Source organism: Oceaniradius stylonematis (genome assembly GCF_003149475.2).
Classification (GTDB): Bacteria; Pseudomonadota; Alphaproteobacteria; order Rhizobiales; family Rhizobiaceae; genus Roseitalea; species Roseitalea stylonematis.
The window spans coordinates 1-110,913 of record NZ_QFWV02000007.1; the positions used below are offsets into that span (position 1 = coordinate 1).

At 65.6% G+C, this 110,913-nt stretch carries 111 protein-coding genes and 3 pseudogenes (1 of these 114 only partly in view); 53 read left to right on the forward strand and 61 right to left on the reverse strand.

Annotation, left to right across the window (positions count from 1 at the left end; all coding sequences use genetic code 11):
* Positions 1-190: 190 nt before the first annotated feature.
* On the reverse strand, positions 191-2,263 hold the full coding sequence (locus DEM25_RS10950; protein ID WP_109765820.1) for a lytic transglycosylase domain-containing protein: 2,073 nt from the start codon (positions 2,261-2,263) through the stop codon (positions 191-193).
* Between the two features lie 232 nt (positions 2,264-2,495).
* Here DEM25_RS10950 and dapA point away from each other — a divergent pair, with 232 nt between their 5' ends.
* From dapA to DEM25_RS10965, 3 genes are read left to right on the forward strand one after another with little or no spacing between them, the layout of a single operon-like run.
* A complete protein-coding gene (gene dapA / locus DEM25_RS10955) occupies positions 2,496-3,407 on the forward strand; it encodes a 4-hydroxy-tetrahydrodipicolinate synthase (protein WP_245412876.1) in 912 nt (303 codons plus the stop codon).
* Between the two features lie 26 nt (positions 3,408-3,433).
* Complete coding sequence (gene smpB, locus DEM25_RS10960) at positions 3,434-3,913, forward strand: SsrA-binding protein SmpB (RefSeq protein WP_109765822.1); 480 nt, start codon at positions 3,434-3,436, stop codon at positions 3,911-3,913.
* 3 nt (positions 3,914-3,916) lie between these two features.
* Positions 3,917-4,483, forward strand: a complete 567-nt coding sequence (locus DEM25_RS10965) for a peroxiredoxin (protein WP_109765823.1) — start codon at positions 3,917-3,919, stop codon at positions 4,481-4,483.
* On the opposite strand, the gene DEM25_RS10970 is transcribed toward DEM25_RS10965, so the two are convergent.
* On the reverse strand, positions 4,471-5,148 hold the full coding sequence (locus DEM25_RS10970) for a uracil-DNA glycosylase (protein ID WP_245412877.1): 678 nt from the start codon (positions 5,146-5,148) through the stop codon (positions 4,471-4,473). The genes DEM25_RS10965 and DEM25_RS10970 overlap by 13 nt on opposite strands.
* Positions 5,145-5,735: a LabA-like NYN domain-containing protein gene (locus DEM25_RS10975; protein ID WP_109765824.1), complete on the reverse strand. Its 591-nt coding sequence runs from the start codon at positions 5,733-5,735 to the stop codon at positions 5,145-5,147. Before DEM25_RS10975 ends, DEM25_RS10970 begins: the two co-directional genes overlap by 4 nt.
* Positions 5,736-5,981: 246 nt before the next feature.
* On the opposite strand from DEM25_RS10975, the gene rpoZ reads away from it, so the two are divergent.
* The 9 genes and pseudogenes from rpoZ (at position 5,982) to recO (ending at position 13,717) form a co-directional block, all read left to right on the forward strand.
* Entirely contained in the window at positions 5,982-6,365 is a 384-nt protein-coding gene (gene rpoZ, locus DEM25_RS10980) for a DNA-directed RNA polymerase subunit omega (RefSeq protein ID WP_109765825.1), read from the forward strand.
* 99 nt (positions 6,366-6,464) lie between these two features.
* The gene (locus DEM25_RS10985; RefSeq protein WP_109765826.1) at positions 6,465-8,738 is read left to right on the forward strand and encodes a RelA/SpoT family protein; all 2,274 of its coding nucleotides are present in this window, start codon (positions 6,465-6,467) and stop codon (positions 8,736-8,738) included.
* Positions 8,739-8,775: 37 nt separating this feature from the next.
* Positions 8,776-9,354 carry an orotate phosphoribosyltransferase gene (pyrE, locus tag DEM25_RS10990; RefSeq protein WP_109765827.1) on the forward strand — a complete coding sequence of 193 codons (579 nt, stop codon included), beginning with the start codon at positions 8,776-8,778 and terminating at the stop codon, positions 9,352-9,354.
* Between the two features lie 146 nt (positions 9,355-9,500).
* Complete coding sequence (locus DEM25_RS10995) at positions 9,501-10,124, forward strand: DUF2062 domain-containing protein (RefSeq protein WP_109765828.1); 624 nt, start codon at positions 9,501-9,503, stop codon at positions 10,122-10,124.
* Complete coding sequence (acpS, locus tag DEM25_RS11000; RefSeq protein ID WP_109765829.1) at positions 10,121-10,537, forward strand: holo-ACP synthase; 417 nt, start codon at positions 10,121-10,123, stop codon at positions 10,535-10,537. The genes DEM25_RS10995 and acpS overlap by 4 nt, the downstream gene beginning before the upstream one ends.
* 83 nt (positions 10,538-10,620) lie before the next feature.
* Positions 10,621-11,373 carry a signal peptidase I gene (gene lepB / locus DEM25_RS11005; RefSeq protein WP_109765830.1) on the forward strand — a complete coding sequence of 251 codons (753 nt, stop codon included), beginning with the start codon at positions 10,621-10,623 and terminating at the stop codon, positions 11,371-11,373.
* Between the two features lie 8 nt (positions 11,374-11,381).
* Positions 11,382-12,110 (forward strand): ribonuclease III, encoded by a 729-nt coding sequence (rnc, locus tag DEM25_RS11010; RefSeq protein WP_109766128.1) that lies wholly within the window; start codon positions 11,382-11,384, stop codon positions 12,108-12,110.
* Entirely contained in the window at positions 12,107-13,033 is a 927-nt protein-coding gene (gene era / locus DEM25_RS11015) for a GTPase Era (protein WP_109765831.1), read from the forward strand. The genes rnc and era overlap by 4 nt, the downstream gene beginning before the upstream one ends.
* Positions 13,034-13,050: 17 nt before the next feature.
* A pseudogene (recO, locus tag DEM25_RS11020) lies at positions 13,051-13,717 on the forward strand (DNA repair protein RecO).
* Here recO and DEM25_RS11025 read toward each other — a convergent pair.
* Positions 13,718-14,953: an MFS transporter gene (locus DEM25_RS11025; RefSeq protein WP_109765833.1), complete on the reverse strand. Its 1,236-nt coding sequence runs from the start codon at positions 14,951-14,953 to the stop codon at positions 13,718-13,720.
* Positions 14,954-15,088: 135 nt separating this feature from the next.
* Here DEM25_RS11025 and DEM25_RS11030 point away from each other — a divergent pair, with 135 nt between their 5' ends.
* Complete coding sequence (locus DEM25_RS11030; RefSeq protein ID WP_109765834.1) at positions 15,089-15,700, forward strand: LysE family translocator; 612 nt, start codon at positions 15,089-15,091, stop codon at positions 15,698-15,700.
* Between the two features lie 100 nt (positions 15,701-15,800).
* Positions 15,801-16,631: a DMT family transporter gene (locus tag DEM25_RS11035; protein WP_196780360.1), complete on the forward strand. Its 831-nt coding sequence runs from the start codon at positions 15,801-15,803 to the stop codon at positions 16,629-16,631.
* A gap of 18 nt (positions 16,632-16,649) precedes the next feature.
* Here the strand turns inward: DEM25_RS11035 and arsH are convergent, their stop codons facing one another.
* From arsH to DEM25_RS11050, 3 genes and pseudogenes are all read right to left on the reverse strand, one after another.
* A complete protein-coding gene (gene arsH, locus DEM25_RS11040) occupies positions 16,650-17,354 on the reverse strand; it encodes an arsenical resistance protein ArsH (RefSeq protein ID WP_109766130.1) in 705 nt (234 codons plus the stop codon).
* A gap of 54 nt (positions 17,355-17,408) precedes the next feature.
* A pseudogene (locus tag DEM25_RS11045) lies at positions 17,409-17,902 on the reverse strand (arsenate reductase ArsC).
* Positions 17,903-17,911: 9 nt separating this feature from the next.
* Positions 17,912-18,244, reverse strand: coding sequence for an ArsR/SmtB family transcription factor (locus tag DEM25_RS11050; protein WP_109765835.1), 333 nt, complete (start codon positions 18,242-18,244; stop codon positions 17,912-17,914).
* A 135-nt stretch (positions 18,245-18,379) separates the two neighbouring features.
* Between DEM25_RS11050 and nadA the strand changes: the two genes are divergently transcribed.
* From nadA to DEM25_RS11065, 3 genes are all read left to right on the forward strand, one after another.
* Entirely contained in the window at positions 18,380-19,453 is a 1,074-nt protein-coding gene (nadA, locus tag DEM25_RS11055; RefSeq protein ID WP_109765836.1) for a quinolinate synthase NadA, read from the forward strand.
* Positions 19,454-19,509: 56 nt separating this feature from the next.
* On the forward strand, positions 19,510-20,172 hold the full coding sequence (locus DEM25_RS11060) for a hypothetical protein (protein ID WP_120222725.1): 663 nt from the start codon (positions 19,510-19,512) through the stop codon (positions 20,170-20,172).
* Between the two features lie 237 nt (positions 20,173-20,409).
* A complete protein-coding gene (locus DEM25_RS11065) occupies positions 20,410-21,960 on the forward strand; it encodes an L-aspartate oxidase (protein WP_109765838.1) in 1,551 nt (516 codons plus the stop codon).
* Positions 21,961-22,079: 119 nt separating this feature from the next.
* Here DEM25_RS11065 and DEM25_RS11070 read toward each other — a convergent pair whose 3' ends face one another.
* Positions 22,080-23,468 (reverse strand): metallophosphoesterase, encoded by a 1,389-nt coding sequence (locus DEM25_RS11070; RefSeq protein ID WP_158585248.1) that lies wholly within the window; start codon positions 23,466-23,468, stop codon positions 22,080-22,082.
* 109 nt (positions 23,469-23,577) lie between these two features.
* On the opposite strand from DEM25_RS11070, the gene nadC reads away from it, so the two are divergent.
* Entirely contained in the window at positions 23,578-24,465 is an 888-nt protein-coding gene (gene nadC / locus DEM25_RS11075) for a carboxylating nicotinate-nucleotide diphosphorylase (RefSeq protein ID WP_439650679.1), read from the forward strand.
* A gap of 79 nt (positions 24,466-24,544) precedes the next feature.
* On the forward strand, positions 24,545-25,720 hold the full coding sequence (locus tag DEM25_RS11080; RefSeq protein WP_109765840.1) for an alkane 1-monooxygenase: 1,176 nt from the start codon (positions 24,545-24,547) through the stop codon (positions 25,718-25,720).
* Here DEM25_RS11080 and DEM25_RS11085 read toward each other — a convergent pair.
* The 3 genes from DEM25_RS11085 to ygfZ are packed head-to-tail and all read right to left on the reverse strand — an operon-like array spanning position 25,702 to position 27,730.
* Complete coding sequence (locus DEM25_RS11085) at positions 25,702-26,235, reverse strand: tyrosine phosphatase family protein (protein ID WP_109765841.1); 534 nt, start codon at positions 26,233-26,235, stop codon at positions 25,702-25,704. The genes DEM25_RS11080 and DEM25_RS11085 overlap by 19 nt on opposite strands.
* Before the next feature lie 3 nt (positions 26,236-26,238).
* Positions 26,239-26,865, reverse strand: coding sequence for a YfbR-like 5'-deoxynucleotidase (locus DEM25_RS11090; protein WP_109765842.1), 627 nt, complete (start codon positions 26,863-26,865; stop codon positions 26,239-26,241).
* Positions 26,858-27,730, reverse strand: coding sequence for a CAF17-like 4Fe-4S cluster assembly/insertion protein YgfZ (ygfZ, locus tag DEM25_RS11095; RefSeq protein WP_109765843.1), 873 nt, complete (start codon positions 27,728-27,730; stop codon positions 26,858-26,860). The genes DEM25_RS11090 and ygfZ overlap by 8 nt, the downstream gene beginning before the upstream one ends.
* Positions 27,731-27,807: 77 nt before the next feature.
* Between ygfZ and DEM25_RS11100 the strand changes: the two genes are divergently transcribed.
* Both DEM25_RS11100 and DEM25_RS11105 read left to right on the forward strand, forming a co-directional pair.
* Complete coding sequence (locus tag DEM25_RS11100) at positions 27,808-29,139, forward strand: dihydroorotase (protein WP_109765844.1); 1,332 nt, start codon at positions 27,808-27,810, stop codon at positions 29,137-29,139.
* A 113-nt stretch (positions 29,140-29,252) separates the two neighbouring features.
* Positions 29,253-29,597: a DUF4440 domain-containing protein gene (locus tag DEM25_RS11105; RefSeq protein ID WP_109765845.1), complete on the forward strand. Its 345-nt coding sequence runs from the start codon at positions 29,253-29,255 to the stop codon at positions 29,595-29,597.
* On the opposite strand, the gene DEM25_RS11110 is transcribed toward DEM25_RS11105, so the two are convergent.
* The 5 genes from DEM25_RS11110 to DEM25_RS11130 all read right to left on the reverse strand — a co-directional run bounded on the left by DEM25_RS11110 (position 29,598) and on the right by DEM25_RS11130 (position 32,732).
* On the reverse strand, positions 29,598-30,329 hold the full coding sequence (locus DEM25_RS11110) for a hypothetical protein (protein WP_109765846.1): 732 nt from the start codon (positions 30,327-30,329) through the stop codon (positions 29,598-29,600).
* A 32-nt stretch (positions 30,330-30,361) separates the two neighbouring features.
* Positions 30,362-30,625: a hypothetical protein gene (locus tag DEM25_RS11115; protein ID WP_109765847.1), complete on the reverse strand. Its 264-nt coding sequence runs from the start codon at positions 30,623-30,625 to the stop codon at positions 30,362-30,364.
* Positions 30,626-30,736: 111 nt separating this feature from the next.
* The gene (locus tag DEM25_RS11120) at positions 30,737-31,129 is read right to left on the reverse strand and encodes a TIGR02301 family protein (RefSeq protein WP_109765848.1); all 393 of its coding nucleotides are present in this window, start codon (positions 31,127-31,129) and stop codon (positions 30,737-30,739) included.
* 79 nt (positions 31,130-31,208) lie between these two features.
* Complete coding sequence (locus tag DEM25_RS11125) at positions 31,209-32,207, reverse strand: DUF3179 domain-containing protein (RefSeq protein WP_109766132.1); 999 nt, start codon at positions 32,205-32,207, stop codon at positions 31,209-31,211.
* A 96-nt stretch (positions 32,208-32,303) separates the two neighbouring features.
* Complete coding sequence (locus DEM25_RS11130) at positions 32,304-32,732, reverse strand: NUDIX hydrolase (RefSeq protein WP_109765849.1); 429 nt, start codon at positions 32,730-32,732, stop codon at positions 32,304-32,306.
* Between the two features lie 93 nt (positions 32,733-32,825).
* Here DEM25_RS11130 and DEM25_RS11135 point away from each other — a divergent pair, with 93 nt between their 5' ends.
* The 7 genes from DEM25_RS11135 to rarD all read left to right on the forward strand — a co-directional run bounded on the left by DEM25_RS11135 (position 32,826) and on the right by rarD (position 39,808).
* Entirely contained in the window at positions 32,826-33,389 is a 564-nt protein-coding gene (locus tag DEM25_RS11135) for a DUF2799 domain-containing protein (protein ID WP_245412878.1), read from the forward strand.
* 31 nt (positions 33,390-33,420) lie between these two features.
* Positions 33,421-34,200 carry an SOS response-associated peptidase gene (locus DEM25_RS11140; protein WP_109765851.1) on the forward strand — a complete coding sequence of 260 codons (780 nt, stop codon included), beginning with the start codon at positions 33,421-33,423 and terminating at the stop codon, positions 34,198-34,200.
* 21 nt (positions 34,201-34,221) lie between these two features.
* Positions 34,222-34,839, forward strand: a complete 618-nt coding sequence (locus DEM25_RS11145; RefSeq protein ID WP_109765852.1) for a LysE/ArgO family amino acid transporter — start codon at positions 34,222-34,224, stop codon at positions 34,837-34,839.
* 392 nt (positions 34,840-35,231) lie between these two features.
* Positions 35,232-36,629, forward strand: a complete 1,398-nt coding sequence (gene cysS, locus DEM25_RS11150) for a cysteine--tRNA ligase (protein ID WP_109765853.1) — start codon at positions 35,232-35,234, stop codon at positions 36,627-36,629.
* Positions 36,626-37,123 (forward strand): GFA family protein, encoded by a 498-nt coding sequence (locus tag DEM25_RS11155; protein ID WP_109765854.1) that lies wholly within the window; start codon positions 36,626-36,628, stop codon positions 37,121-37,123. The genes cysS and DEM25_RS11155 overlap by 4 nt, the downstream gene beginning before the upstream one ends.
* 124 nt (positions 37,124-37,247) lie before the next feature.
* Entirely contained in the window at positions 37,248-38,867 is a 1,620-nt protein-coding gene (gene cimA, locus DEM25_RS11160) for a citramalate synthase (RefSeq protein ID WP_109765855.1), read from the forward strand.
* A complete protein-coding gene (gene rarD / locus DEM25_RS11165; RefSeq protein ID WP_109765856.1) occupies positions 38,864-39,808 on the forward strand; it encodes an EamA family transporter RarD in 945 nt (314 codons plus the stop codon). Before cimA ends, rarD begins: the two co-directional genes overlap by 4 nt.
* Before the next feature lies 1 nt (position 39,809).
* On the opposite strand, the gene DEM25_RS11170 is transcribed toward rarD, so the two are convergent.
* Together DEM25_RS11170 and DEM25_RS11175 are read right to left on the reverse strand one after the other, a co-directional pair.
* Entirely contained in the window at positions 39,810-41,036 is a 1,227-nt protein-coding gene (locus DEM25_RS11170; protein WP_109765857.1) for a glycerophosphodiester phosphodiesterase family protein, read from the reverse strand.
* Between the two features lie 86 nt (positions 41,037-41,122).
* On the reverse strand, positions 41,123-41,722 hold the full coding sequence (locus DEM25_RS11175) for an LOG family protein (protein WP_109765858.1): 600 nt from the start codon (positions 41,720-41,722) through the stop codon (positions 41,123-41,125).
* A 145-nt stretch (positions 41,723-41,867) separates the two neighbouring features.
* Here DEM25_RS11175 and DEM25_RS17950 point away from each other — a divergent pair, with 145 nt between their 5' ends.
* From DEM25_RS17950 to pssA, 5 genes are all read left to right on the forward strand, one after another.
* Positions 41,868-43,532 (forward strand): LysM peptidoglycan-binding domain-containing protein, encoded by a 1,665-nt coding sequence (locus tag DEM25_RS17950; protein ID WP_245412879.1) that lies wholly within the window; start codon positions 41,868-41,870, stop codon positions 43,530-43,532.
* A gap of 80 nt (positions 43,533-43,612) precedes the next feature.
* Positions 43,613-43,972, forward strand: a complete 360-nt coding sequence (locus DEM25_RS11185) for an ArsR/SmtB family transcription factor (protein ID WP_109766134.1) — start codon at positions 43,613-43,615, stop codon at positions 43,970-43,972.
* Positions 43,965-45,857, forward strand: a complete 1,893-nt coding sequence (locus DEM25_RS11190) for an ABCB family ABC transporter ATP-binding protein/permease (RefSeq protein WP_109765859.1) — start codon at positions 43,965-43,967, stop codon at positions 45,855-45,857. Before DEM25_RS11185 ends, DEM25_RS11190 begins: the two co-directional genes overlap by 8 nt.
* A gap of 72 nt (positions 45,858-45,929) precedes the next feature.
* A complete protein-coding gene (locus DEM25_RS11195; RefSeq protein ID WP_281004544.1) occupies positions 45,930-46,643 on the forward strand; it encodes a phosphatidylserine decarboxylase in 714 nt (237 codons plus the stop codon).
* Between the two features lie 7 nt (positions 46,644-46,650).
* Entirely contained in the window at positions 46,651-47,499 is an 849-nt protein-coding gene (pssA, locus tag DEM25_RS11200) for a CDP-diacylglycerol--serine O-phosphatidyltransferase (RefSeq protein ID WP_109766135.1), read from the forward strand.
* Here the strand turns inward: pssA and DEM25_RS11205 are convergent.
* The 20 genes from DEM25_RS11205 to DEM25_RS11300 form a co-directional block, all read right to left on the reverse strand.
* Complete coding sequence (locus DEM25_RS11205; RefSeq protein ID WP_439650680.1) at positions 47,381-49,744, reverse strand: AMP-binding protein; 2,364 nt, start codon at positions 49,742-49,744, stop codon at positions 47,381-47,383. The genes pssA and DEM25_RS11205 overlap by 119 nt on opposite strands.
* Positions 49,745-49,813: 69 nt before the next feature.
* Complete coding sequence (locus tag DEM25_RS11210) at positions 49,814-50,566, reverse strand: SDR family NAD(P)-dependent oxidoreductase (protein WP_109765861.1); 753 nt, start codon at positions 50,564-50,566, stop codon at positions 49,814-49,816.
* A gap of 20 nt (positions 50,567-50,586) precedes the next feature.
* Entirely contained in the window at positions 50,587-52,062 is a 1,476-nt protein-coding gene (gene purF / locus DEM25_RS11215; protein ID WP_109765862.1) for an amidophosphoribosyltransferase, read from the reverse strand.
* The gene (locus DEM25_RS11220) at positions 52,059-52,583 is read right to left on the reverse strand and encodes a CvpA family protein (protein WP_109765863.1); all 525 of its coding nucleotides are present in this window, start codon (positions 52,581-52,583) and stop codon (positions 52,059-52,061) included. Before DEM25_RS11220 ends, purF begins: the two co-directional genes overlap by 4 nt.
* Before the next feature lie 90 nt (positions 52,584-52,673).
* Positions 52,674-54,083, reverse strand: a complete 1,410-nt coding sequence (gene radA / locus DEM25_RS11225; RefSeq protein ID WP_109765864.1) for a DNA repair protein RadA — start codon at positions 54,081-54,083, stop codon at positions 52,674-52,676.
* Positions 54,084-54,085: 2 nt separating this feature from the next.
* On the reverse strand, positions 54,086-55,225 hold the full coding sequence (alr, locus tag DEM25_RS11230) for an alanine racemase (protein WP_109765865.1): 1,140 nt from the start codon (positions 55,223-55,225) through the stop codon (positions 54,086-54,088).
* 44 nt (positions 55,226-55,269) lie between these two features.
* The gene (locus DEM25_RS11235) at positions 55,270-55,653 is read right to left on the reverse strand and encodes a nuclear transport factor 2 family protein (RefSeq protein ID WP_109765866.1); all 384 of its coding nucleotides are present in this window, start codon (positions 55,651-55,653) and stop codon (positions 55,270-55,272) included.
* A 123-nt stretch (positions 55,654-55,776) separates the two neighbouring features.
* Positions 55,777-57,288 (reverse strand): replicative DNA helicase, encoded by a 1,512-nt coding sequence (locus DEM25_RS11240; RefSeq protein ID WP_375567753.1) that lies wholly within the window; start codon positions 57,286-57,288, stop codon positions 55,777-55,779.
* A gap of 277 nt (positions 57,289-57,565) precedes the next feature.
* Entirely contained in the window at positions 57,566-58,201 is a 636-nt protein-coding gene (gene rplI, locus DEM25_RS11245; protein ID WP_109765868.1) for a 50S ribosomal protein L9, read from the reverse strand.
* Between the two features lie 28 nt (positions 58,202-58,229).
* Positions 58,230-59,207, reverse strand: coding sequence for a DUF2232 domain-containing protein (locus DEM25_RS11250; RefSeq protein ID WP_109765869.1), 978 nt, complete (start codon positions 59,205-59,207; stop codon positions 58,230-58,232).
* A 143-nt stretch (positions 59,208-59,350) separates the two neighbouring features.
* Positions 59,351-59,599, reverse strand: a complete 249-nt coding sequence (rpsR, locus tag DEM25_RS11255) for a 30S ribosomal protein S18 (RefSeq protein WP_109765870.1) — start codon at positions 59,597-59,599, stop codon at positions 59,351-59,353.
* Positions 59,599-60,015 (reverse strand): 30S ribosomal protein S6, encoded by a 417-nt coding sequence (rpsF, locus tag DEM25_RS11260; protein WP_109766137.1) that lies wholly within the window; start codon positions 60,013-60,015, stop codon positions 59,599-59,601. The genes rpsR and rpsF overlap by 1 nt, the downstream gene beginning before the upstream one ends.
* Before the next feature lie 256 nt (positions 60,016-60,271).
* The gene (locus DEM25_RS11265; protein WP_147393314.1) at positions 60,272-60,775 is read right to left on the reverse strand and encodes a ubiquitin family protein; all 504 of its coding nucleotides are present in this window, start codon (positions 60,773-60,775) and stop codon (positions 60,272-60,274) included.
* Positions 60,772-63,075: an efflux RND transporter permease subunit gene (locus DEM25_RS11270; protein ID WP_158585249.1), complete on the reverse strand. Its 2,304-nt coding sequence runs from the start codon at positions 63,073-63,075 to the stop codon at positions 60,772-60,774. Before DEM25_RS11270 ends, DEM25_RS11265 begins: the two co-directional genes overlap by 4 nt.
* Positions 63,000-63,698, reverse strand: a complete 699-nt coding sequence (locus DEM25_RS17800) for a hypothetical protein (RefSeq protein WP_158585250.1) — start codon at positions 63,696-63,698, stop codon at positions 63,000-63,002. The genes DEM25_RS11270 and DEM25_RS17800 overlap by 76 nt, the downstream gene beginning before the upstream one ends.
* An 80-nt stretch (positions 63,699-63,778) precedes the next feature.
* Complete coding sequence (locus DEM25_RS11280; RefSeq protein ID WP_196780362.1) at positions 63,779-64,726, reverse strand: calcium/sodium antiporter; 948 nt, start codon at positions 64,724-64,726, stop codon at positions 63,779-63,781.
* A gap of 165 nt (positions 64,727-64,891) precedes the next feature.
* On the reverse strand, positions 64,892-65,179 hold the full coding sequence (locus DEM25_RS11285; RefSeq protein ID WP_109765874.1) for a hypothetical protein: 288 nt from the start codon (positions 65,177-65,179) through the stop codon (positions 64,892-64,894).
* Between the two features lie 107 nt (positions 65,180-65,286).
* Positions 65,287-66,024, reverse strand: coding sequence for a type 1 glutamine amidotransferase domain-containing protein (locus tag DEM25_RS11290; protein WP_109765875.1), 738 nt, complete (start codon positions 66,022-66,024; stop codon positions 65,287-65,289).
* A 14-nt stretch (positions 66,025-66,038) separates the two neighbouring features.
* Complete coding sequence (locus tag DEM25_RS11295) at positions 66,039-66,593, reverse strand: antibiotic biosynthesis monooxygenase (protein ID WP_109765876.1); 555 nt, start codon at positions 66,591-66,593, stop codon at positions 66,039-66,041.
* Entirely contained in the window at positions 66,590-67,234 is a 645-nt protein-coding gene (locus tag DEM25_RS11300; protein ID WP_109765877.1) for an NADPH-dependent F420 reductase, read from the reverse strand. Before DEM25_RS11300 ends, DEM25_RS11295 begins: the two co-directional genes overlap by 4 nt.
* 75 nt (positions 67,235-67,309) lie before the next feature.
* On the opposite strand from DEM25_RS11300, the gene DEM25_RS11305 reads away from it, so the two are divergent.
* The 8 genes from DEM25_RS11305 (at position 67,310) to gmk (ending at position 74,720) form a co-directional block, all read left to right on the forward strand.
* Positions 67,310-68,233, forward strand: coding sequence for a LysR family transcriptional regulator (locus tag DEM25_RS11305; RefSeq protein ID WP_109765878.1), 924 nt, complete (start codon positions 67,310-67,312; stop codon positions 68,231-68,233).
* 78 nt (positions 68,234-68,311) lie between these two features.
* The gene (fabD, locus tag DEM25_RS11310) at positions 68,312-69,253 is read left to right on the forward strand and encodes an ACP S-malonyltransferase (protein ID WP_109765879.1); all 942 of its coding nucleotides are present in this window, start codon (positions 68,312-68,314) and stop codon (positions 69,251-69,253) included.
* 37 nt (positions 69,254-69,290) lie between these two features.
* Positions 69,291-70,028: a 3-oxoacyl-[acyl-carrier-protein] reductase gene (fabG, locus tag DEM25_RS11315; RefSeq protein WP_109765880.1), complete on the forward strand. Its 738-nt coding sequence runs from the start codon at positions 69,291-69,293 to the stop codon at positions 70,026-70,028.
* Positions 70,029-70,151: 123 nt separating this feature from the next.
* The gene (locus DEM25_RS11320; RefSeq protein ID WP_053998033.1) at positions 70,152-70,388 is read left to right on the forward strand and encodes an acyl carrier protein; all 237 of its coding nucleotides are present in this window, start codon (positions 70,152-70,154) and stop codon (positions 70,386-70,388) included.
* A gap of 44 nt (positions 70,389-70,432) precedes the next feature.
* Positions 70,433-71,695 (forward strand): beta-ketoacyl-ACP synthase II, encoded by a 1,263-nt coding sequence (gene fabF, locus DEM25_RS11325; protein ID WP_109766139.1) that lies wholly within the window; start codon positions 70,433-70,435, stop codon positions 71,693-71,695.
* 166 nt (positions 71,696-71,861) lie between these two features.
* Positions 71,862-73,076, forward strand: coding sequence for an endolytic transglycosylase MltG (gene mltG / locus DEM25_RS11330; protein ID WP_245412880.1), 1,215 nt, complete (start codon positions 71,862-71,864; stop codon positions 73,074-73,076).
* A 35-nt stretch (positions 73,077-73,111) separates the two neighbouring features.
* A complete protein-coding gene (locus DEM25_RS11335; RefSeq protein WP_109765881.1) occupies positions 73,112-73,999 on the forward strand; it encodes a YicC/YloC family endoribonuclease in 888 nt (295 codons plus the stop codon).
* A 40-nt stretch (positions 74,000-74,039) separates the two neighbouring features.
* Positions 74,040-74,720 carry a guanylate kinase gene (gmk, locus tag DEM25_RS11340; protein ID WP_109766141.1) on the forward strand — a complete coding sequence of 227 codons (681 nt, stop codon included), beginning with the start codon at positions 74,040-74,042 and terminating at the stop codon, positions 74,718-74,720.
* Here gmk and rsmA read toward each other — a convergent pair.
* The 6 genes from rsmA to lptF form a co-directional block, all read right to left on the reverse strand.
* Positions 74,715-75,554 (reverse strand): 16S rRNA (adenine(1518)-N(6)/adenine(1519)-N(6))-dimethyltransferase RsmA, encoded by an 840-nt coding sequence (gene rsmA, locus DEM25_RS11345; RefSeq protein ID WP_109765882.1) that lies wholly within the window; start codon positions 75,552-75,554, stop codon positions 74,715-74,717. The two genes, gmk and rsmA, sit on opposite strands and share 6 nt — an antisense overlap.
* Complete coding sequence (pdxA, locus tag DEM25_RS11350) at positions 75,551-76,579, reverse strand: 4-hydroxythreonine-4-phosphate dehydrogenase PdxA (RefSeq protein WP_109765883.1); 1,029 nt, start codon at positions 76,577-76,579, stop codon at positions 75,551-75,553. The genes rsmA and pdxA overlap by 4 nt, the downstream gene beginning before the upstream one ends.
* 21 nt (positions 76,580-76,600) lie before the next feature.
* Positions 76,601-77,557, reverse strand: coding sequence for a SurA N-terminal domain-containing protein (locus DEM25_RS11355; protein ID WP_245412881.1), 957 nt, complete (start codon positions 77,555-77,557; stop codon positions 76,601-76,603).
* Positions 77,558-77,672: 115 nt separating this feature from the next.
* Positions 77,673-80,060, reverse strand: a complete 2,388-nt coding sequence (locus DEM25_RS11360; protein ID WP_109765884.1) for an LPS-assembly protein LptD — start codon at positions 80,058-80,060, stop codon at positions 77,673-77,675.
* Positions 80,061-80,080: 20 nt separating this feature from the next.
* A complete protein-coding gene (locus DEM25_RS11365) occupies positions 80,081-81,172 on the reverse strand; it encodes an LptF/LptG family permease (RefSeq protein ID WP_375567755.1) in 1,092 nt (363 codons plus the stop codon).
* A 5-nt stretch (positions 81,173-81,177) separates the two neighbouring features.
* On the reverse strand, positions 81,178-82,374 hold the full coding sequence (gene lptF / locus DEM25_RS11370; RefSeq protein WP_109765886.1) for an LPS export ABC transporter permease LptF: 1,197 nt from the start codon (positions 82,372-82,374) through the stop codon (positions 81,178-81,180).
* Between the two features lie 236 nt (positions 82,375-82,610).
* On the opposite strand from lptF, the gene DEM25_RS11375 reads away from it, so the two are divergent.
* The 3 genes from DEM25_RS11375 to DEM25_RS11385 are packed head-to-tail and all read left to right on the forward strand — an operon-like array spanning position 82,611 to position 85,255.
* Positions 82,611-84,089, forward strand: a complete 1,479-nt coding sequence (locus tag DEM25_RS11375; RefSeq protein ID WP_109765888.1) for a leucyl aminopeptidase — start codon at positions 82,611-82,613, stop codon at positions 84,087-84,089.
* A gap of 22 nt (positions 84,090-84,111) precedes the next feature.
* Positions 84,112-84,564, forward strand: coding sequence for a DNA polymerase III subunit chi (locus DEM25_RS11380; protein ID WP_109765889.1), 453 nt, complete (start codon positions 84,112-84,114; stop codon positions 84,562-84,564).
* A 4-nt stretch (positions 84,565-84,568) separates the two neighbouring features.
* Complete coding sequence (locus tag DEM25_RS11385; RefSeq protein ID WP_109765890.1) at positions 84,569-85,255, forward strand: hypothetical protein; 687 nt, start codon at positions 84,569-84,571, stop codon at positions 85,253-85,255.
* On the opposite strand, the gene DEM25_RS11390 is transcribed toward DEM25_RS11385, so the two are convergent.
* Positions 85,252-87,123 (reverse strand): ABC-F family ATP-binding cassette domain-containing protein, encoded by a 1,872-nt coding sequence (locus DEM25_RS11390; RefSeq protein ID WP_109766143.1) that lies wholly within the window; start codon positions 87,121-87,123, stop codon positions 85,252-85,254. The genes DEM25_RS11385 and DEM25_RS11390 overlap by 4 nt on opposite strands.
* Positions 87,124-87,284: 161 nt before the next feature.
* On the opposite strand from DEM25_RS11390, the gene ndk reads away from it, so the two are divergent.
* Complete coding sequence (ndk, locus tag DEM25_RS11395; RefSeq protein ID WP_109766144.1) at positions 87,285-87,707, forward strand: nucleoside-diphosphate kinase; 423 nt, start codon at positions 87,285-87,287, stop codon at positions 87,705-87,707.
* Positions 87,708-87,760: 53 nt separating this feature from the next.
* On the opposite strand, the gene DEM25_RS11400 is transcribed toward ndk, so the two are convergent.
* Positions 87,761-88,195 carry an acyl-CoA thioesterase gene (locus DEM25_RS11400; protein WP_109765891.1) on the reverse strand — a complete coding sequence of 145 codons (435 nt, stop codon included), beginning with the start codon at positions 88,193-88,195 and terminating at the stop codon, positions 87,761-87,763.
* A gap of 139 nt (positions 88,196-88,334) precedes the next feature.
* Here DEM25_RS11400 and trhA point away from each other — a divergent pair, with 139 nt between their 5' ends.
* On the forward strand, positions 88,335-88,997 hold the full coding sequence (trhA, locus tag DEM25_RS11405; RefSeq protein WP_439650681.1) for a PAQR family membrane homeostasis protein TrhA: 663 nt from the start codon (positions 88,335-88,337) through the stop codon (positions 88,995-88,997).
* On the opposite strand, the gene DEM25_RS11410 is transcribed toward trhA, so the two are convergent.
* From DEM25_RS11410 to DEM25_RS11435, 6 genes are all read right to left on the reverse strand, one after another.
* Positions 88,994-89,470 (reverse strand): molybdenum cofactor biosynthesis protein MoaE, encoded by a 477-nt coding sequence (locus tag DEM25_RS11410; protein ID WP_109765893.1) that lies wholly within the window; start codon positions 89,468-89,470, stop codon positions 88,994-88,996. The genes trhA and DEM25_RS11410 overlap by 4 nt on opposite strands.
* A 7-nt stretch (positions 89,471-89,477) precedes the next feature.
* A complete protein-coding gene (gene moaD, locus DEM25_RS11415) occupies positions 89,478-89,741 on the reverse strand; it encodes a molybdopterin converting factor subunit 1 (protein WP_109765894.1) in 264 nt (87 codons plus the stop codon).
* Between the two features lies 1 nt (position 89,742).
* On the reverse strand, positions 89,743-90,339 hold the full coding sequence (gene pgsA, locus DEM25_RS11420; RefSeq protein ID WP_109765895.1) for a CDP-diacylglycerol--glycerol-3-phosphate 3-phosphatidyltransferase: 597 nt from the start codon (positions 90,337-90,339) through the stop codon (positions 89,743-89,745).
* 90 nt (positions 90,340-90,429) lie between these two features.
* Positions 90,430-92,523: an excinuclease ABC subunit UvrC gene (uvrC, locus tag DEM25_RS11425; protein ID WP_439650682.1), complete on the reverse strand. Its 2,094-nt coding sequence runs from the start codon at positions 92,521-92,523 to the stop codon at positions 90,430-90,432.
* Positions 92,504-93,283 (reverse strand): SDR family oxidoreductase, encoded by a 780-nt coding sequence (locus DEM25_RS11430; RefSeq protein ID WP_109765896.1) that lies wholly within the window; start codon positions 93,281-93,283, stop codon positions 92,504-92,506. Before DEM25_RS11430 ends, uvrC begins: the two co-directional genes overlap by 20 nt.
* Positions 93,284-93,303: 20 nt before the next feature.
* Complete coding sequence (locus DEM25_RS11435; protein ID WP_109766146.1) at positions 93,304-94,260, reverse strand: calcium/sodium antiporter; 957 nt, start codon at positions 94,258-94,260, stop codon at positions 93,304-93,306.
* Positions 94,261-94,521: 261 nt separating this feature from the next.
* Here DEM25_RS11435 and DEM25_RS11440 point away from each other — a divergent pair, with 261 nt between their 5' ends.
* The gene (locus DEM25_RS11440) at positions 94,522-95,169 is read left to right on the forward strand and encodes an outer membrane protein (protein ID WP_109766147.1); all 648 of its coding nucleotides are present in this window, start codon (positions 94,522-94,524) and stop codon (positions 95,167-95,169) included.
* 58 nt (positions 95,170-95,227) lie between these two features.
* Here DEM25_RS11440 and DEM25_RS11445 read toward each other — a convergent pair whose 3' ends face one another.
* The 6 genes from DEM25_RS11445 to purM all read right to left on the reverse strand — a co-directional run bounded on the left by DEM25_RS11445 (position 95,228) and on the right by purM (position 99,585).
* Positions 95,228-95,845, reverse strand: a complete 618-nt coding sequence (locus DEM25_RS11445; protein WP_109765898.1) for a glutathione S-transferase family protein — start codon at positions 95,843-95,845, stop codon at positions 95,228-95,230.
* An 11-nt stretch (positions 95,846-95,856) separates the two neighbouring features.
* A complete protein-coding gene (locus tag DEM25_RS11450) occupies positions 95,857-96,531 on the reverse strand; it encodes a ribonuclease T2 family protein (RefSeq protein WP_109765899.1) in 675 nt (224 codons plus the stop codon).
* Between the two features lie 6 nt (positions 96,532-96,537).
* Positions 96,538-96,972 (reverse strand): hypothetical protein, encoded by a 435-nt coding sequence (locus DEM25_RS11455; RefSeq protein ID WP_109766148.1) that lies wholly within the window; start codon positions 96,970-96,972, stop codon positions 96,538-96,540.
* Between the two features lie 98 nt (positions 96,973-97,070).
* Positions 97,071-97,919 carry a 23S rRNA (adenine(2030)-N(6))-methyltransferase RlmJ gene (locus DEM25_RS11460; RefSeq protein WP_109765900.1) on the reverse strand — a complete coding sequence of 283 codons (849 nt, stop codon included), beginning with the start codon at positions 97,917-97,919 and terminating at the stop codon, positions 97,071-97,073.
* Positions 97,916-98,506, reverse strand: coding sequence for a phosphoribosylglycinamide formyltransferase (purN, locus tag DEM25_RS11465; protein WP_281004543.1), 591 nt, complete (start codon positions 98,504-98,506; stop codon positions 97,916-97,918). Before purN ends, DEM25_RS11460 begins: the two co-directional genes overlap by 4 nt.
* On the reverse strand, positions 98,503-99,585 hold the full coding sequence (gene purM, locus DEM25_RS11470; RefSeq protein ID WP_109765901.1) for a phosphoribosylformylglycinamidine cyclo-ligase: 1,083 nt from the start codon (positions 99,583-99,585) through the stop codon (positions 98,503-98,505). The genes purN and purM overlap by 4 nt, the downstream gene beginning before the upstream one ends.
* Positions 99,586-99,751: 166 nt before the next feature.
* On the opposite strand from purM, the gene DEM25_RS11475 reads away from it, so the two are divergent.
* The 5 genes from DEM25_RS11475 (at position 99,752) to ppx (ending at position 106,057) form a co-directional block, all read left to right on the forward strand.
* Complete coding sequence (locus DEM25_RS11475; protein ID WP_245412882.1) at positions 99,752-100,330, forward strand: CDP-alcohol phosphatidyltransferase family protein; 579 nt, start codon at positions 99,752-99,754, stop codon at positions 100,328-100,330.
* Positions 100,327-101,430, forward strand: coding sequence for an AI-2E family transporter (locus DEM25_RS11480; RefSeq protein WP_109765902.1), 1,104 nt, complete (start codon positions 100,327-100,329; stop codon positions 101,428-101,430). The genes DEM25_RS11475 and DEM25_RS11480 overlap by 4 nt, the downstream gene beginning before the upstream one ends.
* 24 nt (positions 101,431-101,454) lie before the next feature.
* Entirely contained in the window at positions 101,455-102,153 is a 699-nt protein-coding gene (locus DEM25_RS11485) for an HdaA/DnaA family protein (RefSeq protein WP_109765903.1), read from the forward strand.
* A 170-nt stretch (positions 102,154-102,323) separates the two neighbouring features.
* Complete coding sequence (locus DEM25_RS11490) at positions 102,324-104,462, forward strand: RNA degradosome polyphosphate kinase (RefSeq protein WP_281004545.1); 2,139 nt, start codon at positions 102,324-102,326, stop codon at positions 104,460-104,462.
* 38 nt (positions 104,463-104,500) lie between these two features.
* Entirely contained in the window at positions 104,501-106,057 is a 1,557-nt protein-coding gene (gene ppx, locus DEM25_RS11495; RefSeq protein WP_109765904.1) for an exopolyphosphatase, read from the forward strand.
* On the opposite strand, the gene rnd is transcribed toward ppx, so the two are convergent.
* Positions 105,993-107,198: a ribonuclease D gene (rnd, locus tag DEM25_RS11500; RefSeq protein ID WP_109765905.1), complete on the reverse strand. Its 1,206-nt coding sequence runs from the start codon at positions 107,196-107,198 to the stop codon at positions 105,993-105,995. The genes ppx and rnd overlap by 65 nt on opposite strands.
* Positions 107,195-108,404 (reverse strand): annotated as a pseudogene (locus tag DEM25_RS11505) (MFS transporter). Before DEM25_RS11505 ends, rnd begins: the two are co-directional and overlap by 4 nt.
* Before the next feature lie 178 nt (positions 108,405-108,582).
* Here DEM25_RS11505 and aspS point away from each other — a divergent pair.
* Positions 108,583-110,382 (forward strand): aspartate--tRNA ligase, encoded by a 1,800-nt coding sequence (gene aspS / locus DEM25_RS11510; protein WP_109765906.1) that lies wholly within the window; start codon positions 108,583-108,585, stop codon positions 110,380-110,382.
* A gap of 63 nt (positions 110,383-110,445) precedes the next feature.
* Here aspS and DEM25_RS11515 read toward each other — a convergent pair whose 3' ends face one another.
* Positions 110,446-110,913: the end of an aq_1923 C-terminal domain gene (locus DEM25_RS11515; protein ID WP_109765907.1), read on the reverse strand. 714 nt of this gene lie beyond the right edge of the window; only the last 468 of its 1,182 coding nucleotides appear in the window; its start codon lies off the right edge, out of view — the gene reads right to left on this strand; its stop codon occupies positions 110,446-110,448.

The window sequence follows — 110,913 nt, forward strand, 5'->3', positions numbered from 1 at the left end:
CTTCGGCCCGACGGCGCGCACATGGATGGGCAATCCGTCGCGTGCGGAGAAGTAAAGGCTCTCGCCGGGGTCGAATGGAGGCGGAGTGAAAGGCACCGGAACGATCGTCTGGACAACGGAACTGCTCGCGCGTCTGTAGCCGGTTTTGTGCGGCCGCGAAACCCGTCGCCTGAACTCCGGGTGCCCTTGGTCAGCCCGCGGTCGCCGTCAGATCATGCGCGATCGTCAGCGGCAGGTCGAAGCGCGCCTTGTAGACCGTCATGTTGGCCATGACCTTCTGCACGTAGAGGCGCGTTTCCGGGAAGGGGATCTGTTCGATCCAGTCGATCGTTTCTTCCAGCGGCAGCCCGCGCGGATCGCCGAAGCGGCCGATCCATTCGCGCGCGCGGCCCGAGCCTGCATTGTAGGCGATGAAGGTCAGAACGTGCGAACCGCTGAACCGGTCGCGCTGCTCGTCCAGATATTGCGTGCCTAAAAGCGCGTTGAAGGCCGGATCGGCGGTCAGCCGCGCGGCGTTGTAGGCGAGGTCCATGCGCCCGGCCACGTCGCGCGCGGTCGAGGGCAGCAATTGCAGAAGGCCGCGCGCATTGGCGCGCGAAACCGCGTTCGTGTTGAACTCGCTCTCCTGGCGGGCGACCGCATAGACCAGCGCCCGGTCGGAAGCGGACAGAAAACCGTCGGAGGGAATGGCGTCGGCGGGATGGGTGGCCAGGCCCAGATCGTGCCCGTTCCACTGGCCGCGCTTGGCGATCCTCAGACCGATCGCGTGATGGCCCTGCTCGGCGGCATGGCGGGCGAGCGCCGCATAATGCGCCGGCGTGTCGAACCGCTCGGCCAGACCCGTATAGAGCGTTTGCAGGAAGCGCGTCTGGCCGGTTTCGGTCTGGCGCTCGATCGCAAGCAGCACCCGCGATGCGGAGAGGTCGCGCCGTGCCTCTTCGCTGGCCGGTATCGGACCGATGGCGAGCCTTTCATGACCGAGCGCCTGCGCGGCAAGCTGGCCGTAGAAGCTGGTCGGATAAAGCGCCGCGCGCTCGAAATGGGCGCGGGCCATATCCTCGTCGCCCGCCGCGCCGGCAGTCCGGCCGAGCCAGTAGGCGCCGCGCGCGCGCGATGCCGCGCCTTGCGCGATCCGTTCGATCCGCTCGAAATGCGGTCTGGCGCGCGCCGGATCGTTCAGCCCGCGCAGCGCATACCAGCCCGCATGGAAGGCGGCATCGACCTGCGTTGCCGGGCTGCCGCCGCGGTGCTCCGAGACGATTTCATAGGCCTGCTCGACGGCGCCGGCCTCGCGCAGAGAGCGCGACACGATGCGCCGCTCATTCCACCAGGCATCGGGATTGGTCAGCGCATCGGGGTCGGACGGAACCTCGGCCAAGAGCTCTCCGGCTTCCTCCATCCGGTTGGTGCGGCGCAGATGCTCGATGCGCATGTAAAGGCCGGCTTCCGTGTCCAGCAACGCGTCGGGCACATCCGCGATCAGCGCCTCGGCGCCCGGCGCCTCGCGGATCACCGCCGCCCAGGCCTCGTGCAGCCCGTCCATGCCGGCGGCGTCGGCGACGCGCGCGCCGGCGCGAATGCGTTCACGCACCATCATGGCGACATAGCGCGCGCGGTGATCGGCCTGCGTCAGCACACCGTCAAACAGGTCCACAACCTCGCGCTCGATCGACGAAGACAGCACCATGGTCCGCCAATAGGGGACGATCAGATCGCGCGCCTTCGTCTCGCCGCCGGTCCGCAGATGACCCTTGGCCAGCGCATAGGCGGCCTCGAACGTCTCGGGCGGCCTGGCATCGAATGCGGTGCGCAGCTTGATGTTGCCCAGCCACCCGCGTGCCAAGGCTCGCTCATGATTGCGCGCCAGAAGGTCCTGGCCGGGCCAATCAGCCAGCCGGCGCATGGTCTTGGCGATCGCACCGGCTCCGACGGCACGGTCACCCGATGCGGCCAGCGTCCAGTCGACCAGATCGCGATCGACGGAACCGGCCGGCATCGCATCGCGCAGCGATCTGGCATCGGCGACGCGGCCCTCGCTGATCGCGGTCAGCGCTTCGCCGAGCCGGGCGATCTGGGCCTGGTGTCCGGCATTGTCGGCGGCGGGAACGCTGGCGGTGACGATCGGATCGATGCCGCCCGACACCGATGCCTGTTCGGCCAATCGGGTCGGCTGGGTGCCGACCAGCGTCAGCGCGCCGAAACCGGCAAGCGTGACAATGCCCAGGCTCGCCAAACCGGCCATCAGTTTGTGGTTCAGTTCCATCGCGCTTTTGTTGCCGGAGGTCGTGGCAGCATTGCGACGAGGGTCTCCCCGTGCGGTAAACTGATGGTTAACGGGGCGTAAAAGTTGATCGCCTGTAACATGGCAAGGACTGCTTGCCCGTCGCTCGCCCGGGCCTTATGGTGCAGCCCGACCCGAAGCGGGCCCGCTGCGCGACACGCCGTCGCGCGGCTTTTGTTTGTGCCCGCGACCATGAATGTTTGGAGCTGTGGCCATGACCGACCGGCCCATGATCGAACGCAGCCGCCTGCGCGGCTCGATGACCGCGCTTGTGACGCCCTTCGACGCCACCGGCGCCCTCGACGAGGCGGCGTTTCGCGCGCTGGTCGACTGGCAGATAGAGGAGGGAACGAAGGGCTTGGTCCCGGTCGGCACGACCGGCGAATCGCCGACGCTGAGCCATGATGAGCACAAGCGCGTGGTCGAGATCTGCACCGAGCAGGCTGCCGGCCGGGCCGCCGTGATCGCAGGCGCGGGGTCCAACAACACGGTCGAGGCGGTCGATTTCGCCCAGCATGCCGAGCAGGCCGGGGCGGACGCGGTCCTCTGCGTGACCCCCTACTACAACAAGCCCAACCAGCGCGGCCTTTATCAGCACTTCGCCGCCATCGCACAGGCGGTCGATGTCCCGATCATCATCTACAACATCCCGCCGCGCTCGGTGATCGACATGACGCCGCAGACCATGGCGCAACTGGCCGCCGATTTCCCCAACATCTGGGGCGTCAAGGATGCCACGGCAAAGCTCGACCGGGTTTCGGAGCAGCGCATGGCGTGCGGCACCGACTTCATCCAGCTTTCCGGCGAGGATGCGACGGCGCTCGGCTTCAACGCCCAGGGCGGCGTCGGCTGCATCTCGGTCACCGCCAATGTGGCGCCGCGCCTGTGCGCCGAATTCCAGGAGGCAATGCTGGCGGGCGACTATGCCACGGCACTGGACTATCAGGACCGTTTGATGCCGCTTCACAAGGCGCTGTTCGTCGAGGCCGGCGTGTCCGGCGCCAAATACGCGCTGTCCAAGCTTGGCCGCATGCACAATGCGCTGCGTTCGCCCATGGTGCCGGTCGAGGCCGCCAGCGCGGCGTTGATCGACGACGCCATGCGCCATGCCGGCCTCTTGAACTGAGCCGGGCTTCCGCCCAACTCGCAATCATGGCCGTAACCAAGAAAGAAAACACCGCCCGCAAGCTCGTGGCGGAAAACCGCAAGGCGCGCTTCAACTACGAAATCCAGGACGTGGTCGAGGCGGGCCTGATGCTGCGCGGCACCGAGGTCAAGTCGCTGCGCAATGGCGAGGCGAACATTGCCGAAAGCTATGCCAGCTTCGAAGACGGCGAGATGTGGCTGATCAACAGCCACATTCCCGAATATCTGGAGGCGAACCGCTTCAACCACGATCCGCGCCGCCGGCGAAAGCTGCTGCTGAACAAGCGCGAGATCGCCAGGATGGTCAATGCCACCGACCGCGAGGGCATGACGATCGTGCCGCTCAGGCTCTATTTCAACGATCGCGGCCGCGCCAAGCTGGAACTGGCCGTCGCGCGCGGCAAGAAGCTGCACGACAAGCGCGAGACCGAAAAGAAGCGCGACTGGAACCGCGAAAAGGCAAGATTGCTGCGGGAGAAGGGGTAGGCGATGGTAAAAGATCCCAATGTGCTGCCCGATGGACTGCCGGTTCCCGAGGACGATGGCGCGGCGGGCCATCTGGCCGGAATGCGGCTGCCCGATATCCGCCTTGCCTCGACGGCCGGCGATAGCGTCGATCTTGCAGCGCTCAACGGCACGGCCGTGCTCTATCTCTATCCCATGACGGGACGGCCTGGCGTGGCTCTGCCGGACGGCTGGGACGGGATTGCGGGCGCGCGCGGCTGCACGCCGCAATCGTGCGCGTTCCGCGATCACTTTTCGGACCTTCAGGCGCTCGGCGTCGATCATCTGTTCGGCATCTCGGCCCAGAACACCGATTATCAGCGCGAGGCGAACGACCGGTTGCACCTGCCGTTCGACCTTTTGAGCGACGCGGCGGGCGCCTTGCGCGATGCGCTGGACCTGCCGGTCTTCGAGGTCGAAGGCATGGTGCTGCTCAAGCGCATGGCGATCATCGCAAGGGAAGGGGTGATCGAAAACGTCCTCTATCCCGTCTTCCCGCCCGACCGGAACGCTGCCGACGTGATCGACTGGCTGTCCGCTCAGCGGCCCTGAACCATGCCCGCAACGTCGGCGATCACCGCGTCGAACATCGCCTCGGTCAGCCGGCCCGTGTTCATGTTGTAGCGCGAGCAATGATAGCTCGAGACGATGGTCAGACCATTGAGTGCGGTTTGCGCGCCATGGCCGAACGGGTGCGCCGAAACCCTGCCGCCCAAGGCGCGGATGCAAGCGTCATGGGCGATCTTGCCGAGCGTCAGAACGGCTTGCAGCTTGGCGAAACGCGCAAGCGTCGGCTCCAGATAGGCGCGGCAAGCATTGATCTCGGCGGCCACCGGCCGGTTTTCCGGCGGCACGCAGCGCACGGCGTTGGTGATCGCGGTGCCGATCAGATCGACACCCTCGCCGGCGGAACCCGGCCTGTGCCCGCGCGCCAGACCGTGCCGATCAAGGCCGGCGAACAGGGCCTCTCCCGACGCATCCCCGGTGAAGGGCCGGCCGGTCCGGTTGGCGCCGCGCGCGCCCGGCGCAAGCCCGACGATGAGGAGGCGGACGGCGTTTTCGCCTTGCGGCGGCAGCCAGGTGGGCACCGGTCCGTTGTGCCAGTCGGGCTCCTTTGTCCGCCAGGCGGCGATGTGGCCGGAAAGGCGCGGACACAGCACGCAGTCATGGGACGGGTCGACCGCCGGCGGCGCCGTCACCACCAGAGGCCCGGTCAATCGTCCTCATGCTCGTAATCATCGTCCTGGCCGGCCGGCTGGCGGGGGGCGGACCGCTCGGATGGCGCGCGGCCGATCTCCGCTTCGAGCGTCTTCAGATCGATGAAATGGTCGGCATTGCGGCGCAAATCGTCGGCGATCATCGGCTGCGGCGAGGCCATGGTCGAGACCACCGACACCTTGCAGCCATTGCGCTGCAGCGCGTCGACCAGAACGCGGAAGTCGCCATCGCCCGAAAACAGCACCGCATGGTCGATCGAGCGCGACAGTTCCATCGCATCGATGGTCAGTTCGATATCCATGTTGCCCTTGATCTTGCGGCGTCCGCTGGAATCGGTGAACTCCTTGGCCGGCTTGGTGATCACCTTGTAGCCATTATAATCGAGCCAGTCGATCAGCGGCCGGATCGATGAATATTCCTGATCCTCGATCAGGGCGGTGTAGTAATAGGCGCGCATCAGGTAGCCGCGCTTCTGGAAGTGTTCGAGCATCTTGCGGTAGTCGATGTCAAAGCCAAGTGCCTTGGCGGCCGCGTAAAGGTTGGCGCCATCGATGAACAGGGCGATCTTCTCGCGTTGGTCGAACATGGTCGTTCCTTCTCAAATCGCTGACAGTATGTCCGCGGTTTTTCACGCGCGTGGGGCGAAATCAAGATGTTGTGATGACGCTACGTCAATTCAACGCCGGGAATCCCGAATTCGGGTCGGCATGCCGTTTGGAAGGCCGGGTTTTCGCCGCATTGTTGTGGCCGTTGCCGTGCTTGCCTTGCATCGGGACGCGGTGTATATCCCGGCCAACTCCTCCATGCCCGCAAATACCGCGAAGGAACGCCCATGGCCCGCGTGACCGTCGAAGATTGCATCGACAAAGTAGACAACCGTTTCGACCTCGTCCTTCTTGCCGCTCACCGCGCGCGGCAGGTCTCTCAGGGCGCGCCGATCACGGTCGACCGCGACAATGACAAGAACCCCGTCGTCGCGCTGCGCGAGATCGCCGACCAGACGCTGTCGCCCGGCGATCTCGAAGAAGACTTGATCCATTCGCTGCAAAAGCATGTCGAAGTGGACGAGCCGGAAGCCGAAATTGCCGATGTGGCCGAAACGGCCGATGCGCCGGATGCGCCCGAGCAGATCACCTTCGGCGGCGGCGCGATGAGCGAAGAAGAGCTTCTGGCCGGCATCGAGGGTCTTGTCCCGCCGGAAAAGTCCGACGATTGATTACCGGCGATGCCGCCTTTCGCGGCAGCCGTTTGAATGCCTATATTGAGCGCGTGGACGATGTCGTCCGCGCGCTTTTTTCCATGAGGTCGCCGGCCGATGATGCGGCAATATGAGCTTGTCGAGCGCGTTCAGCGCTACAAGCCGCAGGTCAACGAGGCCCTTCTGAACAAGGCCTATGTCTACGCCATGAAGAAGCATGGCGGGCAGACGCGCGCCTCGGGCGACCCCTATTTCTCGCACCCGCTGGAAGTCGCCGCGATCCTGACCGACATGCACATGGACGAATCGACCATCGCCGTCGCTCTCCTGCACGACACGATCGAGGACACTTCGGCCACCAAGGTCGAGATCGAGGAACTGTTCGGCGAGGACACGGCGCGCCTCGTCGAGGGGCTGACAAAGCTCAAGCGGCTCGATCTGGTTTCAAAGAAGGCCGCCCAGGCGGAAAACCTGCGCAAGCTGCTGCTCGCCATCTCCGAAGATGTGCGCGTCCTTCTGGTCAAGCTCGCCGACCGGCTGCACAATATGCGCACGCTCGACTTCATGCGCGAAGACAAGCGGGCGCGCATCGCCGAGGAGACGATGGACATCTATGCGCCGCTGGCCGGCCGCATGGGCATGCAGGACATGCGCGACGAGCTTGAGGAACTGGCCTTCAAGCACATAAATCCCGAAGCCTATGGCACCGTCTCCGACCGGCTGGCGCAGATCGCCAACCGCCATGCGGGCATGCTCGACGAGATCACCGCAACGCTGCGCGGCCTTCTCGCCGACAACGGCATCCATGCCGATGTCGCAAGCCGTCGCAAGAAGGCCTGGTCCGTCTTCAAGAAGATGGAGAGCAAGGGCCTGTCCTTCGAGCAGCTCTCGGACATTTTCGGCTTCCGCATCATCGTCGGCTCGGTCGATGAGTGCTACCGGGCGCTCGGCGTGGTGCACCGCGAATGGAAAATGGTGCCCGGCCGTTTCAAGGACTACATCTCCACCCCCAAGCAGAACGATTACCGGTCGATCCACACCACCATCGTCGGCCCGTCCAACCAGCGCGTCGAACTTCAGATCCGCACCTGGCACATGCACGAGGTGGCCGAGTATGGCGTCGCGGCCCATGCGATCTACAAGGATCAGGGCGCTGCGTCGGGCGGCGAGGGTAAGCCCAACGGGAAGGGCGGCGGTGCGGCGGCTTTCAAGGACACAAACGCCTATGCCTGGCTGCGCCGTACGATCGAATCGCTGTCGGAGGGTGACCACCCCGAGCAGTTCCTCGAACACACCAAGCTCGAACTGTTCCAGGACCAGGTCTTCTGCTTCACGCCGAAAGGCCGCCTGATCGCGCTGCCGCGCGGGGCGATTCCCGTCGACTTTGCCTATGCGGTACACACCGATGTCGGCGACAGCTGCGTCGGCGCCAAGATCAACGGCCGCATCATGCCGCTGGTCACGCAACTGCAAAATGGCGACGAAGTGGAGATCATCCGCTCCGGCTCGGCTTCGCCGCCCGCAGCCTGGGAAGCGATGGTCAAGACAGGCAAGGCGCGCGCGGCGATCCGGCGGGCGACCCGCGCCGCGGTGCGCAAGCAATATTCGGGCCTTGGCCACCGCATTCTCGAACGGGCGTTCGAGCGCGCCGGCCGGCCGTTCTCGCGCGACATTCTCAACGATGGCCTGGGCCGGCTGGCCCACACCGATGTCGAGGATGTTCTGGCCGCCGTCGGCCGCGGCGAACTGGCATCCGCCCACGTCATCAAGGCCGTGTTCCCCGACTTTCAGGAAGAGAAGCTGTCGGCGCCGGCGAGCGCCGAACTTCTTGGCGAGGGCTGGTTCAATCTCACCGACGCATCCGGGATGATGTTCCGGTTCCCCGACGGCGAAGCGCCCGCCGCCGGCGCCAGAAGCGATGCCGAGCCCCGCGAGCCGGACCGGACGCTGCCGATCCGTGGTGCCGCCGGCGATCTTCCGGTGCGCTTTTCGCCCGAGGGCGCGGTGCCCGGCGACCGTATCGTTGGCATCGCCACACCCGGCAAGGGCATCACCATCTATCCCATCCAGTCGCCGGCGCTTGCCGCCTATGACGACCAGCCGGACCGCTGGGTCGATGTCCGCTGGGACATTGACGAAGCCAACCGGACCCGGTTTCCGGCGCAGATCATCGTCACCGCGATCAACGCGCCCGGCTCGCTGGCCGAGATCGCCCAGGTCATTGCCCGGAACGACGCCAACATCCACACGCTTGCCATGGTGCGCACGGCACCGGATTTCACCGAGATGATCTTCGATCTGGAGGTGTGGGACATCCGCCACCTGACCCGCCTTCTGGGCCAGTTGCGCGAGTCCGAAGCGGTCTCGACCGCCGACCGGGTAAACGGGTAGAAGGGCCAGCGGCGGCAAGCGGGAATCAAAAGAGCACATGAACACCGACGAAGTCCTGTCCATCTTCAAGTCCGCCGGGGCGGTGCTGGAAGGCCATTTCATCCTGACGTCGGGCCTTCATAGCCCGGTTTTCCTCCAGAAGGCCCGCGTCTTCATGCATCCCGACAAGACCGAGATGCTGTGCAGGGCGCTGGCCGAACGCGTGCGTGACGCCGTCGGCGAGCCGGTCGACTATTGCGTCGGGCCGGCAATCGGCGGGCTGATCCCGGCCTATGAGACCGCGCGCCATCTGGGGGCGCCGGCCATCTGGGTCGAGCGCGAGGATGGAAAATTCCGCCTGCGCCGCTTCGAGATCGAAAAGGGTGCCCGCGTGGTGATCATCGAGGACATTGTGACCACCGGCCTGTCCATCCGCGAGACGGTGGACTGCATGAGGGCGCTCGGCGCCGAGGTGGTTGCGGCTGCCTGCCTGATCGACCGGTCGGCGGGCAAGGCCGACATCGGCGTGCCGCTGATCGCGCTGGCCGAATATGAGGTGCCTGCCTACCCGGCCGATGCGCTGCCGCCCGAACTGGCCGCACTGCCCACCGTCAAGCCGGGCAGCCGGTCGCTTTGATCGTCCGCCGCTTCGGCTCCTTTTGCCGTCACGCTTGAAGCGACCGGCTTGCGGGCGTATCTGATTAAATTGCCCGTTTCGTAACCGGTTCGGGCCTATCATGTCGCAAGGCGCATGGCGCCGCACATGAATGACGGAAACCAGCAATGCTGTTCAAACGCCGCCAGCAAGAAGATCGATTGACGCGCCTGCGCGTCTCGGTGCTGCCGCGGCGCAACTATGCCCGCTCGACCCGTTACTTCGCCAAGCGGGTGCTGCGCATTCGCGCCACGCCCCATGCGATTGCCGCCGGTGTTGCGGCGGGCGCCTTCGCCTCCTTCACGCCGTTGATGGGCTTTCATTTCATCCTGTCCTTCCTCATCGCGTTTCTGGTGCGCGGCTCGATGATCGCCGCCGCCTTCGGCACGGCCGTCGGCAATCCGCTCACCTTTCCGATGATCTGGGCATCGACGCTTGGGCTCGGCCGCTGGATGCTCGGCATCGACGCCAACGGCGCCGACGGCAAGGAGTTCGGCGCGGCTTTTGCCGCAGAGGGCTTTGCCGCCCTCTGGCAGCCCTTCATCAAGCCGATGCTGGTCGGCGGCATTCCGCTCGGCCTCGTCGCCGGTCTTGTCTTCTATCTCTTGACCCGCTTCGGCCTGACGGCGTTCCAGACCCGCCGTGCCGCACGCAAGGCGCAAAAGGCGATCGCCCGGCAGGAAGCGCTGGCCGCCGCGCAATCGCAATGCGAGGCCGCCAATGCCCGCGCCGGCGAGCAAGTCCACTCATGATCATCGGGCTTGGCAGCGATCTGATCGACATTCGTCGCGTCGAAAAGACGCTCGAGCGCCATGGCGAGCGCTTCATTGCCCGCGTCTTCACCGATATCGAGCGCCAGCGATCGGAGCGCCGGCGAATGCGGGCCGCCTCCTATGCCAAGCGCTTCGCCGCCAAGGAAGCCTGCGCCAAGGCGCTCGGCACCGGTATTGCGCGCGGCGTCTACTGGCGGGACATGGGCGTGGTGAACCTGCCCAGCGGCAAGCCGACGATGCAGCTGACCAACGGCGCGCATGCGCAGCTCCGAATGCTGCTGCCCCAAGGCCATGAAGCAGCCATACATCTGACGATAACCGACGATTATCCGCTGGCGCAGGCATTCGTCGTCATCGAGGCCGTGCGGCTGCCGGGCGGAGTGCCATCGTGATTGCCGCGCCGCGCGCGAAACGCTAAGACCCGCAAAATCCGTTTGTCGCCGTCCGGCGCACACCGATCATCAAGAGCAGGACCATGACCGTGGCAGAAAAGACCGAGAAGAAATCCGGCGGCATCGGCGAGGTGGTTTCGGTGATCGTGCAGGCGCTGATCCTCGCCCTGATCATCCGCACGATCCTGTTCCAGCCCTTTTCCATCCCCTCCGGATCGATGCGCCCGACCCTGTTGGAGGGCGATTATCTGTTCGTCTCCAAGTTCGCCTATGGCTATTCGCGCTATTCGCTGCCGTTTGGACCGGATCTGTTCGAGGGCCGCATTTGGGAAGGCGAACCCGAGCGTGGCGATGTCGCGGTCTTCAAGCTGCCCTCCAATCCGCGCCTCGACTATATCAAGCGGGTGATCGGCCTGCCGGGCGACACGGTGCAGATGCGCGACGGCGCACTGTTCCTCAATGGCGAGCCCGTCGAGCGCGAGGCGATCGGCACCATCGACGATGTCGACATCACCGAACAGCAGCGGCCGGTGCGGGTCTATCGCGAGACGCTGCCAAACGGCGTCAGCTACCGCACGCTTGACGTCACCGAGGGCACGGTCGGCGACGATACGCGCGAATTCGTCGTTCCCGAGGGACACTATTTCGTGCTGGGCGACAACCGAGACAACTCCGCCGACAGCCGTTTCAATGTCGGTTTCGTGCCGGCGGAAAACCTCGTCGGCCGGGCCAACATCATCTTCTTCTCGATCGCCGGCGGCGCCTCGCCGCTGGAAGTCTGGCGCTGGCCGGCGGAATTGCGGCTCGACCGCTTCTTCGCATCGGCGGCGCGATGAGCGGGGCGATGCGCGCGTCTGCAGCGCCGGTTTCGGCCGAGGCGCTGGCGCATCTGCGGACGGTGACCGGTCATGATTTTGCCGATCTGGAGCGTCTTGACCGGGCGCTGACCCATTCGAGTGCCCGCGGGCGCACCGGCCGCGACTATGAGCGGCTCGAATTCCTTGGCGACCGCGTGCTCGGCCTTTGCGTCGCCGAAATGCTGTTTGGCGAGTTCGACGACGCCGACGAGGGCGAACTGTCGGTGCGTCTGAACGCGCTGGTCAATGCCGATACGCTCGCCTCGGTCGCCGACGAACTGGCCCTGACACCGCTGATCCGCACCGGAGCCGACATGGGCAATGTGGGTTCGGCGCGGCTCAAAAGCGTCCGCGCCGACGTCGTCGAATCGCTGATCGCCACCATCTACCTCGATGGCGGGCTCGATGCGGCGCGTGCTTTCGTGCAGCGCTGCTGGGCGCAGCGCGCGCGCCATGTCATGGCGGCCAGGCGCGATGCCAAGACCGAACTGCAGGAATGGGCCCACAAGGCGTTTGCCGAAACCCCGCAATACCGCGTTCTCGAACGGACTGGCCCCGACCACGCGCCGTCGTTCAGTGTCGAGGTTCGCGTCGCCACCCTGCCGCCGGAACGCGCGAGTGGCCCTTCCAAGCGCCAGGCCGAACAAAGTGCGGCGACCGCCATGCTCGTCCGCGAGGGGATCTGGCCGGCCGAGAACGGGGGGCAGGCGTCATGAGCGAGCAAGATCAGATCACCGGCATGCCGAAGGACACAAGCGCCGGTTTCGTCGCCCTGATCGGCGCGCCCAATGCCGGCAAATCGACGCTCGTCAACCGGCTTGTCGGCGCCAAGGTGTCGATCGTGTCGCGCAAGGTGCAGACGACGCGCGCGCCGGTACGCGGCGTTGCGATCGAGGGCGCAAGCCAGATCGTCTTCGTCGATACGCCCGGCATCTTCGCGCCCAAACGCCGACTCGACCGCGCTATGGTCCGCGCGGCCTGGTCCGGCGCGCACGATGCCGATCTGGCGCTCGTCCTGATCGATGCGCGCAAGGGCATCCGCGAGGACGAAGAGGCGATTCTTGCAACGTTGCCCGATGTGAAGACGCCCAAATGGCTGATCCTCAACAAGGTCGACACGATCGATCCGCCCAAGCTGCTGGAACTGACGGAAACGCTCAACGAGCGTGCCGGCTTCGACCAGACCTTCATGATCTCCGCGCTGAACGGTTCGGGCTGCGCCGACCTGCTCGCCGCACTGGCCGAAGCGATGCCGGAAGGACCCTGGCTCTACCCCGAGGACCAGCTTTCGGACCTGCCGATGCGCATGCTCGCCGCCGAGATCACCCGTGAAAAGCTCTATGAGCGGCTGCATCAGGAACTGCCCTACGCATCGACCGTCGAGACCGAGAAATGGGAAGACCGCAAGGACGGGTCGGTTCGCATCGAGCAGGTCGTCTATGTCGAGCGCGACAGCCAGAAGAAGATCGTGCTGGGAAAGGGCGGCGAGACCATCAAGGCGATCTCGATGGCCGCGCGAAAGGAAATCGCCGAGCTGATCGGCCAGCCGGTGCATTTGTTCCTGTTCGTCAAGGTGCGCGAGCGCTGGGGCGACGATCCCGAACGCTATCGCGAGATGGGACTGGACTTTCACGACTAACGACGCATTGTCGGCCCATGGAATGGCGCGACGAGGGCATCATCATCGGTACGCGCAGGCATGGCGAGACCAGCCTGATCGTCGAACTGATGACGCGCGACCACGGCCGCCATCTCGGCCTTGTCCGGGGCGGGCGCTCGCGCAAGNACCTTCGCGATCGAGCCCGTCGCGCTGCACGCCGCACGCCTGATGGAAAGCGCCTGCGCGATTGCCGGCATCCAGCTTCTGGGCGCCCATTTGCGGCTGCTGCCCGAACGCGATCCCCATGGCGGGCTCTATGAGGCGACCTGCGTTCTCGCCGACCATCTGACCGAACCTGCGCTCGCCGGCCCGCTGATGGTGCGGTTCGAACTGCGGCTGCTCGAGGAACTCGGCTTCGGGCTGACGCTCGACCGTTGCGCCGGATCGGGCGCGACCCACGATCTGGCCTATGTCTCGCCGAAAAGCGGCCAGGCGGTAAACCGGCAGACCGGCGCGCCATGGGCGGAGAAGATGCTGCCGCTGCCATCGTTCCTGACCGCGCGGGAAGGGCGCCAATGCCCGCCCGGGGATCTGGACGATGCGTTCCGCATGACCGGCTATTTTCTGGACCGCGACATCTGGGCCGCGCGCGGCATCGCGCCGCCGGAAAGCCGCACGGGGTTCATTCGTGCCGCACGCAAGGCACTGACTGAAGCGGCCTGATCACTCGGCGGGTTGGGCCAGCGGGCGATCCACCGCACTTTCCTTGATCGGCCAGTGGACGATGGCCGCGAACAGGCCGAGCGCGACGCCCAGCCACCAGACCGGGTCGTAGGAGCCGAACCGCTCGAACAGGTAGCCGCCCATCCAGATGCCCAGGAACGAGCCGACCTGGTGCGACAGGAAGACGATGCCGCCGAGCATGCCGAGATATCTCGTGCCGAACATGATCGCTACCAGCGCGTTGGTCGGCGGCACGGTCGACAGCCACAAAAGGCCCATGACCACCGAGAAGACGACCACCGACGTGCCCGTTTGCGGCAACAGCAGGAATGCGGTCACGGCGATCGACCGGCCGATATAGATCAGCGCCAGAAAGATCGGCTTGGAGTATTTCTGGCCGATGATGCCCGATGCGAGCGAACCGATGATGTTGAAAAAGCCGATGGCGGCGATGCCGATCACCGCATAGCGCGCATCGATGCCGATATCGGCGATATAGGCGGGGAAATGCGCGGTGATGAAAGCGACCTGAAAGCCGCAGACGAAGAAGCCGGCGGTCAGAAGCAGATAGCTCGAATGGCCGAACGCCTCGCGCAGCGCCGCGCCGATCGACTGGTCGATGTCGGCTTGGCTTGTCCGGCCCGAAGCGGAATTGCCGCGCAGCGGAATGGCGAGCACCGGAACGAGCAGCATCAGTGCTGACATGATGAGCAGCGAATCCTGCCAGCCGAACGCATCGATCAGCGTCTGGCTGATCGGCGCGAACAGGAACATGCCGGCTGAACCGGCCGCTGTGCCCATGCCGAAGGCGAAAGAGCGCTGCTCGGCGGTCACGTTGCGGGCAAAGGCTGCCAGAACGATGCCGAACGAGCCGGCCGCGATGCCCATGCCGGCCAGCACGCCGCCGCCCATGTGCAGGAACCACAGCGAATCGGGTGTTGCCATCAGGAACAGGCCGGCCGCGTACATCAGGCCGGAGAGGGCGAGCACGCGCCATGTGCCGAACCGGTCGGCGATGACCCCGAAGAAGGGCTGGCCGAGCCCCCACATCAGGTTCTGGATCGCCATGGCAAGGCCAAAATCGGTGCGCGTCCAGCCCGTATCGGCCAGCATCGGGATCTGGAAGAAGCCCATCGCCGAACGCGGGCCGAACGTCAGCGCGGCGATCAGACAGCCGCTCGCGATGATCAGCCAGGGATAATCCGGGCGTGTGTCGGTCGTGGCGTGTGCTGACATGGATCGAGCTCCCGAAACGGCTCGAACAGTACGCTCGGCCAGATTGCAATCCAAACCAATTTTTCTGTCGCGTCAGTGAAGTCCTGCTGAACCGAAAGGCTGGCGATGCCGGCCGAACCGACATAGTGTGCCGCCATGACCGCCGAATTTCTCATCACCTCGATCATCGTCGTCTTGCTGCCCGGAACCGGCGTTCTCTATACGCTCGCCATCGGGCTGGGGCAGGGCGCCCGCGCCTCCGTCTTCGCCGCCATCGGATGCACGCTCGGCATCGTGCCGCACATCATGGCGTCGATCGTCGGTCTCGCGGCCATCCTGCACGCCAGCGCGCTGGCGTTTCAGGCGATAAAATATCTCGGCGTGATCTACCTGTTCTACATGGCGTGGACGATCCTGCGTTCGGGCGGCGCGCTGGACGTCGGCGAAGAGCGCCGGCGCCTGGCGCCGCGCAAGATCGTCACCAGCGGCATCGCGCTGAACGTGCTCAATCCGAAGCTGTCGCTGTTCTTTCTCGCCTTCCTGCCGCAATTCGTGCCGGCGACGGCGACCCATCCGACGCTTCTGATGCTCGGCTTGGCGCTCGTCTTCATGGCGCTGACCTTTATCGTCTTTGTCGTCTATGGCGCGTTCGCGGCGCTGGCACGCGATCAGGTGGTGAACCGTCCGGCCGTCATGCGCTGGATGAAGCGCTCGTTTGCCGCCGCCTTTGCCGCCCTCGGCCTGCGTCTGGCGTTCGCCGAACGCTGACATGGGTAACCCGGCCAGTACAGACCGGGCGGAGCCGCCGCCCGCTTCCGCTCGCGCAAACACCGACCCGCGCCGCGGCCGGATGGTCGCGCTGGGTGCCATGGTCGCAGCAAGTGCCCTGATTGCCGCCACCACGCTGATCGCCAAGGCGCTCGGATTGGGGGCCGGCGGCGAAGCGTTGCACCCGCTGCAGATCAGCGCCGGCCGATTCGCCTTCGCGCTGATCACGCTGTCGTTTTTCGCGCTCTGGCTCCGGCCGGATTTCGCCGGCGCGCGATGGTCGCTCCATGTCGGCAGGTCGGTTTGCGGCTGGGCAGGCGTGACGCTGATGTTCGCTGCCGCCGCGCGCATCCCGCTTGCCGACGCCACCGCGATCAGCTTTCTCAGCCCGCTCGTCACAATGGGCCTGGCCATCGCCTTTCTTGGCGAGCGGATCGGCCGCTGGCGCTGGACGGCGGCGGCGATTTCCGTGTGCGGCGCGATCGTGCTGCTCAGGCCCGGCACGGACGCCTTTCACTTGGCGGCCCTTCTGGCGCTTGGCGCGGCCTTGCTGATGGGCGCCGAAGCGGTCTTCATCAAGCGGCTCAGCGACACCGAACCGCCGCTGCGCATCCTGATCATCAACAATCTGATCGGCACGATGATCGCCGGCACGGCTGCGGCGGCGGTCTGGACCGGCGTCTCTGCGCAGCAATGGCTGCTCCTCGCCATGCTGGGCATCGCGATGGTCAGCGCCCAGGCGCTCTTCATCCAGGCGCTCCGCCGGACCGATGCCAGCTTCGCCGTCCCGCTGTTCTACCTCACGCTGGTGTTCGCGGCGGCTTATGACTTCGCCCTGTTCGGCCAGGGTCTGGCCACTGCAACCGTGATCGGCGCCACGCTGATCGTCGCCGGCGCGGTCGTCATCTCGGTGCGCGGCGACCGGCAGTGAAGCTGCGCCGCCAAGACGTCAGATCTTCGGCAGGCTGACGCGCTTGTGCACCTGCTCGACGCTTTCGACGCGCTCCGAATAGCGATCGGTCAGATAGGCGGAGCGGTCGCGCGTCAGAAGCGTGAACTTCACCAACTCCTCCATCACGTCGACGACACGATTGTAGAAGGCTGACGGCTTCATGCGCCCGTCGTCGTCGAATTCCTGCCAGGCTTTTGCGACCGAGGACTGGTTGGGGATCGTGATCATCCGCATCCAGCGGCCCAGGATCCGCATCTGGTTGACCGCGTTGAAGCTCTGCGATCCGCCGCAGACCTGCATGACGGCCAGTGTGCGACCCTGCGTCGGCCTGATGCCGCCGATCGGCGACAGCGGCAGCCAGTCGATCTGCGTCTTCATAACGCCGCTCATCGCGCCGTGCCGCTCGGGCGAGCACCACACGTGCGCCTCCGACCACAGCGACAGTTGCCGCAACTCCTCGACCTTGGGGTGATCGGCGGAAACATCGTCGACCAGCGGCAGGCCGGACGGGTCAAACACGCGCACCTCGGCGCCCAACCGGTCCAGAATCCGGGCCGCTTCATAGGTCAAAAAGCGCGAAAATGACCGCTCACGCAGCGATCCGTACAACATCAGCACACGCGGCCTGTGCAGCGACGGCGCGCGGTTGTGGATCGCCTGAAAGTCGATCTCGCCGAGTTCGCCGTCGTCGAGATTCGGCATGGAAGGATCGTCGCGCCAGGGGGCGCCATGGTCTTTGGTCATGATGGGCTTTCGTCAGGCCTTGCCGATATCGTCCAATCGCTTCTGCAGCGCCAGCCGGTCGAGGCCGGCGATCGGCAGGCTGGTGAAGACCGAGATACGGCCTTCCAGCATCCGATAAGTGTCGGAGAAGGCAAAATGCCTTTCGGCGTCGGTACCTTCGGCAGCCGCCGGGTCCGGCACGCCCCAATGGGCGCTCATCGGCTGGCCGGGCCAGACCGGGCAGGTCTCCGCGGCCGCCGAATCACACACGGTGAAGACGAAATCCATCTGCGGCGCGCCTGGCTCGGCGAACTCTTCCCAGTTCTTCGAGCGCGCGAAATCGGTGTTGTAATTCAGCGTCTTGAGGAGATCGAGCGTGTAGGGGTGAACCTCGCCCTTGGGTTGGGAGCCGGCCGAAAAGCCCTTGAACCGGCCTTGGCCGACCCGGTTCATGATGGCCTCGCGATGATCGACCGGGCGGAGTTGCCGGTGCACAGGAACAGGACATTGAAGGTCTTGTCGGTCATGGCGTGTCCTCAGCAGGCACAAGCGATTTCATCGAGCAGGGGTTGGCACAGCTGCGGGTTGCCGCCGCAACAATCCTCCATCAGGAACCCCAGAAGGCCGCGCATGCCGTCAAAGTCGGCAAAATAGGTGACCGAGCGGCCGTCGCGCTTCGATCGCACCAGCCCCGCGCGGCTCAGAACGGCCAGATTGGCGCTCATCGTGTTCTGCCGGACGCCCAGACGGTCGCCGATGTCGCCGGCGGCCATACCGTCCGCGCCCTGCTTGACGAGCAGGCGGAAGACGTCGAGCCGGGTTTCATGAGCCAGGGCCGCGAGCGCCTCGATCGATCGATGCTTGTCCATATATCGAAAATTCATGATATTTTGATGAATGTCAACCGCCCGTTCCGGATGTCCAATTGCGTTGACGGTGCATGTTGTCCTAGAACCGCGCGGCGCCCACATGAAGGGCATGTCTTTTCTTATCGGGAGGCTCCCATGCGAGCGGAGGCCGAAACCCCCAAGCCGGCACATTCGGGAAACGGCGCCGCCGAGCGTTTCGGCGTCATCGCCCGCCCGCCGCTTGAATGGAACGCCGAAATCGAGCGCGAGACGGCGCATCTTTACGAGCGTGTCGCCCATCACATTCCGAAGATCGAATGGCCGGTCTATGCGCCCTATGTGGCGGCGATCAACCGGCTGAAGAAAGAGCGCAACGCGGCGATCTTGGCCCACAATTACCAGACGCCGGAAATCTTCCATTGCGTCGCCGACATTGTCGGGGACAGCCTGCAACTCGCCAAGGAAGCCACCCAGGTCGATGCCGAGATCATCGTCCAGTGCGGCGTCCACTTCATGGCCGAGACGTCCAAGCTGCTGAACCCGGACAAGACGGTGCTGATCCCGGACATGAAGGCCGGCTGCTCCCTGTCGGAATCGATCACCGGCGCCGATGTGCGTTTGCTGCGCGAACGCTATCCGGGCGTTCCGGTCGTCACCTATGTGAACACGTCCGCCGAGGTGAAGGCCGAGACGGACATTTGCTGCACCTCGTCCAACGCCGTGCAGGTGGTCGAGAGTTTCGGCGTCGATACGGTTCTGTGTATTCCCGACGAATATCTCGCCCAGAATGTCGCCGCCCAGACCGATGTGAAGATCCTGACCTGGAAGGGCCATTGCGAGGTCCATGAGCGGTTCACCGCCGAGGAACTGCAGGCCTATAAGGATGCCGATCCGGAGATCGAGATCATCGCCCATCCCGAATGCCCGGTCGATGTCGTCGAGATGGCCGACTATACCGGCTCGACCGCCGGCATGATCAACTATGTGCGCGACCAGCGCCCGCCCAAGGTGCTGCTGGTCACCGAATGCTCGATGGCGTCCAACATCCAGTCCGAGGTTCCCGAGGTCGAATTCGTCAAGCCGTGCAATCTGTGCCCGCACATGAAGCGCATCACGCTGCCCAAGATCCTCGATGCTCTGTGCGAGATGAAGGAGGAGGTGACGGTCGATCCCGCCATCGCCGCTCGGGCGAGGCGGGCGGTGGAGCGCATGGTGAACTTGAAGAATTGAGTGCCGTCTCCCTCTCCCTTCAGGGAAGCGTGGGAGGATTGGACGGTTGTGGTCTGATGAACGAGAAGCTGCCGGAACCCACCGAAAATGCTCGTTCCGTAAACGCAATCCTAGGCGCTATGATCGCTGATCTTATGCCTATGGGCAGCAGCTTGAATGAGCTCTGGCGGCAGCATTTGGAACGGCAGTTTAAGAAGGGGCAGCGAATACTAGTCGAGCGAATCAGCAGACAGGGAATCTCGGCACTATCTGATCCGCAACTCGCCTACTTCGTTCCCGCATCGTACCGCTTCTTCGAGCAGGTTAGGCAAGGGGAATTGGAGCATATCCTGGCGATCCTCGCCGGCCAGATTGCAAGCGACTTGGGTGAAGAGGATGCCGAACCTATCGTCGTGGCAAGACTCTCGGCGCTGCTGTCAGGCTTAAGCAAATTCGAGCTGTTGGTTTTTCGACGCACGTATGAGCTCTTGGCTGAGCAGCAAGTGGGCAGTTCAAGTGGCAGGGACGGATCCGTTTCCGCATATGGCGTGACACAAGCGATCGATGAGTTGTCGGCAAGCGATCGGACACGCGTTGAAAGCGCGCAAGCCCTTTTGAGCGCGAGAGCACTATTGTGCCCGATTTCAGAGGCGCGTTTAGGACAGAATCCTATGTCCTATGGGAAGTCCAAGTATGGGCTCGATGTCTTGTCGCTGTTGAAGAGTGATACTTCAGATTGACTCGATCCCCATATGTCACCCGTCCCAGCGCTGGCGCGCCGGTCCACCCACCCCTCAAGGGGGAGGGAGACGCATGATCGCTCATTGGTTCCTGTCTCATGGAGGAATGCCAAAATCTGGTCCGATTGGGACCGGGTCGGCGCCGTTCTTGATGGTCATCTCCCTGCCCCTTGAGGGGGAGATGTCCCGAAGGGACAGAGGGAGGTATTCCAGCCAAACGCCCGGCGGAGGTCCTCAATGACCGCCCCCATCCTCATCATCGGCGGCGGTCTGGCCGGGCTGTTCTGCGCGCTGAAACTGGCGCCGCGTCCGGTCACCATCCTTGCCGCCGCGCCGATCGGCCGCGGCGCATCGTCGGCCTGGGCGCAGGCGGGCATTGCCGCCGCCGTCTCGCCGGGCGACACGATCGAAAGCCATGTCAACGATACCATCGCCGCCGGCGACGGCATCGTTGACGAGGCGATCATCGCCGGCATGGCGGCGGAAGCGTCGGACCGCGTGCACGATCTTCTGGAATTCGGCGTGCCGTTCGACCGCGATCTGGAAGGCCAGCTCGCCGTCAGCCGCGAAGCGGCGCACAGCCATTCGCGCATCGTGCGCGTCAAGGGCGACATGGCCGGCCGCGCCATCATGCAGGCGCTGGTCGAGGCGATCCGCAAGGCGGCCCATGTGCGCGTTCTCGAAGGCTATGTGGCCGAAGAACTGGTCACCGATGCTGGCCGCGTCACCGGCGTGATCGCGCGCGGCGAGGCGGGGCAGGGCGAACGCGAAACCCTCCGCGCATCCGATGTCATCATGGCGACCGGCGGCGTTGGCCATCTCTACGCGGTGACGACCAACCCGACAGAGGCGCGCGGCGGCGGCATCGGCATGGCCGCGCGCGCCGGCGCCCGCATGGCCGACATGGAGTTCGTGCAGTTCCACCCCACCGCAATCGATGTCGACAAGGACCCCGCACCGCTGGCGACCGAGGCGCTGCGCGGCCATGGCGCGACGCTGGTCAACGGCGCGGGCGAACGTTTCATGGTGCCGCTGCACCCGGACGCCGAGCTGGCGCCGCGCGACGAGGTGGCGCGCGGCATCTTCGCCGAAGTGCAGGCGGGCCGCGGCGCGTTTCTCGATTGCCGCACGGCGATCCACGACTTTGCCGGCGAGTTCCCGACCGTTCACGGTTATTGCGCCGACGCGGGCATCGATCCGGCGACCGACCTGATCCCGGTGACGCCGGCAGCACACTATTTCATGGGCGGCATCTGGACCGACGAGGACGGCCGCACGTCGCTGCCCGGCTTTTGGGCGTGCGGCGAGTGCAGCTCGACCGGCGCCCATGGCGCCAACAGGCTGGCCTCCAATTCGCTTCTGGAGGCGGTGGTGTTCGCCGCGCGCGTCGCCGATGCCTTGAAGGCCGACGGCGGCGATCCGGCACCAGATGACTGGGCTGACAGGTCCGTCGATGCGCCTGATGCGATCACCGAAGGCGATCATGCGGGCATGACAAGGCTGCGCGCCATCATGAGCGCCCATCTGGGCGTTTTGCGCGATGCGACCGGCATGCGCCAGGCGCTGCGCGCCATCGTGGCGCTGGAAGACGAGACCGAGGACGACACGCGGTTCGCCAACGTGCTGACGACCGCCAAACTGATCGCCATATCGGCGCTCAACCGGACCGAGAGCCGGGGCGGGCATTTCCGCACCGATTTCCCGGACCAGGACCCGAACTGGGCCCGCCGCACGCTGCTGACGCTCGATCAGGCCGAGTCGGCGGTGGAGGATTTTCTAAAGAGTTGACCTTTTCGCCGTGCCCTTCGAGGCTCGGCAATCATCGCCCTCATCCTGAGGTGCGAGCGTAGCGAGCCTCGAAGGGCGAGGGCGATGATTGCCTCACACCTCAGGATGAGGTGAAAAGGTCACCCACCATTGGCCGCCAGAGCGTCGGCGACGACCTGTTTGAGCCGCAGGTCCGGCACTTCGGCGAATTCCAGATCGTCCGTGCCCAGATAGGCGGTCTGGTTGATCGCGGTCCAGCCATTGACGGCGACGGTGTAGGTGGCGGCCGGGTCGATATCGAGTTCGGCGGCGTGGACGAAATCGCCCGTGCGCTGGTCGAGCGCGGTCGCCGTGTGCTGGTTGGCCCGTTCCATGATCGCCGCCAGCCGTTCGCCGCCGATGTTCACGGTGCGAAGATCGCCGTCGAACCGGACATAGGCGTTGAAATCGTAGCGGCTGATCTCGCCTGCCTCGAGCCCCGTGCCGAACGTGGTGTGGCCGAGAAAGGCAATGTCCGCGCCGGTCGCCGCGCGTACCGCCTCGGTCGCGAACAGGATGGCATTGGGCAGGTCGAGCGTTTCGGAGACGGAGCCCACGATGGCGCGGTCCTCGTCGGTCAGATGTTCGTTCATGGCGGTGACCACCGCATTGCCGATGTCGCTGTCCGGATCGTCATCGGCGGCAACCGCAACGCTTTCGAAGGTCGTGTCCGCGCCGCCTTGGGCATTGAAGGTCATGGAGGCGATGGTGAACCCGTTGCCCCACGAGCCCGGATGCACATAGGCAAGGCCCGGCTCCGCATGGGTGAAATCCAGATGATCGTGCCCGCCGATCAGCAGCGTGCGCTCGGGAAGGGAGGCGAGCATCGCCTTGTCGGCGGCGACGCCGGCATGGCTGAGAACGATCGCCGCATCGGCTTCGCGCGTCAGCCCGCCCATCAGGCTTTCCGCCCAAGCGACCGGTTGCGGGATGGTCAGCGTCGGGCGGATCGGCGTCCGGTAGGTGAAGATGTTGTCGGTCGCAAGCCCCGCGAGCGCCACGCGCTTGTCGCGCACGCCGATCGAAAGGGCCGCCGGCGCCAGCAGTTCGCCGGTGCGCGCGTCGATAATGTTGCTCATCACATGCACGCCGCGCGCCGTTGCCTCGCGCGTGAAGATGGCCATGTCTTCGAGAACGGCCGTCTCGTGATTGCCGATGTTGAAGAAGACCGGCGCGATCTGGCTGAGCTTGTCGAGCGCCAGCAGGTCCGGCGCGACGCGGCTGCGCAGCGCCACCACATTGCCGCGTTCGAACATGTCGCCATTGATGACGATGATCACCTTGCCGCCCGCTTCGGCGGCGCGGTTGCGCACGGCCGCCACCAGTTGCGGCAGGCGTTTATAGGGCGAGTGCAGGTCCGACAGGATGATCGCGGTCACGTCAGGCTCGTTCTGCGCCAATGCGACGCGCGGTGCGGCGGCAGCGGCGGCGATGGCGGCACCCGCGCGCAGCACGAGACGGCGGGACACGGTGGCGGAAAGGGCGGCCATGGAAACCTCTTGGGCGGTTGGGGAATGCAGGCGGATGCGGCCTGTTTGGCATGGCACGTTGACATTTCCATGACGCCGGGTCTTCGTGGCGCCGCCGCCGGAGACCGCCATGCCCGACATACAATCATATCCCCCCAGCCTGCCCGCCCTGATGGTCGAGGACGCCGTGCGCGCGGCGCTCCTCGAAGACCTCGGCCGGGCCGGCGATATCACGACCGATGCGACGATCGCGCCGGACATGACCGCGCGGGCCGTCATCGCCAGCCGCGAGCACGGGACGATTGCCGGGCTGCCGCTGGCCGAAGCGGCTTTTGCGGCCATCGGAGGCGGTCTTCGGTTCGTCGCGCATGTTGCCGATGGCGACACGGTCGAGCCGGGCACCATTGTCGCCGCCATCAGCGGCAATGCCCGCGCGATCCTGTCGGCGGAGCGGGTCGCGCTCAACTATCTGATGATGCTGTCGGGCATTGCAACGCACACCGCGCGTTTTGCCGCCGCCATCGCCCACACCCACGCCAGGGTGTGCGACACGCGCAAGACCGTGCCCGGCCACCGCACATTGGCCAAGTATGCCGTGCGCTGCGGTGGCGGCAGCAACCACCGGTTCGGTCTCGATGACGCGGTGCTGATCAAGGACAACCATATCGCCGTCTCGGGCGGGGTGGCCGAGGCCGTGCGCAATGCGCGCGCCCATGTCGGCCACACCGTCATGGTCGAGATCGAGGTCGACACGCTCGACCAGTTGCGCGCGGCGCTGCCGGCGGCCCCCGACATCGTGCTGCTCGACAATATGACGCCCGATCTGCTGCGTCAGGCCGTGGCGATCAACCGCTCCCACAATGGTGGCAAGGTCAAGCTGGAAGCCTCTGGCAATGTCGATCTGGATACGGTGGCGGCCATTGCCGAGACCGGCGTCGACTTCATCTCGACGTCGAAGATCACCATGGCCGCGCCAACGCTCGATCTGGGCCTCGACATCGTTCTGGACCGGGATTGAACGACGGCAGGCCCCTTTTGACTCGCCCCCGGTTCTCGGGCACAGTTGACGTAAACGTCAACCAACGGGATGCGTTTGCATGATCTTCGTGGCAACCACCGATGATGGCGGGGAAATCCGCTATGTCGACCGGAAGCGATGGCTCTGGATCATCTCGGTCCTGACACCGTCAGTCCCGGCGATCGGCGCGCTGGCGCTCTGGGCTACCGGCAATCCGGTCTGGGCGCTGCTTCCCGTGCTCGTCTATTACGTCGCAACGCCGCTGATCGACATGGTGGTCGGAAGCGACCCCAACAATCCGCCCGAAGCGGTCGTCGGCGCGCTGTCCGAGGACCAATATTACCGGGCGCTGCTGTTTTTGTCGGTGCCGGTCTTCTGGGCCAGCTTTCTCGTACCGGCAATCGTCGTATCCACCCAGCCTGTGCCGGTCTGGGCGTGGCTGTTGCTCGCCGTCGGTGCGGGTGCATCGTCGGGCACGGGGCTGACGGTCGCCCATGAACTCGGCCACAAGCCGAACCGTCTCGACCAGTGGGGCGCCAAGATCATGTGCGCGCTGAGCGGCTACGCCCATTTCTGCCTCGAGCACAATCGCGGCCATCACGTGCAGGTGGCAACGCCCGAGGACCGCGCGTCGGGCCGGCTCGGCGAAAGCCTTTATGCGTTCGCCGCGCGCGAGATCCCCAGCGTCGTCGCCGAAGGCTGGGCGCTGGAGCGCAAGCGGCTCGAAAAGAAGGGCCTGCCCTTCTGGCACTGGCGCAACGATCTCCTGCAGGGCTACGCCATCGCGCTTGCGGTCGCCGCGCTGCTCGTCGCGTTTCTCGGCTGGATCGTCCTGCCCTTCATCGCGATCAGCCATGCGGTGGCATGGTTCCACCTGTCGATGGCCAACTATGTCGAGCATTACGGCCTCAAGCGCGACCGCAAGCCGAACGGGCGCTACGGGCCGTGCGAACCGCGCCATTCGTGGAACACCAACCACATCGTCTCCAACCTGATGCTGTTCCATCTGCAGCGCCATTCGGACCATCACGCCAATCCGCTCAGGCCCTATCAGGCGCTGCGCAATTTCGACGATCTGCCGCATCTGCCCAGCGGCTATCCCGGTTCGTTCGTCCTGGCCGCCATTCCGCCGCTCTGGCGCAAGGTGATGGACCCCAAGGTCTGCAAGTGGGCCAGGGGCGATGTCGACCGCTGCAATGTCCGCCCGGGCCTTGAAAACGCCTACGCGCTGAAATTTCAGAACTGGTCGGCGTGATCGTCCGACACGGGGAAGACGAACGGTGCGCCCTCGAAACAATCCGCGCCGCGTCCGATGGACCGGATTGCGTCGACCATCGCGCCGCCGCGCCCCAGAACATTGTCGGCAATGGCGACAAGTTTCGGGTTCGGCGTCGCCGTCGATGAACGCAGCCGCAACAGCCGCGCTGCCATCATCGCATCGAGATCGGGATTGAGCGCCAGCGCGATCATGTAGGCGCTGGCCGTCGATCGCGACACGCCCGCAAAGCAGTGAATCAACATCGGTGCGGTCCGGTCCCAATTGCGGCCGAAGTCGATGATCGCCCGGACATGGTCCTCGGCGGGCGTAACGAGGCCGGGCACATCCCGGAACACGTCGTTCATGGCAAGGCGCAGATGATGGTCAGGCTCCACCGATTCCGGGCGCTGTACGTCCGGATCGCCGCTGATCACCGTCAGCATGTGGCTCGGCGCGTGACGGCGTGCCGTATCGGCAATTCGGGCGAGCGAACAGACGGCGAGATAGGGCATCGCTCAGCCCTTTTCGCCGGGTCGAGCTGGCGGCTGTTCCAGTTCGGCGAACCGCGCCAGAAAGGCGGCCTCGACGGTGGCCGAGGGCTGCGGCGTCAGCGGCAAACCGTCGGCAGTCACCGTGCGCGGCCGGCCGAAATAGGTGCCCGCCTCGGCAATTGTGAAACCGGCGAGCCGCGTCGCCTCGTGAAAGGCGGCGATCATGTCGGCGCGCTTGATCAGTTTCCTGGCGGCGGAAGGTGTTTCGGCTGGCAGGGAAAAGCGCAGATGGATCGCCATGTGCAGCCGGCCTTCGACCGCCTTGTAGTCGCCGCCCATCACGTGCTTGAACGGCGAGATCATGTCTCCGATGACATATTCGGGCGCATCGTGGAGCAGCGCCATCAAGAGCAGCGTCCGGTCCGCATCCGGTTTCAGCCGGCGCACGATCTGCTCGACTGCCAGGCAATGCTGCGCAACCGAAAAGGCATGATCGCCGCGGGTCTGCCCGTTCCAGCGCGCCACGCGCGCGAGCCCGTGCGCGATGTCGCTGATCTCGATGTCGAGCGGCGAGGGGTCGAGCAGATCGAGCCGCCGGCCCGACAGCATGCGCTGCCAGGCGCGCGGCGGAGCGCCGGCCTTGTCAGGCATTGCCGGTGTCCGCCGTGCTCGCCGGCCACTGATAGCTGACGCCCGGCGGCAGATCCGCGCGCACCGCAATATCGCCGGCAAGCACCGGTGCGCCCGTGTCGGTCGCTGTCCCGATCCGGTCGAGACGGACGATCGCCAGAGCGCGGTCGCCGGCCACGGTACCCAGCGTGCCCGCCGGCTTGCCGCCGGCGGTAATCTCCGCCCCGGTCGCAGGCAGCGCTGCGTCGCCCGATACGATCACCACGCGCCGCCGCGCCGTGCCGCGATGCTGCATCCGGCTCACCACCTCCTGGCCGACATAGCAGCCCTTCTTGAAGTCGAGCCCGCCATTCTGGTCGAGCGAGATGTCATGGCCGAACACATCGCCCAGCGCGAAGTCGGTGCCGCTTTCCACGACGCCATTGTCGATGCGCACACGGTGCCAGTCCCGCTCCGATGCCGCGTCCGCCAGCACCGTGCCCGACGGAACGATGGCGCGGGTCACGGCGGTGGCCGCGAACCGTTGGTCACGCAGGTGCACGCTTGAATCAATCTGCGAACCGCCCGATTCATCGTCCCAGGAAACGGTCACAACCTGTTCATCGCGCACGGAAAAATCGGCCTTGGAGCGCAGCTTGTAGAGCGTCATGCGCTTGAGGAAAGCGTCGGCCTGCGCGCCATCGATATCGATCAGGAAGCCGTCATCGTCACGCGCGACGAGGAAGTCGAACATCACCTTGCCCTGCGGCGTCAGCAGCGCGCCGGGCTGCGCCACGCCCGGCGAAAGCGCCTCGATATCACAGGTCAGCACATTGTGCAGAAGGTGCGCGGCGTCCTCGCCGGTCACGGCGATCACGGCCCGGCCGGGCAAAACCAGAGACGGCATGTCAGCTTTCCTTGCAAACCGATTGGCCGATACGTAAGCCGATCACACGGCAACGGCAAGACAGCGGGGACAGGCAGATGACACAGACGTTCGACACGGTTCTCAAGGGCGGAACCGTGGTCAATCATGACGGCATCGGCGTGCGCGATGTCGGCATCGCCGACGGCCGCATCGCGGCCATCGGCACGATCGATACCGCCGCAGCCGGCGATGTCATCGACTGCACCGGCCTGCACGTTCTGCCCGGCGTGATCGACAGTCAGGTGCATTTCCGCGAGCCTGGCCTCGAGCACAAGGAGGACTTGGAGACCGGTTCGCGCGCGGCCGTGCTCGGCGGCGTGACGACCGTGTTCGAGATGCCCAACACCAACCCGCTGACCGTCACAGAGGAGGCGCTGGCCGACAAGATCGCGCGCGCCACCGGACGGATGCACTGCGATTTTGCCTTCTGGGTCGGCGGCACGCACGAGAACGCCGGCATCGTCGGCGAACTGGAACGGTTGCCGGGGGCGGCCGGCATCAAGGTGTTCATGGGCTCGTCGACCGGCGATCTCCTCGTCGAGGACGATGAGGGCGTTGCGGCGATCCTGCGCAACACGCGCCGTCGGGCTGCCTTTCATTCCGAGGACGAATACAGGCTGCGCGACCGTGAGGGCGAACGTGTCGAGGGCGATCCGTCGTCGCATCCGGTGTGGCGCGATGTCGAGGCGGCGCTCAAATGCACCAAAAGGCTCGTACGGATCGCGCGGGACAACCGCGCGCGCATCCATGTCCTGCATATCTCGACAGCCGAGGAGATCGAGTTCCTCGCGCAGAACAAGGATGTGGCCACCTGCGAGGCGCTGCCCAACCATCTGACCTTCACCGCCGACGACTATGCGGAACGCGGCACGCTGATCCAGATGAACCCGCCGATCCGCGAGGCGCGCCACCGCGACGGGATATGGAAGGGCATCGCGCAGGGCGTGATCGACGTGCTCGGCTCGGACCATGCGCCGCACACGCTGGAAGAAAAGCAAAAGCCCTATCCGGCCTCGCCCTCGGGCATGCCGGGCGTCCAGTATCTGGTCCCCGTCATGCTCGATCATGTCAGCAAGGGCCGGCTCAGCCTGGAACGGTTCGTCGACTTGACCGCGCACGGCCAGCAGCGCCTCTTCGGCATCGCCACCAAGGGGCGCATCGCCAAGGGCTATGATGCCGACTTCACCATCGTCGATCTCAAGCGCAGCGAAACCATCCGGCATGTGGATGCGGGAACCAAGGCGGGCTGGACCGCGTTCGACGGCATGGACGTGACCGGCTGGCCGGTCGGCACGATTGTCCGCGGCGAACGGGTCATGTGGGAGGGCGAGATCGTCACCCCGTCAAAGGGCGATAAAGTGCTGTTCAACGAGGCGCTTCCGGTCTGAAACGGTCGGGCGACCGCTCCTTTCGGTTCATCCTTTGGTTGGTGGCCACCGCCCGGTGCCGCGCCTAGAACTGTCATGTTTGTGACGATGTCGACGGTGGACCGGGGAGAACGATGAGCGAGACGATCTGGCAGATGGAAGAGCAACTGTGGACCGGGTGCCGCGAACGCCTGAGCGCCGCCATGTCCGACCTCTGCGTAATGGCATTTCCCGAACCCGTCGGCATGATGCTGGGCGCCCAGCTACAGCAACGGACGGAGCATGTCCCGCGCTGGGACCTCGTCGCCATGACCGATCAGACGACCGCGAGCCCGGCAAGCGGCGTCATCGTGCTTGCCTATCGCGCCGAAGGGCGCCGCCGCGGCTCCGCGCCCTACAGGGCCTTGTGCACGTCGACCTATGCCCGAAAAAACGATGACTGGAGCCTGGTCCAGCATCACCAGACCCAGATCCCCTGATCAGTCGCCGGCGACGAAGAACAGCCAGCGGCCCTCGGGGGTGATGCCGGCGCGGAAGAAGATGTAGGAGCCGAAGCCGACCATGTCCTCATAGTCGCCGGCGGTGACCAGCTTGAACAGGTCTACCCGCTCCTCGGGCGTCAGCGAGTCGAGCGGTTTGGCGAAGAAATCGGGCCAGACATAGAGTTCGGCCTCGCCGCCCGCATCGAACCGCGCATAGCCTGCCTCGAAGACCTCTAGCAGGATGGCCAGCATCTCATGGCCTTCCGAATCGCCCGATATCGACTTGAAATAGTCCACCGGATCGCCTTCGACCTCGGCGAGCGACAGCCGGGTCGTGTCCGCGCCGGTGCCGATCAGCGGCCGCAGCCGTTCGGGATCGCCCGACCGGGCCGCCTCCATGATAAGTTCGCGCATTCGCCTGACCGGCGCGGGCAGGAGCGATACGTCGTCGGAAAATTCGACCGTGGTCTCGCTGGCGCCCGCCTGGTTGCGCGCCGGATCGCCGCCGCGCGGGATGGCGGGCGGCGCGGCCAGCGGGTTGTCGGGGTCTTCGGCGCCGATCATCGGCGCAGGAACGGGAATGACACCGGAGGGCGGCGGTGCGATGACATCCTGCGCATTGCTGGCCGCAGCCGGACCGGTCGCCAGAAGCGCCATCGCAGCCAGTGCCGCGACCGTCGCCCGGACGGCTCGGTTTGCCTCGGAGCGGATGTCGGTCGGCACAGCCATTGTCTCCCGGCTTTCGCCGCGTACAGGGGTTCCTATTGCAGCGTGCGCAGCCGGGTGAACTCGCCGGCCACCAGACGCTGGCGAATGTCGTCGATCACCGCCAGTGCGGCATCCTCGCCATTTTCGCCGACGATCTCTTCAAGGGCGGTCGCCATGGCAGCGTCCGCCAGAATATCGGTCTCGATGCCCTCAAGCATGCCATCTGCCCAGATTTCGGACTGCATCTCGCGGGCGGCACGCCGTTTTTCAAGGGCGATCGCATCGTCCAGCGCATCGATCTTCTGTTCTGTTTCCATGATGCAATTCCCGTCTTCTCCGGCACAAGCCCGCCGGTACGCACTGTCCCTATCTAACACACGCCGCCCGTTTGTAATTGCGAAGATCGTACAATCGTTAACGATCGCGCGCTACTGCGCGCCATAGGTGCTCGCAAGGTCAAGCGCCAGCGTCCGCCCTTCCTCGACATAGCGGTCGGCCGACAGCCGCGCCTGGTCGGTGCAGCGCGTGTAGACGCTGTCGAAGCTGCGATAGCCCTTGTTGAAGGCCGCGATGAGCTGGGCGCGCCGCAGCGGTTCCGGCTTTTCGACCGACAGCAATTGTTCCATCTCGTCACGCCAGCGATTGCTCGGCTCCGTGCACAGGTTGCGCAGATAATGGATCGAGCCGAGAACTTCGGCCAGCCTGCCCAGTTTCTCGTCATAGGCCACCGGCTGTGCATTTCCGGCAACCGGAGCGAGCGCCATCATCCACGCCAGTCCGGCCACGACCGCCGGTTTGCTGACACACAATGCGCGCAGCATCGTCAATCCCCTGTTCACCTGTCGCGTCGGTATCTGGCATCCAATTGGGGCACAAACAAGCTTGCAGGTTCTGCCGCCATCACTGGCCGACGATTGTGACACCGGGATGAAAGGCATGGGCAACGAAGGCAAACGTCACATCATAAGGCACGTCGCTCCCCTCGCGCGTGACCAGAACCGTGCCCACATCGCGGCCTTCGGCGATCCGCGTCGTGTCCAGCGCCGATGCGCGGCCGGCGGTCCATACGAAATCCAGCCCGTCGGCTTGCCAGGTGCCGGCCTCAGAGACGGTTTGCATCGTCACGATCAGCGGCTCCTCGTCGCCGCGCGGCACGATGACCACGCGTTCCATCGGCTCGATGCCCTCGGGCAACTGACCGTCATAGAGAAAGGGGCGTGACGTGTCATAGCTGCGGTAAGGGTTGCGGCCGTAATCGCGCATGTTCGGATTGTTGGGCACCAGCACGCGCCCGTTCGGGTTTTCCTCTGAGAACTCGGCCCAGGATTGCAGCCGTGCCGGAACCAGGGTCAGTTCTGCGCCGGTCATCTCGCCGACGATCGCTTCGCCGGTGAATTGCTGCCACCAGGTCTCGGTCTGCCGGTCATACATGATCAGGTTGGAATCCTTGAGCTTTCCCGTCGTGCCGAATTCGAGCACGCGTCCGTCCACCGTGCGTTCGAAGACCGGCGCCGAATTGCACAAGGGGCAATAGGTGACCGCGACCGGCATGCCGCCGACCACATCGTTGACGATCTCGTGCCATGTCAGGATGCGCAGCGGATAGGCCCGCGCGTCTCCGTCGATCGTCAGGCCGACGACGGGCTCCTGCGGTGCAAGGTCGTCATGGCCGGGCACGAACTCGAACACCGGATTGTCGATCGACGGAATGCCGTCGCGCGGCGGCCCGCCGGACAGGATCCGCGCCAGATCGACGGAACTCTTTTCGAAGTCGGTTTTCCAGCCCTCCATAGACCAACGGATCGGATCGGCATGGGCGGGTCTCGCCATCATCATCCCCGACACCAGCAGCAGGGCAAGGGCGGCGATGGGGCCGGCGAAGCGGTCGATACGGGGCATTGGCGGCACCTCGATCAAGTGCGGGATGCCCGAGAGCCTATGGCCCCGCCGCCTTCGGCGCCAATGACACCCGGTCACGATTACGTGGGCTGCCGGTCAAAGGCCGGCAAGGCGCCTCGCTGTCGCAAGTGTCGTTCGCGTCATCGCCAGCCCGTCCATTTCATCGACGGTGACGAAGCGCAGTTCGGCGGCATCGTCGCCGGCCACCGGCGTGCCGGTTGCGGTTCCGGTGAAAACGGTCAGGACGAAATGGTGCTCGGGCGCGCCCCGAAGGTTCTCGTCGCCGATCAGGTCGACCACTTCGGCCACCCTCAGGCTGTCGGGATCGGCCGTCAGCGCCGTTTCCTCGGCCAGTTCGCGCATGGCCGCCTGGCGAATCGTTTCCCCCCAATGGACCCGGCCACCGGGAAAAGCCCAAAGGTCCTGGGCAGGCGGACGGGCGCGCCGCGCCAACAGGAATGCACCGGACTGCTCGTCGCGGATCACCACCGAAACGGCGGCCGCTGGATGGCGCGCATCGGCCATTGTCGTGAAAAGCTCCCCAATTCGACCGATCGGCATTTGCCACATTGCCGCTCTTGGCGATAGGCTCCGCCGGGGCGGCAAATGGGGTTTCAAATGCGATACTTGGTGGCGGCCGGCGTCTTGGGCGCGGCGATGATGGCGTTGTCGTCCTGCGCGACGCTCAGCGAGGAACAGTGCCAGGTGGTCGACTGGCAGCAATTGGGCGAGTCCGACGGCACGCGCGGGTTTCCCGTCACCTATGTCGGCCAGCATCAGGAAGCCTGCACCAAGCACGGCATCTCGGTCGATGCGGCAAGCTGGCAGACAGGTTGGGAACGCGGCATCCGCACCTATTGCACGCCGGCCAACGGGCTCAATGTGGGCCGTACGGGCGGCATCAACCGCAATGCCTGTCCGGCCGACATGGCGCTGGCCTTCAACGAGGCCTACACCGTCGGCCGCCGGGTTCATGACGCCCGCTCAGAACGCGACTCGGCCCAGCAGGAAATCGACAGGCTGATCCGCGAACTGTCCGCCGCGACAGCGGAGGAAGATCGCCGGCGCATCCAGCTCGAGATCGAGCTTGAGCGCAACCGGCTTTCGTCGGCTCAAGGCGATGTCTTCAGCGCCGAGCGCGCGGCCGACCTCTACCAGTTCCGCGCCGCCCAGGCGCAATGATCGGCCGGCGCGCGATGAACGGGGACAGGTGATGTGCGGCCGCCTTGCTCTGACCCATGCTCGCGAAGAGGTTGAACGCTATTTCAGGGTGGCCGAGGTCGAGGACTTCCCCCCGCGCTACAACATCGCGCCAACGCAGCCCCTTTTGGTCGTCACCGCTGCGGAGACGCGTCCGGAGGGCTCGAACCTGCCCGATCGCAACGCGCTCCTGATGCGCTGGGGGCTGCTGCCGGCCTGGGTCAAGGATCCCGAGGACTTCCCGCTCTTGATCAATGCCCGTTCGGAAACCGCGGCGGGAAAAGCCTCGTTCCGCGCGGCGATGCGTCACCGGCGCTGCATCATTCCCGCATCGGGCTTTTACGAATGGGCACGGGACAAGGCGTCCGGCCAGTCGCAGGCCTTTTGGGTGCGGCCGCGCGACGGCGGCCCCGTCGGCTTTGCGGGCTTGCATGAAACATGGATCGGAAAGGATGGCAGCGAGATCGACACGTGCGCGATCATGACGATGGCCGCGCCCGACGATCTGTCCCATATCCACCACCGTGTGCCGGTCGCGCTGCGGCCCGAGCACCATGACCGCTGGCTCGATGTGCGCGGTCAGGGCCCCGCCGACATTGTCGATCTTTTTGCGCCCGACGCGCAGGTGATGTTCGACGCCATCGCGGTGTCCGACAAGGTCAACAAGGTGGCCAATGCCGGCCCCGACGTTCAGGAGCCGGTCGAACCGCGCGCCTTCGCGCTGCCGGGCGCGGCGAAAACGGTTGCAAAAACCGACACTGGCGGCGAAGAGAGCCAACCCAGCCTGTTCTGACCTCTCTGGCGCCTCTGTCCGATGTTTTCCGCCGCTTTCTCCGGATTCCTGCTCGGCGCGACGCTGATCATCGCGATTGGCGCACAGAACGCGTTCATCCTGCGTCAGGGGCTGATGCGCAGCCATGTGTTCATCCTGTGCCTGATCTGCGCACTGTCCGACGCGCTTTTGATCGCCGCCGGCGTCGCCGGGCTCGGTACGCTGATCGCCGCCAACCCGTCCCTGATCACCATCGTGACACTGGGCGGCGCGGCGTTCCTTCTCGTCTATGCGGCGCTGGCGCTGCGCCGCGCCCTGCGGCCGTCAGTCCTTCTGGCCGAGGCGCCGGGTGGCAAGCCGCTGCCGCTCAAGGCGGCGATTGCAACGTGCCTGGCGTTCACCTTCCTCAACCCGCACGTCTATCTGGACACGGTCGTGTTGCTGGGAAGTCTGTCGGGACGGTATGAGGGCGCGGCGCGCGTGGCATTTGGCGGCGGCGCGATGACGGCCAGTTTCGTCTGGTTCTTTTCGCTCGGCTATGGCGCGCGGCTTCTGGCGCCATTGTTCGCAAAGCCCGGCGCATGGCGCGTGCTCGACGTGCTGATTGCGGTGATCATGACGGCGCTCGCCATCGGGCTGCTGGCCAGCCTGGGGGGCTGAACCGCCAGCCGCAAGGCGTGATCTCTGCGCAGGCGCCCCAGGCATCTGCCATTTGCCGCTCCTGGTCCGTGAGAAGCAAATGGCCGAGCACAGTGGAAGATGGGGCGCAAACTCCACCGCGAGATACCCGGCTCCGCCTTGCGCAGAGGCGCCCATGGTAGCCGTTCGTTGCCGATCTTGAACAGGGGATTTTTCGGGGGAGGGCAAAAAAAGCGTCTCAATTGTACCAATGGCAACCACGGATTGCGTGCAAGGCGTCCATCGCTCTCGCGACGCGGGTGGCGGCGTACGGAAGCAAAAATCGCCCGCTTGGGGCCGTTGGGCGCTTGGCATCGCCGTCGCCGGCATGGCAAGAGCGGCGCGCGCGAGGGCGCATGGAAGGATAATCTGAGATGGCCGAAACCGCCGGCAGCACGATCCGCCTCTACAACACGCTGACGCGCGCCAAGGCGCCGTTCACGCCGATCGATCCGGACAATGTCCGCCTCTATGTGTGTGGACCGACGGTCTACGATTATGCCCATATCGGCAATGCGCGCCCGGTCATCGTCTTCGACGTGCTGTTCCGGCTTCTGCGCCACGTCTATGGCGAAAAGCACGTCTCCTATGTGCGCAACATCACCGACGTCGAGGACAAGATCAACGCGCGTGCCCTGCGCGATTATCCTGAACTGCCGCTGAACGAGGCGATTCGCGCGGTGACCGAGAAGACCGCCGCGCAGTTCCAGGCCGACGCGCTGGCGCTCGGCTGCCTGCCGCCGACCCATGAGCCGCGCGCCACCGAACATGTCGCCGGCATGATCGCGATGATCAACGACCTGATTACGCGCGGCCATGCCTATGTCGCAACTGGCGACGAGGGCGCGGAAGTGCTGTTCGACGTGGGCTCGATGCCGGATTATGGCGCCCTGTCGGGCCGCGATCTCGCAGACCAGAAGGCGGGTGCGCGCGTCGCCGTCGCCGATCACAAGCGCGACGCGGCCGATTTCGTGCTGTGGAAGCAGAGCGGACCGAACGAACCGGGCTGGGATGCCGATTTCGGCGGAACCCACATTCGCGGCCGCCCGGGCTGGCACATCGAATGCTCGGTTATGAGCGCCCACCATCTGGGCGAGGTGTTCGACATTCATGGCGGCGGCATCGATCTGGTCTTTCCCCATCATGAAAACGAGATCGCCCAGAGCCGCTGCGCCCATGGGACGGCGACCATGGCCAATGTCTGGATGCACAATGGCTTCCTGCAGGTCGAGGGCAGGAAGATGTCGAAATCGCTCGGCAACTTCGTCACGGTCCATGAACTGCTGGCGACGGAGAAGTTCGGCGGGCGCGCGTGGCCCGGCGAGGTGCTGCGCCTTGCCATGCTGATGACCCATTATCGCGAGCCGATCGATTTTTCGGTCCGGCGGCTGGAGGAGGCGGAAGCGCTTATGGCGCGCCTGTGGCGGCGGGCCGGCGAAGCCATAAGCAATGGCACGCGGCAAGCCGTGATCGATGCGCTGAGCGACGATCTGAACAGTGTCGACGCGATCCATGCGCTGAACGGTCTGGCCGGCGCGCCGCTGCGCGATGCGCTGTTGTTTCTCGGTCTTCCCGATGCGGCTCCGGTCGGCGACGTCGACCTCGATGCGGTGCAGGCGGCCATCGATGCCCGCCTCGCCCTGATTGTCGACAAGAACTGGGCCGAAGCCGACCGCATCCGCGACGAATTGCTCGAACGGGGCATCCAGCTCAAGGACGGCAAGGACCCGGACACCGGCGAACGCGTGACGACATGGGAGGTCAGACGATGAGCGAATCGCTCTCCGGCGGGTGCCAGTGCGGCGCGGTGCGCTACCGCGTCACGTTGCCGCTCAAAGACCCGCATTTGTGTCATTGTCGCATGTGCCAGAAGGCGGTCGGCAACTATTTCGTGCCGTTGGCCAGCGTCGAACGGGCGGCCTTTGAAATCACCCGGGGCGAACCGGCCTGGTTTCACTCATCGGGACCGGTGCGGCGCGGTTTCTGCCGTGACTGTGGCACGCCGCTTCTGTTCGAGACCGTTGGCTTTGACGGCATGACGATCACGCTCGGCTCACTGGACGATCCGGCATCGGTGCCGCCGGTTTCGACCTATGGCGTGGAATCGAGGATGCCGTGGATTGTGGAGGCGGTCGAACGCGACGGCCGCACCACTGAAGAAGAGGAGTATCTCGACGGCCAGCGCGTCCGCGACATCGCCGCAACAAACCGGCAGCATCCCGATCACGACACCGATGTCTGGCCGCCGAGACACGGCCATGGCTGAGCGCAATCCGCAGACGCAGATGCCCAAATGGCTGCTCTACGGGCTGATCGCCAAGGGTATCGCCGTCGTTGCGATCACGCTCGCCGTGCTCTACTACGCCGGGGTTTTCTGAACGAGGCCATCCATGCCCGCCCGCGATCGCATTTTTCTGTTCGACACCACTCTCCGTGACGGCCAGCAGACCCCGGCCATCGATTTTTCGGTCGAGGACAAGATCACCATCGCGCGGCTGCTGGACGAGTTCGGCATCGACTATGTCGAGGGCGGCTATCCCGGCGCCAACCCCACCGACACCGCCTTTTTCGAGCGCAAGCGAACCAGCGACGCCGCTTTCGTCGCCTTCGGCATGACCAAACGCGCCGGCGTCTCGGCCTCAAACGACCCCGGCCTTGCCGCGCTGACGGGCGCTGCGGCGGACGCGGTCTGCTTTGTTGCCAAGGCGTGGGACTATCATGTCGATGTGGCGCTCGGCTGCACGCTCGAGGAAAATCTGGACTCGATCCGCGACTCGGTCGCGGCCGCCATCTCTGCCGGGCGCGAGGCGATGGTCGATTGCGAGCATTTCTTCGACGGCTACAAGGCCAATCCGGACTATGCGCTGGATTGCGCCCGCGCCGCACTTGAGGCTGGCGCGCGCTGGATCGTCCTGTGCGACACCAATGGCGGCACCCAGCCGGGCGAAGTGCGTGCGATCACCCGCGCTGTCATCGAGGCCGGCGTTCCCGGCGACCGGCTTGGCATCCATGCCCATGACGACACCGGTCAGGCGGTCGCCAATTCGCTGGCCGCCATCGATGCGGGCGTGCGGCAGGTGCAGGGCACGCTGAACGGCATCGGCGAACGCTGCGGCAACGCCAATCTGGTCACGCTGATCGCCACGCTGGGGCTAAAGCCGGTCTGGTCGGAGCGGTTCGAGACCGGCATTTCAGGCGAAAACCTGGCCGGGCTGACGCGCCTGTCGCGGTCCTTTGACGAGTTGCTCAACCGTGCGCCGGACGCGCAGGCGCCCTATGTCGGCGCATCGGCCTTTGCCACCAAGGCCGGCATCCACGCCTCGGCCCTGGTCAAGGACCCCAAGACCTACGAGCACGTGCCTGCCGAATGCGTCGGCAACATGCGGCGTGTCATGGTCTCCGACCAGGGCGGCAAGTCCAACTTCATCAACGAGCTCAAGCGGCGCGGCATCGCCGTCGCCAAGGACGATCCGCGCCTCGACACGCTGATTGCCATCGTCAAGGAGCGCGAGGCGGACGGCTATGCCTATGAGGGGGCAGACGCCAGCTTCGAGCTTCTGGCCCGCAGGACGCTCGGCGAAGTGCCGGACTTCTTCGAGGTGGATTCGTTCCGCTGCGTGGTCGAACGCCGCCACAATGCGCGCGGCGCGCTGATCACGCTGTCCGAAGCGGTGGTCAAGCTGACGGTCGATGGCGAGCAGCGCATGTCGGTCGCCGAAGGGCAGGGGCCCGTCAACGCGCTCGATCTGGCGCTGCGCAAGGATCTGGGCAAGTACCAGGGCGAGATCGCCGATCTCGAACTGGTCGACTACAAGGTGCGCATTCTGAACGGCGGCACCGAGGCGATCACCCGCGTCCTGATCGAATCCACCGACATGACCGGCCGGCGCTGGTGGACGGTCGGCGTGTCCGACAACATCATCGATGCCTCCTTCCAGGCGCTGATGGATTCGATCACCTTCAAGCTGATGAAGAACAGGGGCACCGCCGGCCTGATGGCGGCGGAATGAGCGCTGACCGGCAGACTGGCGCCGGTTCGGGCACCGAACCCGCCGCCGGCTTTGCCTTTGCGCTCGGCGCGTTCCTCTTTTGGGGGCTTTTGCCTTTCTACATGAAGGCGGTCGACCATATGCCGGCCTGGGAAGTGGTGGCCCATCGCGTGATCTGGTCTGTGCCGGTGGCGGGCCTTCTTCTGATCCTGATGCGCCGCACCGCCGATCTGCGCGCCGCGCTGCGCGATCCGAAAACCCTTGCGCAGGCGGCGCTGACCGCCGGGCTCATCTCGATCAATTGGGGCGTCTATGTCTGGGCCATCGCCGCCGAACGCACGGTCGAGGCCGCGCTCGGCTATTACATCAACCCGCTTGTCAATGTGCTCCTGGCGACGGTGTTTCTCGGCGAACGGCTTAACCGGCTGCAGGCGCTGGCGGTCGGCTGTGCCGTCATCGCCGTCGCCATCCTGACAATGCGCGCGGGCGGCCTGCCATGGGTGTCGCTGACGCTGGCCTTTTCGTTCGGCCTTTACGCCTTTTTCCGCAAGACATTGCCGGTGGGCGCCTCGCAGGGGTTCATGCTCGAAGTGCTGCTTCTGTCGGTGCCCGGCCTTGCCATCGTCGTCTGGATGACCGCGCAGGGCACCGGCCATTTCGGCCTCACTGGATGGAGCGACATCTGGCTGTTGCTGCTTGCCGGACCGGTCACTGCGATCCCGCTGATCCTCTACGCCAACGGTGCCAAACTGCTGCGCTTCACGACGATCGGCGTGATGCAGTATCTGACGCCGACGCTGATCTTCCTGGTCGCGATCTTCATCTTCGGCGAGCCGTTCTCGTTCTGGCAGCTTGTCGCCTTCGGCTTCATCTGGGGCGCGCTCGCGCTTTACACCCTGTCGCTCTTTCAAAGCGCGCGCGCGGCCGCCCGGATCGTCGGACGCTCGCCGCCCGCCGCCTGATCTATTCCAGACCGAAACAGTTGGCGTAATAGGTGGTCGTTGCCGGCCAGTCCGAGAAGACGCCGACCACGCCGACAGCCTTGTGCAGCACATGCAGCAGGTTGAAGACGTCGCCGTCATTGTCGGTGACCTCGGCCACCGACTGATAGTACCAGCCGCCGCCATGGCGCAGGTTCCCCGAGCGCTCGACGGTCCATGCGATGATGTCGAGACCGGCCGCCTTGGCTTCCTCTGCCCAGACGGACGGAACCATGGCGCCATCACTGTCCACGGTGACGAGAACCCATGTCGGCGGCGCCACATAGTTGACGCCCATCTGCTTGAGTTCTTCCATCGTCTGCGGCCAGGTGGCCGGGTCCATCGGGTCCCATCCTTCGATCGCATAATGGTCGATCAGATAGACCGCCTGCGCGCCGAATTCCGGCTCGTTCTCGATCCAGTAGAGCACATCCTCGAGATTGAACGACTGCGCCCAGACCTCCGAAGCCGGTATTCCGGCGGCCTTGTATTCGTCGATCAGCTTTTGCGCGTAGTCCTGCTGGCTGAACCCGTCGAACGGCATCTCGACCGATGGCGTCTTCAGTTCGGGCGTGAACTTCGCACCGAGCGACGCGAACAGTTCGATCGATTCGGCATGCGTCATCAGCGTTGCGGGATCGGCGGCGTAAAGATCCGTGCGCCAGCCGGCCGTGCCGTCCAGATAGTCCTCGACCGTGGTTGCACTGCGGTTGGCGGCGTCCATCTTGGGCGTTAGGGTGCGGAACTGGTCGAGCGTGATCTCCGACGTGCGGCATTCGGCTCTCGCCGGCTGGCCGTTCGACGCCGGGGTGAACGGTGTCACGCACGTCGCGGCCAGATCGGTGGCCAGAATGTTGGTGGTCGTGTGCAGATCGTTCTGCGCGTGGCGGCAGACCAGTTCCTTGTCCATCGTGAAGGTCACGTCGCATTCAAGAATGCCAGCACCCATGCGCGCGGCGGCCCGGTTCGATTCGACCGTGTGCTCGGGGAACATCAAAGGCGCGCCGCGATGGCCGATCGACCAGTTCGAGCGCGTGAAGGGCCCCGATTGGCAGGCAGCCAGCGCTTCCTTGAGCGCGCCATCGTCCATATTGTCGATCAGGAAGAACGGCCGCGGCCCGAGTTGTACCGGTGTGTCGGCAAATCCGTCGGCGATGGCCGCACCCGTGGCGGCGGCGGCGAGAAGGGCGAGGGCGAGTTGGCGTGGCATGGCGGGCTCCGAAGGTGATGTTCGCCCTCAAAACCACACGTCGATGACATCCGTCTGTCAATGCAACGATGGAAGTCCGGCGGCGGTCAAAGCCTGCCGATCACCGCCGGGTCGCCCTCGGCGCCATTGGCCGCGGCCAGCAGGGCGGGCACGATTTCGTCCACCGTATCGAGCACCAGCGGCCGGACCCGGTGCCCGGTGTGGATGAAGCCGCTGTCGCGCATGTGATCGAGCAGCGTGGTGAGGGGATTCCAGAAGCCGCCCATATTGGCCAGTACGATCGGCTTGGTGTGCCGGCCGAGCTGCGCCCAGGTCATGATCTCGATGACCTCCTCAAGCGTTCCGATGCCGCCGGGCAGCGTCACGAAGGCGTCCGACCGCTCGAACATGGCGTGTTTGCGCTCATGCATGTCTTCGGTGACGATCAGTTCGTCGAGCGTGCCGAGCGCGTCTTCGGTCGCCTCCTTGTGCATCAGGAACTTTGGAATGATGCCGGTGACCTTGCCGCCATTGTCCATCACGCCGCGCGAAACCGCGCCCATCAGTCCTTTGGTGCCGCCGCCATAGACGAGGCGCAGCCCAGCTGCCGCGATCGCAGCACCGAGCCGGTGGGCCGACCGGCCATAGCTTTCGTCAGTGCCCGGCGAGGAGCCGCAATAAACGCAAATCGATTGAATGTCGGTCATCGCCGATCTGTGGCGCGGGTGCGGGAAAAGGTCAAGCGGGCTGTGCCGGGCCCGCGTTTGCAGCCCCCGGCGAAACGGCCTAGATTGAACGCGTAAGATTCTGCGCACCGATTTGCGGGCGCCGGTGCGTCGTGGAGTGACATGGATGGCACACCCCTATGCGGGACTTTGGCTGTTTGGTACCCTGACCGCCGGCACGGCGATCGCCTCGACGGCGGCCGTCGTCGATTTCGACGATGTTCGGCAGGCATGGCAGTCGCGCTTCGGCGCGCCCACTGAAACCGTCGCGACCGAGCCTTTGGAGCATCCGGCGCCGCAAACTGCCGGCGATGCCGGCACCCCCACCGAAGACGATACGCAACCGGTCGCCGACGCGGCGCCAGACGAAGTCTCACCGGACGCCGAAACGGGCACCGAGGTCGCGATGGTCGACCGGACGGCCGAACCGCCGACGCTTGGCGATCAGAGCATCTTGCCCGATGTCGCGACGCAACTTGACGAGATGCGGGACAATGGCGATGCGACGCTCGCCGCCGTCGTGCCTCGTTTCGATCTCTTGCGCGCCGAGCCGGACGGATCGCTGGTCATTGCGGGCTCCGGACCGGCCGGCGCGACCATGGAGATCATCGCCGGCAGCCGCACCATCGCGACGGCGACCGCCGGCCCAACGGGTGATTTCGCTGCCGTGCTCGACGAGCCGCTGGCCCCCGGCGACTATCAGATCGTGCTGCGGGCGACCGCGCCCGACGGGCTTGTGGTGACATCGCTAGAAACCGCCGTCGTCGCCATCCCCGAAGCCGGCTCCAACGAGGTTCTTGCGCTGGTCGAGGCGCCTGGCGAGGCATCGCGGCTGATCACGACGCCGGGGCCGGAAACGCCCGTCCTCGAGACCGTGACGCCAGAGCCCGATGCAGTGGAACCCGAAACCGATACGGCTGTGGCAGGCGAGGCGGACGCCGCAACCGATGAGGCCGACGCGCCCGAGGGCGATCCACCGGTTGAACTGGCCGCCTTGCCCGACACGGACGAACCGGCCGCCGTCTCCGCGCCGGAGCCAGCGGGCACCGCGCCAGACCTGCGCATCGAGGCCGTCGAAATCGACGGGGCGGAGCTTTTCGTGGCGGGCGCGGCAACCGCCGGAACGCGCCTGCGGCTTTATGCCAACGAGATGCTGCTCGGCGACACGACGTCCAGCGACGGCGGGCGCTTCCTGATTCAGGTGCGCCGTGACCTGCCGGTCGGCGACTACATCATCCGCGCCGATGCCATCGATCCGGTGTCGGGCGACGTGCTCAAGCGCGTCTCCGTGCCGTTCACGCGTCAGGCCGGCGAACGGCTGGCGGCGATTGCCGTCGCGCCCTCGGCGCGCCTGCCTGCCTCACCGCCCACCGTGCCTTTCGACGCGTTGGCGCCTGAGAAGCCGGCGGACGAGACGGCAAGCCTCGATGCGCCATCCGGTTCGGCCGGCGACGAGGCTGCGCAACCCGCCGACCGTGCGACAGGTTCTACAGCCGTGCCGCAGGCACTCGGCGTGCTGCAGGGGCCGCCGCCAATCGACACCGCGCCGGCCGAAATATCCGGCGGACTGGTGCCCACCGGTCAGTCGGTGATCATCCGCCGCGGCGACACGCTGTGGCAGATATCGCGGCGGGTTTACGGCCAGGGCGTCAAATACACGACCATCTATCTGGCGAACGAAGAGCAGATATCCGATCCGGACCGCATCTGGCCGGGCCAGGTGTTCGCTGTGCCGGACGAGGCGCGTGCCGATGCCGAGGACGTGCACCGGCAATTGCGAAGCGCCAACTGACGTTTCGCTGCGGACGGTCCGGTTGAGCCCGCCAGAATCCGCTGGCGCATGCCCTGTTCATCGTTTATCGTCGATTGGCGATGACCAAGTGTGCTCCAGCCCCGGCCCGCGACGATCAGATCTTGGCGCGGCAGCTTGCTGCACTGGCCCATCCCGTGCGGCTGACCATCCTGCGCGCGCTTGCCTGCTCGGAAAGGAGCTGCTGCAAGGATGTGGTCGATCGTCTGCCGCTCGCCCAGTCCACCGTTTCGCAACATCTCAAGGTCCTGGCCGAGGCCGGTCTGGTCAAGGTCGACCGCCGCCGTCCCCATTCCCATTACCGTCTCGACAGGGAGGCGCTTGCGGGGCTGTGTATGCGCCTTTCCGACTTTTCCGGCGAGTGCCTGTCGCCGGCCGATACGATGTCTGCACCCGATTTGAAAGAAACGCCTTTTGTCTGACAAGACCGTCTCCGCCGACAGCGGCGCCACGCTGCGCACAATCCTCAACCTGTGGCCCTATATGTGGCCCGATGGCCGGCCCGACCTGAAGGCCCGCGTCCTGTGGGCGCTGGTTTACCTGCTGCTCGCCAAGCTGGTCCTGATGCTGGTGCCCTTCGGCTTCAAATGGGCGACGGACGCGCTCAATGGCGAACTGACGGCGGCCGACTGGATCCCGGCAGCGCTTTTGGCGCCGATCATGCTGGTCGTCGCCTACAATGTCTTCCGCATCGTCAATGTGGCGTTCAACCAGTTGCGCGACGCGCTGTTCGCCCGTGTCGGCCAGCATGCGGTGCGCCAACTGGCCTACAAGACCTTCGTGCACATGCACGCCCTGTCGCTGCGCTTTCATCTCGAGCGCCGCACCGGCGGCCTGTCGCGCATCATCGAGCGCGGCACCAAGGGCATCGAGGCGATCGTCCGCTTCACCATCCTGAACACCGCCCCGACGATCATCGAGTTCGGCCTGATCGCGATCGTTTTCGGCTTTGCCTATGGCTGGGAGTATGTCGCGGTCACCGCGGCGACGGTTGCCGCCTATTCGGTGTTCACGGTGCGCGCGTCGGACTGGCGCATCCAGATCCGGCGCGACATGAACAATTCGGACACCGACGCCAACACCAAGGCGATCGATTCCCTGCTCAATTTCGAGACGGTGAAATATTTCGGCAACGAGCGGATGGAGGCCGAACGCTACGACCGCTCCATGGCCGGCTACGAGCATTCGGCGACCAAGGTCTGGACGTCGCTCGGCTGGCTCAATTTCGGCCAGGGCGTGATCTTCGGCATCGGCCTTCTGGTGATGATGGCCATGTCGGCGCGCGCCGTCCAGGCCGGCGAGCAGACGATCGGCGACTTCGTCTTCATCAACGCCATGCTGATGCAGCTCTCCGTGCCGCTCAACTTCATCGGCTTCATCTACCGCGAGATCCGGCAGGGGCTGACCGACATCGAGCAGATGTTCGATCTGCTCGATGTCGAAGCGGAGGTGACCGACCGCCCCGATGCCCAGCCTCTCGCCATCGCCGACGGCGCCATCCGCTTCGAGGACGTTCAGTTCGCCTATGACCCCGACCGGCCGATCCTCAAGGGCATTTCGTTCGATGTGCCGGCGGGAAAGACCGTGGCCATTGTCGGCCCTTCCGGCGCCGGCAAGTCGACCATCTCGCGGCTGCTCTTCCGCTTCTACGACGTGCAGGACGGCGCGGTGACGATCGACGGTCAGGATGTGCGCGCGGTCACGCAGGAATCGCTGCGCGCGGCGATCGGCATGGTTCCCCAGGACACGGTCCTTTTCAACGACACGATCGCCTACAACATCCGCTACGGCCGCCCCGATGCGACCGACGAGGAAGTCGAAAAAGCGGCCGAAATGGCGCAGATCGGCCCGTTCATCGAGGGATTGCCGCAGGGGTTCCGGACGATGGTCGGCGAACGCGGCCTGAAATTGTCGGGCGGCGAAAAGCAGCGCGTCGCCATCGCCCGCACGATCCTCAAGGCGCCGCCGATCCTGATCCTCGACGAGGCGACTTCGGCGCTCGACACGGCCACCGAACAGGAGATCCAGTCCTCGCTCGATCTGGTCTCCAGGGGCCGGACGACGCTGGTCATCGCGCATCGCCTTTCAACGGTGATCGGCGCCGACGAGATCATCGTGCTGCGCGACGGACAGATCGCCGAAAGGGGTCGCCATGCCGACCTTTTGGGCATTCCCGATGGGCTCTATGCGCAGATGTGGGCGCGCCAGTCCGAGGCGATCGAGGCCGAGGCCCGCTTGCGCGCGGCCCGCGAGGCCGACGAGTTGGGCATCATCGAGCGCAAGGCGCCCGCCGCGCCGGCGGAGTAGGCGTCACACAATGGGCGTCACGCGCGTCTTGCGCGCGCCGTCCGCACGCCATATGTCCGTGCCACAACACCCATTCCGGATGCCGCCATGAGCCTGCTCGACACCGTGACCAAAGCCTTCGTCCCCGTGCGGCGCGAGGGCTGGCCTTTCGTCGGCGCGTTCTTCGCAGCCGCCGTCGTCCTCGGCCTGATCTGGGATCCGCTGTTCTGGATCGGCCTGGCGCTGACCGGCTGGTGCGCATATTTTTTTCGAGATCCGCAACGCGTCACGCCGCTTGACGACGACATCGTCGTCAGCCCCGCCGACGGCGTCGTCTCGGCGATCGGACCGGCCGTGCCGCCTGCCGAACTCGGTCTGGGCGATGCGGAGCGCACGCGCATCTCGGTCTTCATGAACGTCTTTTCGGTGCATGTGAACCGGGCACCCGTGCGCGGCCGGGTCACGACGCTTGCCTATAAGCCCGGCAAGTTCCTGAACGCCGATCTCGACAAGGCCAGCCGCGAGAACGAGCGCAACGGCTTTGTCTTCGACAGCCCGCACGGCGCCGTCGCCGCCGTCCAGGTGGCCGGGCTGGTGGCGCGGCGGATCATCTCCTTCTGCGAGGAGGGCGAGGAACTGGGCGCCGGCGAACGGATCGGCCTGATCCGCTTTGGCTCGCGCGTCGATGTCTATCTGCCGCCGGAGGCGACGCCGCAGGTGTTCGCCGGACAGATGGCTGTGGCGGGCGAGACTGTCATCGCCGCCTACGGACGGCCGCGCCCCGCGCCCGTTACGCGGGTCTCCTGACATGTCGATGGACGATGCCTTTCCGCCGTTCGAGCCCGACGGCCCCAAGAACGAGCGCGACAATGGCGATGAGGCGACACGGCGGCGCCTGCGGGAAGTGCCGCTGCGCTTCGTTCTGCCCAACATCATCACGGTCCTGGCGATCTGCGCCGGTCTGTCCGCGGTGCGCATGGCGTTCGAGCAGCGCTTTGACGCTGCCATCGGGCTGATCCTTCTGGCCGCGGTTCTGGACGGTCTGGACGGGCGCATGGCGCGGCTCGTCAAGGGGACCTCCAGGTTCGGCGCCGAAATGGATTCGCTGGCCGATGCGGTCAATTTCGGCGTCGTCCCGGCACTTGTTCTCTACATCTTCGTGCTCGACGAGGCCGCCCAGTTCGGTTGGATCGCGGCGCTCCTGTACGTCATCGCCTGTACGCTGCGCCTGGCGCGGTTCAACGTGATGGCCGGCGACGTGAACCGGCCCAAATGGCAGCAGGGCTATTTCGTCGGCGTTCCGGCGCCCGGCGCTGCGCTGGTCGTGCTGCTGCCGGTCTATCTGGGCTTTCTGGGGTTCTCGCCCGACTGGTTCACCGCCTCGATGGTCTCGCTCTACACCATCGTCATCGCCTTTCTGATGGTCTCGAACCTGCCCGTCTGGTCGGGCAAGACGCTGGGCGCGCGCATTCCGCGCACCGCCGTCATGCCGCTCATCCTGACGATTGTGCTCTATGTGGCGGCGCTTGCCAATTTCACCTGGCTCACGCTGACTTTTTCCGCGCTCGCCTATTTGGCCTTTTTGCCGTTTTCGCTGCGTCTTTGGCGGCGTCAGGCGCATCGTCATTCGACTTCCGGTTCCGGCCCGAGCCAACCCGGCTGATCCGCCTGAGCAGCGCCATCACCCGCTCCTGCGTCGTCACATAGTCTGTCTTGCCCGAGCCGAGCACCGGTATGTCGTCCATCGGCACGATGTCGGACGGCACCATCAGCTTGGTCATGCCCTCGGCTTGCGTTTTTTCGGCGATGCGCTGCCGGTCGGCGTCGCGCGTGGTCGTCGCCAGCACGATCTTTTCGCCCTTGCGCCGGTCCGCGACCGACAGTGCGGCGTGCCGGTCGGCCGGCCACAGCGACTGCACCAGGATCTCCACGGCACCCAGCGACACCATCTCGCCGCCGATCTTGGCAAAGCGCTTGGCCCGCCCGCGCACCTCGATGAAGCCTTCATGGTCGATATGGACGATGTCGCCCGTGTCGTACCAGCCATCTTCGAGCGGTTGCAGTTCGCCGGGCCGGTCTGCTTTCAGATAGCCCAGCATCACATTCGGGCCCTGCACCCACATGCGGAAGCCGCCCTCGATGCCCTCGACCGGTTCGAGCCGGATCGCGATGCCGGGCAGGGCGCGTCCGACGGTCCCCAGCCGGCTGTGTGTCGCCGAGTTGACCGCGACGACGGGCGAGGCTTCGGTCATGCCGTAGCCTTCCAGAATATGGCAATCGAACCGGCTTCTGTAGACCTCCTCGGTCTCATGCTTGACCGCCTCGGCCCCGGCGACGACGAAGCGCAGTGAGGCGAAGTCGGTGTCCTTAGCGGTGCGCGCATAACCGGCCAGGAAGGTGTCCGTGCCGAACATGATGGTCGGCTGCACGCGAGCCGCCACCTGCGGGATCAGCTTGTAGTGCAGCGGGGAAGGGTAAAGGAACAGCCGCACGCCGTAGAGCAGCGGCAGCACCATGCCGCCGGTCAGGCCGAACGAGTGGAACAGCGGCAGCACGTTGAACAGGCTGTCCTCGACCGAGATGGAAACGCGCGCTTCCGATTGCGCCGCATTGACCACCAGGTTGCGGTGCGACAGGACCACGCCCTTGGGCGAGCCCTCGGTACCCGAGGTGAACAGCACCACCGCCGGTTCGCCGGCCCTGGTCTCCGCGATCGGTCGGGACCACAGCGCTGCGGCCGACAGTTTTTCGGGCAGCGTGACCGTTTCGCGCATTTCTTCCAGCCAGATGATCTTGGTGCCGTTTTCCTCGATCGCGACGACCAGCGGTTGCAGGTCCGCCTTTTCGATGAAGGCGCGTGACGACAGGACCGTGCGGATCTTCGCGGTGTTGATCGCCGAGACCACATTGGCCGGTCCGGCGGTGTAGTTCAGCATCGCCGCCACCCGGCCGGCCGACTGCAGCGCGAAGAAGGTGACCACCGCGCCATTTGCGTTGGGCAGCAGCACGCCCATCGCCTCGCCCGGCGCCGACATGGCGGCGAACCGCTTTGCGAGCACGCGCGCGCCGATCAGGACCCGCTTGTAAGCGAGCGCGCCGGTGACCGCGTCCTCGACGATCACCCGGCTTGGCCCGTAGGTGCGTGCCGCCAGAACCAGCGCGCCGAACAGGGTCTGCGCAGGGTCGGTCGATGTGAAGCGCAGTTCGGCCATGCGGTCGAACAGAGCGTTGGCCGGCGTCGTCATGTCCCTTCCGCGCATGGCGACGATCTCGCCAATCGTCGCGGGCGCGAGCGTATGCATGGTCAGGCGCGGGAACCATTGGCGCGGCGCTTTTTCGGCCGGCGTCAAAGAGGACCGCAGGAAGCGGGCATTGCGGACGGTCAGCGGCACGATTTTCGCGCCTGTCTTTCGCGCCAGAAGCGCCACGGCCCGGTAGAGGCGAAACGCGTCGGCATCTGGCTCGACCGCATCGGGAAAATAGACCGCCAGCCGGCCCTTGCCCTTGAGGTGCCTGACGAGGCGCCGGTTGGCGATCATCCGCTCCTTGTCGAAGATCACCGACTTGGCCAGCGGCCGGCACGCCTCCACCGCCCAATGGCCGGCCGAGGCGGGATCGAGAATGTGCAGCGTATCGTCGGGCAGCGCGGCCAGAAACAGCGCCGCATCGAGCCTGGCCTGCTCGGAAATCGCGTAGATCACCGGCCCTTCGGCCGCGCCCGCCGCGCGGACGGCCCGTGCGTCGAGCCGATGAGACAGCGCGGGCAGGGCAAGCGCCAGCGCCTGCCGCATGCTCACGCCGGTACGGCTTTTTTCTCGCATCGCGAGCCCGCCGAGCAGCGCCGCAAGCACGGCAATCGCGACCAGCGCCCACACCATGTCGGCTCCTCCCGTGATGACCGGCGGCATCAGGCAATCACGTTAGCGCAATGGGAGTTGACGTCAATCGCGCCTGACCGTGGTCTCGGCGAAGCTGGTTCAAAGCGGCGTGGGCAGCGCCGCATCGGTCCACGTGTCGGTCGGCACGTCGAAGATCTTGCCCGTATGGGTCAGATCCTTGGCCGCCATCGGCACGATCTTCGCCGCCGTCTGCGCCGGCGTCGGCAGGCTTTCGGGCTTTTCGCCGGGCACGGCCTGAGCCCGCATCGCGGTCCGCGTCGGGCCGGGATTGACCAGATTGATGCGCATCGGCCCCTTGGCGTTCTCAGCCGCCCAGACCCGCGTCAGCATGTCGATGGCAGCCTTCGATGTCGCATAGCCACCCCAATAGGGTTTGACCTTGTGGGCGACCGACGACGACACGACGATCGCGCGGCCGGCCTCGGACAGCCGCAGCAGCGGATCGACCGAGCGGATCATGCGCCAGGTGGCGGTGACGTTGACCGTCATGACCGCTTCGAAATCCTTGGCCTTCATCTGCCCGACGGGCGTCAGCGCGCCCAGGATGCCGGCATTGGCAACCAGAATGTCGAGCTTGCCCCAGCGCTCGGCAATCACCCCGCCCAACCGGTCGATCGCCTCCAGATCCTTGAGATCGAGCGGCACCAGCGTTGCTTCGCCCCCGGCCGCCTTGATCTTGTCGTCCAGTTCCTCGAGCCCGCCGACCGTCCGCGCGACGGCGATCACATGGGCGCCAGCCGCCGCCATCTGCAGAGCGATCTCGTAGCCGATGCCGCGCGAGGCACCCGTTACAAGAGCGAGCTTGCCGGTAAGGTCTGGCGTTGACGTCATGGAGCGTTTTCCGGATCGGGTCAGGCGTTGGGGTTGGCCAGAAGCGACAGTTTGCGCACATTGTCCGGCCCCTCATGGTCGAGCAGCCGTGTCGGATAGGCGCCGGTGAAGCAGGCATCGCAAAAGCGCGGCGCGTCATGATCCCGTCCGGCCTCGCCGACGGCGCGGTAAAGCCCGTCAATGGTCAGGAATTCGAGCGAATCGACGCGGATGAACTGCGCCATTTCGGCGACCGACATGCGCGAGGCGAGCAGTTTCGACGTCTCGGGCGTGTCGACGCCATAATAGCACGACGACATGGTCGGCGGCGACGCAATGCGCATATGCACCTCGCGCGCGCCGGCATCGCGAACCATCTGCACGATCTTCTGGCTGGTCGTGCCGCGCACGATCGAATCGTCGACGAGGACCACCGAGCGCCCTTCGAGCACGGACGGGTTGGCATTGTGCTTGAGCTTGACGCCCATGTGGCGGATCGAGTCCGTCGGCTGGATGAAGGTGCGGCCGACATAATGGTTGCGGATGATACCGAGTTCGAACGGCAGTCCGGCGCCCTGCGCGAAACCGACCGCGGCGGGCACGCCGCTGTCGGGAACCGGCACGACGATATCGGCGCCTACCGGTGCCTCTCGCGCCAGCTCCATGCCGATTCGCTTGCGGACTTCATAGACGTTGCGGCCCTCGACGCGGCTGTCGGGGCGCGAGAAATAGACATATTCGAAGATGCAGAAGCGCGGTTTCTGCTCGCCCCACGGGAAATGGCTCTCAATGCCTTTTTCGGTGATGACGATGACTTCACCTGGCTCGACGTCGCGCACATGACGCGCGCCCATGATGTCCAGCGCGCAGGTCTCCGAGGCGAGGATCCACGACCCGTCGAGATCGCCCAGAACGAGCGGCCTTATGCCGAGCGTATCGCGGCAGCCGATCATCTTCTTGGACGACAGGGCGACCAGAGAAAACGCGCCTTCGAGCTGGCCGACCGCATCGCAGAAGCGGGCGAGCAGATCCTTTTCCTCGCTGGTGGCGACCAGATGCAGAATGGTTTCGGTATCCGAGGTCGACGAGAAGATCGCGCCTTTTCGTTGAAGGTTGCGCTGCACGGTCAGCGCATTGGTGATGTTGCCATTGTGGGCGATGGCCAACCCGCCGCCGTCCAGTTCGGCGAACAAAGGCTGGACATTGCGCAGCCCCGCGCCGCCCGTCGTCGCATAGCGCGTGTGGCCGATGGAACGGTCGCCGGGCAGACGCGCCAGCACCGACGGCTTGGTGAAATTGTCGCCGATCAGGCCGACATGGCGCTCGACGTGGAACTGCGTGCCGTCGAACGACACGATGCCCGCCGCTTCCTGGCCGCGATGCTGGAGCGCATGCAGGCCGAGCGTCGTGAACGAGGCCGCATCCGCGCGCCCGAAAATCCCGAACACGCCGCATTCGTCGTGGAAATGATCGTCCGCTTCGTCGGCCTCGGCGACGCTGTCGGCGCGATTGGTCATGTGTCGGTGGTTTCGGCGGTTTCGCCGCCGGGCACGACCGCTCCCAGATCGTCCGGCAGCAGGTCGACAAGCGATTGGGCCACCTGGTCGAGGAACGGCTTGGATTTGGCGTTGTCGATCCAGGCAATCTCCTGGTCGCCGACAAAGAAGTTGATGAACCAGATGGCGACGGCGGCGACGATCACGCCCCGTGCGGCGCCGAACACGAAGCCGAGCGACCGGTCGAGCGGGCCGATCCGGCTGTCGATGATCATGTCGGCGATGCGCATGGTGATCAGCGTGACCACGATCAGCGCGATCAGGAAGATCAGACCGGCGGCGACGAGCTGGGCAATCAGTTCGTTGTCGACATAATTCTGCACATAGGGTGTCAGCGTCCGGTAGAACAGGAAGGCGGCCACCGCGGCGGCAACCCATGAGCCGATCGACAGCACTTCGCGGGAAAAGCCGCGCACCATGGCGAGCACGGCCGAAATCAGCACCAGGCCGAGGAACAGTCCGTCAAGAAGCGTGATGGGCATGGTCTGGTGTCTCTTTGCGGGCTGTCGTGTGTGTTTTGTGTGAGCGCAGAGCAGCGGCCTTCAATGTCTTGCCGTGTTCGGCGTGTGTGCTCAAGCCTGCCGGTCCTGGTCGGCTTCGCGCGAAAGCTGTTTTCCACCGGCGATGCGCGCGACAAGGTCCATCAGCGTTTCCATTTCATGCAAACCATCGCGTGCCGTTTCCGCCTCGCCGCCGGCCAGCGGCAGCACCGCTTCGCCAAAGCCCAGCTTCTCGGCTTCCTTGAGCCGGTTTGCGGCATGCGGCACCGGCCGGACGGCACCCGACAGGCTGATTTCGCCGAAATAGACGCTTGTCGCTGACAGGGCAAGCCCGGCCAGCGACGAGACGAGCGCCGCGGCAACGGCAAGGTCCGCCGCCGGCTCCGAAATCCGATAGCCGCCGGCAACATTCAGATAGACATCGTGCTGGCCAAGCCGCACCCCGCAATGGGCCTCCAGCACGGCGATCACCATGGCAAGGCGGGCCGAATCCCAGCCCACCACGGCGCGGCGCGGCGTGCCCAAAGATGTCGGCGCGCACAGCGCCTGGATTTCCACCAGGACCGGCCGCGTGCCCTCCATGGCCGCGAACACCGCCGCGCCCGGCGCCTTGCCCGACCGCTCGCCCAAGAACAGTTCGGACGGGTTGGGCACCTGGCGCAGGCCGCTCTGGCCCATCTCGAAGACGCCGATCTCGTCGGTCGGCCCGAACCGGTTCTTGATCGCGCGCAGGATGCGATACTGGTGTGCGCCATCGCCCTCGAAATGCAGAACGGCATCGACCATGTGTTCGACGACGCGCGGGCCGGCGATCTGGCCGTCCTTGGTGACATGGCCGACGAGCACCACCGCCGCGCCGGTCGATTTGGCATATCGGATCATCGCCTGTGCCGACGCGCGCACCTGCGTCACCGTACCCGGCGCGCTTTCGACGCTGTCGGTCCACAGCGTCTGCACCGAGTCGAGGATAACGAGATCGGGCCGCTTCTCCGAAGCATCGAGCGTCGCGAGGATATCCTCGACATTGGTTTCGGCGGCCAGCTGAACGTCGCTGTCGGCCGCGCCGAGCCGCTGGGCGCGCAGGCGCACCTGCGCCACCGCCTCCTCGCCCGACACATAGATCACCGAATGGCCGGCGCGGGCGAGGGCGGCTGCGGCCTGCATCAGAAGCGTCGACTTGCCGATCCCCGGATCGCCGCCAAGCAAAAGCGCCGAGCCGCGCACGATGCCGCCGCCGGTCACCCGATCCAGCTCGCCGACGCGCGAAATGATGCGCGGCGCGTCCTCGCTTTCTCCGGAGAGCGGCACCAGCGCAACGGGGCGCCCCTTGCGCAGCTTGCGGTTAGGCCCGCCGCCGATCCCCGCGGTGGGGTTTTCCTCGACGATCGTGTTCCATTCGCCGCACGCATCGCACTTGCCCGACCAGCGGGCGTGAACGGTGCCGCAATTCTGGCAGATGAATTGTGTGCGGGGCTTGGCCAAGGTCAGTCTTCTTCCTTGTGCCGATAGTGCCGGGCATAGCGTGGACCGAGGCCGGTCAAGACCTCATAGCCGATCGTGCCGCAGGCGCGCGCCACATCGTCGAGCGGAATGTTCGGCCCGATCAGTTCAATCCAGCCTTCGGCAAGGGCGTCGTCGGGCACGCCGGTGACGTCGAAACAGGTCAGGTCCATGGTGACGCGTCCGAGCACCGGTGCGCGATGGCCGCCGACGAAGCCGCAAAGGCCCTCGGGCACCGCGTCGCGCAGGGGCACGCCGCTGCCCGATCCGGCACGCGGATAGCCGTCGGCATAGCCGACCGAGGTGATGGCGATACGGCTGTCGCGCGCAAGACGGTGCGTCGCGCCATAGGAGACGGTCTCTCCCGCCGCCGCCGACCGGACCTGCATGATGCGCGCCTCGAGCGTGACCACCGGCCGCATCGGATTGGCGATGCCGTCGACGGCCTCCCCACCGTAGAGCGCGATACCCGGACGGGTGACAGCAAGGCCGTGCGCGCCGCCAGTGAGCACGCCTGCCGAGTTGGAGAGGCTGGATTCGATGTCTCCAAAAGACGCCATAACCGCCTGAAACGACTCTATTTGGTGCTGGTTCATCGGATGGTCCGACATATCGGCGCAGGCAAAATGGCTCATGACGTGGACGATATCGAGCCTTGAGCGCAGCACGTCGTCGCCGGCCAGCGCCAAGGCTTCGTCGACCGTCAGGCCCAGCCGGTTCATGCCGGTGTCGATCTGCAGCGCGCATGGCGGACGGTCACCTCCGGCGGCCCAACTCTCAACCTGTTGCAAGCTGGCAAGCACAGGGATGAGCCCGTCTGCGATCATCGCATCGGTGGCGCCGGGCTGAATGCCATTGAGCAGGAAAATGCGGGCCTCCGGCGCAAGCGGCCGGATCGACACCCCTTCGTCCGGCATCGCCGCGAAGAATGTGTCGCATCCCGCGGCGGCGAGCGCCGGAACGACATGTTCGGCACCGAGCCCATAGGCGTCGGCCTTGACGACAGCCGCCGCCCGTCCGGGCCGCGACCGCCGGTCGAGATCGCGCCAGTTGGCGACGATCGCACCAAGATCGATCGTCAGCCGTCCGCCGCGCAGGTCGCCATTGTCCGTCCGCCCCGTCATGCAGGCGCTGATAGACCGTTGACGCACCGGCGCAAAGCGAAACGTCAAGCGCCGGTTGGATAGAAGAACTCTTCGCGCACGATCTTGCCGTCGGCGACATGGTAGACCGCCAGTTCCTTCATCTGGCTGCGCTGGCCGCTGTTCTTGTCGGTCGTGTCCATCTCGAAGATCACGCCAAACCGGTCCTCGCCATGCGGAAACGGGCCGTCCACATGGGCCGAATGCACCTCGAAATTGGCATCCCACCAGGCGTGCTTGCCCCTTATGCCGTCCAGCCCCTCGGTTACCGCCGAGCCGCCTTCGGGGTTGGCCGCCGCCTCGACCGATACGGCGTCGTTCGCATAGAGATTGTCGAGACACCATGCGGCGTCTCCTTTTTGGCAGTGTTCGACAAGCTGTTCGCCGATCTTCTGTGCCGGATTGGTCATGATGCGCTCCCGTATGTTCTCTTTATGTTCCATTGTAGCGCGGCAGGGCGGCGCAGGCAAGACAGGCGGATCGGTTCGCGTGATCTTGAGGAAAGGGCCTGGATGGGCGCGGCGGCGAGCCGCCTATTCGAACCGTTCCGGCAGGTGGCCGCTGTCGGCAAGGTCGAAGAAGCGGGTGAACTCGCCCTGGAAGCCGAGCGCCGCCGTTCCGGTCGGCCCGTGCCGCTGCTTGGCGATGATCACGTCGGCCGTGCCTTCCACCTTGCGCATCTTCTCCTCCCAGGCGAGATATTCCTCGGTCCTGATGTCGGCGGCGATCTCTTCGGGCGAGCGGCGCGGCTCCTGGTTCTTGACGTAATATTCCTCGCGATAGACGAACAGCACGACATCGGCGTCCTGCTCGATCGAGCCCGATTCGCGCAGGTCCGACAGCTGCGGGCGCTTGTCGTCGCGGCTTTCCACCTGGCGCGAGAGCTGCGACAGGGCAATGATCGGCACGTTCAGCTCTTTGGCCAGCGCTTTCAGGCCCGTTGTGATCTCGGTGATTTCCTGCACGCGGTTCTGGCTCGCCTTGGCCGAGGAGCCGGTCATCAGCTGCACATAGTCGATGATCATCACGTCGAGCCCGCGCTGGCGCTTGAGCCGCCGCGCGCGGGCGGCAAGCTGGGCGATCGAGATGCCGCCCGTCTGGTCGATATAGAGCGGAAGGCGCTGCATCATGTTGGCGCAGCCGACCAGCTTTTCGAAATCGGCCTCGTTGATATCGCCGCGCCGGATTTTGGACGAGGAGATTTCCGTCTGCTCGGAGATGATGCGCGTGGCAAGCTGCTCCGAACTCATCTCGAGTGAGTAGAAACCGACCACGCCGCCATCGACGGCCTTGACCGAGCCGTCCGCCTGCTGCTCGCCGCGAAAGGCGTGCGCGATGTTGAAGGCGATGTTGGTGGCAAGCGACGTCTTGCCCATCCCGGGCCGCCCGGCAAGGATGATCAGGTCCGACGATTGCAGTCCGCCCATGCGCGTATCGAGCGAATGCAGCCCGGTCGCGATGCCCGACAGATGTCCCTCGCGCTGGAAGGCGGCGTTGGCCATGTCGATGGCGGTGCGCACCGCCTCGTTGAACGGTTCGAACCCGCCATCGTACCGGCCGGTCTCCGCCAGTTCGAACAGCCGCCGTTCGGCATCCTCGATCTGGTCCGACGGCGCCATCTCGACCGGCGCGTCATAGGCGATGTTGACCATGTCCTCGCCAATGCCGATCAGCGCCCGGCGGATGGCGAGATCGTAGATCGCCCGGCCATAATCCTCGGCATTGATGATGGTGACGGCCTCGGCTGCCAGCCGCGCCAGATACTGCGCGACGGTCATCTCGCCGATCTTTTCGTCCGCCGGCAGGAAGGTCTTGATGGTGACCGGGTTGGAGGTCTTGCCCAGGCGGATCTGCTCGCCGGCGACCGCGAAGATCCGACGGTGCAGAGGCTCGAGGAAATGCTCCGCCTTCAGGAAATCGGAGACGCGGTAGAACGCGTCATTGTTGATCAGGATCGCGCCGAGCAGCGCCTGTTCGGCCTCGATGTTGCCCGGTGCCTCCCGGTAAAGCGCGCCATCGTCCTGCGCGCCCGTGTCGGAGGTCATCTGGAGAGCAGCATCGGCCATCGGTTCGTCTTTCGTTTCAGGTCATCACCTGGGAAGGGCGATCTATAGCGCGTGGCGCGCCGCGGCCAAGCGTCCTTTCGGCAAACCGCCCGTGATTCACACCAACTCACAGGACGCTGACTTTTTCGCCCGCCGGAGCAGCTTTCGCTTGACCATCATCTGGCGGCGAATCGCACCCAGCATACAAAAAACCCGGCGCGCGGGGCACCGGGTTCGGTTCTGTTCGGGCGACCGGACGAGGGCGCCGCCTGCGGCCTCAGGCGGTTGCCTGTTCTTCTTCCTCGGCAGGGGCGGCCTCGGGTGCGGCACCCTCTTCGAACGCGTCGGAATCGATCGGTGCGCCGTCCTCGTCGAAATCGGCCAGCGATTCGAACGCGTCTTCATTGGCGCCGTAGATCGCCTCGGCGGACGACAGATCCTCGCCGGCGGCCTGCCGCTCGGCTTCGTCGGCCGAACGGGCGACATTGAGCGTGATCCGGGTTTCGACTTCGGGGTGCAGTACGATATCGACCTCGTGCAGGCCGATCGTCTTGATCGGCTGCTTCAGATCGACTTGGTTGCGGCCGACGCGGAAGCCCTCCTCGGTCAGGAAATCGGCGATGTCGCGGGTCGAGACCGAACCGTAGAGCTGACCGGTTTCGCCGGCCGAGCGGACGACGACGAAGTCCTTGCCGTCAAGGCCTTCGGCCACTTCCGACGCGGCCGACTTGCGCTCGGCATTGCGCGCTTCGATATGCTCGCGCTCGGCCTCGAACCGGGCGCGGTTGGCTTCGTTGGCGCGCAGCGCCCGGCCCGTCGGCAGAAGATAGTTGCGGGCGAACCCGTCCTTGACGGTGACTTCGTCGCCAATGGCGCCGAGCTTGGCGATGCGTTCCAGCAAAATGACTTTCATGGTCTTTGTCCTTTGTTCAATGCTGCTGTCAGGTGGAAGCCGGTGGTGTTCCGGTCGGCGGATTGGGTCCGCCGCCGGGGGAGACCGGCATGGGGCGGGCCGTGGCGAGAACGCCCGCAAAAAAGAAGGGAAGGGCGGCGACGAGCGTGATCGCCACGGCGCCATAGACGACGATCATCGCAAAGGGGCGCCAGGGCTGGCCGCGCGTGCGCGCATGGAAGATGGCAAAACCGGCCATGGTGAAACCTCCGGTCAGCGCGCCGGCAAAGGTCGTCGCTGCCAGGCCCAGCGGCCCGGAGACGAAACTGCCGGCGATCGCCACGGCGAGGATCATCGCGCCGGCGCGCGGCAGGCGCAGCGCCTCTGGCCAATCGTCTTTCGGACGCCTGAGCCGGCCCGATGCGCGGGTGATCGCAAGCGCCAGATAGAGCGAACCGATCAGGATCATCAGCCACAGCGCCGGCTGCATGAACGGGATCGCCCCGGTCATGAAGGCGAGAAAGCTCTCGCGGCCTTCCGGCGTGAAGGCGAATTCGGGATTGGCCTCCTGCAGCCGGGCGATCATCTCGCCGACCAATTCGTCGACCAGCGCCGGCCCGTAGCCGATCAAGGCGCCGGCGACGATGAAGGCGCCCGCCGTGATCACCGCGAGACGGACGACGACATCCGACAGGGGATACCAGGCCAGTTTGCCCGCCGGCCCGCCCACCTCTTCGGCCGGGCGGGCCAGGTTCATCCAGTAGCCCGCCGCCGTCGCCGGCAGGATCGTGGTCATGACGATGTAGACGGCCATCGGCACGTTGGCGAAGGCCGCAATCAGCAGGGCGGAAATGATGGCGCCGCTCACGCCGGCGGCAAAGCCCCAGCCGAGCGTGGCCACCATCAGCGGCACGGCGGACAGGAAATAAAGGATAACGGACAGCCCGGAGCCCGAAACGACGCCAAGGCACAAAAGCGCGGTTGCCGCGCCCGATACCAGGCCGATGCCGATCGTGTTGGCGTTCATGGTCGCTGTCCTGCGCTCCGGCAGTTAGGGACCGGCGCCGGCCCCAACTCGGTTTTCAGTGCACCGGGTCCGCCCCGGCATGGTCTTCGGTCATCATCCCGGGAGCGTGTCCCGGGACGATGTCGTTGGCGTGGTCGGCGACCTTACTTGGTCACGTAGGGCAGAAGGCCCAGGAAGCGCGCGCGTTTGATGGCCTTGGCCAGTTCGCGCTGCTTCTTCATCGACACCGCGGTGATGCGCGAGGGCACGATCTTGCCGCGTTCGGAGACGTAGCGCTGCAGCAGCTTGACGTCCTTGTAGTCGATCTTCGGCGCGTTGGCGCCCGAGAACGGGCAGGTCTTGCGGCGGCGGTGGAAGGGCCGGCGCGTCGGAAGTTGATTGATATCGACCATTAGCTGCGGCCTCCTTCGCCCCTGTCGCCTCGCGGCCCGCCGTCACGGCGCGGTCCGCCATCGCGGCGCGGACCCCGGTCGCGGTCACGGCGCTCGTCGCGGCGCATCATGGCCGAGGGGCCTTCCTCGAGTTCGTCGACCTTGACGGTCATGTAGCGCAGCACGTCCTCGTGAATGCGCTGCTGGCGCTCCAGTTCGTGGATCGCGGCGGCAGGCGCGTTGACATTGAGCAGCGTGTAATGCGCCTTGCGGTTCTTCTTGATGCGGAACTGGAGCGATTTCAGCCCCCAGCTTTCCACCTTGTCGACGCTGCCGCCAAGTTCGGACAGAACGCCCTTGAACTGGTCGACGAGTTCCTCGACCTGGTTCGATGAGATGTCCTGGCGCGCCAGGAACACGTGTTCGTAAAGTGGCATTTGATCCTTGCCTTTCGTTTCATTCCAGCCTGTCAGCGGCGAAGCCTCCTGGCCTGTCCGATCCGCGTCAGCGGCACGAAAGGCGAAAGAACTCGACGGGTCGAGAGCGGGATCTTCAGGAGGCGCAGCGCTTGTGCGATGCAAAATGGCTCCCCAATGGAGAGCCATCCCCCGTTCAGCCCCCGGCTGACCGGCTGGCGCTGATATACAGATTTTCGGCCGCCATGCAAGGGGGCGGCCGTCGGAAGGTGCGCCGTCAGCCGTCCGTCCGTGCGAAACCGATCTCGCCGACGACACGGTAGGTTTCTCCATCAATGGGCGCGCTTGCGGTTGTGATCGAGAAGCGATCGTCGCCGATTGTCCACCGCATCTGTACCTTGAAGCGTTCGCCGGTGTCCGGATCGCGCCCCCGGAAGGAGACCGTCATCGTCTGGCCACGGCTGCGTCCGGAGACATTGGCGGCCCCCGCGCCGAACGGGTTCGACCAGCGACCGCTCAGTCTGCCCCCTTCGGCGGTCATCCGGCCCGAAAGGTCGAACCGCCGCCCCGGCGCCGCGCACGTGCCCGAAACCGACAAGCGCCCAAGAGCGTGATCGACCCGGTTGGTCAGGCGGCAGCGCACCCGCTCGCGCGGCGCACCGGGTTCGCGGCTCGCCCATCCCGCACCCGCCCACTTGCCGCCAAGCGACAGAAGGGGTTCGGCCTTCGCCGGCCACGCTAGGCCGACCATCAGGAGCACAAGCAGGGCCGGGCGGATCATCGGCGAAACCATCGTTGTCGCAGAAGCGCGGGCAGGAAGACCAGGTCGGCCAGCAGCGCCGTGATGAAGGTAAGGATCAGCATGGTTCCGAACAGCCGGACCGTGGCGAATGCGCTCAGATAAACGACCAGCAGGCCGACACACAACAGCAGCGTCGTCGCGATCATCGCCCGCCCGGTTCCCTCGAGCGATCGGCGCAGGGCAGCGTCGATGGCATGTCCGTCGCGCCGCTCGCGGTCGAACCGGCTGACGAAGTGGATCGAGTCGTCGACCGCGATCCCGAATGCGACGGTCAGCGCAAGCGCGGCCGTCGGTATCATCCGTCCGCCGTCGATCAGGTGCAGCGCCGCGCCGGCCAACGCCAGCGGCAACAGGTTCGGAAGCAAGAGGGCGATCGCCAGCATCGGCCAGCCAAGCGCGACCGCGACCAGCACCACGGAGGCAAGGCACGCCATGACCAGCCCGATCGACAACTGCTGGATGATGTCGAGCGGTTCGTGGCGCATCAGCACCGGCAGACCGCTGACACGGGCTGCCCCGCTTGCCCGCGCGCTCTGTTCGAACCGGTCGAACCTGGCGAGCGCCGCTTCATCGCGCATCGGGTCTCCGATGGGCACCATCACGCGCGTGGTCTGTCCTTCTTCGGAGGCCAATTGGCGCAGAAGTGCCGGGGGAACGTCGGCGAGGTCTTCAGGTCCCGGCGGCCGTCCCGAAACGCCAAGCTGTGCCGCCAATGTCGCCAGCGAGATGACGGCCAGCTGCGGGTTTTCGGCCTGAAGGCGCTCGGTCGAGGCAACCAGGCTCCGCCAGCCGGATCCGGTTGTCCAGCCGCCCTCGGCCTCGAGATCGAAGTCGACCCAGGCACGGAAGAACCCGCCAAAATCCCGTTCTATGACATCGGATGCGCGGTAGACGGCGCTGTCCTGCGCCAGATTTCCGCGATATGTGAACCAGGGTTCGGTCAGCGACACGGCGAAGGTCGCTGCAAGCCCGATGAAGGCGCCGCAAGCGATGACGACGCGCCCGTGATTGAAGACGAGCTGGCCGAACAGGGGCGGCACGCCGACCGTGCGCCGCCGCCGAAGGCGCGCCGCGGCCCCGGCGGGAACGAACCGCGCAAGAAGGGCATAGCCGACCAGAACGACGAGATAGGCCGATATCGTCGACAGCGCGCCGAGCAGCGCCAGTTCCCGCAAGGGCTCGCTGTCGGCGATGGCGATGGCGGCGAATGCCACGGCGGTGGTGATCGCCGTCAACCCGCAGGCGGGACCGACACGGCCGGCGGTATCGGCGATGCGCTCAGGGGTCGGAGTGGTCGCCGGTGCGTCTTCAAGAAGATGCATGACCAGGTGCACGCTGTCGGCAAGGCCGAGCACCAGCACCAGGACCGGCACGACATTGGTGATCACGGTGATCGGCAGTCCCGTCGCCGCGAATATCCCGAGCGTGACCAGCAGGCCGGCGGCCGCCGGTGCGGCGGTCAGCGCCGCAACGCGCAGATCGCCGAAGATCACCCAGCACATCAGGACACCCAAGAGGCCCCCGGCCACGTTCAGGCGGATCAGGTCGACACGCAGCGCTTCGACGATGTCGACCGCCATCGCCGGTTCGCCGGCGACGGTATAGGCAAGGCCGGGCGCACCGAACGCATCGGTCAGCGCTCTGATCGTCGCGAGCAGCGGGCGCGTCTCTGGGCTGCCGTGGGGCAGGTCTATGGCGACGGCCATCAACAGAGCGGTCCGATCCGGGCTGATCAGCGGCGGCAGCGTGCCGGTGAGTTCCGAAAAGGCCTCGATCCGGGGCTCCAGCGTGTCCGGATCGATCGGTTCGGGCACCATCGGCGCGCCGGGATAGGCCTCGTGGTCGGGCGGAAAGCGCAGCGCGAACGGCGACAGGACGTAGTTGACGCGGCCGGTCAGCTCGAGTTCGAGCGCAAGGTCGCGCATCTGCCGATAGGCATCCGCCGAAAAGCCGGCCGGATGCTCGGCGAGAACGAGGATATCCTGTTCGGCCCCTCTTAGATCTTCGGAAAGGGCGCGATAGTCGCGCGAGACGGCGCTGTCCGATGACAGCGTGCGCACCACATTGTCGTCGAAGCGGAGCTGCGGCAGGACCGCAAGTGCGCCGAGCATGATCAGGCTCAGAACGAGCGCCGCTCGCACCGGATTTCGCGACGCCCAGACGCCCGGAAACCCCAGGACATCGAAAAGCGCGAGAGGCTGCTTCACGACGGCCCGTGCGCCCAAGCGATGCGTGCCCGGGCGTCCGTCCATGCCGACCAGCGCCAGGCGTGCAGCCATCGTCCCCAGACCGCGATCAGCCCGTTCGGGCTTTGCGCCGCAAGGCGCGAGCCCAGGAGCGGCCCTGCGGTCCGGCGATTGTGATCGCAAAAGGCGACCGCTGCCGCGGCGAAGGACCGGTCGCAAACCGAGCCGAACATCAGCGTTTCGAACACGTCCAGATCCGGCGGCCGGCCATAGCTCAGTCGGTGGTCGGAGACCGTGCGCACGATCGCGTCGCGCAAATCGATGGTCGTGTGGGCGTGCACGCCGGCGACGACGATCCGCCATGCATCGGCCGGTCGGTGCCGCCAGTGCGGACTGCGGCAGGCGTCGAAATAGGGCTTCCAGTGGGCCGAGCAGGGGCCGCGGCCGGCGATGACCGCGCCCACGCGCTCTTCATACAGTGCGAAGAAATGCGGAATCAGGCGGAAGACGATGTCGGCGTCCGGCTGGCCGCTCAGACGATCCAGCCAATGTATGGTCGAGCACCGGTAGAGGCGGGCGAACAGCTCATGCGGCGTGCCATCGAGTGACGCAACGCGTTGGCCGAGCCTGGCAGCGACCGTTTCGGCCGCTGCCTCCGGGAAGGGCGTGGCCCCTCCGGTGATCGCGCGTGTCGGTGCGGCTGCCGTGATCGTCATCCCCGGGCCCCCTGCTCAGCCGAAAAGACTGTATGGGAGGGCCGGGCCCGCGGCAAGCGGCGAGCGGAGGGGGACTGCCGTCAGGTCCAGAACAGCCAGGCCGTGTAGCCGGCATATGTGGCGAGCAACGCAATGCCCCAGACCCGTCCGATCGTCCGGCCGCTCAGCAGGAGCGCGGCGAAAACTGCCGTTGCCAAGCCCAGCATGAGGGCGTCGCCGGGCGCGAGCACGCCGGCTGCCGGGATCGGCACGACAAGCGCGGTGGCTCCCAGAATGCCGAAGATGTTGAAGATGTTCGAGCCGATGACGTTGCCGATCGCCACGTCGCCCTGGCGGCGGATGGCGGCGACCAGTGTCGTCGCAAGCTCGGGCAGGGACGTTCCGACGGCGACGATCGTCAGCCCGATCACCGCTTCCGATATGCCGAGGCCACGCGCGATGGCGGTCGCCCCGTTGATCAGCATCTCCGCGCCCGCAAACAGCAGGGCCAGACCGCCGACAAGCAGCAATGCGATGACGGGGACGGCGGCCGCGCCTGATCCGGCCACCGGCTGTTCAGTAGCCGCGCCGGCATCGCTGTCCGATCGGACCGCATTTCCCAGATAGACGGCCAGAAGGACCAGAAGACCGAGCCCGATGACCCGTCCGATCGTGTCGAAGAACAGCAGCCCGGTCGCGGCGAGCCCGGCCACCAGCATGACGATCACGTCGGTTCGGTTTGCCCGGTCGAGCGCGGCAACCGGCGCGATCGCGATGCCGATCCCGGCGATGAGCAGGATGTTGGCGATGTTCGATCCGATGACATTGCCCAGCGCGATCGCCGGCGTTCCGGCCAGTGCCGCGCGCACGGACACCAGCAGTTCGGGCATCGACGTGCCGAAGCCGACCACCACCACGCCGACCACAAACGCGCTGATGCCGAGGCGAAGCGCCGCTGCCACGGCGCCCCGCACCAGCAGTTCGCCGCCCACAAACAAAGCCGCCAGACCTGCGGCAACAAGCAGATAGGAGTTCACAATCAGGTCCATGCCGCGCCAACGACGCAGAAGGCACGTTTCACCGTGCCAACAGGACCGGGCGGCTGGCCTGTCGACGATCAGATGGTGTGTCCGCGGCGGCGCGCAAGGGGCGTCGCCATTGTTCCCGAATGCGAGGCGGAATGGCCAGATAGGCGATCAGCGTGGCCGGGTCGATCATTCGTCGTTTGCCGCATCCCGCTCGCCCGCGATCGCCAGCCGCGCCACCATCCAGCACAGCCAGAGCGTCGGCAGGCCGACCAGTCCGCCGATGACGGCCAGTCCCACCGGCCCGGTGCCGATGGCGGTCGACAGCGCATAGGCCGCGGTTCCGGCGACGGCCAGAATTTCCGCATCGACCAGAATGATGCCGGCGATCGCGGTGAACAGCGCCGACGTCGTCAGCACGGCGGTTTCCCCCGAGGTTTCGGGTCCAATGTCGGTCGTTGATTGGGTGTCGGTCATGAAAGGGCCTTGAGTGTTGGTGCGCGCCGGTTTCCGGCTGGCTGACCGATACTCAAGGCTCTGATTGCGGCATTTGCAAGCCCTGCCTTGGCGGGGTTGCGGCCTGCCTATCGACCGAGCGTGTCGACGACCAGTTCGGCCGCAGCCGCGCCGGAGAATTGCTGCTGGCCGGTGATCAGATTGCCGTCGCGCACCGCGAACGGCTTGAACGGCGAGTTGACGACGAAGTTGGTTCCGTCGAGTTTCCGGGCCTCCTCCTCGATCCAGAACGGCTGGATCTTCTGCCCGACGAAATCGTCGGCGAACTTCTCTTCGGCATCGGCAAAGCCCGTCCATGTCTTGCCGGCAACGAGAAGCGAGCCGTCCGGCAGTTTCGTTTTGAGCAGCACGCAGGTTGCATGGCAGACGATGGCCACCGCCTTGTCCGCCTCATGGGCCTTGGCGACGAAGGCGTGCAGGTCGCCATCGTCGATCATGGTGACCATCGGCGATTGGCCGCCGGCAAGAAAGATCGCGTCATAATCCTCAATCGACACATCGGCGATGGACTTGGTGCCCGTGAGCAGCGCGGCATGGGCTGGCGATTTCTTGAAGCCCAGCGAGACGATGTCGTGGGCCGAGTATTGGCTGTCATCTTCGGGGTCGGAAAAGCCGTCGGCGGCAAGGTCGCCGCCCTTGGGCGATACGATGTCGACCGTGTAGCCGGCCTCGGTGAACACCCAGTAGGGATGGGTGAGTTCGGCCCACCAGAAGCCGACCGGCCAGCCCGTGGTCGGCGAGGTGGCCGGGTTGGCGGCGATCATGAGAATGCGTTTTTCGCCGTGTGTGTCGATGGATGCACTCATTGCGCAAGGTCCTTTCAGGAGACGGTTTGGGTCGAGGGATAAATCCACCGCGCCAGTGCGCGGGTCAGGCGGGGCATGATCAGGTAGGTCATCGCCAGCACCTGAAGCGTGACGGTCAGCAGCAGGCGCAAGGCCAGCGGCCAGCCGCCGATGAGCGGGTCGAGAACAAGGTTCAGCGCAAGCACCAGAACAAAGACGACCGCGATCAGGAGCGCCGCCATACGATGAGGCGAGGGCTGCGGCACCACGGTGCCTGGCGGCGGGTCGAACCAGACTTCGAGCCCTGTCATCCGGTCCCAGGCGGCATCGCCATCCACATGCGGCGCAATCTCTTCCAGGTATCGCGCCCGCAGGTCGGAGCGCTCGAAGGCTTCAAGGTTTTCCAGACTGTCGAACCGGAAGACGCTTCTGTACTCGCGCTCGCCCGCCTCGGGCCGATGGAACTCGGCGCCGACATAGCCGGGAAGGTCCTTTGCCTCGGTCGTCAGGCGCTCGAGCCAGTCCTCATAAGCCTGTTCGGAACCGGGCCTGACGCGCCGGCGCGCGATGACTGTGACGGGCTCGCTCATGACGTGCCGGCCCGCTCGACGGCGGCGAAGGCCCAGCTGCGGCCCTTGCCGCGCAGGATCGCCTGGTTGATCCAGACCAGCGCATAAGGCTCCAACAGTCGCGCCCTTGTCAGATCGCCCGCATCGAGCGGCTCGAATCCGAGATCGGTCAGAAGCCCGGCGACCACGGCTTTCGCACCGTCATCGTCGCCGGCCATGAACATGACGGGCGGCATCGCGAAACCCGACGTATCGGCCATGATCTCCGCGCCCACCTGGTTGAGCGTCTTGACGATGTTGGCGCCCGGCAGCCATCGCGCCACCTGCTCGGCGCCGGACGATGTGTGGCCGACGGCCAGGCCCATGCCGTCCGGCGTACGCGTGATCGGGTTCATGCAGTCGATGACGGTCTTGCCGGTCAGGTCTCCGAGCGTCGGCAGCGCGGTTTCCGCCGCAGCCCAGGGCAGGGCAAGCACCACTGTCGATGCCGCCCGCGCTGCATCGCGGGGGTTTTCCCGCCGCACGCCGGGGGCGTCGCCGATGGACGCGCCGTCCGTTGATCGACGGGCCCGGACGCCGAGAACGATGTCGTGGCCGGCACGCGCCCACCCCGCTGCAAGCGCGCGGCCGACATGGCCGGCGCCGATGATCGCGATTGTCATGAACCGGTTTCCGCTTGGCTTTCCATGGGCGGAGAGATAAAGCGCCACCTAGTTCAATGAAAATGAAATCGATCAATGTCTGATATCGATACAGTTGCATTACGCCGCCTCGACATGACATTGCTGCTCGTCTTCCTGTCGATGATGCGCCACCGCAAGGCGGTCGCTGTCGCTCGCGAGATGGGGCTGACGCAGTCGGCGATCAGTCATGCGCTCAAGCGCCTGCGCGATGCGTTCGGCGACCCGCTCTTTCTGCGCCAGCCGCACGGCATGGAGCCGACATCGGTTGCGCTGGCGCTCGAACCGGTGGTGCGCGAGGCGGTGGAGACACTGGACAAAGCGCTGAAGCCGCCCGCGCCGTTCGAACCGGCGCGCGCCGAAGCCATTGTGCGTATCGCCGCCAACGACAACGAGATCATGACCATGCTGCCGCCGCTTCTGGCGCGGCTGAGCGACAAGGCTCCCGGCTTGCGGGTCGCCGTCCGCAGTCTCGAGCGCAAGGCGGCTCTGGCGGCGTTGGCGCAGGGCGAGATCGATCTTGCCACCGGCTTCTTCTGGGACCTGCCGTCGGGTTTTGAAGCGAGGTCGCTCTATGGTCAGGGCTATCGTGTGGTTGCCCGGTCCGGACATCCGCTTGTCGGACAGGCGCTCGACCTTGAGACTTATTGCGCCTGCCGCCACCTGGTCGTCTCGCCGTCGGGCGATCTGGAAGGCATCGTCGACGATGTGCTGGCCGGGCAGGGTCGGCGCCGCGATGTCGCCGCTGCTGTGCCGCTCTTCATGCCGGCGCTCGAGACGGCGGCGACCACCGATCTGGTCGCCACGCTTCCCGAAAGGCTCGTCGGCATCTACGCGCACCGCTTCGGGCTCATCGTCCATCGACCGCCATTGTCGCTGCGCGAGATCGTCATCTCGGCGGTCATTCACCGACGCAACGCGGCCAACCCGCTGCATCGCTGGCTGGTTGGCGCGTTCCGCGAACTGTTCGGTGCATCCTGACGCGGCGTCGCGGCCGTTTGGCCTTGACACTCCAGCCCTTCTCCCGCACCAAGCGCGCGCTTTTGACGAGGACCGATCATGACAATTGCCTTCACGTTTCCGGGCCAGGGCTCACAGGCCGTCGGCATGGGCAAGGACCTCGCCGATGCGTTTGCAGAAGCGCGGGCCGTCTTCGAGGAGGTGGATGCGGCGCTGGGCGAAAACCTTTCAAAGACGATGTGGGAAGGGCCGGACGATTCGCTCACCCTGACCGCCAACGCCCAGCCGGCCCTGATGGCCGTCTCGATGGCCGTTGTCCGCGTGCTGGAAGCCCAGGGCTACAAGGTCTGGGAAAAGGCCGCTTTCGTCGCCGGACACTCGTTGGGCGAATACTCCGCCCACGCCGCCGCCGGCACCTTTACCATCGCCGATGCGGCGCGGCTGCTGCGGGTGCGCGGCAACGCCATGCAGGCCGCCGTCCCGGCCGGCGAAGGAGCGATGGCGGCGATCATCGGTCTCGACGATGCGGGCGTGCAGGCAGCCTGCGACGAGGCCGCAGCCCACGGGCCCTGCCAGATCGCCAATGACAATGGCGGCGGGCAGATCGTCATTTCCGGCGGCAGGCAGGCGGTCGAGGCTGCTGCCGACATCGCCAGGGCCAATGGCGCAAAGCTCGCCAAGCTGCTCGCTGTCTCGGCGCCCTTTCATTCATCGCTGATGGCGCCGGCCGCCGATGCCATGGCCGAAGCGCTCGCCAATGTCCGCGTGTCCGAGCCGATGGTGCCCGTCATCGCCAATGTGACGGTGGCGCCCGTGACCGGAGCCGACGCCATCATCGAAACGCTCGTCAAGCAGGTCACCGGGCAGGTGCGTTGGCGCGAAACCGTGCAATGGCTGGCCGCACAGGGCGTCACAAATCTGGTCGAGGCCGGATCGGGCAAGGTGCTGACCGGGCTGGCGCGCCGCATAGACCGCTCGGTCGATGCCGTTGCCATTTCGACGCCCGCCGATATAGAAGCGTTCCTCGAAAAGAACGCCTGAGCCAGAGCCAGAGCGAAACAACGGAACGGGAACTGCCATGATCGATCTGAGCGGCCGCAAGGCGCTGGTGACCGGCGCGTCCGGGGGCATTGGCGAGGCGATCGCCCGCACGCTGCATGCCCAGGGCGCGACCGTGGGCCTGCATGGCACGCGCGAAGAAAGGCTCGAAGCGCTGGCCGGCGAGCTCGGCGGCCGGGTGCAAATCTTTCCCGCCAACCTGTCCGATCGTGCCGCAGTCGACGATCTGGCCAGGAAGGCCGAGGCGGACCTGGAAGGCGTCGACATCCTCGTCAACAATGCCGGCATCACCCGTGACGGGCTCTTCGTGCGCATGTCCGACGACGACTGGGACACGGTCATCGAGGTCAACCTGACGGCTGTGTTCCGGCTGACGCGGGCGCTGACCCACCCGATGATGCGCCGTCGCAACGGTCGCATCGTCAACATCTCCTCGGTTGTCGGCGTCACCGGCAATGCCGGCCAGGCGAACTATTGCGCCTCAAAGGCGGGACTGATCGGCTTCACCAAGTCGCTGGCCCAGGAGATTGCCTCGCGCAATGTCACCGTCAATGCCGTCGCGCCGGGCTTCATCGAGAGCGCGATGACCGAAAAACTCAATGAAAAACAGACCGATGCCATTATGGGCGCCATCCCGATGAAGCGCATGGGCACGGGCGCTGAAGTGGCAATGACAGTGGCGTTTCTCGCCTCCGACGAAGCGTCTTACATCACCGGCCAGACGCTGCACGTCAATGGCGGCATGGCGATGATCTGAGGGCGCGTTCCGGCATTTGGGCCGTCCACAAACTTCTTTTCGCTCCGCTCTTTCATCTTGATTAGGCTGGCGGGTGCGGATAGTCACGAGCGAACCGAATAGAACCAATCAAGGATTTCCGACATGAGTGATGTTGCAGAGCGGGTCAAGAAGATCGTCGTCGAGCACCTCGGTGTTGACGCAGACAAGGTGACCGAAGGCGCAAGCTTCATCGACGATCTGGGCGCCGACAGCCTCGATACGGTCGAACTCGTGATGGCGTTCGAGGAAGAGTTCGGCGTGGAAATCCCCGATGATGCCGCCGAAACGATCCTGACCGTGGGCGATGCGGTCAAGTTCATCGAAAAAGCCAACGCCTGACCTCAGACGCCCGGCCGTTCGCGCCGGGTGCGTTTCCGATGCAGATGCGCCGTGTTGTCATCACCGGGATCGGCATGGTTTCGCCGCTCGCGGCGGACGCCGAAACCACATGGGCCCGCCTGCTCGAGGGCCGAAGCGCCGCGCGCAAGGTCACCGAGTTCGAGGTCGACGACCTGCCGGCGCAGATTGCCTGCCGTCTGCCGTTCGGCGACGGCAGCGACGGCACCTACAATGCCGACGACTGGATGGAGCCCAAGGAGCAGCGCAAGGTCGATGATTTCATCGTCTATGGCGTTGCCGCGGCCGAACAGGCGCTCGCCGATGCCGACTGGCATCCCGAAAGCGATGAGGACCAGATCGCGACCGGCGTCCTGATCGGATCGGGCATTGGCGGCATCGAGGGCATCGTCGAGACCGGATACGTGCTGCGCGACCGCGGTCCGCGCCGCGTTTCGCCTTTCTTCATTCCCGGCCGGCTGATCAATCTGGTCAGCGGCCATGTCTCGATCCGCCACAAGCTGCGCGGCCCGAACCACTCGGTCGTCACCGCCTGTTCGACCGGCGCGCATGCCATCGGCGATGCCAGCCGCCTGATCGCGCTGGGCGATGCGGACGTGATGGTCGCCGGCGGCACGGAATCGCCGGTCTGCCGGATTTCGCTGGCTGGCTTTGCCGCCTGCAAGGCGCTGTCCACCGGCCGCAACGATGATCCGGCTGCCGCCTCGCGTCCCTATGACCGCGACCGCGACGGGTTCGTCATGGGCGAGGGCGCCGGTGTCGTCGTGCTCGAGGAACTCGAACACGCAAAGGCGCGCGGCGCGAAGATCTACGCCGAAGTGGTCGGCTACGGCCTTTCGGGCGATGCCTATCACATCACCGCTCCGTCCGAGAACGGTGAGGGCGCCGAACGCTGCATGCGCTCCGCGCTCGCCCGCGCCGGCATCGCGCCTGCCGAAATCGACTACATCAACGCCCACGGCACATCGACCATGGCCGATACGATCGAACTGGGTGCCGTTGAGCGGGTTCTGGGCAATGCGGCGGGCAAGGTGTCCATGTCGTCGACCAAGTCGTGCATCGGCCATCTTCTGGGCGCGGCTGGCGCGGTCGAGGCGATCTTCTGCACGCTGGCCATCCGTGATCAGGTCGTGCCGCCGACGATCAATCTCGACAATCCCGATGTGGACACCGCGATCGACCTTGTACCGCATCAAAAACGCCAGCGTCGGGTCGATATCGCCCTGTCCAACTCGTTCGGCTTTGGCGGCACCAACGCCTCGCTGGTCCTGCGCCGCTTCGACGCCTGACGCAGCGCCAAGGTTCCGCAAGGGGCCACCGGTTTTTCGCCACAAAGGCTTTTATTGTGCGCGTCGATACGCCAAACCATGACATTCTGTCGAAGCGACAAGCCAACCCGGCCAAGCCGGAGCGACAGTGTGCGAACCGCCACCATTCGCCATCAGGGGATGCGACGTGAGTGACAAGATCAAGTTCGGGCGCGGGGGCCGCAAGCCGGCTGTGCCGGGCGCCGATCCAGTGGCGCCGGACACCGGTCAGCGGCCCATTCCGCGCTCTCCGGCCCAGGCCCTGCGCCCCGACGGCGGTGTCGAGCCGCCAAAGCGCCGGCGCGCCCGTGCCGCGCGCAGCCAGGTCGTCGTCTTCGCCAATTTCCTGTTCACGCTGCTCATCATGTCGATGGTCGCGCTGGGCGGCGCCTTGTATCTGGGCAAACTGCGCTTCGAGCAGCCCGGGCCGCTTGCGGCCTCGTCGACCTATATGGTCCGCCCCGGTGCCACGCTCATCCAGATCGCCAACGGGCTGGAGCGGCGCGGCATGATCACCAATGCGCGCATTTTCGAGCTGGGCGCGCGCGCCTACGGCAACCAGGACGCCTTCAAGGCCGGCGAGTTCGAGATCACCGCCCGCGCCTCGATGAAGGACATCATGGAGACGATGGTGCAGGGCGTCGCCATCCTGCATCCGTTGACGATCGTCGAGGGCACGACCGTCGCCCAGGCATTCGCGCGGATCGCCGAGAACGAGTTTCTCTCCGGTGACATGCCTTCCGACATGCCGCCCGAGGGTATGCTGATCGCCGACACGCAGAAATTCACGCGAGGCACCGAACGCAGCGACATCATCGCGCGCATGATCGATCAGCAGGAGCGGCTGATTGCGCAGATCTGGGAAAAGCGCGATCCGGATCTGCCGCTGAACGACATCAACGAATTCGTCACCCTGGCATCGATCGTGGAAAAGGAGACCGCGCTTGCCGAGGAGCGCCCGCGTGTCGCCGGGGTCTTCGTCAACCGCCTCGAACGCGGCATGCGGCTGCAATCCGACCCGACGATCATCTACGGCATTTTCGGCGGTGAGGGGAAACCCGCCGACCGACCCATCTACCAGTCCGACATCGACAATCCCACACCCTACAACACCTATCAGATCGACGGCCTGCCGCCGGGCCCGATCGCGATTCCCGGCCGCGCATCGCTGGAAGCGGTCGCCAACCCGGCGCAAACGGAAGACCTGTTCTTCGTTGCCGACGGAACCGGCGGACACGCATTTTCCAGGACGCTTGACGAACACAACGCCAATGTGCGCCGATGGCGGCAGATCGAGGCCGAGCGCGAGGCGGCGCGGGAGGCGGCCGAACAGCCCGCCGAGGGCGAGGCCACGCAGAACTGACACGGCAGACGCGCATCGGCCGGCAGGGGGAAGCGATGAGCGAAGCGGACATTCAGTCGATGACCGGATTTGCCACGGCACACCGGACCATCGGCACCGTTCGGGTCAATTGCGACATCCGCTCCGTCAATGGCCGTTCGCTGGACATCAAGCTCCGTGTTCCGCCGGGGCTCGAAGCGCTGGAACCCGGCTTCAAGAAACGGATCGCCGGCCGCGTAGCGCGCGGCAACATCCAGGTTTCGATCGGCGCCGAGGCGCCTGCCGATGCGGTGCCGCTTGCCATCGATGCCGGCGCGTTTCGCCATGTGGCCGCGCAGGCAATGGCGCTGTCGGTCGAGACCGGGCTCGCGCCGCCGACCACGGACGGGGTTCTGCAGGTGCGTGGCGTTGTGCTGACCGAGGACGGCACCGCAAGTCTGGCCCCGGACGACAGCGAAGAAATCGGCGCGCTGGTCGATGCCGCGCTTGACGGGCTGATCGCCGCCCGCCGATCGGAAGGCGCGGCGATGGCCGCGCTTGTTGCCGGCCATATCGCGGCGATCGAGGCGCTGGTCGACCGTGCGGCGGACGAGCCCGAAAGCCAGCCGGACGCTATCGGAACGCGCCTTTCGGCACAGCTCGAGCGGCTTCTCGGCGATTCCACGCTGGATTCCGAACGTCTGAACGCCGAAGTGGCGCTGCTTGCCGCCAAGGCTGACGTCACCGAGGAGATCGACCGTCTGAAGGCCCATGTCGCGGCCGCGCGCGATCATCTGGCCAAGGGTGGCCCGATCGGCCGCAAGCTCGATTTTCTGGCCCAGGAGTTCAACCGCGAAGCCAACACGCTGTGCTCGAAATCGGCGTCTTCGGACCTGACCGCCATCGGCCTGGAGCTGAAATCTGTGATCGACCAGTTGCGCGAACAGGTGCAAAACCTGCAATAGACCAAGAAACGGTCACGACGGAGAGGGTGCCGTGGCAGCCATGACAACAGATGACGCGGACGCGGTGAGCGTCCCGATCGCGCGACGCGGCCTGATGCTCGTCCTGTCCTCGCCTTCGGGTGCGGGCAAGTCGACCATCGCACGCAACTTGATGGAGATCGATGCCGGCTTCGAACTGTCTGTATCTGTCACCACCCGCGCGCGCCGGGGCAGCGAGATCGAGGGCGTGCACTATCGCTTCGTCGACGAGCGGACCTTCATGCGCATGCGCGACGATGACGATCTGCTCGAATGGGCCGAAGTGCACGGCAATCATTATGCAACGCCCCGGGCGCCGGTCGAGCAGGCCATGGCAGCCGGCCGCGACATGCTGTTCGACATCGACTGGCAGGGCGCCAAGCAGATGATCCAGAAGATGCGCGCCGATGTGGTCTCGGTGTTCATCCTGCCGCCCTCGATGGCCGAACTGCGCGCCCGGCTGATGCGGCGCGCCGAGGACAGGCCCGACGTGATCGAGCAACGGCTCAAGAACGCCGCCCTCGAGATCGAGCATTGGCGCGAATACGACTATGTGATCGTCAATGACGATCTCGATCGCGCTTTCGAGGCAGTGCGCGCGATCGTCCGCGCCGAACGCCTCAGGCGCGACCGCCGTCCGGGGCTGTTCGATTTCGTCTCGGGCCTTCTGGCGTCGGACTGGCGGGACGGCAGCGCCTCATAGGGCGTTGGCAAGGGCGCAGAATTCGGCGATCGAAAGCGTTTCGGCACGGCGGGTCGCCTCGATGCCCGCGCGGTCGAGCAGGTCCGCGCCGCCGACGGGCTTCAGGCTTTGTCGGAGCATTTTGCGGCGTTGCCCGAACGCATGCCGCGTGACGGTTTCAAGCTTGGCGACATCGCACGCGATCGGCGCGGATTTTGGCGTCAGGTGGACGACCGACGAGGTCACCTTCGGCGGCGGCCGGAACGCCTGCGGCGGCACGTCGAAGCAGATCGCCGCATCGGTCCTCCATCCGGCGAGAACGCCAAGCCGTCCATAGGCCGCTTCGCCCGGGCCCGCGACGATACGCTCGGCGACTTCCCGCTGGAACATCAATGTCATCGATACGTAGAAGGGCGGCCATTGCACCCCGCCGAGCCAGGTCGTCAGCAGCGCCGTGCCGACATTGTAGGGCAGGTTGGCAACGATCGCCGTGGGCCCGTCATCGGCGGCCAGCGCGGCAAAATCCTGTGTCAGCGCGTCCCCTTCGATCACCGTCAGCCGTCCCGGATAATGCGCTTCGATCTCCGCGAGCGCCGGCAGGCACCGCGCATCGCGTTCGATGGCGATCACGTGACGCGCGCCTTCCATCAGAAGCGCCCGTGTCAGCCCGCCCGGTCCGGGCCCCACCTCGATGACCGATGTGTTCGACAGATCCCCCGCCTGCCGCGCGATCTTCGATGTCAGATTGAGGTCGAGCAGGAAGTTCTGTCCCAGCGCCTTTCGGGCGGCGAGCCCGTGCGCGTCGATGACATCGCGCAGGGGCGGCAGCCCGTCGATCGCAAACCGGTCGGTCACGCCGGCGCCCGGCCGTTCGCTGCCATCTGCGCCGCCATCGTCAGCGCGGCGATGAAGCTGGCGGGCCGCGCCGCGCCGGTGCCGGCAATGGCGAACGCCGTGCCATGATCGGGCGATGTGCGGATGAAGGGCAGGCCAAGCGTGACGTTGACGCCGAGATCGAAGTCGAGCGCCTTGGCCGGGATCAGGGCCTGATCGTGATACATGCACACCGCAACGTCATATGTCTCGCGCGCGGCGGCGTGGAACATCGTGTCGGCGGGCAGGGGACCGCTCGCGTCGATGCCTTCGGCACGCACCTGATCGACCGCCGGCGCGACGATGGCCGTGTCCTCGGTGCCAAGCGCGCCGTCTTCGCCGGCATGCGGATTGAGCCCGGCGACCGCGATGCGCGGACGGGCAATGCCGAATCTGCGTTTGAGATCGCCGTCGGCGATGCGGATCGTCTCGGCGATCAGATCCGTCGTCAGCGCAACCGGCACATCGGCCAGCGGAATGTGGATCGTGACCGGGATGGTGCGCAGGCGGGGACCTGCGATCATCATCACCGGTCGCACCCGAGTTCCGGTATGCGATGCCGCCAGTTCGGCCAGATATTCGGTGTGGCCCGGATGGGCGAAACCCGCATCATAAAGCGGTTTCTTGGCGATCGGCGCGGTGACGACACCGGATGCCTCACCGGCAACGGTCAGTGCCACCGCCCGGTCGATCGCCTCGATGGTGCCGGCGGCATTTCCGGCAAGCGGCGTTCCCGGCCTCTCCTCCACCCGGTGCGACAGCGGAACGACCGGAAGCGCGTCGGCGAATGTCGCCATCGCCTGCCCCGGTTCGACGATGGTAACCGGGACATCGAAATTCAACATTCGGGCTCTTGCTGCGAGCTGGGCCGGATCGCCAACGCAGAAGAAGGGCGGCAGGTCCGATTCGGCGCGCATCGTCCACGCCGTCAGGATGATGTCCGGCCCGATACCGGACGGCTCGCCACAGCTGACGGCCAGCGGCAGACGCGTTGACGGTGTCGTCATGGGCGGGCCGTGACCACCGCTTCAGCGGCGCTGGATGCGGGCATTCTCGCGCAGTTCCGCCAACAGGCTGGCGCCGGCATCGCCGCCATCGCCTTCAAGTGCTTCGGTCGAGAACTGGAGCTGCGCCACACGGTCGTCGCTGACCTGCCGCGCCCGGCAGACGACGATGAACTCGACGCCGCGTTCGGTGTCCTTGATGTTGGTGGTCTGGCCGGCCCGCAGCCCCTTGATGTCATCGGCCCAGTTGGACGGCAGTTGCAGCTCGAGAATCCGGCCCAGATCGCGCACGGTTACATCGCGCAGGTTTTGCGCCATCGCCAGCGTCTGGTCGCAACTGCTGACGCGGCCGCGCATGCGGTTGGCTTCGGTGCGGCGGGCGGAAAGCTGGCCGCGATTGGCCTCGGGAACCACGAAAATCACCTGCTGGAGGATGTATTCGGTCGATGTCGGCTTCTGGCCGCCTTGCTCCAGCATCCGGGCGACGACATCCTGTTCGCTCATCATCTGGCTCTCGGACCGCGCGCGCAACTGGACGAGCTGGCCCCAGCCGATCTGCAGCCGGATGAACTCCTTGAAATGGTCGGCCGTCACGCCGGCCTGGTTCAGCACCTGCGTAAGCTGGCCGGTGCTCATATTGTTGCGGCTGGCGAAATTGCCGAACGCGCTGCTGACCATCGAGTCCGGGATGTTGATGCCGGCGCGCCGCAGCGCGCTTCGCTTGAGCGCGTCGTCGATCAGCTCGTCGGTTGCCAATTGCCGCACATTGCCGGGCCGCCGTTGCAGCCGAAGAAAAGCGGAGCGGCGGGCGATGTCGTAGCTCGTGACCACCTCGTCATTGACCACGACCTTGATCTCGGAGGCCAAGGCGGGCGAGGGGCCGAGCGCCGTCCCGGCCGGCCCGAGCGGCGCCACTGCTGCGGCAAGGACGACGGCGAACGCCATCAGGCGGTTGCGGTATCGGAAACGGGTCTGAACCATGGCGGGCCTCGGCAAATGTCTTTGGCGGAACGTTCCGGTCTTATCCGACCGGCGGCGTCGATCACAAGTGTGCCCGGGTGCCTGACGCCCTATCGGGGCGAAACGATGACGGCAATCAGAAATCGAGACCGGACGACGTGATCCCGAAATCGCCGAGCGTGCGGGCGGCGAACGTAATGCCGAAGGTGCGCTTCACGGCATCGGCCGTATCGACGGTTTCGGTATAGGAAAGGCCGAATTGGAAGCACTCATCGTCATAGGCAAGCCCGATCGACCGGTTGGTCATGCGATTGTTCGAGATATCGAAGGTCGCCGAACCCAGCACCCGCCAGTATTCGGCGAACCTGAGCGATCCCGATCCGGAGATTTCCTGCCGGTCCGTGTTGAAACCGTAGGTAGGCTGGGCCTTGATCAATGCATAGTTGGCGGCAAGCGCGATCGTGGCGTTGGTGAAGGATATGCCCCCATCGGCACGGCGCAAATCGAAATCGGTCTCGTCGAACCGGGCGTCGGCGCTCGCGGCAAAACCGCTGGCATGCCTGACGCCGGCATGGGCGACATAATCGGACCGGTCGGTTTCGAGGCCCGAATCGGCGCCCGCATTGACCAGATCGGCATCGTCGTAGGGATTGTCGCCGGCCAGATGGAACGATTGTCCGAAGACGCCGGTAGTGCTCCAGCTCTCACCCAGCGTGCCGCTGTAGCGGATGCCGGCATTGGCCCTTATGCCGCCTTCGATCCGGTCATAGCCCGAGAACTTGTCGCGATCGAACAGGGTCGAGGCGTCAAAGACCAGGCTCTGCGCATCCTCGTTGGGCAGCACGACATTGTTGGGCGCATCGGGCCGCACGAACACCTGTCCGATCGGTTCGAACACGTGAGTGGAGCCGGGCGCGGTCACCAGAAGCGGCAGCCGCGCTTCGACGCCGGCGGTTGCCATGCCGCGCCAGTGGGTGCCGTTTGCGGCGAGCGCCGTTCCGGTGGTCTCCATGGTCTGCGACAGCGGTCCTGCGGCATTGATGTCGAGGATTGTGCTGTCGCCCTGGGCGTGCAGGATCGGCGTGACCAGCAAACCGCCCGGAGCGGTGAAGGTGCGTTTCCACTCGGTCTCGGCGGTGAACCGCCAGGAATTGCCGTCTGTGCCGAAGGTCGCGAAATTGTCGTTGGCAGGGCCTGCCGCAAGACGCGTCTCGGCGGTTTCGCGCACGATGCCGCGTGTGTTCACGTTGAACGATAGCTGCCCGCCGGCCACCGGGCGCGACAGCACGTAATTGTAGTCCGTGCTGGGCAGCACATTGGGTTGCTGGGTGTTGCGCCCCCCCGGATCGAGCGTGCTTTCCTGAACGTCGAAATGCATAACGCGCGCGTCGAAGAAGTTCTGTCCGGAAAGGCCGGTCAGCCACGCCTCGTTGCGGACGACCTCGGTGTTGAAACCGGAGATCGAGTAGGTCCGCGCGAAGTTCTTGTCGGACTGGAGCATGCCGTTCCAACCGAACTGCCAGCGCGGGTTGATCGTGAACGCGCCCGACGTTCCGATCATGCCGCGATCGGGATTGAGATTGTCGACCGTGCCGGCGCCGAACGCGCCCGTCCGCTGCTGCTGAATACCGGCAATCTTGAGGTTGTAGATGCCGTTGTGCAGCCGGTGGCGGAATTCGGCCTCGCCCAGAAAGCCCTGACGCGTATAGCCGGTGCCGGTCAGCATCACATCATAGTTCGGCGCCAGATTGACGAAGAACGGCACCCGGACACCAAAACCCAGCTCTTCGGCAAAGCGAAAGCTCGGAGCGAGGAAGCCGGTCTTGCGCTTGACCGTGGGGTCGGCGGTGGTGAACACCGGCATATAGGCGATCGGAACGCCGAAAAACTCAAACCGTGCATGCTCGAAGCGGACGGTCTTTTCCTCCGCGTTCCAGATCGTGCGCTGGGATTTGATCTGCCATAGCGGCGGCCTTTCCGGCTGTTCCTCGCACGGCTCGCACGCGGTGTAGATGCCCTGGTTGAACACCGTCACATTGCCGTCGCGGCGCTCGGCGCTCTCGGCCACGAAACGTGTGTTGTCGGGCGTGACCACACGCAGGGAATTCAAAAAGCCCTCGCGGAAATCATCCGTGATGTCGATCTCGTCGGCCACCAGACGCGTGCCGTCCGGCTGCAGGATCTCGACATCGCCGATGGCAACCATCCGGCCGGTGTGCTCGACATAGGTCACCTGGCGGGCGACAAGCCTCGAGCCGTCATAGTCGATGCGCACATCGCCGACGGCAGAAATCGTGCCCGCATCATTGTTATAGACGAGTTCGTCCGCCTGCAGGAGCATCGGCGCGTCCGGGCTGGTCGCGGCCAGTTGGTCGATGCCGGTCTGGGCCGATGCGGGGGACAGGATGGCGGGCATGGCAAGCCCGGCCACGAGCGCGGCCAGCCCGACACCGGCGCACAGGCGTCTTGAGCGCGGTGAGCTGCTGTAGCCGCGCCGACATCCGGTGTGGCGATCGTCCGCCATGTGTGCCCTTCGGTTACGCATTACCCGTCTTCGTGATTGAGAAGATATCCGATCCCGAACAAGATGCCGCCCACCACCGGCAGCCACGCCGCCACGACAGGCGGCATTGCGCCTGCGCTGCCGAACGACTTCGCCAACGCCGTGACGACATAAAGCAGAAAGCCGGCGGTGACACCAGCCACAATCATGCCCGCGGACTGACCGAAGCGGACGAAGCGAAGTGAGACGGTTGCGGCGATCATCGCCATCGCGACCATCAGTGCCGGCAGTGCAACAAGCGAATGATATTGCATGGAAAACGGGGCCGACGGCACGCCGAACGAGCGGGCGGCATCGATCTGGCGTCCCAGCGCATAGATCGGCACCATGTCGGGCGGCACCAGCGCCTGGCGGACGACTTCCGTATGCAGACTTGTGGGAATCGTCATGCGTTCGGCAAGGACGGGCCGCCGCCGCGGCGCGCTGGTCGTCACGTCGGTGATCACCCACTCGCCTTCCGCAAGATGCGCGGAGGCCGCGTCGTGACGGGCGACGACGCGCCCATCCTCGCCAACCTCGATGAACACGGCCTCGTAGAGCGTGATGTCCTGGTTGGCGACCGTTTTGGCGGTAATCAGGATCGACCCGCCATCATCGCGGCTTTGCCGCAGCCAGGGTTCCTTGGTGTTGAAGAGCCGGTTCTGGGAACTGCCCTTCCAACTCCCCTCGATCGCCTGGGCCAGGGAGAACCCGTTTGCGGCGAGCGGATTGAGCACAAGCACCCCGGCCAGGCCCACAAACAGGGCCGCGACCCAGGTCGGCGCCAGGAACTGCCAGGCAGACATGCCGGCCGAACGCGCAACGACAAGCTCATATTTGCGGTTCAGCGCGATCAGCGTGGCGATCGTCGCAAACAGCATGACGAACGGAAGCGTGACCTGAAGGATGAACGGGACGCGCATCGCCGATACGCCAAGCGCCTTGAGCGCGGAATAGTCGGCCAGCGCGCCCGTACGGTTGGACAGTTCGGTAAAATCGACCAGCAGCGCGAGCGCGGCAATGCCGGCCAAGAAATAGAGCACCATGCGCACAAGGCGCATGAACACATAGACTTGAAATGTCCGCCCTGCCACGCCGGTCATGCTTCGTTCAACTGCCTGCGCGCGGTGCGCCGGCGCACGCGCTGCCATCGTTCATTGAGTGTCCCGGCCAACCGCACGGCCGGATCGGGCACCTGCATGACCCAGCCGCGCAGGAACATCAGCGCGGACAGGCCGATACCGGCCATCGGAATCGCATAAAGAAGCCAGAACAGCGTGCCGTCGGTCTTGATCTCATTGTAGGAAAAATAGCTGGCCCAGCGGTAGCCGAGCCCGGCTCCGAACGCCAGCACCAAGGCCATGATGCTGGCCGAGCGGTGCGTGCGCGGCTGTCCGGCGACAACCAGCGCGACCAGGGCGAACAGCACCGGATAGAGCCATTCCGTCATCCGGCGATGAAGTTCGCCGCGTGCCTGTCCTGGCCAGCTTTGCACCCAGGGATCGTTCGGGTCGGGATCGAAGAGGTAACCGGTTTCGCGCTCGTGCAGAAAATAGTCGATGCCTTCGCCAGCGCTGCCGAACTGCGCCAGATCCAGCGCATAGCTCCTGAACCGGATAATCGAGACCTGTCCGGTCTTGACGTCTTTCCTGTGCAGTTGGCCGTCCTGCAGCACCAGAAGGCTGACGCCCGTGCTTTCATCGACCTGCGCCTGTCGGGCAAACTGGGTCAGATGCATCTCCGCGTCGCGCCGGTCGGCGATCAGCACGCCGTTCAGGCGGCCGCCGGCCTCCTTGCGGTCCACATAGATCGTCAGCCCGTCCTCGATCTGCGTGAAGCGGCCATCCTGGATGAGTGTCGCCAGAAGGTCGGTGCGCATGTCGATCACGACGTCACGCACTGCCCGGTTTGCCCGCGGCTCGACGAAATGGCTGATCAGGAACACCGTCGCCCCGAGCACCAGCGACAGGATGACGATCGGACGGGCGATGGCGAGCCGGCTGATTCCCGAGCCTGCCATCACCGGCATCTCGCTGTCGGCGTTCATCGCGTTGAGCACGTTCACCGCGCCGATCAGCAACCCGAAAGGCAGCGTCAGGGTGATGAATTGCGGCGTCAGCAGTACCATCATCGTCAGGAACGCGCCGATCGAGCCGGCCGAGCCTGTCGCGAAATCGATGCGCGTGATCGCCTGGGTGATCCACACCACCGCCAGGATCGCCGTGAACGCGCTCAGCGCGGCAATGGCGACGCGGCGGAATATGTAACGCTCGACGGTGGTCAACGCTGCGGCCATCCTTTGCGCCGGGTCTCGCGCTCGTGAATCGGGTGCCGGTCCCGGTCGGCACCCCGTCCCGGACCGCGCTTGCGCGGCTCGCCGGTTCCGGCCCAATGTCGCCCGTCAGGGCTAACAATCCGGAAAATCCGACGGTTAATGAACCATTGCGAGACCATCGGGTCCTTGCTATCGCCGCGGGCAGCGCCAAAATCAAGGCTTTCCCCCCGCAACCGATTTCAAGGTTTTGTCATCCCATGTCCATGCTTCCGACAATCACCATTTCCAAACCGGCTCCGATCAAGAAGGGTGCGGCGCTGCTGGTTGCTCCGGAGGGCGCCGATATCGCCGCGCTTGCCGGCGATCTGGATGGGGAAGGCGTGGTCGCCCGCGCCGCCGAGTTGGCGGAGTTCTCCGGCAAGGCCAAGACCGTGCTCGATGTGCTGGCGCCGGCGGGCAGCCCGGCCAGCCGTATCGTCATCATTGGACAGGGCAAGCCCGAGGACGCCTCCGAGCCGGGCTGGATCGCGCTGGGCGGTGCCGCGCGCGGCGCGCTCGCCAAGGAGCCGCTCGTCACAATGATCGCCGGAGAGGACATGGATGCGGCGGCGGTCGCCAGCTTCGCGCAGGGCTATCTGATGCGGGCCTACACATTCGACAAGTACAAGACGGCCAAGAACGGTCAGAACGGAAAGCCGAAGGCACAGAAGCTGACCATCCAGAGCGCCGACGCCGCCGCCGCAAAGACAGCCTGGCGCGATGCCGAAGCCGTCGCGCGCGGCGTGATGCTGGCGCGCGATCTGGTCAACGAGCCGGCCAACATTCTCGGCACCGAGGAATTTGCCGCCCGTGGCGAAGCGCTCGAAGCGCTTGGCGTCGAGACCGATATTCTCGATGAAAAGAAGATGAAGAAGCTCGGCATGGGCGCGCTTCTGGGCGTGGCACAGGGGTCGGTCCGTCCGCCGCGCCTGCTGGTCATGAAATGGAACGGCGGCAAGGCGAAGGACAAGCCGATCGCCTTCGTCGGCAAGGGTGTCGTCTTCGACTCCGGCGGCATTTCCATCAAGCCGGCTGGCGGCATGGAGGACATGAAGGGAGACATGGGCGGCGCGGCGGCGGTCGTCGGCCTGATGCACGCGCTTGCCGCACGCAAAGCTGCGGTCAATGCGATCGGCATGATCGGCCTTGTCGAAAACATGCCCGACGGCAACGCCCAGCGCCCGGGCGACATCGTAACCTCCATGTCGGGCCAGACGATCGAGGTCATCAACACGGACGCGGAGGGCCGCCTGGTGCTGGCGGACGTGCTGACTTATTGCAACCAGACCTTCGAACCGCGCGTGATGATCGATCTGGCGACACTGACAGGCGCGGTGATGGTCGCGCTTGGCCAGCACCATGCCGGGCTCTTCTCGAATGATGACGCGGTTGCCGACGGCCTGACGCGGGCCGGCGCGCAAAGCGGCGAGAAGGTCTGGCGCCTGCCGCTGGGCCCCGACTATGACAAGATGATCGACTCCAAGTTTGCCGACATGAAGAATGTCGGCGGCCGCAATGCCGGCTCGATCACGGCTGCGCAGTTCCTCAAGCGTTTTGTCGGCGACACGCCCTGGGCGCATCTCGACGTCGCCGGCACCGCCATGTCCTCGCCGTCGAACGACTTCAACCGCTCCTGGGGATCGGGCTTCGGCGTGCGCCTGCTCGACCGCTGGGTGCGCGACACTTGCGAAGGCTGAACGGCGCAGCCGGGATCGTGCGATGACCGAGATCACCTTCTATCACCTGACCGAAACGGCGCTCGATGCGGCCTTGCCCGGACTTGTCGAGAAATCGCTGGCGCGCCGCTGGAATGCGATCGTCCAGGTGCCCGATGAGGGCGCGCGCGACGCGGTCGATCAGCTTTTGTGGAGCTACGAGCCGATCTCGTTCCTGCCGCACGGGCGTGACGGCGACGAGCCGGCATCCGATCATCCCGTCTTCGTGACGGCGACCGATGCCAACCCGAACGAGGCCGCGATCCGCTTTCTGGTGCGCGGCGCCGAGGCGCCGGCCGATCTGTCGTCGCATGAACGTGTCGCGGTGATGTTCGACGGGCGCGACGACGAGGCCGTGGGCCAGGCGCGCGGGCAGTGGAAAGCGCTGAAGGCGCAAGGCCACGATCTGGCTTACTGGAAACAGACGCCGGAAGGGCGATGGGAAAGGGCGGCCTAGCACGATGACGTTTTTGCGCCGCATCGGCCTGACGGCCTTCCTCGCCGGCCTTGCCGGGCTGGTTCTCTATCCGGTCTGGTTCGGCACCTATCACAATGTCGATCTGGGCACCTATCGCATCCATGAAGCGCGCGACGGGTTCCGCACCATCGCCGATGTCTCGCTGTCGCCGGCCGCCATGCCGCTGCGCATCGACATTTCCGGTCGCGGCCGCGTCCCGCCCGGCGGCGCCGAAATGCCGAACCTGACGCTGGTTCTCAACGGCCCGCAAGGCTCTGTCGCCGCAACCGTGTTGGACCTGGACCCGCGCAGCGATGGCGAAATCGCCGCCGACATCGCTCTGGAGCAGCAACTCACCATCGACAGCGGGATCGACAACGGGCTCCACACCTTTGTCTTTGCCGAGGGCGACCGCCCGGCCGACATGATCGCCTTTCTCGACATGACGCTGACGGGCGCGATCGCGGCGCCCGACCCGCGCGTTCGGCCGGCCTCCTACGGGCTCTTGGGCGCCGGCATCGCGATCATGGCGGTCGGCGGGCGGCGCCGGCGCAAACCGGCGGGCGGCAGGACGGACAATGACGACACGCGCGCGAGCACGTCGAACATCGGCCGCCGTGTCCCGCTCGACAAGGCCGGGCGCGAACCTGAAAAGCCGGCGCGGCAGTGGGGGCGCGGCGAGGACAGCTAGCCGGCGCTGATCTCTTCATAGTCAGCCGACAGCGCCAGCCATTTGTCTTCCCACGCCGCCCGCTTCTGCTCGGCCTCTGCACGCTTGCGGGACAGTTCGGCGACGCGCGAACCATCGGCGACCACCTCCGGCTTGAGAAACTCGGCGTCGATCGCTGCGATCACCTTGTCGGCCTTTTCGACAAGCCCTTCCAGTTCGCCGATCCGTTTGCGCATCGGCGCCAATTCGGCCCGCCGGGCCGCGGCCTCCCGCCGTTTTTCCTTGCCGCCGCCCGTTTCGGCCTTGTCGGCGCGCGGCGCCGCGTCGCGCTTGAGGATCAGCGCGCGATACTCGTCCATGTCGCCCTCATAGGGCGTGACCGTGCCGTCCGTGACCAGCCACAGCCGGTCGGCGGACGTCTCGACCAGATGGCGGTCATGGCTGATCAGCATGACGGCGCCTTCATAGGCGTTGAGCGCCTCGGTCAGCGCCGCGCGGCTGTCGATGTCCAGATGGTTGGTCGGCTCGTCGAGGATCAGAAGGTGAGGGGCGTCGTGGGTGGCCAGCGCCAGCGTCAGCCGCGCCCGTTCGCCGCCCGAAAGTTCGGCCGCCGGCGTATCCATCTTGGCCGCCGTCAGCCCGCAATTGGCAACGCGCGCCCGCACTTTGGCTTCGGCCTCGTCGGGAAACAGCGCGCGGAAGTGCTGATAGGCGCTCGCCTTGGGATCGAGATCATCAAGCTGGTGCTGGGCGAACATGGCGACGCGCAGCTTGTCGGCACGGGTGATTTTGCCGCCCTGCGCATCGAGCCGCCCGGCCAGGAGCTTGGCAAAGGTGGACTTGCCGTTGCCGTTGGCGCCCAGAAGCGCGATCCGGTCGTCATGGTCGATCCTGAGGTTGAGGCGGCTCAGTACCGGCCGTCCGGGCTCATATCCGGCGCTTGCGCCTTCAAGAGCGATGATGGGCGATGCCGCCGGCCGCTGCGGCGACGGAAAGCGGATCGGCGCCACGTGCTCGTCCACCAGAACCGACGCCTCGCCCATCCGTTCGAGCGCTTTCAGCCGGCTTTGCGCCTGCCGCGCTTTGGATGCCTTGTAGCGGAACCGATCGACAAAGGCCTGCATGTGCTTGCGCTTGGCGGCCTGCTTTTCGGCCATCTTGGCCGACAGCATCGCCTTTTCGGCGCGTGTCCGCGCGAACCGGTCGTAATTGCCGCGATAGACCGACAGTTTGCGGTGTTCGAGATGCAGGATGGAACTGGCGCAACTGTTCAGAAGATCGCGGTCGTGGCTGATGATCAAAACCGTATGCGGATAACGCTGAATGTAGTTTTCCAGCCACAGCGTGCCTTCGAGATCGAGATAGTTTGTCGGCTCGTCCAGCAGCAGCAGGTCCGGCGCGGTGAACAGAACCGATGCGAGCGCCACGCGCATCCGCCACCCGCCAGAGAACGAGGCGCATGGACGCGCCTGCGCCTCGGCATCGAACCCCAGACCCGCCAGGATCGAGGCGGCGCGCGCTTCGGCCGAATGCGCATTGATGTCGGCAAGGCGCGTGTGGATCGCCGCAATCGCGTCCGGATCGGTCTCGGTTTCGGCGGCCGCAAGCAGGCTTGACCGTTCCGTGTCGGCTTCAAGGACCGTTTCGAGCAGCGACCGGTCGGTGCCCGGCGCTTCCTGCGCGACCTGTCCGATGCGCAGGTTCGCGGGCACGGTCACATCGCCGCTCTCGGGCGCGATCTCGCCGGTTATCAGGCGGAACAGGGTCGTCTTGCCGGTGCCGTTGCGACCGACAAAGCCGCACTTGGAGCCGGCGGGCAGGGTGGCTGACGCGCCCTCGAACAGCGCCCGTCCCGCGATCCGGTAGGTCATGTTTGCGATCTGCAGCATGGCCGTCATGTGCCCGAGCGCCGGGACGTGTGCAAGTGTTTGCAAGGTCCTGCATGGCGTCCGATTTCGGGCGCGCAAGCCTTGGCAAGGGCGGTCGCCGGAGCTATAGGGCGCCCAACCTTCCCGATCCTCCCCCAAACACGCTGACAAAGGGTACCACCATGGCCATCGAGCGCACCTTTTCCATGATCAAGCCGGACGCCACCAAGCGCAATCTGACCGGCGCGATCGTCAAGATTTTCGAAGAAAACGGCCTGCGCGTCGTCGCCTCCAAGCGCGTCTGGATGAGCCGCCGGCAGGCCGAGGGCTTTTACGCCGTCCACAAGGAGCGCCCCTTCTTCGACGAACTGTGCGACTTCATGTCGTCGGGCCCGACTGTCGTTCAGGTGCTTGAGGGCGAAAACGCCATTGCCAAGAACCGCGAAGTGATGGGCGCGACCAACCCGGCCGATGCCGCCGAAGGTACGATCCGCAAGCTCTACGCCAATTCGATCGGCGAGAACTCGGTGCACGGCTCCGACGCGCCGGAAACGGCCGCCGAGGAAATCGCCTACTGGTTCGCCGAGACCGAAATCGTCGGCTGAACCGAAAGCCGCGCGCTATCAATTGAGGCCGGGCGTTCCAGCGCCCGGCTTTTTCACGCGTCGATGGCCAGCGCCTCGAAACGCGCCCGTGCCGCATCGGGCAGGGGCGTCGATTTGCGGGTTTTCAGATCGGTGAGGACGATGACGCTATGGGCGGTTGCGACGCACTGGTCACCGGCGAACAGAGCCTGGCCGAGCGTCATCGACGTATTGCCGATGCGCGATACGCCGCTGGCGACCAGAACGTCTCCGGGGAACATCAGTTCACGCTCGAATCGGACGGTCAGTTCGGCGATGACGAACTGGGTGCCCTCGGGCGGCAGGCCGTGTTCGGGATCATAGAGGAACGCGACGCGGCCGCTTTCGAACAGGGTCGCAAACACGGCATTGTTGACATGGCCCTGCATGTCGGTGTCGCCAAAGCGCAGCCTTTCGGTGATCTGATGGGGGTAGGCGGATGGGCTGCGCGGTGGTTCGGCGGCTGTCATTGTCTCTCCGGTCGTGTCGAAAGGCGTGTGCGCACTTGCTCTACAGCAATGCCGGGTGCGACGAAAACGTCATAGGAAAGCCGTTAAGGGCGTTCTAAGGTTTTTCAGTTATCGTCAGTATGTTGAGTTGCGAAGTGGAATGGACGTGAGTGCAGTCGCCTCTGATACCGAGTTTGTCGCCACACGCGGCGCGGACTATCCGGACTATGCGCGCGAGGAGCGCATCGCCGACGGCACGATCCATGTGCTGGGCGTTCTTGCCAGCCTGATCGGCTTCGCCTTCGTCTACGCCTTTGCCTTCACGACGCTCTCGGTGCCGCTGAATTCCGCGTTGATCGTCTACGGCCTGACGGTGTTTGGCCTGTTCTGCTTTTCGGCAGCCTACCACATGACGCCCTGGCCGGAGACGCGGCCGCTGCTGCGCCGTTTCGACCAGGCCGCCATCTTCCTGAAGATCGCCGGTTCCTACACCCCGGTCGTCGTCCTGATCGGCGGGGGATTGGCCTATTCGCTGCTGGCGATGATCTGGGCCGCCGCGCTGCTGGGTGCGGCGGGCAAGCTGTTTTCCGGCGGCATTCTGGATCGCTACACAGTGCTGCTTTATCTGGCCATGGGTTGGGCGAGCCTGCTGTTGGTCTGGCCGNATCTTCCACCAGTGGGACGGGCTGAAATACCAGAACGCGGTTTGGCACGGCTTCGTCCTGTCCGCCTCCGCGTGCCACTTCATCGCCATCGTCCACGCCTCGTTTGCGCTGGGCGCATAGGCGCACAAGCTCTTTCCGCCAATGACTGTCGGCTCTAGCGATCCGCGGCGCCTTGCCAGCGCGCCGTGGCGTCGTCGTCGGCTTCGTTTGCCGCGACCCAGCCGCCAAGGGTGCCGTCGGCGAGATGTTCGCGTTTCCAGAACGGGGCGCTGGTCTTCAGATAGTCCATCATGAAGTCGGCTGCCTCGAACGCAGCCCGCCGGTGCGCGGCAGCGGCGATGACGAGGACGATTCCCTCGCCCGGCCGGATCAGCCCGTGCCGGTGGATCACGGCGAGCGCGTCGAGTGGCCAGCGATCGCACGCCTCGTCGGCGATGCGCCGCATCTGTGCTTCGGCCATGCCCGCATAGTGCTGAAGTTCGAGCGCGGCCAGACGTCCGCCCTCGTTGCGGCACAGGCCCGTGAAGGTGACCAGCGCCCCGATGCCGTTGCTGGCGGCGCTGATCGCCGCACATTCGCGCGCCGCATCGAACGGCTCGGGCTGAACCCGGATGTCGGGCGTTGCGCGCATCGCCGGTTCAGCCCCCGGTCATCGGCGGAAAAAGCGCGATCTCGCGGGCTGTGCCGATGGTATCGGAGGGGTGGATGTGCTCCTGGTTGACCGCCATTCGGATCGCCTGCGCATCGTCGAGCGCCAGCGCGTAATTCTTGCCCAGCCCCTTGAGCCAGGTGATGACCTCGGCGCCGGTGCGCACGTCGTCCGGCAGGTCGAGCCTCTCCTCCTGGACGCCGATGCGCTCGCGCACCCAGGCGAAATAGATGAACTTGACGTTTCGGCTCATTTCACCCTCCCGTCACGTGCCGCATGCCTGAGCGGAAATAGTCCCATCCCGTATAGAGCGTGATCAGCGCGGAAATCCACAGCAGCACCAGCCCCGTTTCCGAGACGAGGGGAATGACCGTATCGCCGGCCGGGCCGGCGAGAAGAAAACCGATGGCAATCAATTGCATGGCGGTTTTCCATTTGGCGAGCCGGCTGACCGGCACCGACACCTTCACCGCGGCGAGGTATTCGCGCAGGCCCGAGACGAGGATCTCGCGGCACAGGATGATGATCGCCGCCCAGAGGGACCAGCCGGCGATCGATCCTTCTGCGGCGAGCAGCAACAGCGCCACCGACACCAGAAGCTTGTCGGCGATCGGATCCAGCATCTTGCCGATGGCCGATCCCTGCTTCCATTTTCGTGCCAGATAACCGTCCAGATAATCGGTGATCGAGGCGATGACGAAGATGGCAAGCGCCCACCAGCGCGCCGCGTTGCTCGCCTGAAAGGTGCCCTCGGCGAAAAAGCACAGCACCATCAGAGGCACGGCGACGATCCGCGCATAGGTCAGAAGGTTCGGGATCGAGAAAGTGTGGGGTGCCGGCGTGTTCGCCATCGGTGAAAAAAGCCCTTCATGGCTTCGGTGGTCACGGCGTCCTAATCAGCATCGCCCGTCCGGAGCGTCAAGCGCGCCGAAACCGGATACCTAGGTGCTGTCATGGAAATGGGCGTAAATCTGGGCTGCGATCGCATCCGAAATGCCCTCGACCTTGGCGATGTCGTCCGCCGAGGCGCGCGCGACCGCCTTGGCGGTGCCGAAATGGTGCAGCAGCGCCCGCTTGCGCGCCGGCCCGATCCCCCCGATCTCGTCGAGCGGGTTGGCCACCATCTCCTTCTTGCGCCGGGCGCGGTGGCTGCCGATGGCGAACCGGTGCGCCTCGTCGCGCAGCCGCTGGGTGAAATAGAGCACCGGATCGCGCGGCGGCAGCGAGAAATCCTTGCGGCCGGGCATGAAGAACCGTTCGCGGCCCGCATCGCGATCGGGTCCCTTGGCAACACCGATCAGATCGATCTGCTCGGCAATGCCCAGATCGTTGAGGATGCCCTTGACCGCGTTAAGCTGGCCGAGGCCGCCATCGATCAGCAACAGATCCGGCCAGGCCGGCAGCGTGCCGGGGTCTGCCGCGTCCGTGTCGTCGCCATTGTCGTCCCGTTCGGGACCATGCTCCTTCACCAGGCGCGAAAAGCGCCGCTCCATCACCTCGCGCATCATGCCGAAATCGTCGCCCGGGGTCAGTTCTTCCGAGCGGATGTTGAACTTGCGGTACTGGTTCTTCACGAACCCCTCCGGGCCGGCAACGATCATCGCGCCGACCGCGTTCGTGCCCATGATGTGGGAGTTGTCGAAGACCTCGATTCGGCGCGGGACCCGTTCCAGGCCGAACGTTTCGGCGAGCCCCTTCATCAGCTTGGCCTGCGAGGAGGTTTCCGCCAGCCGCCGCCCGAGCGCTTCCTTCGCGTTGGCCAGGGCATGGCCGACCAGTTCTCGCTTTTCGCCGCGCTTGGGCACCAGGATCGACACCTTGCGCGCCGCCCGCAGATTGAGCGCTTCCTCGAGCAGCGCGCTTTCGGCGATCTCGTGCGACAGCAGGATCAGGCGCGGGCAGGGCTTGTCGTCGTAAAACTGCGACAGAAACGCGCCGAGCACATCGCCCGGCTCCATGGACGAATCTGCCTTTGGGAAATAGGCGCGGTTGCCCCAGTTCTGGCCCGTACGGAAGAAGAAGACCTGAACGCAGGTGACGCCGCCCTCCTGGTGGACGGCAAAGACGTCGGCCTCCTCGATGCCTTGCGGGTTGATGCCCTGGTGGCTCTGGATTGCGGTCAGCGCGCCGATCCGGTCGCGATAAACCGCCGCCCGCTCGAAATCGAGGTCCTCGGCTGCTTCCTGCATGGTGCGCGCCATCTGCGATTGCACGGCCCGGCTCTTGCCCGACAGGAACGCCTTGGCCTCGTCGACCAGTTCGGCATAATCGTCCGTCGAAATCTCGCCCGTGCAGGGCGCCGAGCAGCGCTTGATCTGGTAGAGCAGGCACGGCCGCGTCCGGCTCTCATAGACGCTGTCGGTGCAGGTCCGCAAAAGGAACGCCCGCTGCAGCGCGTTGATGGTCCGGCCGACCGCGCCGGCCGAGGCGAACGGGCCGAAATAGTCGGCCTTTTTCGAGCGCGCGCCGCGATGCTTGAACAGGCCCGGCGCCGTATGGTCGGCGGTCAGCATGATGTAGGGAAAGCTCTTGTCGTCGCGCAGGAGAACGTTGAAGCGCGGCCTCAGGCGCTTGATCAGATTGGCTTCGAGCAGCAGCGCTTCGGTCTCGCTGCGTGTGGTCACGAACTCCATCGACGCGGTCTGCGCGATCATCCGCGCGATGCGGTTGGTGTGCCCGCCAAGCCGCGCATAGCTCGTCACCCGGTTCTTCAGCGATTTGGCCTTGCCGACGTAAAGAACGTCGCCGCCCGCATTGAACATGCGATAGACGCCCGGCCGGTTCGGCAGCCGCTTGGCCAGCGCGGTGATCAGGTCGGGACCGGCCAGATCGCTTTCGGTCGCGGTCTGCTGTTCCCAGACCAGATCGCGCGCCAGCGCCTTGCCGGAAACGGCGGCGTCCGCATCGGGCAGGGAATCGGTATCCGGGGTCTGGTCCATGGCATCTATGTGGGACAGGTCGGCGGCGTGGTTCAAGTCCGCGCCTGTCAGCAGACAATGCCTTGCAGGCGCCGCCTCATTCTCCAGCGGTGGCATCGGGCGTCTGCCATGCCAGGTGCTGGCCGCCATCGAGCGCGATCATCTGACCGGTCACAGAGCGCGCCTGCCACAGATAGCGGATCGTCGCGCCGAACTCGGCGAGGTTTGGCCCGTGGCCCAGCGGCACGGAATCGGTCTGTGCGGCGAAGTCGGTATCGCTCTGGCGCGGGTTCTTCAGCGTCGGGCCGGGACCGATCGCATTGACGCGGATGCGCGGCGCCAGCGCCTGCGCCATCGTTTGCGTCGCCGTCCAGAGCGCAGATTTCGACAGCGTATAGGAGAAAAAGCGCGGCGTCGGTTTCCAGACACGCTGGTCGATCATGTTGATCACCAGACCGTGACGGTCGCCGGGAAGCGCTTTTGCAAACGCTTGGGCGAGCAAGACCGGCGCCCGCACGTGCAGGTCGAAATGGGCGTCCCAGATGCCGTCATCTATGGCGCCGACGGCATCATCGAGAAAGACCGATGCATTGTTGACCAGAATATCGATCGGCCGTTCCAGCGCCTCGGCCGCAAGTCCGGCAAGCGCGCGGGCCTGTGCGGCATCGGTCAGGTCGGCCTGCAGCGCGACCGCGCGGCCGCCCAAGGCCGACAGCGATGCGGCAAGGGATCGCGCTTCGGCCATCGAGGAGCTGGCGTGGATGGCGACATCGAAGCCGTTGGCGGCAAGGTCGGCAACGATGGCGCGGCCGATCCGCCTGGCGCCGCCCGTCACAAGAACGGCGGGTCTTTTCTTTTTGTGGTCGTGTTCGGCCAAGGGCAGCCTCGCAAGGGTCGTTAGAAGACCACCACGACATAGGCCAGATAGCCCGCAAGCATAGCCGCACCCAGCACTTTGCCGGTCGTGATGCGGGCAAAGCAGATCGTCGCCAGCAGCAGCGAGGTCGCCAGCATCACCCAGTTGTCGCGGATGATGATGTCCGGCGAGACGGGCACGGCGATGACCATGCCGGTGATGCCCATGATCGCTGCGAGGTTGAAGATGTTCGAGCCGATGATGTTGCCGAGCGCCACATCCGCTTCCTTGCGCATGGCCGCCGAAAGCGTCGTGGCCAGCTCCGGCAGCGACGTTCCGATCGCGACGATCGTCAGGCCGATGGCTGCCTCCGAAACGCCGAACGCGGTTGCGATGCCCGACGCGCCGCTGACGGTGAAATGGGCCGCGACCGGCAGGCCGATGATGCCGCCGATCAGGAACACCGCGATCATCGCCGGGCTGTGCGGAGCCTCGCCGATTTCGTCGTGATAGTCGCCGGGCACTTCCTCTTCGTCGGCCTCGGCAATGGCTTGGCGCGCGCGGATCCCCTGCGCGACGATGAAGACGATCAGCCCGCCGAACAGCCCCATCGCCTCCAGTCGGCTGAGCATCCCGTCGCTGATCAGCCACATGAACGCGACCGTGAATGCCAGCATCACGGCGACGTTGCGCGACAGGCCGCGCTGGTTGGCATGGATCGGCGAAAACAGCGCCGGCAGACCCATCACCAGCAGCACATTGGCGATGTTCGAGCCGACCACATTGCCCGTGGCGATATCGGGGACACCGGTCAGCGCCGATTGCAGCGCGACGAACAGTTCGGGCGCCGATGTGCCGAAGGCGACGATCGTCAAGCCGATGATCAGCGCCGGAATGCCGAGGTTTTCCGCCAGCCCGACCGCGCCCTTGACCAGATAGTCGCCGGCAAAGACCAGGAGCACCAGACCGGCAACGAGCATGGCGATGTCAAACAGCATGTCAGGGATCACTGCGCGCGTGAGAGGTGGAGACGCCTATATATGCGCTTGGCCGGCAAATGAAACAGCGCGGCCGGAAAATCGGCACGGCCGGCCTGTGGCACAAATGCAACGCTGCGGAACCGCCACATTTGCGTCACCGAAACTCCCAATTTGCGATGCGGCTTTGCCGCAATTGCACGCCATTTCCCGTCATGGAGCTTGGGGGCACCCATGGGCGGCTCGCGCCGCCGGGACCACGCAGAGTTTTGGAGTTCTGACATGAAAAAGACATCGACGCTTCTGGCGGCCGTTTCGCTAGCCGTCCTGACGAGTGCCGGCGCGGCAATGGCGGCCGATGCCGTCGCCCTTCCGCCCGAGCCGCCGGCAGCCCCGCCGGTTGAATTCACGCCCACCGCCACCTGGTCCGGCTTCTATGCCGGCGCATTCGGCGCCTACAATTTCGGCCAGTTCGACGCCTCCATTGGTGATATCAATGCCGACGGCGCCGCGGGCGGCGCTTTCGCAGGCATCAATTTCCAGGACGGCGCGTTCGTCTACGGTGCCGAGGCCGATCTTGGCTATTCGGGCGCACAGGGCACGCTGGGCGGCGCGCTCGCCGAGCAGGGCGTATTCGGTTCGCTGCGCGCACGCGTCGGCTACTCGTTCGACCCGTTCATGATCTACGCGACCGCCGGTGGCGCGGCCACGCAGGCGAAGGTGACAGCCGGCGTGAACTCCGATGAGAACACCCATCTGGGCTGGACCGCCGGTGTCGGCGCGGACGCCATGCTGACCGACAATGTGTTCGGCCGGCTGGAATACCGCTACACCGACTATCAGGACAAGAATTTCAATCTGGGCGGCACGGTCGTCTCCTCGGGCTTTCAGGAGAACACCATCCGCGCCGGTATCGGCCTGAAGTTCTGATCATCTGCTCTTGTCGACCGAAAGGCCGCGTCCACCGGGCGCGGCTTTTTTCATTGCTTCAGGACGGTTTGAAAACCTCATAGTCCGGAAATGCCTCGGCAAACCGGGCGATGAAACGCCGCAGCCGCGGCCGGCCGCGGCGCCAGTTCAGCTCGGGAAAGCGCAGATCGGCGTAGCCAAGCGCCGCGGCGAGCGCAAAATGCCCGCCATGCAGGCGGCCGCGCAATGCCGGCACTTCCATCTCAAGCCAGTCGAAAGTCCGCTCGGCCTTGCGCGCCTGATAGTCGAGCCAGGGCGTGTGAACCTTTTCCTCGGGCCGCATGCGGCGCTCATAGACCTGCGCCAAAAGCACGTCGCACAGACCGTCCGACGCCGCTTCCAGAATGTCGGCCTTGCGCCTCTTGTCCTTCGGTCTCGGATAGAGCTTGTTGCCGCTCATCCGGTCCAGTTCGCCCATGATCGCCCGGCTGTCGAAGATCGCCGTGCCGTCATCAAGCACCAGCGTGGGGATCTTGCCCAGCGGGTTGGCGCCCGTCAGTTCGGGCGGCGCTTCGCCGGTTGCGATGATCTTCGGCGTCAGCGCAATGTCGAGCTTGAGCGTGATCTCGAGATACCGCGCGGCCATGCGCACCTTGGCGCTGTAGGGCGAGGCCGGCGAATAAAGAAGAGTTGGCATGGTGGCTCCTTTCACTGGGAGGGCGGCACGACGACGGTCGGCAACGGACAATCGCGGCGATCGACCTCGGGGCAAGCTGCATAGCCGGCCAGATCGCGCGTCAGGCAGATGCGCACGTCGCGCAGGAACCGCCGGTCGCAGGTGACCGCGACCGAGCCGGCCGGCATGCCCGGATTGGCATTGAGGAACGCCTGTTCGACGTCTTCAGGCTCGAGCCGGTCGATCCTCGTGCGATCACGGAACGCATCGGGAATGGCGATCTTGGCAAGGGCGGCGCGGGTGGTGGCGAAATAGTCGGCCTGGCTCAGACCCGAGCAGCTGCCGTGCTTTTTCCACTGGTGCCGGACCAAACCGGTCGACGGCATGATGTCGGCCATCGCCTCGGCCCGGTCCCGTGGCACCGACAGCGGTTCGCCGGTTTCGCAAAACTCCGGCCATCCGCGCTCGAACTGCGGCCACAGGCCATGGACGATGAAGTCGAAATCGGCGCCTTGGCCGCATTGCTGCTTGTTGGCGCGCTCGCCTTCCGATGCGCAATAGCCCGGTGACCATGACAGGGCGAGGACGTAGAAGTCGAAACCCTCGCCGAGCGGAAGCGATGTCGGCGAACCGGTGGACTCAGCCGGCGCGTCGCAGGCGCTCAGAACGGCGGCGGCAAGCAGCACCAGAACGGCAAGAGGGCGCATAATGGCTCAGCGCAGAACGCGGCAGGCCGAATTGTAGACGTTCCAGCGATCGAAGCCGGAGACGCAGAATTCGACGTTCGAACCGATGGAGGCGAACCCGGCGCCGCCCTCGATCAGATACCAGATCTTGCGTTCGCGCCCGTCCGACAGGTGCGCGGTCGCATGGCAGTAGCGCCGGGGAATCGGCCGCGCATCATGCGCATCCTGTGGCAGGTAGCGGTGCTGGTGGACGCCGGTGATGTCGGCGATCGCCAGATCGCCGCGATGGTGCACATGCCGCGCCTGATGGGCAAAACGCGCCTTGATCTTCTTGATCATCGCCGGATCGGCGCATTCGGCGCTCTCGCGCAACGGATAATAGGGTTCGTGCGCCGATGCCTGTGGCATGGCCATTACGAGCGCGACGGCGAGCGCCGCGCATTTCAGCGATAGTTTGATCATCTGCCTGTCCGTGCCTTGCCTGCGCGATGCATAGCAAGCGGGCCCGCCAAGGCCAAGCGCGGCAACGTGCCGACCACGGATTTGTTGTTGCCGTTGCCTCAACTCAACGGTTCGATCCGCCACGCACCGGCGCCCGGCTCCCGTTCCAGCCGCGCCATCAGCCACGGCAGCAGCGTCTCCAGTTCGGACGCCAGCGTGTATGGCGGATTGATGATCGCCATGCCCGAGCCGCGAAACGTCGCATCTGCCGCCGGGGCCGCGACGGCCGTTTCGACGAGCAGCGCGCCCTTGAAGCGCTGGCCGAGACCTGTGCGGAACGCCGCGATCGCTGCCTCATGCTTGATCGGATACCAGGCGAGCAACGTACCGGTGGCAAAGCGGCGCACGGCCGCCTCGAGCCCGTCCAGCATCATGTCGAACTCATCGCGCGCCTCGAATGGCGGATCGATGATGGCAAGCCCGCGCCGCTCGGGCGGCGGAAGCAACGTCCTGAGCGCCTGCCAGCCATCCATGTGGTTGACGCGTATGCGTTTGGCACGCCCGAAGCGGGCCGCAAGCGCGGCTTGATCGTCCGCATGCAGTTCGCAGAACACGGCTCGGTCCTGCGGGCGCATCAGACGGGCGATCAGCGCCGGCGACCCCGGATAGAACCGCGGCGTATCGCCCGCGTTCTGCGATTTCACGGCATCGGCAAACGGCGCGAGCAGCGCGCCAACCGCGTCCGGCGCGTCGGCCAAATGCGGCCAGAGCCGGCCGATGCCGTCGTCGGCTTCGCCCGTCCTGGCGGCCTGCTCGCTTTCCAGATCGTAGGAGCCGACGCCCGCATGGGTGTCGAGCACGAAGATCGGCTTGTCCTTGCGCTGCAGATAGGTCAGCGCGCGCGACAGGATGACGTGCTTGACGATGTCGGCGAAATTGCCGGCGTGAAAGGCATGCCGGTAGTTCATCGCGCGGTTTGCCCGATCAGTATTGCCAGCGCTTCGGGATAGAGCCGATGCTCCTCGACCAGAACCCGCGCGGCCAGCGTGTCCGCTGTGTCGCCGGGCAGTACAGGCACGCGCGCCTGCGCGATCACCGGTCCTTCATCCATGCCGGCGGTGACATGGTGCACCGAACAGCCATGCTCTGCATCGCCCGCCGCCAGCGCGCGGGCATGGGTGTCGAGCCCCTTGTGGCGCGGCAGCAGCGAGGGGTGGATGTTGACGATCCGGCCTTGCCATGGCGCCAGGAAGTCGGCGCTCAGAAGGCGCATGAAGCCGGCGAGACACACGAACTCGGTGTCCCAGGCGCGCAACTGGTCACCGATGGCTGCCTCATGGGCGGCCTTGTCGGCAAAATCGGCGCGGGGCAGGGCAGCGGTCGCAATGCCGCGCCGCGCGGCGGTCGCCAGACCGCCAGCGTCGGCCCGGTCTGAAAGAACGCCGGCGATTGTTGCGGGATAGTCGTCTGCCGCGCAGGCATCGGCCAGCGCTTCCATGTTCGATCCGCGCCCGGAGATCAGCACCGCGACGCGGCGTTTGCCGACCTGGCTCACAGGGCCAAGGTCCCGCGATAGCCGACCGCCGGTCCGCGCTCGCGGGGCACCAGCCGGCCAATCTCCATGACGGTCTCGCCCGCATCGGCCAGCGCGGCTGCGACTGCCGGCGCCTTGTCGGCATCGGCCACGACCACCATGCCGACACCGCAATTGAAGGTGCGCAGCATCTCGTCGGTCTGCACGCCGCCTGTCCCGGCCAGCCAGGAAAAGACCGGCGGGACGGCGATGGCACCGAGATCGATTTCGGCCGAAAGCGTCTCGGGCAGCACGCGCGGCAGGTTCTCGGTCAACCCGCCGCCTGTGATATGCGCCAGGGCCGCGACCGCGCCGCTGGAGCGGATCGCCGTCAGAAGCGGTTTTACATAGATGCGCGTCGGCTCCAGCAAGGCCGCGCCCAGCGTCCGGTCGGCGTCGAACGGGGCAGCATCGTCCAACCCGATGCCGGACATCTCGACGATCCGGCGGACCAGCGAAAAGCCGTTGGAGTGAACGCCGGCCGAGGCCAGCCCGAGGACGACATCGCCCGGCTTCATGTCCTGCCTTGGCAAGAGCGTGCCGCGCTCGGCTGCGCCCACGGCAAAGCCTGCCAGATCGTAATCGCCGCCGGCATACATGCCCGGCATTTCCGCGGTCTCGCCGCCGATCAGCGCGCATCCGGCCTGTTTGCAGCCCTTGGCGATGCCACTGATAACGGCCGAGCCCTGCGCGACATCGAGGGCGCCGGTGGCGAAATAGTCCAGAAAGAACAGCGGCTCGGCGCCCTGAACCACCAGATCGTTGACGCACATGGCCACCAGATCGATGCCGACCGTGTCATGAATGCCGGTTTCGATGGCGAGCTTGAGCTTGGTGCCGACGCCGTCATTGGCCGCCACCAGCACCGGATCGGAAAAGCCTGCGGCTTTCAGATCGAACAGGCCGCCAAATCCGCCGATCGCCCCGTCCGCGCCCGGCCGCGCCGTCGACTTGACCAGCGGCTTGATCGCATCGACCAGCGCATTGCCGGCATCGATGTCGACGCCCGCATCGGCATAGGTCAGCCCGTTGGGCGCATCGACCTTTTCCGTATCGTTCATTGGCTGCTCTCGTCATCGGCGGTTCGTCTGACCGCGCTCATATGGCATCGGCCCGCGCGATGCCACGCCCGATCCGCCGCGGCCACAGAAAATCGGAGCGTTCCGGCGGCCAAAAACGGCCAGCCGCCGTCTTGGAATGGCCGCGCCGGTCGGCCATATGTGAGCCATGACGCACCATGACCCGCCAGCATCGGCCCTGATGACGGTTCCCAACGCTATAACGCTGGCTCGGATCGCGGCTGTGCCGCTGCTCGGCTGGCTGATGGTGACCGGCCAATGGATGCCTGCATTCTGGCTGTTCGCCGCCGCCGGCCTTTCCGATGCGGTCGACGGCATCATCGCGCGCTGGTTCAACCAGGGCTCGGTGCTCGGCGCCTGGCTCGATCCGGTCGCCGACAAGGCATTGCTGGTCACCGCCTTCGTGCTTCTCGCCGCAGCCGGACTGGTCCCGTTCTGGCTCGTCGCTCTGGCCGTTTTGCGCGATGTTCTGATCCTTGCCGGCGTCGGGATCGCGCAATGGCGCGGCAAGCCGCTGACCATCCGCCCGATGTTTGTCTCCAAGGCGACCACGGCCGCACAGATCGCGCTGATCACGCTCGTGCTGGGCGCCAATGCCTTTTCCATTGCGGCGAGCCCGGCAATCGCGGCGGTCGTCTGGGCCACCGCTGCCTTGACCTTGGCCTCATTTGCCACCTATGGCGTGGTGTTCGTGCGGCATATGGGGCGAGGCGGATACAGCAGATGAGCGAGCATATCTCAACGCGCACGCTGCGCCGCCAGGCGTTTTTCTGGGTCGGTGCGCTCGTCGTGATGATCGCGTTCCTGTACGTGTTCCGCTCCATCCTTTTGCCGTTCCTGGCCGGCCTTGCGCTGGCCTACTTCCTCGATCCGGTCGCCGACTTCTTCGAGCGCCGCGGCTTGTCGCGGCTGGCCGCGACATCGCTGATCCTGGCGCTGTTCGTGCTGGTGTTCGCGCTGGCCTTGCTGGTGATCGTTCCGGTTCTGGCCAGCCAGCTGGTCGAGTTCATCGACCGCCTGCCGTCCTACCTCGCCCGTATCCGCGAACTTGCCGCCGCGTTGCCGATCGACGCGGGTTGGCTCAACGGTCTTCTCGATCTTGAATCGGGCCAGCTGCCCGCCGGAGTCGACCAGCTTCTGGCGCAGAGCGCCAGCTTCCTGTCCGGCATCGCGCAGGGCATCTGGTCGTCCGGCATGGCGCTATTGAACATTGTCGGCCTGTTCGTGGTGACCCCTGTCGTCGCCTTCTACATGCTGCTCGACTGGGACCGGATGATCGCGCGCATCGATGCCTGCATCCCGCGCGACCATCTGGAGACGGTGCGCGCGATCAGCCGCGATGTCGATGGGGCGATTGCCGGTTTCATTCGCGGGCAGGGAACCGTGTGCCTGATCCTCGGCCTGTTCTATGCGATCGCCCTGACCATCGCCGGCCTCAATTTTGGCCTGCTGATCGGCCTTTTCGCCGGCCTGATCAGTTTCATTCCCTATGTCGGCTCTCTGGTGGGGCTTGTGCTTTCGATCGGCGTTGCGCTGGTGCAGTTCTGGCCGGACTGGATCATGATTCTGGTCATCGCGGCCATCTTCTTTGGCGGCCAGGCCGTCGAAGGCAACATTCTGCAGCCCAAGCTGGTCGGCGACAGCGTCGGCCTGCACCCGGTCTGGCTGATGTTCGCCCTTTTCGCCTTCGGCTCGTTTTTGGGCTTTACCGGCATGCTGATCGCCGTTCCGGCCGCCGCCGCAGTCGGCGTTCTGGTGCGCTTTGCCGTCGGCCGATATCTGGATTCCGACCTGTATGCGGGGTCATCCGAAGATCAGGGCCGATAGCCCGGACGCGATGATGGGACCGTCATGGCCGACCGACAGATGCTGCTTGATCTGGGCCGCGCGCCATCTCTGACGCGCGAGGACCTGATCGTCACCGATGCCAATCGCGACGCGGCGGCGCTGGTCGATCGCTGGCCGGAGTGGGCATCGCCCTTTGCGGCGGTCGCAGGCGGCCCGGGCAGCGGCAAGACGCATCTTGCCTCTGTCTGGCGGTCGGTGTCCGGCGCCCATGCGATGGCCGATCCGCGGCGGCCCTCTACCGCCGACCTCGACGCAGCCCAGGCGGGCACGCCGGTCCTGTGCGACGGGCTGGCACCGGACGGGCTGGATGAGGCGGCCTTCTTCCACCTTCTGAACGCGGTGCGCGGCTCGGGCGGATCGATCCTGATCACCGCTGAGACCGCCCCGTCCGGCTGGTCTCTTGCCACACCCGACCTGATTTCGCGCTTCCGTGCGGCAACGGTCGCCAGCCTCGGCCTGCCCGACGACGATCTGTTGCGCGCGGTGGCCGTCAAGCTCTTCGCCGACCGGCAGGTTGCCGTCGATCCGGCGGTGGTCGCCTATCTGCTGCCGCGTCTCGAACGTTCCTTGTCGGCACTCGCCGATATCGTGGTGCGGCTCGACGAGGTGGCGCTGGCCCGCAAAATGTCGATCACGCGGCCGTTGGCCGCCGAAGTGCTGCGCGAGATTTCACAGCAGGATCAGGGCCGGCTGGGCCTTTAAGCATGATCGGCCGAAGCGCTCGCACTGTCACCAAATCGTGGTAATTGTGGACTAGGGCGGAGCGAAACCGCAGCACGGGAATGGCCATGGACAAGACGGACCTTCAGGAGGTCGCCGCCAGTTATGAGAATGAGGGCGAGGTGCACGGCGCACCGACGTCGCCCGTGGCGATGATCGCCCAGGACGACCCTTCGCGCTTCATCAACCGCGAGTTTTCCTGGCTGCAGTTCAACTGGCGCGTTCTGGACGAGGCCCGCAACGAGCGTCAGCCACTGCTCGAACGCCTCAGGTTCCTGTCGATCTCGGCGGCCAATCTGGACGAGTTCTTCATGGTCCGCGTCGCCGGCCTTGCCGGTCAGGTCCGCGAGGGCGTTTCCGAACGCTCGGTCGACGGACGCACGCCGGAAGACCAGCTCGACATGGTGCTCGAGGAAATCGCCCGCCTCCAGACCGAACAGCAGGTCGTCCTGTCCGAACTGCGCGAGGAGATGGCGCAGGCCGGCATCGCGATCGTCCGGGCCGAGAGCCTGACCGACGAGGACCGCGAATGGCTGGAGGACGAGTTCCTGCAGACGATCTTTCCGGTTCTGACGCCGCTTTCCATCGACCCGGCGCATCCGTTCCCGTTCATTCCGAATCTGGGCTTTTCGATCGCGCTGCAACTGGTCAACCGCACGACCAAGAAGGTCATGAACGCGCTTCTGCGCCTGCCGACCGCGCTCAAGCGCTTCGTTGCGCTGCCCACCGAGGCGCCGAATTTCCGCTTCATCTCGCTTGAGGACATTGTCGGCCTTTACATCGCCCAGCTTTATCCCGGCTACGAGATACGCGGGCAGGGCACGTTCCGCATCATCCGCGACAGCGATCTGGAGGTCGAGGAAGAGGCCGAAGACCTGGTGCGGTTCTTCGAGAGCGCGCTCAAGCGCCGGCGCCGCGGCCAGGTGATCCGCATCGAGTTCGACCATGAGATGCCGCGAACCCTGAGGGAGTTTGTCGCCCATGAACTGGGCGTGCCGGAGGCGCGGGTCTCCGTTCAGCCCGGCATTCTGGCGCTCACCACCGTCTCGGAGATCGTCAAGGTGCCGCGCGACGATCTGCTCTACGCGCCTTACACCGCGCGTTTTCCCGAGCGTATCCGTGAGCACAATGGCGATTGTCTCGCCGCCATCGGCCAGAAGGACATCCTCGTCCACCATCCCTATGAGAGCTTCGACGTGGTCGTCCAGTTCCTGCGTCAGGCGGCGGCCGACCCGGACGTCATCGCCATCAAGCAGACGCTCTACCGGACCTCGAACGACAGCCCGATCGTCCGCGCGCTGATGGACGCCGCCGAGGCCGGCAAGTCGGTGACCGCGCTTGTCGAGCTCAAGGCCCGCTTTGACGAGGAGGCCAACATCCGCTGGGCGCGCGATCTCGAGCGCGCCGGCGTGCAGGTCGTGTTCGGCTTCGTCGAACTGAAGACGCACGCGAAGATGTCGCTCGTCGTGCGCCGCGAGGAGAACGGGCTGCGTTCCTATGTCCATCTGGGCACGGGCAACTATCATCCCATAACCGCGAAGATCTATACGGACCTGTCCTACTTCACTTGCGATCCGGTTCTGGCCCACGATGTGGCGCAGGTCTTCAACTTCATCACCTCCTATGCCGACCCGCCCGAGGACATGCGTCTTGCCGTCTCGCCCATGCATATGCGCGACCGGCTGGTGGGCCTGATCGATGCCGAAACGGCTCATGCGAGCGCGGGCCGGCCGGCCGGCATCTGGATGAAGATGAACTCGCTGGTCGACGGCCATCTGATCGACGCGCTCTACGAGGCCAGTGCCGCAGGCGTCGAGATCGATCTTGTGGTGCGCGGCATCTGCTGCCTGCGCCCGCAGGTGCCCGGCCTTTCGGAAAACATTCGCGTCAAGTCGATCGTCGGCCGTTTCCTCGAACACAGCCGCATCTATTGCTTCGGCAATGGCAACGCCCTGCCGTCCGAGGATGCGATCATCTACATGGGTTCGGCCGACCTGATGCCGCGCAATCTCGATCGCCGCGTGGAAACGCTGGTGCCGCTGGAAAACGAGACCGTGCACGAGCAGGTGCTCAGCCAGATCATGCTGGCCAACATGCTCGACAATCAGCAGAGCTACGAGGTGCTCGAAAACGGCCGGTCGCGCCGGATCGAACCGGGGGCGGACGAGGAAGAATTTGACGCGCAGACCTATTTCATGACCAATCCGAGCCTGTCGGGTCGCGGAAAGTCGTTGAAATCTTCCGCGCCGCAATTGATCGCGCACCGCAAACGGGTCCAAACCAAGGCCTGACGCGTTTTGGACCGGGCGGAATGACAGGGCTTTGGTCAATGATTGAAACCGAAGACGCCCAGGGCCGGCTGAAGAATCGCGCGCCTGTCGGCGTCGTCGATATCGGCTCCAATTCGGTTCGCATCGTCATCTATGAGGGCATGGTCCGCGCGCCGGCGGTCCTGTTCAACGAAAAGGTCTCCTGCGGGCTCGGGCGCGGCATCGCGCAGACCGGCCGCATGGACGAGGACGCCGTCGAACGGGCGCTTGCGGCCCTCGCCCGCTATCGGGCGCTCGCCGACCAGGCTCGTGTCGAGACGTTGCATGTGCTGGCGACCGCCGCCGCGCGCGAAGCGGAAAACGGTCCCGACTTCATCGGCCGGGCGCAGGCGATCCTGCGCGCCGAAATCCGCATCCTGACCGGTGCCGAGGAAGCGCGCTATTCGGCCTTCGGCGTGATCTCCGCCTTTCGCGCGCCCGACGGCGTCGCTGGCGATCTGGGCGGCGGCAGCGTCGAGATGGTCGATGTCAGGGATCAGGCGATCGGCGACGGCGTGACGCTGCCGCTCGGCGGCATCCGGCTGCAGGACGCCTCAGGCGGCGATCTGCGCGAGGCCGAGAAGATCGCCCGCAAGCTGATCGCCGGCTCGAAAATGGCCGACGCCTGCAAGGGCCGTGTCTTCTATGCGGTCGGCGGCACCTGGCGTGCCATCGCCAAACTGCACATGGAGGAAACCGGCTATCCGCTGCGCGTCACCCACGGCTATCAGATCACGCCCGATCAGGCGCAGAAGTTCCTGCGCAAGCTTGTCGAGGCCGACCTCGACAAGCTCAAGGGCATTCACATCATTTCCTCGTCGCGCCGGGCGCTGCTGCCTTTCGGCGCGATCGTCCTTCTGGAGATCATCCGCCGCATGAAGCCCTCGGCCATCGCCTTTTCGGCGCTTGGCGTCCGCGAGGGCTATCTGTTCGGCCAGCTCGACGGGGACATGCGCCGGCGCGACGGCCTTCTGGAGGCGGCCGACGAACTGGCGGTGCTGCGCTCGCGCTCGCCGCGCCACGCCCGGGAACTGGCGCGCTGGACTGCCGACAGTTTCGCCGCCTTCGGCATCGATGAGACCGTCGACGAGGCGCGCTATCGCGATGCCGCATGCCGGCTGGCAGACATTGGCTGGCGCGCCCATCCCGACTATCGCTCGGCCCAGTCGCTGGCGATCATCGCCTATTCGAGCTTCATTCAGGTCAGCCATGAGGGCAGGGCCTTCATCGCCCTTGCCAACTATTTCCGCTATGAGGGCCTGAAGAACGAGAGCCTTGCGCCGGAAATCCGGACGCTGACCTCGGAACGCATGTGGCAGCGCGCCAAATGTCTGGGCGCCTTCTTGCGGGTCGCCTACCTGTTCACAGCCGCCATGCCCGGTGTCATCGCCGATCTGCGCTGGCGCAAGACCGACGACGGCACCATGGAGCTTGTCGTTCCCGCAAACCGGGCGGCTCTGGCCGGCGAACGGCCCGAGGCGCGGCTGTCCCAGCTTGGCAAGGTGACAGGCGTCAATGTGGGTCTGGCGATTGGCGATCCGCCGTCAGATCGACGGTCGTTATCCGCCGGTCGCTGAAACCGAGCGAGATCTCGCCCGACAGGAGCCTGAGCGCTTCCGACCCGAACAGTTCCCGCCGCCAGCCGTGCATCGCCGGCACATCCGCGTTTTCGCCGTGCGAGGCGATCTGGTCGAGATGATCGGAGGTGGCGATCACACGCTGCGCGACGTTGTGCTGTTCCGCCGTCAGCTTGAGCAGAACTTTCAAAAGATCGGCTGCGGCACCCGCCCCTTCGGGCGAATTGGGTGGACGCGGAACCTTCGGCAGGTCTTCGCGGTCGAGCGCGGCGACCTCGGCGACGGCGTCGAGAATGGCCGCGCCCGCCGCAGACCGCTCTATGCCCTTGTGGATGGTCCGCAGCCGGGACAGGGCCCGCGCGTCGCGCGGCTGCTGCTGCGCCGCCTCGTAGATGGCATCGTCCTTCAGAACCCGGTTGCGCGGCACGTTGCGCTCGCGCGCCTGGCGCTCTCTCCAGGCCGCCAGCCGCTGCATGACGGCCAGATCGGCGGGCTTGCGCACGCGCATTTTCAGCCGCCTCCAGGCATCCTCGGGCTTGATGTCGTACGTGTCCGGGCTGGTCAGGACGGCCATTTCCTCGGCCACCCAATGGGCGCGCCCGCGCTCCTCGAGCATTTCCGTCAGGCGCTTGTAGACATCGCGCAGATGGGTGACGTCGGCCAGCGCGTAATGAAGCTGCTTGTCGCTCAATGGCCGCAGCGCCCAGTCGGTGAAGCGCGACGTCTTGTCGATATGGGCGCCAGAAACGCGCTTGACGAGCTGGTCATAGGCAATCGCATCGCCGAAGCCCAGCACCATCGCCGCCACCTGCGTGTCGAAGATCGGATGCGGGACATGGCCGCTGAGATTGACGAAGATCTCGATGTCCTGCCGGGCGGCGTGAAACACCTTGATCACGCTTTCATCGCCCAGGAGCGCGAACAGCGGCGCAAGGTCGATGTCGTCGGCCATCGGATCGATCAGCACGGCCTCGTCGTCGCTGGCCACCTGGATCAGGCAGAGGACCGGCCAGAATGTCGTCTCGCGTACGAATTCGGTGTCGATGGTGATGTAGTCGTGGGCGGCCATGCGCGCGCAGACCGCTTCGAGCGCCGCCGTCGTGCCGATCGGCTCGGGCGCTGATTCATGGGTGTCCCTCATGGGTGCGGGTCCTTAGCCGAGGTGTCGCCGCTTGTCGAACCGTTTTCGCTGTTGGTTCCGTTGCTGCCGCGCGCCATCCGCGTGAATACGGGCGACGTGCGCAGCAGCCACGAGGACGGGCCGCGCGCATCGGCGGGCACCGGCCCGCGCGCCCGCATGCGCCAGATGGTTGCGGCGATCAGCGCCCCGTGCACGACGCTGGTATAGGTGAACAGAGCGTCGGGGCCGAATGCCTGCACGAAGGCGGACGACGCATAGGGGCCGATCGAGGCGCCCAGCGAGAAGAAGAACATCAGCCCGGCGGCGACCATGACATGTTCGCCGGGCTTGGCGTGATCGTTGGCGTGCGCCGCCGAGAGTGAATAGAGCGGCAGCGCGAAGGCGCCGAACAGGAAGATGCCGAGATAGTTGAGGAGCGGCGAGGTGCCTGCGCCCAGCGACAGGAAAAGGCCGGCGGCAACCGCGCCCGCTGTCGTGACCATCAGCACGGCGCGCCGGTCGTAGCGGTCCGAAAGGTAACCGAGCGGATATTGCAGCACCGCGCCGCCGACAATGCCGACGCTCATGAAGATCGCCACATCGGTGATCGACAGGCCGATTCCCTCCGCATAGAGCGGGCCGATCAGCCGGAACGCGGCATTGGTCGCGCCGATCGTCACGCAGCCGATGCAGGCCAGCGGCGACAGGGTCCAAATGCCCTTGAGATCGAACTTGAACTCCGCCGGCGGCTTGGGGTTGGACCGGTCGGCCAGCGAAACCGGCACCAGCGACAGCGTGATCATCACNGAAAATGTCGACGATGCGGTAGACGGCGAGGACCCGCCCGCGCGTTTCGTTGGCGACGCCGGAATTGATCCAGCTTTCGATCGTCGTGAACAGCCCGGCAAAGCAGAAGCCGACCATGAAGCGGATGATGATCCAGGCGACCGGATCGATGACGATCATCAGGAAAAGCGTGCCCGAAGCGGCGATGGCCGCAAGCGCGGCGAAGGTGCGGATGTGACCGACCGCGTTCAAAAGCCGCGTGATGTAGAGGCAGCCCAGAAGAAAACCGGTGAAATAGGCGGTGCCCATCAGGCCGATCAGCGAAGTGGAAAAGCCCTCCTGCGCGCCGCGAATGGCGATCGCCGTGCCCTGGACGCCGTTGCCGGCAAGCAGGATGCCGGCGGCGATGAAAAGTGGAATGAGCGGGCGAAGCTGCCACATGGGGAGCGATCCGGACGAGCGGGCAAAGGCCGACTTCCCCGTACAGCAACAAATGCCCGCCGCGGCAAGGGCGGTTCTTGACAAAAGCGGGCGCGCATGCGCTTTTCCGCCCGTTTTCCCGACCAGGCAATTGCGCGCGGCATGGGCGCCGCAGCCCTGATCCACAATGAGGCCAGTCATGCACCGTTACCGCAGCCACACCTGTGGCGCCTTGCGCAAATCCGACGCCGGCTCGACCGTCCGGCTTGCGGGCTGGGTTCACCGCGTGCGCGACCATGGCGGCGTGCTGTTCATCGATCTGCGCGACCATTACGGCATCACCCAGATCGTCGCCGACCCCGACAGCCCCTGTTTCGCCAAGGCCGAAACGGTCCGATCCGAATGGGTGCTGCGCATCGACGGCGAGGTCAAGGAACGTGCCGCCGATCTCGTCAATGACGACCTGCCGACCGGCGGGATCGAGCTCTATGCGCGCGATCTCGAAGTGCTGTCCAAGGCCGAGGAACTGCCGCTGCCGGTGTTCGGCGAACCGGACTATCCCGAGGACATTCGCCTCAAATACCGTTTTCTCGACCTCAGGCGCGACACGCTGCACGCCAACATCATGACGCGCACCAAGGTGATCGCCTCGATGCGCCGGCGCATGGAAGAAGCCGGATTTGCCGAGTTTTCGACGCCGATCCTGACCGCCTCGTCGCCCGAGGGCGCCCGCGACTTCCTTGTCCCCTCGCGCATTCATCCCGGAGAATTCTACGCGCTGCCGCAGGCGCCGCAGATCTACAAGCAGCTGCTGATGGTCTCGGGCTTCGACCGTTATTTCCAGATTGCCCCCTGCTTCCGTGACGAGGACCCGCGCGCGGACCGGCTGCCCGGCGAGTTCTACCAGCTCGACCTGGAGATGAGCTTTGTCGAGCAGGACGATGTGTTCGCGGCGATGGAACCGGTGATCCGCGGCGTGTTCGAGGAGTTTGCCGACGGCAAGCCCGTGACGCCCGAATTCCGCCGCATCCCCCATGACGAGGCGATGCTGAAATACGGCACCGACAAGCCGGACCTGCGCAACCCGATCACCATGGAGGATGTCTCCGAGCACTTCCGCGGCTCGGGTTTCAAGGTGTTCGCCAACATTCTGGCCAACGATGCGCGTGGCGCCGTCTGGGCGATTCCAGCGCCGACCGGCGGTAGCCGCGCCTTCTGCGACCGGATGAACTCCTGGGCGCAGGGGCAGGGGCAGCCGGGTCTGGGCTACATCTTCTGGCGCGAGGAAGACAGTCAGGTCGTAGGCGCTGGTCCGATCGCCAAGAACATCGGCCCCGAACGCACCGAAGCGATCCGCCTGCAATTGGGCCTGAAGGCCGGCGATGCCTGCTTCTTTGCCGCCGGCGACCCGCGCAAGTTCGCCTCCTTTGCCGGCGATGCGCGCACCCGCGCGGGCGAGGAACTCGATCTGATCGACCGCGACCGGTTCGAGCTGGCCTGGATCGTCGATTTCCCGTTCTTTGAATGGGACGAGGACGAAAAGCGCGTCGATTTCGGCCACAACCCGTTCACCATGCCGCGCGGCGGCCTGGGCGCGCTGGAGACCGAAGACCCGCTGTCGATCAAGGCATGGCAGTATGATCTGGTCTGCAACGGTTTCGAGATCGCTTCCGGCGGCATCCGCAACCATCTGCCCGAGGTGATGGTCAAGGCGTTCGCCATTGCCGGTCTCGATGGGAAAGTGGTCGAGGAGCGCTTCGGCGGCCTTTACCGGGCGTTCCATTATGGCGCGCCGCCCCATGGCGGCATGGCGGCCGGTGTCGACAGGATCGTCATGCTGCTCGTCGGCGCCAGGAACCTGCGCGAGGTGACGCTGTTCCCGATGAACCAGCAGGCGCAGGACCTGTTGATGGGAGCGCCCGCCGAAGCCAGCCCGGCGCAGCTGCGCGAACTCAATCTGCGGATCAATCCGCAGGCAAAAGCTCCCGCCGACTCATAACAATTCCGTCAGGGACACGAGCCCGGGCCGGGCGGCGGCAGGCCGCCTGGCCACCGGTCGCCTTTACCGGTTGGCGGTGATCGACACGGCCAGCGTCGAGATCAGCGCTTGTGGCGCACTCATGGCGACAGCCATGATCTGCGCCACCGGCACCGCGCTGGTCGGCTCGGCGGCGATACGCAGCGTCCCCGGATCGTCGAGGAACTGCCCGATCGCGGCCGTCGCCTCGGCGGCAAAGGCAGGATCCTGCAGCTGTGCAAGGCCGATCGGCAGGACGCCCTTGGCCATGGCGATGACATTGGCGCGGTTCATGCCCTGCTGCTCGCCGACGAAATCCAGGATGCGGTTGGTCAGCGAATCGTCCCGGATCTCGATGCTGATCGCGTTGATCTCGATCTGTTGCATCAGTCCGAGCATCGCCATGTTCATCGCTTCCGAATTCTGCTCGGCCATCTGCAACTGCATCTGCTGCATCGCGCCAACCAGTTCAGGCGTGTAGCCGCCAATGTCGAACGTCATTTCAAGCGACGC

Excerpts from the sequence above, each read along its gene's own strand:
- lptF (WP_109765886.1), bottom strand. The coding sequence starts at position 82,374 with ATGGCCGCAGCGTTGACCACCGTCGAGCGTTACATATTCCGCCGCGTC.
- DEM25_RS11065 (WP_109765838.1), top strand. The coding sequence starts at position 20,410 with ATGACCGCCCCCATCCTCATCATCGGCGGCGGTCTGGCCGGGCTGTTC.
- DEM25_RS11130 (WP_109765849.1), bottom strand. The coding sequence starts at position 32,732 with ATGGCCGATGCGCGCCATCCAGCGGCCGCCGTTTCGGTGGTGATCCGC.
- DEM25_RS11080 (WP_109765840.1), top strand. The coding sequence starts at position 24,545 with ATGATCTTCGTGGCAACCACCGATGATGGCGGGGAAATCCGCTATGTC.
- DEM25_RS11070 (WP_158585248.1), bottom strand. The coding sequence starts at position 23,468 with ATGGCCGCCCTTTCCGCCACCGTGTCCCGCCGTCTCGTGCTGCGCGCG.
- DEM25_RS11455 (WP_109766148.1), bottom strand. The coding sequence starts at position 96,972 with ATGATCAAACTATCGCTGAAATGCGCGGCGCTCGCCGTCGCGCTCGTA.
- era (WP_109765831.1), top strand. The coding sequence starts at position 12,107 with ATGAGCGAGCAAGATCAGATCACCGGCATGCCGAAGGACACAAGCGCC.
- purF (WP_109765862.1), bottom strand. The coding sequence starts at position 52,062 with ATGACCAATCGCGCCGACAGCGTCGCCGAGGCCGACGAAGCGGACGAT.
- DEM25_RS10985 (WP_109765826.1), top strand. The coding sequence starts at position 6,465 with ATGATGCGGCAATATGAGCTTGTCGAGCGCGTTCAGCGCTACAAGCCG.
- DEM25_RS11050 (WP_109765835.1), bottom strand. The coding sequence starts at position 18,244 with ATGGACAAGCATCGATCGATCGAGGCGCTCGCGGCCCTGGCTCATGAA.
- DEM25_RS11025 (WP_109765833.1), bottom strand. The coding sequence starts at position 14,953 with ATGTCAGCACACGCCACGACCGACACACGCCCGGATTATCCCTGGCTG.
- purM (WP_109765901.1), bottom strand. The coding sequence starts at position 99,585 with ATGAACGATACGGAAAAGGTCGATGCGCCCAACGGGCTGACCTATGCC.
- alr (WP_109765865.1), bottom strand. The coding sequence starts at position 55,225 with ATGACGGGGCGGACGGACAATGGCGACCTGCGCGGCGGACGGCTGACG.
- DEM25_RS11265 (WP_147393314.1), bottom strand. The coding sequence starts at position 60,775 with ATGATCCGCCCGGCCCTGCTTGTGCTCCTGATGGTCGGCCTAGCGTGG.
- DEM25_RS10995 (WP_109765828.1), top strand. The coding sequence starts at position 9,501 with ATGCTGTTCAAACGCCGCCAGCAAGAAGATCGATTGACGCGCCTGCGC.
- lepB (WP_109765830.1), top strand. The coding sequence starts at position 10,621 with ATGACCGTGGCAGAAAAGACCGAGAAGAAATCCGGCGGCATCGGCGAG.
- DEM25_RS11485 (WP_109765903.1), top strand. The coding sequence starts at position 101,455 with ATGGCCGACCGACAGATGCTGCTTGATCTGGGCCGCGCGCCATCTCTG.
- DEM25_RS11090 (WP_109765842.1), bottom strand. The coding sequence starts at position 26,865 with ATGCCTGACAAGGCCGGCGCTCCGCCGCGCGCCTGGCAGCGCATGCTG.
- DEM25_RS11380 (WP_109765889.1), top strand. The coding sequence starts at position 84,112 with ATGACCGAGATCACCTTCTATCACCTGACCGAAACGGCGCTCGATGCG.
- DEM25_RS11250 (WP_109765869.1), bottom strand. The coding sequence starts at position 59,207 with ATGAACGCCAACACGATCGGCATCGGCCTGGTATCGGGCGCGGCAACC.
- aspS (WP_109765906.1), top strand. The coding sequence starts at position 108,583 with ATGCACCGTTACCGCAGCCACACCTGTGGCGCCTTGCGCAAATCCGAC.
- DEM25_RS11490 (WP_281004545.1), top strand. The coding sequence starts at position 102,324 with ATGATCGCCCAGGACGACCCTTCGCGCTTCATCAACCGCGAGTTTTCC.
- DEM25_RS11220 (WP_109765863.1), bottom strand. The coding sequence starts at position 52,583 with ATGCCCATCACGCTTCTTGACGGACTGTTCCTCGGCCTGGTGCTGATT.
- DEM25_RS11460 (WP_109765900.1), bottom strand. The coding sequence starts at position 97,919 with ATGAACTACCGGCATGCCTTTCACGCCGGCAATTTCGCCGACATCGTC.
- DEM25_RS11185 (WP_109766134.1), top strand. The coding sequence starts at position 43,613 with ATGACCAAGTGTGCTCCAGCCCCGGCCCGCGACGATCAGATCTTGGCG.
- moaD (WP_109765894.1), bottom strand. The coding sequence starts at position 89,741 with ATGAGCCGAAACGTCAAGTTCATCTATTTCGCCTGGGTGCGCGAGCGC.
- arsH (WP_109766130.1), bottom strand. The coding sequence starts at position 17,354 with ATGCCGAATCTCGACGACGGCGAACTCGGCGAGATCGACTTTCAGGCG.
- DEM25_RS11120 (WP_109765848.1), bottom strand. The coding sequence starts at position 31,129 with ATGCTGCGCGCATTGTGTGTCAGCAAACCGGCGGTCGTGGCCGGACTG.
- DEM25_RS11450 (WP_109765899.1), bottom strand. The coding sequence starts at position 96,531 with ATGCGCCCTCTTGCCGTTCTGGTGCTGCTTGCCGCCGCCGTTCTGAGC.
- DEM25_RS11125 (WP_109766132.1), bottom strand. The coding sequence starts at position 32,207 with ATGCCCCGTATCGACCGCTTCGCCGGCCCCATCGCCGCCCTTGCCCTG.
- dapA (WP_245412876.1), top strand. The coding sequence starts at position 2,496 with ATGACCGACCGGCCCATGATCGAACGCAGCCGCCTGCGCGGCTCGATG.
- DEM25_RS11290 (WP_109765875.1), bottom strand. The coding sequence starts at position 66,024 with ATGAGTGCATCCATCGACACACACGGCGAAAAACGCATTCTCATGATC.
- rpsR (WP_109765870.1), bottom strand. The coding sequence starts at position 59,599 with ATGGTCGATATCAATCAACTTCCGACGCGCCGGCCCTTCCACCGCCGC.
- DEM25_RS11060 (WP_120222725.1), top strand. The coding sequence starts at position 19,510 with ATGAACGAGAAGCTGCCGGAACCCACCGAAAATGCTCGTTCCGTAAAC.
- rplI (WP_109765868.1), bottom strand. The coding sequence starts at position 58,201 with ATGAAAGTCATTTTGCTGGAACGCATCGCCAAGCTCGGCGCCATTGGC.
- acpS (WP_109765829.1), top strand. The coding sequence starts at position 10,121 with ATGATCATCGGGCTTGGCAGCGATCTGATCGACATTCGTCGCGTCGAA.
- DEM25_RS11085 (WP_109765841.1), bottom strand. The coding sequence starts at position 26,235 with ATGCCCTATCTCGCCGTCTGTTCGCTCGCCCGAATTGCCGATACGGCA.
- DEM25_RS11140 (WP_109765851.1), top strand. The coding sequence starts at position 33,421 with ATGTGCGGCCGCCTTGCTCTGACCCATGCTCGCGAAGAGGTTGAACGC.
- DEM25_RS11300 (WP_109765877.1), bottom strand. The coding sequence starts at position 67,234 with ATGACAATCGCGATCATCGGCGCCGGCCATGTCGGCCGCGCGCTTGCA.
- DEM25_RS11170 (WP_109765857.1), bottom strand. The coding sequence starts at position 41,036 with ATGCCACGCCAACTCGCCCTCGCCCTTCTCGCCGCCGCCGCCACGGGT.
- DEM25_RS11210 (WP_109765861.1), bottom strand. The coding sequence starts at position 50,566 with ATGACGTCAACGCCAGACCTTACCGGCAAGCTCGCTCTTGTAACGGGT.
- DEM25_RS11115 (WP_109765847.1), bottom strand. The coding sequence starts at position 30,625 with ATGGAAACAGAACAGAAGATCGATGCGCTGGACGATGCGATCGCCCTT.
- uvrC (WP_439650682.1), bottom strand. The coding sequence starts at position 92,523 with ATGCCACCGCTGGAGAATGAGGCGGCGCCTGCAAGGCATTGTCTGCTG.
- DEM25_RS11355 (WP_245412881.1), bottom strand. The coding sequence starts at position 77,557 with ATGGTTCAGACCCGTTTCCGATACCGCAACCGCCTGATGGCGTTCGCC.
- DEM25_RS11440 (WP_109766147.1), top strand. The coding sequence starts at position 94,522 with ATGAAAAAGACATCGACGCTTCTGGCGGCCGTTTCGCTAGCCGTCCTG.
- pdxA (WP_109765883.1), bottom strand. The coding sequence starts at position 76,579 with ATGACGACACCGTCAACGCGTCTGCCGCTGGCCGTCAGCTGTGGCGAG.
- DEM25_RS11285 (WP_109765874.1), bottom strand. The coding sequence starts at position 65,179 with ATGACCGACACCCAATCAACGACCGACATTGGACCCGAAACCTCGGGG.
- rpsF (WP_109766137.1), bottom strand. The coding sequence starts at position 60,015 with ATGCCACTTTACGAACACGTGTTCCTGGCGCGCCAGGACATCTCATCG.
- DEM25_RS11480 (WP_109765902.1), top strand. The coding sequence starts at position 100,327 with ATGAGCGAGCATATCTCAACGCGCACGCTGCGCCGCCAGGCGTTTTTC.
- fabF (WP_109766139.1), top strand. The coding sequence starts at position 70,433 with ATGCGCCGTGTTGTCATCACCGGGATCGGCATGGTTTCGCCGCTCGCG.
- DEM25_RS11100 (WP_109765844.1), top strand. The coding sequence starts at position 27,808 with ATGACACAGACGTTCGACACGGTTCTCAAGGGCGGAACCGTGGTCAAT.
- DEM25_RS11375 (WP_109765888.1), top strand. The coding sequence starts at position 82,611 with ATGTCCATGCTTCCGACAATCACCATTTCCAAACCGGCTCCGATCAAG.
- fabD (WP_109765879.1), top strand. The coding sequence starts at position 68,312 with ATGACAATTGCCTTCACGTTTCCGGGCCAGGGCTCACAGGCCGTCGGC.
- cysS (WP_109765853.1), top strand. The coding sequence starts at position 35,232 with ATGGCCGAAACCGCCGGCAGCACGATCCGCCTCTACAACACGCTGACG.
- DEM25_RS11335 (WP_109765881.1), top strand. The coding sequence starts at position 73,112 with ATGAGCGAAGCGGACATTCAGTCGATGACCGGATTTGCCACGGCACAC.
- DEM25_RS11110 (WP_109765846.1), bottom strand. The coding sequence starts at position 30,329 with ATGGCTGTGCCGACCGACATCCGCTCCGAGGCAAACCGAGCCGTCCGG.
- DEM25_RS11240 (WP_375567753.1), bottom strand. The coding sequence starts at position 57,288 with ATGACCTCCGACACGGGCGCGCAGGACGATGGCGCGCTTTACCGGGAG.
- DEM25_RS11105 (WP_109765845.1), top strand. The coding sequence starts at position 29,253 with ATGAGCGAGACGATCTGGCAGATGGAAGAGCAACTGTGGACCGGGTGC.
- rpoZ (WP_109765825.1), top strand. The coding sequence starts at position 5,982 with ATGGCCCGCGTGACCGTCGAAGATTGCATCGACAAAGTAGACAACCGT.
- ppx (WP_109765904.1), top strand. The coding sequence starts at position 104,501 with ATGATTGAAACCGAAGACGCCCAGGGCCGGCTGAAGAATCGCGCGCCT.
- nadA (WP_109765836.1), top strand. The coding sequence starts at position 18,380 with ATGCGAGCGGAGGCCGAAACCCCCAAGCCGGCACATTCGGGAAACGGC.
- DEM25_RS11035 (WP_196780360.1), top strand. The coding sequence starts at position 15,801 with ATGGTCGCAGCAAGTGCCCTGATTGCCGCCACCACGCTGATCGCCAAG.
- DEM25_RS11175 (WP_109765858.1), bottom strand. The coding sequence starts at position 41,722 with ATGACCGACATTCAATCGATTTGCGTTTATTGCGGCTCCTCGCCGGGC.
- DEM25_RS11390 (WP_109766143.1), bottom strand. The coding sequence starts at position 87,123 with ATGCTGCAGATCGCAAACATGACCTACCGGATCGCGGGACGGGCGCTG.
- DEM25_RS11410 (WP_109765893.1), bottom strand. The coding sequence starts at position 89,470 with ATGCGCGCAACGCCCGACATCCGGGTTCAGCCCGAGCCGTTCGATGCG.
- DEM25_RS11280 (WP_196780362.1), bottom strand. The coding sequence starts at position 64,726 with ATGGACCTGATTGTGAACTCCTATCTGCTTGTTGCCGCAGGTCTGGCG.
- DEM25_RS10975 (WP_109765824.1), bottom strand. The coding sequence starts at position 5,735 with ATGTTCGACCAACGCGAGAAGATCGCCCTGTTCATCGATGGCGCCAAC.
- DEM25_RS11360 (WP_109765884.1), bottom strand. The coding sequence starts at position 80,060 with ATGGCGGACGATCGCCACACCGGATGTCGGCGCGGCTACAGCAGCTCA.
- rnd (WP_109765905.1), bottom strand. The coding sequence starts at position 107,198 with ATGAGGGACACCCATGAATCAGCGCCCGAGCCGATCGGCACGACGGCG.
- DEM25_RS11400 (WP_109765891.1), bottom strand. The coding sequence starts at position 88,195 with ATGACAGCCGCCGAACCACCGCGCAGCCCATCCGCCTACCCCCATCAG.
- DEM25_RS11385 (WP_109765890.1), top strand. The coding sequence starts at position 84,569 with ATGACGTTTTTGCGCCGCATCGGCCTGACGGCCTTCCTCGCCGGCCTT.
- smpB (WP_109765822.1), top strand. The coding sequence starts at position 3,434 with ATGGCCGTAACCAAGAAAGAAAACACCGCCCGCAAGCTCGTGGCGGAA.
- DEM25_RS11030 (WP_109765834.1), top strand. The coding sequence starts at position 15,089 with ATGACCGCCGAATTTCTCATCACCTCGATCATCGTCGTCTTGCTGCCC.
- DEM25_RS11320 (WP_053998033.1), top strand. The coding sequence starts at position 70,152 with ATGAGTGATGTTGCAGAGCGGGTCAAGAAGATCGTCGTCGAGCACCTC.
- pssA (WP_109766135.1), top strand. The coding sequence starts at position 46,651 with ATGGACGATGCCTTTCCGCCGTTCGAGCCCGACGGCCCCAAGAACGAG.
- DEM25_RS11435 (WP_109766146.1), bottom strand. The coding sequence starts at position 94,260 with ATGCTGTTTGACATCGCCATGCTCGTTGCCGGTCTGGTGCTCCTGGTC.
- gmk (WP_109766141.1), top strand. The coding sequence starts at position 74,040 with ATGACAACAGATGACGCGGACGCGGTGAGCGTCCCGATCGCGCGACGC.
- rarD (WP_109765856.1), top strand. The coding sequence starts at position 38,864 with ATGAGCGCTGACCGGCAGACTGGCGCCGGTTCGGGCACCGAACCCGCC.
- DEM25_RS11475 (WP_245412882.1), top strand. The coding sequence starts at position 99,752 with ATGACGCACCATGACCCGCCAGCATCGGCCCTGATGACGGTTCCCAAC.
- nadC (WP_439650679.1), top strand. The coding sequence starts at position 23,578 with ATGCCCGACATACAATCATATCCCCCCAGCCTGCCCGCCCTGATGGTC.
- DEM25_RS11235 (WP_109765866.1), bottom strand. The coding sequence starts at position 55,653 with ATGACCAATCCGGCACAGAAGATCGGCGAACAGCTTGTCGAACACTGC.
- fabG (WP_109765880.1), top strand. The coding sequence starts at position 69,291 with ATGATCGATCTGAGCGGCCGCAAGGCGCTGGTGACCGGCGCGTCCGGG.
- DEM25_RS11270 (WP_158585249.1), bottom strand. The coding sequence starts at position 63,075 with ATGGCTGCACGCCTGGCGCTGGTCGGCATGGACGGACGCCCGGGCACG.
- DEM25_RS11135 (WP_245412878.1), top strand. The coding sequence starts at position 32,826 with ATGCGATACTTGGTGGCGGCCGGCGTCTTGGGCGCGGCGATGATGGCG.
- DEM25_RS10965 (WP_109765823.1), top strand. The coding sequence starts at position 3,917 with ATGGTAAAAGATCCCAATGTGCTGCCCGATGGACTGCCGGTTCCCGAG.
- ygfZ (WP_109765843.1), bottom strand. The coding sequence starts at position 27,730 with ATGCCGTCTCTGGTTTTGCCCGGCCGGGCCGTGATCGCCGTGACCGGC.
- rnc (WP_109766128.1), top strand. The coding sequence starts at position 11,382 with ATGCGCGCGTCTGCAGCGCCGGTTTCGGCCGAGGCGCTGGCGCATCTG.
- pyrE (WP_109765827.1), top strand. The coding sequence starts at position 8,776 with ATGAACACCGACGAAGTCCTGTCCATCTTCAAGTCCGCCGGGGCGGTG.
- ndk (WP_109766144.1), top strand. The coding sequence starts at position 87,285 with ATGGCCATCGAGCGCACCTTTTCCATGATCAAGCCGGACGCCACCAAG.
- pgsA (WP_109765895.1), bottom strand. The coding sequence starts at position 90,339 with ATGGCGAACACGCCGGCACCCCACACTTTCTCGATCCCGAACCTTCTG.
- DEM25_RS11445 (WP_109765898.1), bottom strand. The coding sequence starts at position 95,845 with ATGCCAACTCTTCTTTATTCGCCGGCCTCGCCCTACAGCGCCAAGGTG.
- cimA (WP_109765855.1), top strand. The coding sequence starts at position 37,248 with ATGCCCGCCCGCGATCGCATTTTTCTGTTCGACACCACTCTCCGTGAC.
- DEM25_RS11145 (WP_109765852.1), top strand. The coding sequence starts at position 34,222 with ATGTTTTCCGCCGCTTTCTCCGGATTCCTGCTCGGCGCGACGCTGATC.
- DEM25_RS10950 (WP_109765820.1), bottom strand. The coding sequence starts at position 2,263 with ATGGAACTGAACCACAAACTGATGGCCGGTTTGGCGAGCCTGGGCATT.
- DEM25_RS17800 (WP_158585250.1), bottom strand. The coding sequence starts at position 63,698 with ATGACGATCACGGCAGCCGCACCGACACGCGCGATCACCGGAGGGGCC.
- DEM25_RS11155 (WP_109765854.1), top strand. The coding sequence starts at position 36,626 with ATGAGCGAATCGCTCTCCGGCGGGTGCCAGTGCGGCGCGGTGCGCTAC.
- DEM25_RS11205 (WP_439650680.1), bottom strand. The coding sequence starts at position 49,744 with ATGCCGCCGGTCATCACGGGAGGAGCCGACATGGTGTGGGCGCTGGTC.
- DEM25_RS11295 (WP_109765876.1), bottom strand. The coding sequence starts at position 66,593 with ATGAGCGAGCCCGTCACAGTCATCGCGCGCCGGCGCGTCAGGCCCGGT.
- DEM25_RS17950 (WP_245412879.1), top strand. The coding sequence starts at position 41,868 with ATGGCACACCCCTATGCGGGACTTTGGCTGTTTGGTACCCTGACCGCC.
- DEM25_RS11305 (WP_109765878.1), top strand. The coding sequence starts at position 67,310 with ATGTCTGATATCGATACAGTTGCATTACGCCGCCTCGACATGACATTG.